The sequence below is a fragment of the Curvibacter cyanobacteriorum genome (genome assembly GCF_028649475.1).
Classification (GTDB): Bacteria; Pseudomonadota; Gammaproteobacteria; order Burkholderiales; family Burkholderiaceae_C; genus Curvibacter; species Curvibacter cyanobacteriorum.
This window is the reverse complement of record NZ_JAQSIP010000011.1, coordinates 1-111,882: the sequence shown is the minus strand read 5'-3', so window position 1 is coordinate 111,882 and position 111,882 is coordinate 1. Positions and strand designations below refer to the sequence as shown.

The 111,882-nt window shown below is 67.8% G+C and carries 108 protein-coding genes and 4 tRNA genes (1 of these 112 only partly in view); 73 read left to right on the top strand and 39 right to left on the bottom strand.

What is annotated here, in order from left to right; translation table 11 throughout:
* A protein-coding gene (locus tag PSQ40_RS19115) for an efflux RND transporter permease subunit (RefSeq protein ID WP_273953483.1) crosses the window boundary here: on the bottom strand, positions 1-277 show its 5' portion. 2,897 nt of this gene lie to the left of the window's left edge; 277 of the gene's 3,174 nt are visible here — the first part of the coding sequence; its start codon is at positions 275-277; its stop codon lies off the left edge, out of view.
* Positions 278-289: 12 nt separating this feature from the next.
* Positions 290-1,546 carry an efflux RND transporter periplasmic adaptor subunit gene (locus PSQ40_RS19110; protein WP_273953482.1) on the bottom strand — a complete coding sequence of 419 codons (1,257 nt, stop codon included), beginning with the start codon at positions 1,544-1,546 and terminating at the stop codon, positions 290-292.
* 152 nt (positions 1,547-1,698) lie between these two features.
* On the opposite strand from PSQ40_RS19110, the gene PSQ40_RS19105 reads away from it, so the two are divergent.
* The 5 genes from PSQ40_RS19105 (at position 1,699) to PSQ40_RS19085 (ending at position 4,380) form a co-directional block, all read left to right on the top strand.
* Entirely contained in the window at positions 1,699-2,328 is a 630-nt protein-coding gene (locus PSQ40_RS19105) for a TetR family transcriptional regulator (protein ID WP_273953481.1), read from the top strand.
* A gap of 150 nt (positions 2,329-2,478) precedes the next feature.
* A tRNA-Arg gene (locus PSQ40_RS19100) sits at positions 2,479-2,554 on the top strand.
* Positions 2,555-2,656: 102 nt separating this feature from the next.
* Positions 2,657-2,986 (top strand): DUF6538 domain-containing protein, encoded by a 330-nt coding sequence (locus tag PSQ40_RS19095; RefSeq protein WP_273953480.1) that lies wholly within the window; start codon positions 2,657-2,659, stop codon positions 2,984-2,986.
* A gap of 203 nt (positions 2,987-3,189) precedes the next feature.
* The gene (locus PSQ40_RS19090; RefSeq protein ID WP_273953479.1) at positions 3,190-3,810 is read left to right on the top strand and encodes a hypothetical protein; all 621 of its coding nucleotides are present in this window, start codon (positions 3,190-3,192) and stop codon (positions 3,808-3,810) included.
* 15 nt (positions 3,811-3,825) lie between these two features.
* Complete coding sequence (locus tag PSQ40_RS19085; protein ID WP_273953478.1) at positions 3,826-4,380, top strand: site-specific integrase; 555 nt, start codon at positions 3,826-3,828, stop codon at positions 4,378-4,380.
* A 13-nt stretch (positions 4,381-4,393) separates the two neighbouring features.
* Here the strand turns inward: PSQ40_RS19085 and PSQ40_RS19080 are convergent, their stop codons facing one another.
* Complete coding sequence (locus tag PSQ40_RS19080) at positions 4,394-5,260, bottom strand: hypothetical protein (RefSeq protein WP_273953477.1); 867 nt, start codon at positions 5,258-5,260, stop codon at positions 4,394-4,396.
* Positions 5,261-6,082: 822 nt separating this feature from the next.
* On the opposite strand from PSQ40_RS19080, the gene PSQ40_RS19075 reads away from it, so the two are divergent.
* The 13 genes from PSQ40_RS19075 to PSQ40_RS19015 all read left to right on the top strand — a co-directional run bounded on the left by PSQ40_RS19075 (position 6,083) and on the right by PSQ40_RS19015 (position 20,936).
* Positions 6,083-6,652, top strand: a complete 570-nt coding sequence (locus PSQ40_RS19075; protein ID WP_273953476.1) for a recombinase family protein — start codon at positions 6,083-6,085, stop codon at positions 6,650-6,652.
* 215 nt (positions 6,653-6,867) lie between these two features.
* Positions 6,868-7,977 carry a GIY-YIG nuclease family protein gene (locus PSQ40_RS19070; protein WP_273953475.1) on the top strand — a complete coding sequence of 370 codons (1,110 nt, stop codon included), beginning with the start codon at positions 6,868-6,870 and terminating at the stop codon, positions 7,975-7,977.
* Positions 7,978-8,625: 648 nt separating this feature from the next.
* A complete protein-coding gene (locus tag PSQ40_RS19065) occupies positions 8,626-8,928 on the top strand; it encodes an urease subunit gamma (protein ID WP_273953474.1) in 303 nt (100 codons plus the stop codon).
* 15 nt (positions 8,929-8,943) lie between these two features.
* Positions 8,944-9,369, top strand: a complete 426-nt coding sequence (gene ureB, locus PSQ40_RS19060) for an urease subunit beta (protein WP_273953473.1) — start codon at positions 8,944-8,946, stop codon at positions 9,367-9,369.
* A 17-nt stretch (positions 9,370-9,386) separates the two neighbouring features.
* On the top strand, positions 9,387-11,105 hold the full coding sequence (locus tag PSQ40_RS19055; RefSeq protein ID WP_273953472.1) for an urease subunit alpha: 1,719 nt from the start codon (positions 9,387-9,389) through the stop codon (positions 11,103-11,105).
* Complete coding sequence (locus PSQ40_RS19050; protein ID WP_273953471.1) at positions 11,102-11,887, top strand: urease accessory protein UreE; 786 nt, start codon at positions 11,102-11,104, stop codon at positions 11,885-11,887. The genes PSQ40_RS19055 and PSQ40_RS19050 overlap by 4 nt, the downstream gene beginning before the upstream one ends.
* Before the next feature lie 29 nt (positions 11,888-11,916).
* Entirely contained in the window at positions 11,917-12,597 is a 681-nt protein-coding gene (locus PSQ40_RS19045; RefSeq protein ID WP_273953470.1) for an urease accessory protein UreF, read from the top strand.
* Between the two features lie 40 nt (positions 12,598-12,637).
* Entirely contained in the window at positions 12,638-13,267 is a 630-nt protein-coding gene (gene ureG, locus PSQ40_RS19040; RefSeq protein ID WP_273953469.1) for an urease accessory protein UreG, read from the top strand.
* Positions 13,264-14,214, top strand: a complete 951-nt coding sequence (locus PSQ40_RS19035; protein ID WP_273953468.1) for an urease accessory protein UreD — start codon at positions 13,264-13,266, stop codon at positions 14,212-14,214. Before ureG ends, PSQ40_RS19035 begins: the two co-directional genes overlap by 4 nt.
* A 19-nt stretch (positions 14,215-14,233) precedes the next feature.
* Complete coding sequence (locus PSQ40_RS19030; RefSeq protein WP_273953467.1) at positions 14,234-15,217, top strand: urea transporter; 984 nt, start codon at positions 14,234-14,236, stop codon at positions 15,215-15,217.
* Between the two features lie 55 nt (positions 15,218-15,272).
* Complete coding sequence (locus PSQ40_RS19025; protein ID WP_273953466.1) at positions 15,273-16,109, top strand: HoxN/HupN/NixA family nickel/cobalt transporter; 837 nt, start codon at positions 15,273-15,275, stop codon at positions 16,107-16,109.
* Positions 16,106-18,523, top strand: a complete 2,418-nt coding sequence (locus tag PSQ40_RS19020) for a mechanosensitive ion channel family protein (protein ID WP_273953465.1) — start codon at positions 16,106-16,108, stop codon at positions 18,521-18,523. The genes PSQ40_RS19025 and PSQ40_RS19020 overlap by 4 nt, the downstream gene beginning before the upstream one ends.
* A 283-nt stretch (positions 18,524-18,806) precedes the next feature.
* Positions 18,807-20,936, top strand: coding sequence for a TonB-dependent receptor (locus tag PSQ40_RS19015; protein WP_273953464.1), 2,130 nt, complete (start codon positions 18,807-18,809; stop codon positions 20,934-20,936).
* Positions 20,937-20,997: 61 nt separating this feature from the next.
* On the opposite strand, the gene PSQ40_RS19010 is transcribed toward PSQ40_RS19015, so the two are convergent.
* Positions 20,998-21,462 (bottom strand): ion channel, encoded by a 465-nt coding sequence (locus tag PSQ40_RS19010; RefSeq protein ID WP_273953463.1) that lies wholly within the window; start codon positions 21,460-21,462, stop codon positions 20,998-21,000.
* A gap of 438 nt (positions 21,463-21,900) precedes the next feature.
* On the opposite strand from PSQ40_RS19010, the gene PSQ40_RS19005 reads away from it, so the two are divergent.
* On the top strand, positions 21,901-22,308 hold the full coding sequence (locus PSQ40_RS19005; RefSeq protein ID WP_273953462.1) for a hypothetical protein: 408 nt from the start codon (positions 21,901-21,903) through the stop codon (positions 22,306-22,308).
* Positions 22,309-22,529: 221 nt separating this feature from the next.
* A complete protein-coding gene (locus PSQ40_RS19000) occupies positions 22,530-22,991 on the top strand; it encodes a CYTH domain-containing protein (protein ID WP_273953461.1) in 462 nt (153 codons plus the stop codon).
* Between the two features lie 86 nt (positions 22,992-23,077).
* Here the strand turns inward: PSQ40_RS19000 and PSQ40_RS18995 are convergent, their stop codons facing one another.
* The 6 genes from PSQ40_RS18995 to PSQ40_RS18970 all read right to left on the bottom strand — a co-directional run bounded on the left by PSQ40_RS18995 (position 23,078) and on the right by PSQ40_RS18970 (position 29,184).
* On the bottom strand, positions 23,078-23,473 hold the full coding sequence (locus PSQ40_RS18995; RefSeq protein ID WP_273953460.1) for a VOC family protein: 396 nt from the start codon (positions 23,471-23,473) through the stop codon (positions 23,078-23,080).
* Between the two features lie 275 nt (positions 23,474-23,748).
* Positions 23,749-24,222 carry a MarR family winged helix-turn-helix transcriptional regulator gene (locus PSQ40_RS18990; RefSeq protein WP_273953459.1) on the bottom strand — a complete coding sequence of 158 codons (474 nt, stop codon included), beginning with the start codon at positions 24,220-24,222 and terminating at the stop codon, positions 23,749-23,751.
* A gap of 106 nt (positions 24,223-24,328) precedes the next feature.
* Positions 24,329-25,120: an ABC transporter ATP-binding protein gene (locus PSQ40_RS18985; RefSeq protein WP_273953458.1), complete on the bottom strand. Its 792-nt coding sequence runs from the start codon at positions 25,118-25,120 to the stop codon at positions 24,329-24,331.
* Positions 25,117-26,976, bottom strand: coding sequence for a branched-chain amino acid ABC transporter ATP-binding protein/permease (locus tag PSQ40_RS18980; RefSeq protein ID WP_409338624.1), 1,860 nt, complete (start codon positions 26,974-26,976; stop codon positions 25,117-25,119). Before PSQ40_RS18980 ends, PSQ40_RS18985 begins: the two co-directional genes overlap by 4 nt.
* Positions 26,973-28,019, bottom strand: a complete 1,047-nt coding sequence (locus PSQ40_RS18975; protein WP_273953457.1) for a branched-chain amino acid ABC transporter permease — start codon at positions 28,017-28,019, stop codon at positions 26,973-26,975. The genes PSQ40_RS18980 and PSQ40_RS18975 overlap by 4 nt, the downstream gene beginning before the upstream one ends.
* Positions 28,020-28,029: 10 nt before the next feature.
* Positions 28,030-29,184 carry an ABC transporter substrate-binding protein gene (locus tag PSQ40_RS18970; protein WP_273953456.1) on the bottom strand — a complete coding sequence of 385 codons (1,155 nt, stop codon included), beginning with the start codon at positions 29,182-29,184 and terminating at the stop codon, positions 28,030-28,032.
* 512 nt (positions 29,185-29,696) lie between these two features.
* On the opposite strand from PSQ40_RS18970, the gene PSQ40_RS18965 reads away from it, so the two are divergent.
* The 11 genes from PSQ40_RS18965 (at position 29,697) to PSQ40_RS18915 (ending at position 38,996) form a co-directional block, all read left to right on the top strand.
* Positions 29,697-30,863, top strand: coding sequence for an amidase (locus tag PSQ40_RS18965; RefSeq protein WP_273953455.1), 1,167 nt, complete (start codon positions 29,697-29,699; stop codon positions 30,861-30,863).
* Positions 30,835-32,016 carry an acyl-CoA dehydrogenase family protein gene (locus PSQ40_RS18960; RefSeq protein ID WP_273953454.1) on the top strand — a complete coding sequence of 394 codons (1,182 nt, stop codon included), beginning with the start codon at positions 30,835-30,837 and terminating at the stop codon, positions 32,014-32,016. The genes PSQ40_RS18965 and PSQ40_RS18960 overlap by 29 nt, the downstream gene beginning before the upstream one ends.
* 22 nt (positions 32,017-32,038) lie before the next feature.
* Complete coding sequence (locus PSQ40_RS18955) at positions 32,039-32,428, top strand: IacB protein (protein WP_273953453.1); 390 nt, start codon at positions 32,039-32,041, stop codon at positions 32,426-32,428.
* Between the two features lie 13 nt (positions 32,429-32,441).
* Positions 32,442-33,026, top strand: coding sequence for a nuclear transport factor 2 family protein (locus tag PSQ40_RS18950; RefSeq protein ID WP_273953452.1), 585 nt, complete (start codon positions 32,442-32,444; stop codon positions 33,024-33,026).
* 41 nt (positions 33,027-33,067) lie between these two features.
* On the top strand, positions 33,068-34,342 hold the full coding sequence (locus tag PSQ40_RS18945) for an aromatic ring-hydroxylating oxygenase subunit alpha (RefSeq protein ID WP_273953451.1): 1,275 nt from the start codon (positions 33,068-33,070) through the stop codon (positions 34,340-34,342).
* Positions 34,343-34,359: 17 nt separating this feature from the next.
* On the top strand, positions 34,360-34,836 hold the full coding sequence (locus PSQ40_RS18940) for an aromatic-ring-hydroxylating dioxygenase subunit beta (RefSeq protein WP_273953450.1): 477 nt from the start codon (positions 34,360-34,362) through the stop codon (positions 34,834-34,836).
* Positions 34,833-35,591 (top strand): SDR family NAD(P)-dependent oxidoreductase, encoded by a 759-nt coding sequence (locus tag PSQ40_RS18935; RefSeq protein WP_273953449.1) that lies wholly within the window; start codon positions 34,833-34,835, stop codon positions 35,589-35,591. The genes PSQ40_RS18940 and PSQ40_RS18935 overlap by 4 nt, the downstream gene beginning before the upstream one ends.
* Before the next feature lie 19 nt (positions 35,592-35,610).
* Positions 35,611-36,579 carry a PDR/VanB family oxidoreductase gene (locus PSQ40_RS18930; protein ID WP_273953448.1) on the top strand — a complete coding sequence of 323 codons (969 nt, stop codon included), beginning with the start codon at positions 35,611-35,613 and terminating at the stop codon, positions 36,577-36,579.
* A 45-nt stretch (positions 36,580-36,624) separates the two neighbouring features.
* Positions 36,625-37,122 (top strand): flavin reductase, encoded by a 498-nt coding sequence (locus PSQ40_RS18925; RefSeq protein WP_273953447.1) that lies wholly within the window; start codon positions 36,625-36,627, stop codon positions 37,120-37,122.
* Between the two features lie 3 nt (positions 37,123-37,125).
* Entirely contained in the window at positions 37,126-38,154 is a 1,029-nt protein-coding gene (locus PSQ40_RS18920) for a ketopantoate reductase family protein (protein ID WP_273953446.1), read from the top strand.
* 71 nt (positions 38,155-38,225) lie between these two features.
* Positions 38,226-38,996: a class II aldolase/adducin family protein gene (locus tag PSQ40_RS18915; protein WP_273953445.1), complete on the top strand. Its 771-nt coding sequence runs from the start codon at positions 38,226-38,228 to the stop codon at positions 38,994-38,996.
* A 77-nt stretch (positions 38,997-39,073) separates the two neighbouring features.
* On the opposite strand, the gene PSQ40_RS18910 is transcribed toward PSQ40_RS18915, so the two are convergent.
* A complete protein-coding gene (locus tag PSQ40_RS18910) occupies positions 39,074-40,102 on the bottom strand; it encodes an LLM class flavin-dependent oxidoreductase (RefSeq protein WP_273953444.1) in 1,029 nt (342 codons plus the stop codon).
* Between the two features lie 172 nt (positions 40,103-40,274).
* Here PSQ40_RS18910 and putA point away from each other — a divergent pair, with 172 nt between their 5' ends.
* The 9 genes from putA (at position 40,275) to PSQ40_RS18865 (ending at position 54,210) form a co-directional block, all read left to right on the top strand.
* Positions 40,275-44,027: a trifunctional transcriptional regulator/proline dehydrogenase/L-glutamate gamma-semialdehyde dehydrogenase gene (gene putA, locus PSQ40_RS18905; RefSeq protein WP_273953443.1), complete on the top strand. Its 3,753-nt coding sequence runs from the start codon at positions 40,275-40,277 to the stop codon at positions 44,025-44,027.
* Between the two features lie 240 nt (positions 44,028-44,267).
* Positions 44,268-45,296, top strand: a complete 1,029-nt coding sequence (locus PSQ40_RS18900; protein WP_273953442.1) for a MurR/RpiR family transcriptional regulator — start codon at positions 44,268-44,270, stop codon at positions 45,294-45,296.
* Between the two features lie 38 nt (positions 45,297-45,334).
* Complete coding sequence (locus PSQ40_RS18895; protein ID WP_273953441.1) at positions 45,335-46,348, top strand: isoaspartyl peptidase/L-asparaginase family protein; 1,014 nt, start codon at positions 45,335-45,337, stop codon at positions 46,346-46,348.
* Positions 46,345-48,219, top strand: a complete 1,875-nt coding sequence (locus tag PSQ40_RS18890; RefSeq protein WP_273953440.1) for a dipeptide ABC transporter ATP-binding protein — start codon at positions 46,345-46,347, stop codon at positions 48,217-48,219. Before PSQ40_RS18895 ends, PSQ40_RS18890 begins: the two co-directional genes overlap by 4 nt.
* A 107-nt stretch (positions 48,220-48,326) precedes the next feature.
* Positions 48,327-49,865: a glutathione ABC transporter substrate-binding protein GsiB gene (gene gsiB, locus PSQ40_RS18885; RefSeq protein WP_273953439.1), complete on the top strand. Its 1,539-nt coding sequence runs from the start codon at positions 48,327-48,329 to the stop codon at positions 49,863-49,865.
* A 509-nt stretch (positions 49,866-50,374) separates the two neighbouring features.
* Positions 50,375-51,295 (top strand): glutathione ABC transporter permease GsiC, encoded by a 921-nt coding sequence (gsiC, locus tag PSQ40_RS18880; protein WP_273953438.1) that lies wholly within the window; start codon positions 50,375-50,377, stop codon positions 51,293-51,295.
* Positions 51,292-52,191 (top strand): glutathione ABC transporter permease GsiD, encoded by a 900-nt coding sequence (gene gsiD, locus PSQ40_RS18875; protein ID WP_273953437.1) that lies wholly within the window; start codon positions 51,292-51,294, stop codon positions 52,189-52,191. The genes gsiC and gsiD overlap by 4 nt, the downstream gene beginning before the upstream one ends.
* Before the next feature lie 5 nt (positions 52,192-52,196).
* On the top strand, positions 52,197-53,312 hold the full coding sequence (locus PSQ40_RS18870; protein ID WP_273953436.1) for a P1 family peptidase: 1,116 nt from the start codon (positions 52,197-52,199) through the stop codon (positions 53,310-53,312).
* Positions 53,313-53,349: 37 nt separating this feature from the next.
* Entirely contained in the window at positions 53,350-54,210 is an 861-nt protein-coding gene (locus PSQ40_RS18865; RefSeq protein WP_273953435.1) for a M55 family metallopeptidase, read from the top strand.
* Positions 54,211-54,314: 104 nt separating this feature from the next.
* Here PSQ40_RS18865 and PSQ40_RS18860 read toward each other — a convergent pair whose 3' ends face one another.
* On the bottom strand, positions 54,315-55,415 hold the full coding sequence (locus PSQ40_RS18860; protein WP_273953434.1) for an NUDIX domain-containing protein: 1,101 nt from the start codon (positions 55,413-55,415) through the stop codon (positions 54,315-54,317).
* A gap of 188 nt (positions 55,416-55,603) precedes the next feature.
* Positions 55,604-57,202, bottom strand: a complete 1,599-nt coding sequence (locus tag PSQ40_RS18855; protein ID WP_273953433.1) for a diguanylate cyclase — start codon at positions 57,200-57,202, stop codon at positions 55,604-55,606.
* Between the two features lie 221 nt (positions 57,203-57,423).
* On the opposite strand from PSQ40_RS18855, the gene PSQ40_RS18850 reads away from it, so the two are divergent.
* Positions 57,424-58,683 carry an Hsp70 family protein gene (locus PSQ40_RS18850; protein ID WP_273953432.1) on the top strand — a complete coding sequence of 420 codons (1,260 nt, stop codon included), beginning with the start codon at positions 57,424-57,426 and terminating at the stop codon, positions 58,681-58,683.
* A gap of 39 nt (positions 58,684-58,722) precedes the next feature.
* Here PSQ40_RS18850 and PSQ40_RS18845 read toward each other — a convergent pair whose 3' ends face one another.
* Both PSQ40_RS18845 and PSQ40_RS18840 read right to left on the bottom strand, forming a co-directional pair.
* Positions 58,723-59,241 carry an OmpA family protein gene (locus PSQ40_RS18845; protein ID WP_273953431.1) on the bottom strand — a complete coding sequence of 173 codons (519 nt, stop codon included), beginning with the start codon at positions 59,239-59,241 and terminating at the stop codon, positions 58,723-58,725.
* 164 nt (positions 59,242-59,405) lie between these two features.
* Entirely contained in the window at positions 59,406-59,861 is a 456-nt protein-coding gene (locus tag PSQ40_RS18840; RefSeq protein WP_273953430.1) for an Lrp/AsnC family transcriptional regulator, read from the bottom strand.
* Positions 59,862-60,182: 321 nt separating this feature from the next.
* On the opposite strand from PSQ40_RS18840, the gene PSQ40_RS18835 reads away from it, so the two are divergent.
* Positions 60,183-61,346 carry a LysR family transcriptional regulator gene (locus PSQ40_RS18835; RefSeq protein ID WP_337961839.1) on the top strand — a complete coding sequence of 388 codons (1,164 nt, stop codon included), beginning with the start codon at positions 60,183-60,185 and terminating at the stop codon, positions 61,344-61,346.
* A gap of 10 nt (positions 61,347-61,356) precedes the next feature.
* Here PSQ40_RS18835 and rsmI read toward each other — a convergent pair whose 3' ends face one another.
* Positions 61,357-62,286 (bottom strand): 16S rRNA (cytidine(1402)-2'-O)-methyltransferase, encoded by a 930-nt coding sequence (gene rsmI, locus PSQ40_RS18830; protein ID WP_273953429.1) that lies wholly within the window; start codon positions 62,284-62,286, stop codon positions 61,357-61,359.
* On the opposite strand from rsmI, the gene PSQ40_RS18825 reads away from it, so the two are divergent.
* The 3 genes from PSQ40_RS18825 to PSQ40_RS18815 all read left to right on the top strand — a co-directional run bounded on the left by PSQ40_RS18825 (position 62,286) and on the right by PSQ40_RS18815 (position 64,066).
* Positions 62,286-62,708, top strand: coding sequence for a YraN family protein (locus PSQ40_RS18825; RefSeq protein WP_273953428.1), 423 nt, complete (start codon positions 62,286-62,288; stop codon positions 62,706-62,708). The genes rsmI and PSQ40_RS18825 overlap by 1 nt on opposite strands.
* A 108-nt stretch (positions 62,709-62,816) precedes the next feature.
* Entirely contained in the window at positions 62,817-63,413 is a 597-nt protein-coding gene (locus PSQ40_RS18820; protein ID WP_273953427.1) for an SIS domain-containing protein, read from the top strand.
* Positions 63,410-64,066 carry a BON domain-containing protein gene (locus PSQ40_RS18815; protein ID WP_273953426.1) on the top strand — a complete coding sequence of 219 codons (657 nt, stop codon included), beginning with the start codon at positions 63,410-63,412 and terminating at the stop codon, positions 64,064-64,066. Before PSQ40_RS18820 ends, PSQ40_RS18815 begins: the two co-directional genes overlap by 4 nt.
* Before the next feature lie 79 nt (positions 64,067-64,145).
* Here the strand turns inward: PSQ40_RS18815 and PSQ40_RS18810 are convergent, their stop codons facing one another.
* From PSQ40_RS18810 to PSQ40_RS18785, 6 genes are all read right to left on the bottom strand, one after another.
* Positions 64,146-64,910: a class II glutamine amidotransferase gene (locus PSQ40_RS18810; protein ID WP_273953425.1), complete on the bottom strand. Its 765-nt coding sequence runs from the start codon at positions 64,908-64,910 to the stop codon at positions 64,146-64,148.
* Between the two features lie 3 nt (positions 64,911-64,913).
* Positions 64,914-66,416 carry an MFS transporter gene (locus PSQ40_RS18805; protein ID WP_273953424.1) on the bottom strand — a complete coding sequence of 501 codons (1,503 nt, stop codon included), beginning with the start codon at positions 66,414-66,416 and terminating at the stop codon, positions 64,914-64,916.
* Positions 66,417-66,429: 13 nt separating this feature from the next.
* A complete protein-coding gene (locus tag PSQ40_RS18800; protein ID WP_409338620.1) occupies positions 66,430-66,621 on the bottom strand; it encodes a 4-oxalocrotonate tautomerase in 192 nt (63 codons plus the stop codon).
* A 94-nt stretch (positions 66,622-66,715) separates the two neighbouring features.
* Entirely contained in the window at positions 66,716-66,952 is a 237-nt protein-coding gene (locus PSQ40_RS18795; protein ID WP_273953423.1) for a cysteine-rich CWC family protein, read from the bottom strand.
* Positions 66,953-67,142: 190 nt separating this feature from the next.
* A complete protein-coding gene (locus PSQ40_RS18790) occupies positions 67,143-69,326 on the bottom strand; it encodes a malate synthase G (RefSeq protein WP_273953422.1) in 2,184 nt (727 codons plus the stop codon).
* A 70-nt stretch (positions 69,327-69,396) separates the two neighbouring features.
* The gene (locus tag PSQ40_RS18785; RefSeq protein ID WP_273953421.1) at positions 69,397-70,110 is read right to left on the bottom strand and encodes a haloacid dehalogenase type II; all 714 of its coding nucleotides are present in this window, start codon (positions 70,108-70,110) and stop codon (positions 69,397-69,399) included.
* A gap of 286 nt (positions 70,111-70,396) precedes the next feature.
* Between PSQ40_RS18785 and PSQ40_RS18780 the strand changes: the two genes are divergently transcribed.
* The 4 genes from PSQ40_RS18780 (at position 70,397) to PSQ40_RS18765 (ending at position 74,266) form a co-directional block, all read left to right on the top strand.
* Positions 70,397-71,317: a LysR family transcriptional regulator gene (locus tag PSQ40_RS18780; RefSeq protein WP_273953420.1), complete on the top strand. Its 921-nt coding sequence runs from the start codon at positions 70,397-70,399 to the stop codon at positions 71,315-71,317.
* A 61-nt stretch (positions 71,318-71,378) separates the two neighbouring features.
* Positions 71,379-71,825, top strand: coding sequence for a DUF2214 family protein (locus tag PSQ40_RS18775; protein WP_273953419.1), 447 nt, complete (start codon positions 71,379-71,381; stop codon positions 71,823-71,825).
* A 7-nt stretch (positions 71,826-71,832) separates the two neighbouring features.
* Positions 71,833-72,651 carry a ChbG/HpnK family deacetylase gene (locus tag PSQ40_RS18770; protein ID WP_273953418.1) on the top strand — a complete coding sequence of 273 codons (819 nt, stop codon included), beginning with the start codon at positions 71,833-71,835 and terminating at the stop codon, positions 72,649-72,651.
* Between the two features lie 31 nt (positions 72,652-72,682).
* Positions 72,683-74,266, top strand: coding sequence for an ArnT family glycosyltransferase (locus PSQ40_RS18765; RefSeq protein ID WP_273953417.1), 1,584 nt, complete (start codon positions 72,683-72,685; stop codon positions 74,264-74,266).
* 140 nt (positions 74,267-74,406) lie between these two features.
* Here the strand turns inward: PSQ40_RS18765 and PSQ40_RS18760 are convergent, their stop codons facing one another.
* Together PSQ40_RS18760 and PSQ40_RS18755 are read right to left on the bottom strand one after the other, a co-directional pair.
* On the bottom strand, positions 74,407-75,381 hold the full coding sequence (locus tag PSQ40_RS18760) for a glycosyltransferase family 2 protein (protein WP_273953416.1): 975 nt from the start codon (positions 75,379-75,381) through the stop codon (positions 74,407-74,409).
* A 72-nt stretch (positions 75,382-75,453) separates the two neighbouring features.
* Positions 75,454-75,873: a PsiF family protein gene (locus PSQ40_RS18755; RefSeq protein WP_273953415.1), complete on the bottom strand. Its 420-nt coding sequence runs from the start codon at positions 75,871-75,873 to the stop codon at positions 75,454-75,456.
* Positions 75,874-76,126: 253 nt separating this feature from the next.
* Between PSQ40_RS18755 and argS the strand changes: the two genes are divergently transcribed.
* From argS to PSQ40_RS18710, 9 genes are all read left to right on the top strand, one after another.
* Positions 76,127-77,800, top strand: coding sequence for an arginine--tRNA ligase (gene argS / locus PSQ40_RS18750; protein ID WP_273953414.1), 1,674 nt, complete (start codon positions 76,127-76,129; stop codon positions 77,798-77,800).
* Between the two features lie 8 nt (positions 77,801-77,808).
* Complete coding sequence (locus PSQ40_RS18745; RefSeq protein WP_273953518.1) at positions 77,809-78,546, top strand: SPOR domain-containing protein; 738 nt, start codon at positions 77,809-77,811, stop codon at positions 78,544-78,546.
* A gap of 78 nt (positions 78,547-78,624) precedes the next feature.
* On the top strand, positions 78,625-79,278 hold the full coding sequence (locus PSQ40_RS18740; protein WP_273953413.1) for a thiol:disulfide interchange protein DsbA/DsbL: 654 nt from the start codon (positions 78,625-78,627) through the stop codon (positions 79,276-79,278).
* Between the two features lie 113 nt (positions 79,279-79,391).
* Entirely contained in the window at positions 79,392-80,027 is a 636-nt protein-coding gene (lptA, locus tag PSQ40_RS18735) for a lipopolysaccharide transport periplasmic protein LptA (RefSeq protein WP_273953412.1), read from the top strand.
* Complete coding sequence (gene lptB / locus PSQ40_RS18730; RefSeq protein ID WP_273953411.1) at positions 80,024-80,797, top strand: LPS export ABC transporter ATP-binding protein; 774 nt, start codon at positions 80,024-80,026, stop codon at positions 80,795-80,797. The genes lptA and lptB overlap by 4 nt, the downstream gene beginning before the upstream one ends.
* A 2-nt stretch (positions 80,798-80,799) precedes the next feature.
* On the top strand, positions 80,800-82,383 hold the full coding sequence (locus tag PSQ40_RS18725) for an RNA polymerase factor sigma-54 (protein ID WP_273953410.1): 1,584 nt from the start codon (positions 80,800-80,802) through the stop codon (positions 82,381-82,383).
* Positions 82,384-82,446: 63 nt separating this feature from the next.
* The gene (locus PSQ40_RS18720; RefSeq protein WP_273953409.1) at positions 82,447-83,748 is read left to right on the top strand and encodes a THUMP domain-containing class I SAM-dependent RNA methyltransferase; all 1,302 of its coding nucleotides are present in this window, start codon (positions 82,447-82,449) and stop codon (positions 83,746-83,748) included.
* Between the two features lie 8 nt (positions 83,749-83,756).
* Entirely contained in the window at positions 83,757-84,206 is a 450-nt protein-coding gene (locus tag PSQ40_RS18715) for a putative toxin-antitoxin system toxin component, PIN family (RefSeq protein WP_273953408.1), read from the top strand.
* Positions 84,207-84,530: 324 nt separating this feature from the next.
* Complete coding sequence (locus PSQ40_RS18710) at positions 84,531-85,349, top strand: Crp/Fnr family transcriptional regulator (RefSeq protein WP_273953407.1); 819 nt, start codon at positions 84,531-84,533, stop codon at positions 85,347-85,349.
* A 12-nt stretch (positions 85,350-85,361) separates the two neighbouring features.
* Here the strand turns inward: PSQ40_RS18710 and PSQ40_RS18705 are convergent, their stop codons facing one another.
* The gene (locus PSQ40_RS18705; RefSeq protein WP_273953406.1) at positions 85,362-87,041 is read right to left on the bottom strand and encodes an FMN-binding glutamate synthase family protein; all 1,680 of its coding nucleotides are present in this window, start codon (positions 87,039-87,041) and stop codon (positions 85,362-85,364) included.
* A gap of 178 nt (positions 87,042-87,219) precedes the next feature.
* On the opposite strand from PSQ40_RS18705, the gene PSQ40_RS18700 reads away from it, so the two are divergent.
* On the top strand, positions 87,220-88,074 hold the full coding sequence (locus tag PSQ40_RS18700; protein ID WP_273953405.1) for a YecA/YgfB family protein: 855 nt from the start codon (positions 87,220-87,222) through the stop codon (positions 88,072-88,074).
* A gap of 118 nt (positions 88,075-88,192) precedes the next feature.
* On the opposite strand, the gene PSQ40_RS18695 is transcribed toward PSQ40_RS18700, so the two are convergent.
* The 5 genes from PSQ40_RS18695 to PSQ40_RS18675 form a co-directional block, all read right to left on the bottom strand.
* On the bottom strand, positions 88,193-89,098 hold the full coding sequence (locus PSQ40_RS18695; protein ID WP_273953404.1) for an alpha/beta fold hydrolase: 906 nt from the start codon (positions 89,096-89,098) through the stop codon (positions 88,193-88,195).
* A gap of 39 nt (positions 89,099-89,137) precedes the next feature.
* Positions 89,138-89,632 carry a nuclear transport factor 2 family protein gene (locus PSQ40_RS18690; RefSeq protein ID WP_273953403.1) on the bottom strand — a complete coding sequence of 165 codons (495 nt, stop codon included), beginning with the start codon at positions 89,630-89,632 and terminating at the stop codon, positions 89,138-89,140.
* A 138-nt stretch (positions 89,633-89,770) separates the two neighbouring features.
* The gene (locus tag PSQ40_RS18685) at positions 89,771-90,265 is read right to left on the bottom strand and encodes a CinA family protein (RefSeq protein WP_273953402.1); all 495 of its coding nucleotides are present in this window, start codon (positions 90,263-90,265) and stop codon (positions 89,771-89,773) included.
* The gene (locus tag PSQ40_RS18680) at positions 90,262-90,822 is read right to left on the bottom strand and encodes a phosphatidylglycerophosphatase A family protein (RefSeq protein ID WP_273953401.1); all 561 of its coding nucleotides are present in this window, start codon (positions 90,820-90,822) and stop codon (positions 90,262-90,264) included. Before PSQ40_RS18680 ends, PSQ40_RS18685 begins: the two co-directional genes overlap by 4 nt.
* Positions 90,819-91,742 carry a LysR family transcriptional regulator gene (locus tag PSQ40_RS18675; RefSeq protein WP_273953400.1) on the bottom strand — a complete coding sequence of 308 codons (924 nt, stop codon included), beginning with the start codon at positions 91,740-91,742 and terminating at the stop codon, positions 90,819-90,821. Before PSQ40_RS18675 ends, PSQ40_RS18680 begins: the two co-directional genes overlap by 4 nt.
* A 169-nt stretch (positions 91,743-91,911) precedes the next feature.
* Here PSQ40_RS18675 and PSQ40_RS18670 point away from each other — a divergent pair, with 169 nt between their 5' ends.
* Positions 91,912-92,322, top strand: coding sequence for a tautomerase family protein (locus PSQ40_RS18670; RefSeq protein ID WP_273953399.1), 411 nt, complete (start codon positions 91,912-91,914; stop codon positions 92,320-92,322).
* Here the strand turns inward: PSQ40_RS18670 and thiL are convergent.
* The 4 genes from thiL to apaG all read right to left on the bottom strand — a co-directional run bounded on the left by thiL (position 92,315) and on the right by apaG (position 97,326).
* Positions 92,315-93,289 carry a thiamine-phosphate kinase gene (gene thiL / locus PSQ40_RS18665; RefSeq protein WP_273953398.1) on the bottom strand — a complete coding sequence of 325 codons (975 nt, stop codon included), beginning with the start codon at positions 93,287-93,289 and terminating at the stop codon, positions 92,315-92,317. The genes PSQ40_RS18670 and thiL overlap by 8 nt on opposite strands.
* Before the next feature lie 437 nt (positions 93,290-93,726).
* Positions 93,727-94,800: a PAS domain-containing protein gene (locus PSQ40_RS18660; protein ID WP_273953397.1), complete on the bottom strand. Its 1,074-nt coding sequence runs from the start codon at positions 94,798-94,800 to the stop codon at positions 93,727-93,729.
* Between the two features lie 90 nt (positions 94,801-94,890).
* Positions 94,891-96,894 carry a site-specific recombinase gene (locus PSQ40_RS18655; RefSeq protein ID WP_273953396.1) on the bottom strand — a complete coding sequence of 668 codons (2,004 nt, stop codon included), beginning with the start codon at positions 96,892-96,894 and terminating at the stop codon, positions 94,891-94,893.
* Positions 96,895-96,927: 33 nt separating this feature from the next.
* Positions 96,928-97,326, bottom strand: coding sequence for a Co2+/Mg2+ efflux protein ApaG (gene apaG, locus PSQ40_RS18650; protein WP_273953395.1), 399 nt, complete (start codon positions 97,324-97,326; stop codon positions 96,928-96,930).
* Between the two features lie 170 nt (positions 97,327-97,496).
* Here apaG and rpe point away from each other — a divergent pair, with 170 nt between their 5' ends.
* Positions 97,497-98,201, top strand: a complete 705-nt coding sequence (gene rpe / locus PSQ40_RS18645; protein WP_273953394.1) for a ribulose-phosphate 3-epimerase — start codon at positions 97,497-97,499, stop codon at positions 98,199-98,201.
* 111 nt (positions 98,202-98,312) lie between these two features.
* Here the strand turns inward: rpe and arsC are convergent, their stop codons facing one another.
* Complete coding sequence (arsC, locus tag PSQ40_RS18640) at positions 98,313-98,750, bottom strand: arsenate reductase (glutaredoxin) (RefSeq protein WP_273953393.1); 438 nt, start codon at positions 98,748-98,750, stop codon at positions 98,313-98,315.
* 161 nt (positions 98,751-98,911) lie between these two features.
* On the opposite strand from arsC, the gene gph reads away from it, so the two are divergent.
* The gene (gene gph, locus PSQ40_RS18635; protein ID WP_273953392.1) at positions 98,912-99,622 is read left to right on the top strand and encodes a phosphoglycolate phosphatase; all 711 of its coding nucleotides are present in this window, start codon (positions 98,912-98,914) and stop codon (positions 99,620-99,622) included.
* A gap of 32 nt (positions 99,623-99,654) precedes the next feature.
* Here the strand turns inward: gph and PSQ40_RS18630 are convergent, their stop codons facing one another.
* From PSQ40_RS18630 to PSQ40_RS18620, 3 genes are all read right to left on the bottom strand, one after another.
* The gene (locus PSQ40_RS18630) at positions 99,655-101,427 is read right to left on the bottom strand and encodes a methyl-accepting chemotaxis protein (RefSeq protein WP_273953517.1); all 1,773 of its coding nucleotides are present in this window, start codon (positions 101,425-101,427) and stop codon (positions 99,655-99,657) included.
* Positions 101,428-101,564: 137 nt separating this feature from the next.
* Positions 101,565-103,253 carry a methyl-accepting chemotaxis protein gene (locus tag PSQ40_RS18625; RefSeq protein WP_273953391.1) on the bottom strand — a complete coding sequence of 563 codons (1,689 nt, stop codon included), beginning with the start codon at positions 103,251-103,253 and terminating at the stop codon, positions 101,565-101,567.
* A 92-nt stretch (positions 103,254-103,345) separates the two neighbouring features.
* Positions 103,346-103,942, bottom strand: coding sequence for a chalcone isomerase family protein (locus PSQ40_RS18620; protein ID WP_273953390.1), 597 nt, complete (start codon positions 103,940-103,942; stop codon positions 103,346-103,348).
* A gap of 417 nt (positions 103,943-104,359) precedes the next feature.
* Here PSQ40_RS18620 and trpE point away from each other — a divergent pair, with 417 nt between their 5' ends.
* The 7 genes from trpE to PSQ40_RS18585 are packed head-to-tail and all read left to right on the top strand — an operon-like array spanning position 104,360 to position 109,934.
* A complete protein-coding gene (trpE, locus tag PSQ40_RS18615; RefSeq protein WP_273953389.1) occupies positions 104,360-105,871 on the top strand; it encodes an anthranilate synthase component I in 1,512 nt (503 codons plus the stop codon).
* A 5-nt stretch (positions 105,872-105,876) separates the two neighbouring features.
* On the top strand, positions 105,877-106,458 hold the full coding sequence (locus tag PSQ40_RS18610) for an anthranilate synthase component II (protein ID WP_273953388.1): 582 nt from the start codon (positions 105,877-105,879) through the stop codon (positions 106,456-106,458).
* On the top strand, positions 106,455-107,114 hold the full coding sequence (locus PSQ40_RS18605) for a LysE family translocator (RefSeq protein WP_273953387.1): 660 nt from the start codon (positions 106,455-106,457) through the stop codon (positions 107,112-107,114). The genes PSQ40_RS18610 and PSQ40_RS18605 overlap by 4 nt, the downstream gene beginning before the upstream one ends.
* Before the next feature lie 36 nt (positions 107,115-107,150).
* Entirely contained in the window at positions 107,151-108,203 is a 1,053-nt protein-coding gene (gene trpD / locus PSQ40_RS18600) for an anthranilate phosphoribosyltransferase (RefSeq protein ID WP_273953386.1), read from the top strand.
* Between the two features lie 2 nt (positions 108,204-108,205).
* Positions 108,206-108,343: a hypothetical protein gene (locus tag PSQ40_RS18595; RefSeq protein ID WP_273953385.1), complete on the top strand. Its 138-nt coding sequence runs from the start codon at positions 108,206-108,208 to the stop codon at positions 108,341-108,343.
* Positions 108,336-109,124, top strand: coding sequence for an indole-3-glycerol phosphate synthase TrpC (gene trpC, locus PSQ40_RS18590; protein WP_273953384.1), 789 nt, complete (start codon positions 108,336-108,338; stop codon positions 109,122-109,124). The genes PSQ40_RS18595 and trpC overlap by 8 nt, the downstream gene beginning before the upstream one ends.
* Positions 109,125-109,139: 15 nt before the next feature.
* A complete protein-coding gene (locus PSQ40_RS18585; RefSeq protein ID WP_273953383.1) occupies positions 109,140-109,934 on the top strand; it encodes a uracil-DNA glycosylase in 795 nt (264 codons plus the stop codon).
* 10 nt (positions 109,935-109,944) lie between these two features.
* On the opposite strand, the gene PSQ40_RS18580 is transcribed toward PSQ40_RS18585, so the two are convergent.
* A complete protein-coding gene (locus PSQ40_RS18580; RefSeq protein ID WP_273953382.1) occupies positions 109,945-111,015 on the bottom strand; it encodes a patatin-like phospholipase family protein in 1,071 nt (356 codons plus the stop codon).
* Between the two features lie 190 nt (positions 111,016-111,205).
* On the opposite strand from PSQ40_RS18580, the gene PSQ40_RS18575 reads away from it, so the two are divergent.
* The 4 genes from PSQ40_RS18575 to PSQ40_RS18560 all read left to right on the top strand — a co-directional run.
* A tRNA-Tyr gene (locus PSQ40_RS18575) sits at positions 111,206-111,291 on the top strand.
* A gap of 74 nt (positions 111,292-111,365) precedes the next feature.
* Positions 111,366-111,439 (top strand) — tRNA-Gly (locus PSQ40_RS18570).
* A 55-nt stretch (positions 111,440-111,494) separates the two neighbouring features.
* Positions 111,495-111,569 (top strand) — tRNA-Thr (locus PSQ40_RS18565).
* Between the two features lie 79 nt (positions 111,570-111,648).
* Positions 111,649-111,882 (top strand): GTP-binding protein (locus PSQ40_RS18560; RefSeq protein ID WP_273953220.1); only part of this gene is annotated, 234 nt, incomplete at its 3' end.

The following is a 111,882-nucleotide window of genomic DNA, read 5'->3' as shown; positions in this document are numbered from 1 at the left end:
TCAGGGTGATGGAGCCGGTGCCGTCGGCTTGGCTGACCGATTCCATGTAGATCAGCCCCGGGGAGCCGTTCATTTCACGTTCGATCACACTGATCACGCTGTCTTCCAGCGTCTGGGCCGAAGCGCCCGGGTAGCTGGTGTTGATGACCACCGAGGGCGGCGCCACCGGCGGGTACTGCGAGATCGGGAGTTGGGTGATGGACACCCCGCCCAGCACCAGGATGAACAGTGCGATCACCCAGGCAAAAATGGGCCTGTCAATGAAGAACTTCGCCATGTGTCAGGCTCCTCAGGACTTGGCGGCCGGCGCGGCCGCAGCGGGGGCAGCGGCCGGGGCCTTGGTGCCCGGGGCTTGCCAAGGCACGGCCTTCACGGGGGCGTCGCCGCGCAGCTTCTGGAAGCCGTCGACCATCACCTGCTCGCCGGCCTTCAGGCCGTCCAGCACCACCCATTGGTTGCCCTTGCCCGTGGCCACCTTGACGGGGCGCGGGCTGACCTTGCCTTCGGGGCTGACCACCATCACCACGTCACCCTGGCCGCTGCGCGTCACCGCTTGCTGCGGCAGCGTGATGGCGTTGCTGGCCTGGGCTTGCTCCAGGCGCACCCGCACATACAGGCCCGGCAGCAACTGGCCGCCGGGGTTGGGCACTTCGGCACGCAGGGTGATCTGGCCCGTGCCGCTGTCCACCGTCAGGTCGGAGAACAGCAACTTGCCCGCGCGCGGGTACTCCGTGCCATCGTCTTGCACCAGCCGCACGCTGGCCGCCTCCGCGCCATTGGCGCGCTTGAACTGGCCGTTGGCCAAGGCCTGGCGCAGCTTCATCACCTCGGCGGCCGACTGCGTGAAGTTCACATACAGCGGGTCGATTTGCTGCACCACGGCCAGCTGGGTGGCTTCGCTCTGGCCCACCAGGGCGCCCACGGTCACCAACTCGCGGCCAATGCGACCCGCGATCGGCGACGTCACCGTGGTGTAGCCCAGGTTGATCTTGGCGGTTTGCAGCGCTGCTTTGGCCGACGCCACATCGGCCTCGGCTTGCTTCTGGGCTGCTTCGGCGTTCACGTAGTCTTGCTTGCTGATGGCGTTGGCTTCGATCAGCGGCTTGTAGCGGGCCAGCTGGGCCGAGGTCTGCATCAGGTTGGCTTCGGCCTTGGCCACGGCGGCCTGGGCACTGTCAAAACTGGCCTTGTACGGCGCGGCATCGATCTGGAACAAAGGCTGTCCGGCCTTCACATCGCTGCCTTCGCGGAACAGGCGCTCCTGCAGGATGCCGGTGGCACGGGCGCGTACTTGGGCCACGCGCGAGGCTTCCAGGCGGCCGGGCAACTCGGTCACCAGGCCCACGTCGCCTGGGGTCACCGTGACCACGCCCACTTCGGTGGGGGGCGGGCCGCCCGCGCCTGCGCCGGGGCCGCCCTGGGCATTGGTGGGACCGCAGCCGGCCAGCACCGCGCTCAGTGCGGCGGCAGCGGCCAGGAGGGTCAGGCGCGCCGGCGAGGGCTGGCGCAACGGAACGGCCTGGGCCGCAGAAAGGGTGTCAGTCATGTCGGTTTTCCAGAATGGGTGGGGTTGCTGAAGGCACGCAGACGGTGTCAACGCACACTTTGTATTGACCAGGAAAAAAACGAAAGTGAAGTATACATACATCCATGAATGTATGATGTGCACGTTTGGTAAACCCCACAGGAGACACGCCCATGGTTCGCCGCACCAAAGAAGACGCCCTTGCCACCCGCCACAGCCTGCTGGATGCGGCCGAGCGGGTGTTCTCGGAAAAAGGCGTTTCGCGCAGCTCGCTCAACGACATTGCCGTGGCCGCCGGCACCACGCGGGGCGCCATCTATTGGCACTTCAAGGACAAGGCGGACTTGTTCAACGCCATGATGGAACGCGTCACCCTGCCCATGGAGGAAGCCCTGGAGCGCATGGGGCGCGAGCCCGGGGGCGACCCACTGGAGGAGATCCGCCAGTCTGCGGTCGATGTGTTAAGGAAAATGGTCAATGACCCTGGTATTCAACGGGTCTTCGAGGTCGCGTCTTACAAGGTCGAGTACGTGGGCGATGCGCTGCCCATCAAGCAGCGCCACCTGGAAGCGCGCAACGGGTGCCTGACCGAGATGACGCGCAGCCTGCAAGCCGCGGCCGAGTTGCACCGCTGCACCCTGCCCATGCCCGCGGCCATGGCAGCCCGGGGCCTGCACGCGATGGTCGATGGCCTGATTCAGAACTGGTTGCTGTCGCCCGAAGCCTTTGACGTGGTGAGCACGGGTCAACAGGCGATCGACACCTACCTGGCCGGCCTGGGCTTCCAGCACCGGTTGGCGTGAGCCCCGGGCGGACCGCCAGCCGCGCGGTCCTCGCCGCCGCCGCAGTCTGGTGGACGGCCGGGACGCCCCCGCCTGGCGCGCGGCAGCCGATCACCCGGCAAGGGGTGGGCGCCGTGCCATAATCCAGGTCTGCCTACCGGCAACCGGTATGCGGCTGTAGCTCAGTGGATAGAGTATTGGCCTCCGAAGCCAAGGGTCGTGGGTTCGATCCCCGCCAGCCGCACCACATCTCCCCGGAAACCCGTTAAACAAGCGGTTTCCAAGCCAGTAGGGCCTTCCCAGAGACTGCGCTGTTCCACAAACCTGTACCACAACAGGTCACAATTGGATGGTGTCTGAAGTGAGGTTTCCCCCCTACGTCCGCCTTCGCGGCAAAGTGTTCTGGTTCCGTCGCCGTGTCGAGGATGGCCTCATCCCAATCATCGGGCGTGGTGAGTTCAATGAGTCGTTGAAGACCTCGGATCTCGCCGATGCCCGGAAGTTGGCTGCGTTCAGAAACGCCGAGATAGAAGCCGAGTTCGAGCGTGCCCGTGCCGTCCGCAAGGCTCAAACAACCACCGTGCCGTTGCATCAACAGCCGACGACAGAGGAGGGGCAGTACATCCGTGAAGCGGTCCGTTCCTACTTGCTGGAGGAGGACGAAGCTGTCCGCATGTAAGTACCCGACGACGATGCGATGGAGGCCTACGAAGACATTCGATCCAACGAAAACGAAGCCGTCGTTGAAGGGCTGCGTTCTGGCGCGGTTGCCTTGGGCCCCGTCGAGAAGGAGCGCATGCGCAAGTTGCTGGCGGCCATTGGTGTGACGGTTGAGCCGGGCCCCCAGGCTTGCACATGGCAGCGTACAGGGCTACGGAGGGCTTGCTGTTGGGCCTGCGTGACATCGGTAGTCGCATCAACGGCGGGTTTGTGGTGACACCGCCCCGGCCCGTTGCTCCTGCAAGTCTGGCCGCGCCTTCGCCCGAGGTCAGTTCCTCCTCCTCCCCTGTCGTGACGCAGGGTGACGTCATTGACCACTACGTCAAGGGGTTGCCTGACAACGACTTCAAGCGCAAGGTCAAGCGCTGCCTCCAGTTGTTTGGCGAGTTCCTGGGGCATAACCTTCCCGTCGCCGACCTTCGGCAGAGGGCGGTCACTGACTTCATGCGTGACATCTGCCGCTTGCCTGACAAGTGGGCAAGGCGGTTTGATGCGGGTGAGTCCATCGCCTCCATGCTTGCGGTCAAGGCCGCGAAGGTCATGAGTCCGACGACCTACGAGGCCAACTATCGCGGGCCGTTAGGCACCTTCTTGGATGTGTCTTCCAAGACCTTTGGTGACGATGGCTTCCGTGCAATGAGCGTCAAGCACATCAAGTACATGGGGGACCGACTGCCCGAGGAGGATCAACAGCGGGCTCTCAGGCCCGATGAGTTGGTCACCTTGTTCGAGGGCGATGCGTTCGCTCGAATCGCACAAGACCCAAAGCAAGAGCCTCTGTAATGGCTGTTCGTCGTGATGCTTTTCACGGGTGCCCGACCACGCGAGGTCTGCCAGTTGAATCCACAGGTGGACTTTGGGCAGGTCGATGGGGTTTGGTATATCGACCTGGACGAGAAGACGCCAGCGGGGGTGAGGGTCACAAACTCCATCAAGACAGGCGAAGCTCGTCGTGTTCCCCTCCATGCTGAACTTGTTCGCCTGGGCTTCGCTGAGTACCTTCAACGGGCCAAGGAGCGTGGCGCTGATCGGCTGTTCCCCACATGGCGGTTGAAGAATGGCAACGCGTTCTCAGCCCACTACAAGGCCGTTGCGGACCTTCTACGTGCCGTCGGCCTCTACACGCGCGATGCGCCACCCGGTGAACAGATCACGGGGGCATACACCCTGCGCAAGACCTTCATCACCGAGTGCCGCAATCAGGGGGTGGTCTCGAAGGAACTCACGGGGCACAGCGATGGCAGCACCACCGCGATGCAGAACAGGCACTACATCTTTGGACCGGAGCCGTTCCGTCGGAAGCTAGAGCAGTTGTCGAAGTTGGTGATGCCTGTACGCATTCCTACCCGGTGATAAGGCTGGTGTGTCAATCGTGCTGCGCTGTCCAGCTCATGCCATTGTTGGTCTGTGTGTTCGAGATGGCGAGAGTGTTGGCGGTCCCGTCGTAACTATCTGAAGGGCTTGAGCCAAGTCTGGTTGCATGCCAAGAGCCATTCACATCCACAGTTCCCACCAAATCGCGCAGGGCACCCATGCAAGAGCCTTTCAGTGCACCAGTCTCATTGGCCACTGCGCTACAGTAGGTAATGGACTGAGGAACTCTCAGAGCGATTGACCATGAACCTGCAAAGCGGGCAACCGTTGGAACACTGCCTGCAAATTTGGTCACCGACATCCCGATCAACTTCGATGAGTTCTGCGTCGAGGTAACGAGGCCAGTAGCGCTCGTGCTCGTCACCACTTCATCACAAGCCACATCCTGGAGCATGTGGACCTCCCGCCAGCAGGTGGCCCTCTTTTCGTAAGAGCTTGTGGTGTTGCCTACTGATGTCTGAGATCCGGTCTCGGTCTGAACAACCTTGTAGGCGTTGAACGTACCTGCCGGTGTGGTCACAGACTCAATTCCATTGACGCTGCCTGCGAGTGTGGCAACTGTTGTGAGGTTCGACTGGCATGTCTGGGTGTAAGAAACCGACCAGCTCTGCCCGACCGTGAGAGCACTCCCCACCGTGTTGACGGGCACAGAGTTCGTGCATTTGCCGTCTGCCGTCATTGCCGTGTTTGAGGTCCACTTTCCATCTGTCGTCATGGAGCGAGTTTGGCGCTGAGCATTGCTAAACGTGGTGGTCTGCAAGAACGAGCCATCAGCCTGAAAACCCGTGTACGTCCGTGTGTAGAAACTACCTGTTGTCGCAGAGGTGGACGGATCCGTGCTGGTCAGGGCATAAGTCAAAGAGTCCCCTTCCGCCACCGCAGTTATCGTGATCGCTGCCGATCCATCGGTTGAGCCTGTCGAGCTGCTAGAGCCAGAGGTGCTTCCTCCGCCTCCGCAGGCACATAGGCACATCGTCAAAAAACATGCGGCCGCGTGGCGCGAGCGTTCGTCTAGAAGTCGGGACATCATTGTTTACCTCACCAGAAGGAACCACCTCTTTGGGTGGTCGGGATGCACTATGAGGTCCGAAGGAGCGCTGCTATTGCGAGGACACGAAAGGTTTCACCCTCAAACATTCGAGAGCCCAATCAAGGAATCAAAGCAACTATTCTCCCCCCCCCTCTGCCACCCCTCACGGCCTCATCCAGCCCTGCCAGAGCCGCATTCAGAAAAGCCTCGGGCCTCAGTCTTCCCGGGCTTCCATTCCCGTCCACTCACCCACCAGCCCACAGGCAGGACACCGAGCGTAGATGCTCGGGCAGATGGTGAACTCGGGCTGGTGCCGATCCTCGGGACGGGCAGCGGCCACGGTGCCTCCATCCGTCTCGGTCAAGCCGAGCGCCACACAGCGGGAGCAACGGCAGGCCGCCAAGCGGGCCACGGGATCAAAGCCATCAACGAACATCGTAACCTCCCAGCACCTCTACCGGGCGCCGTGTGTGGATCGTAGCGCCTCGCCACCCCGACACGGGCGACCCATCAACTGAGTGTCAGGATGCCTACACCCCAGGCTGACAATTCGGCCTGACACCAAAAGCGTCAGATTAGATTCAATGTTTGAATTTCCTGACATCAAGAGCAAAGGGTCTAGACCCAAAGCTGACAACACAAGGAATAAAGATGAGCGGACAACAAGTCGGCTACCTGCGGGTGTCCACACAAGAGCAGAACACCCAGCGGCAACTTGATGGCGTGGAGTTGGACAAGAGATTTGAGGACAAGGCCAGCGGCAAGGACACCAAGCGGCCCGAGCTTGAGAGGTGCCTGTCACACCTCCGGGAGGGTGATGTCCTGCACGTGCATTCGATGGACCGATTGGCACGTTCCCTTGATGACCTTCGCAAGCTGGTCAAAGACCTGAACGCCCGGGGCGTGGTCGTCCGCTTTCACAAGGAGAACATTACCTTCACAGGCGATGATTCGCCAATGGCCAATCTGTTGCTGTCCATGCTTGGCGCGGTTGGCGAGTTTGAGCGGACGATCATCCGAGAGCGTCAAAAGGAGGGGATCGTTAAGGCGAAGGAGCGCGGGGTCTACAAGGGCCGCAAGCCCGCATTGACTTCGGAGCAGGTCAATGCCCTACGGAGTCGAGCGGCCTCTGGCGAGTCAAAGGCGCTCCTGGCGCGGGATTTCAAAATTAGCCGGGGGACTGTTTATAAGTATCTGAATGCTGGTATTATTAATTGTTGAGAACTTGTGGCGATGTTTCCATCTGTCTTGTCATGCTGTTTTCATGAATTTATCCGAATTTTGAAAGCCGACGTCTACTCGCTTTTGGTGTGAGCGTTGCGTTTAATGCGCTGTATTTGTTGGTGGTTTTTGATTTTTGGGTGTTGATGGTTTTCGATTTGATTGATGATTTTTCTTCTGGTTTGATTTTTTTGCTGTATTGCTAAGGGGGTTTTGTGTCGGATCAATATATATACATATTAATTAATCCTTCGCTGAAGGGTTTGTTGAAAATTGGGAGAACCAATAGGCGTCCAGAGGAGCGCGCGCAAGAATTGTCAGCCACATCCGGCGTTCCGCAGCCATTTATCGTTGCTTATGAAGCGAAGATTTCTGATTCAGTACTGGCTGAGCAGCAGATCCACTCCGAGTTAACTCGAATGGGTCATAGAAATAATCCTGCGAGAGAGTTTTTTGAGTTGCCTCTAAAAGATGCGGTTGCCATAGTTGATAGGATTTGCTCTAATTTTCTGCCGACCCAAGAGTCTGACAGAGATTCTTTTATAGAAGAAGTTGGCGAAGTTGCTCAAGATTTCTATGAGCTTGGTTGCCGGCAGATGGATGGAGATGGTGACGAGTGGCAAAGTTTTGATGATGCTGTGGTGAGTTTTCAGCGAGCAATAGCGATGGGAAATAAGGATGCTTATATTCCTCTTGCTGATATTTATCTCTGGGGGCTCGCTGGCAGGGCCGACTTGCGGCGAGCGGTCGATATGCTCAATGCTGGCGCCAAGGCGGGGAACTATAAATGCTACTTAAACCTTTGGGAGATATATAGTGGGAATGCTGTGAATTTATATGCTGAGGAGCATGTTAAGTTCTCGGGAGGGCTCAGCATTAGTAATGCTGAGAAGGCGTATGGATTGTATTTTGATGCTATTAAGCATGTTTTTCCATATGTTGGAATACACAATTTCTATCGATATTTGAGCTGGCGTCAAAGCTTTTTGGATTCAGCTGCCCTGCTTGTTAGTCCGGCAGCGCAGGAGGCAGTTTTAAAAATTGTTCAGGTGATTAATCGTAATGTGCGTCAGCTTCGGCTTTCCCGAATTTCCGGTGTGGCGCGCACTGATGCAACTGATGCAGAGACAAGAAGGGATCTGAGCCTTGGTATTCTTTTGGAGTTTCACGATAAATTTGCAGATATGGGGATAGATTCTGGTGCTTATATTGGGGTGGCTCTAGAGGGTGCTAGTATTGAGGATTTGTGCTATGCATTTTCTACATTGCCGCAATCGCGTGCTGAAGATTGGGTGGCAACGTTTTCTAAATTCTTGAGAGTTTAGGCTGCCGACTCACTAGAAGATCGCTGCATAGAGTCATTGACCTTTTTCACAAGTGAGAAGATCGCTTGCACTTGCGCGAAGGGTCAATGTATACTGACACGAAGAGTTACTACAACTAGATTAGAATTTTGTCGATGTAGTGAGAGGCTAGTCGTGGGTTCGATCCCCGCCAGCCGCACCAGTTTCTTCATTCAGCGCCCGCTCCGACTCTGCGTCGGTGGCCGGGACGGTCTGGGGCCCACAGCGCCCGCATGACCCCTTCCCCCGACATCTTGAATTGAGCCCGGCCCGCCAGGGCCCAGGCCACAGACCGTCAGTTGGCCTTGGCGCTTCCTTGCGTCCAGCCAAGCCCGCCGTTGCGCTGGCCGAGGCCTGGTTTGGCCCCATTCGTCCGCTTGCAACGCGCGCTGACCACCGCGCCACGTGTGAATTGGCGGCGGCTAGATACAACTCCAGCGAACATTTCGCACCATATTTACATCGCTATCCAGCACCGCTCAGTTGGATACAAATCGTCTTTATTTCAGGGGCTAAGCTGGCTTCGGTTTTATCCACCCAGGCCGGAATCAATGATGAATATCTCTGTTGGATATTCGGATCTTGAGTATCAGCCGGCGCCGCCGGGTATTCATTACCCAAGGAGTAAATATGCATTTGGCCCCCAGAGAGCTGGACAAATTATTGATTCACACCCTGGCCATGGTCGCGTTGCAGCGCAAGGGCCGGGGCCTGCTGCTGAATCACCCGGAGGCCGTGGCGGTGATCAGCGCCGCCGCGCTGGAAGGCGCCCGGGAAGGCAAATCCGTCGAGGACGTCATGACCCTGGCCAGCCAGGTGCTGACGCGTGCCGATGTCATGGACGGCGTGGCCGACATGGTTCCCAACGTGCAGGTGGAGGGCGTCTTCACGGACGGCAGCCGCTTGATCACGGTCCACACCCCCATTCGATGACACGCCGGAGCCCCCATGACGACCCCTCAAGACCCCCTTCAAAACTGCCCGGTCGGCGGCGTGATCCTGGCCGCTGGTGACCTCGAGATGAACGTGGGCCGTCCGGTCACCACGCTCAAGGTGCGCAACACCGGCGACCGCCCGGTGCAAATCGGCTCTCATTTTCACTTTTTCGAAGTGAATGGTTTCTTGGATTTTGACCGCGCCCAGGCCTTTGGGATGCGCCTCGATATTCCAGCCACCACCGCGGTTCGATTTGAACCCGGCGACGAGAAAACCGTCCACCTGGTGCCGTATGCCGGCGCCGAGCGGGTGGTGGGTTTCAATAATTTGGTGGATGGCTGGGTCGGTAATGAGCGCGACCACCCGTATCGACCGCGTCTGGCTTTGGCCATGCATCACCTGCAATTGGCAGGCTTCAAAAACACGCCCGACGCCTGATGGCCTGAAGGATCGATATGTCAAGAATCACCCGCCAACAAAATGCCGACCTGTTCGGCCCCACGACCGGCGATCGCATTCGCCTGGGCAACACCAGCCTGCTGGTGCAAATCGAGAAGGACCTGCGCGGCTACGGCGATGAAGCGGTCTACGGCGGTGGCAAAACCCTGCGCGACGGCATGGGCCTGGACAACCAGCTCAGCAGCCGCGGCGGCGCCCCCGACCTGCTGATCACCAACGTCACCATCCTGGACGCCTGCCTCGGGGTCATCAAGGCCGACGTGGGCATCAAAAACGGCAACATCTGCGGCATCGGCAAGGCGGGCAATCCCGCCACCATGCCGGGCATCACCCCCACGCTGGCGGTGGGCCCGGCCACCGATGTGATCTCGGGCGAGCACCTGATCCTGACCGCGGGCGGCATCGACTCCCATGTGCACATGATCTCGCCGCAGCAGGCCCAGGCGGCCCTGTCGGGCGGCATCACCACCCTCATCGGGGGCGGCCTGGGGCCGACCGACGGCACCAACGGCACCACCATCACCGGCGGCCCCTGGAGCACCGAGATGATGATGCGCGCCTTCGACGGCCTGCCGGTCAATGTGGGCTTCACCGGCAAGGGCAACTCGTCGGGCATCGCCACCTTGGTCGAGCAGGTCGAAGACGGGGCCATGGGCCTCAAGGTGCACGAAGACTGGGGCAGCACGCCGGGCGCCATCCGCGCCTCGCTGGAAGTGGCCGACGCCATGGACGTGCAGGTCTGCATCCACACCGACTCGCTCAACGAGGCGGGCTTTGTCGAAAACACCATCGCCGCCTTCGACGGCCGCACCATCCACACCTACCACACCGAAGGGGCGGGTGGCGGCCATGCGCCCGACATCATCCGTGTGGCCTCGCTGCAAAACGTGTTGCCCAGCTCGACCAACCCGACGCTGCCCTTCGGCGTCAATTCGCAGGCCGAGCTGTTCGACATGATCATGGTCTGTCACAACCTCAACCCCAAGATCCCGTCGGACGTGTCCTTCGCCGAGAGCCGGGTGCGGGTCGAGACCATCGCCGCTGAAAGCGTGCTGCAGGACCTGGGCGCCATCTCGATGATCTCCAGCGACTCCCAGGCCATGGGCCGGGTCGGTGAGAGCTTCACCCGCGCCATCCAGACCGCCGACTTCATGAAGAAGGCGCATGGCAAGCTGGCCGAGGACGCGGCCGAGCACGACAACCAACGTGTGCTGCGTTACCTGGCCAAGGTCACCATCAACCCGGCGATCACGCACGGCGTGAGCCACCTGATCGGCTCGGTCGAGGTGGGCAAGTTCGCCGATCTGGTGCTGTGGGAGCCTGCCTTCTTTGGCGCCAAGCCCAAGTTCGTCATCAAGGGCGGCCTGATCGCCTGGGCCACCATGGGCGACCCCAACGCTTCGCTGCCGACGCCCCAGCCAGTGATCTACCGGCCCATGTACGGCGCCTTTGCCTCGGCGCTGCACCGCACCTGCCTGACCTTCACCTCGCGCGCGGCCCACGAGCGCGGCATCGCCGAGCGCTATGGCCTGCAACGCCGCGTCGAGCCCGTGATCGGCACCCGGGCCATCACCAAGGCCTCGATGGTGCGCAACAGCGCCACGCCGGACATCGAGGTCGATTCCGAGACCTTTGCGGTGCGCGTCAACGGTGTGCACGCCACCGTGCCGCCGATCCAGACCGTGGCCCTGGGCCAGCTTTATTTCTTCAGTTGAAAGTCCTGTCCATGATCCTGATCCACGACATCCTGGGCCACCGGGACGACCCCCACTGGGTGCAGACCTTGGCCGGGCGAGCGCCCGAGCGTTTGTTGCTCAACCAGTGGGACGCCCAGAAAAACCGCTTGCGCACGGTGACCGACAGCGGGCTGGAGATCGCCATCTCCCTGCCCCGCAAAACCTTCATGAAGGACGGCGACGTGCTGTACTTCAACGCCGAGACCGGCCAGGCCCTGGTGGTGGAAATCGCCCTGCGCGAGGTGCTGGTGATCGAGCTCGACACGCAGCAGCCCATGAGCCCCGAGTTGCTGATGCGCACCTGCTTTGAACTGGGCCACGCGCTGGGCAACCAGCACTGGCCCGCGGTGGTCAAAGGCCACACCTTCTACGTGCCGCTGACGGTGGACCAGAAGGTGATGGGCTCGGTCATGCGCACCCACCAGTTCGAGCACATCCAGCACCGCTTTGTGCCGGGCTCCGAGGTGATCCGCTACCTCGCACCCCACGAGTCGCGGCGCCTGTTCGCGGGGGCCGATTCGACCCCGCACGTGCACTACGACCAGTTGGTGGCGGCGGGCGCAGAGGGTGCTGGCGCGCCGGGCACCGATGGGGCGCACCCCCACGCCCACCCGCACCCCCATGAGGTCCATGCGCACCCCCATGCGCATGAGGGCGAGGTGCACAGCCACGCCCACCCCCACGGTCCGAACGACGACGACACGGCGGGGGCGCAGCACCACCACCGCCACGACGCCGCCTCGCCGCCCGCCCTGGTGTGAGGGTGCCTGTGTCTCGGTCCACGCTCCCTTTGACGCGTCTGCTGCGCATCCTGCAATGGGGCGACGGCACCTTGCCGGTGGGGGCCTTCTCTTTCTCCAACGGGCTGGAGTCGGCCTTGCAGACCGGCATCGTGCAGGACGCCGCCAGCCTCAAGCGCTTTGTGCAAGGGGTGGCCTGGCAGAGCGCGGGCCTCGACGGGGTGGCCTTGCTGCATGCCCACCGCGTGGCCTTGGTCGGCGAGTTGCCGCCACTGCTGGCGGTGGACCAGGCGCTGATGATCCGGCGGGTCGGGCAGGAGCAACGTCAGATGCTCACCCGCATGGGCAAGAAGCTCACCGAGCTCGGTGAGCGCCTGCTGCCCCACCCGCTGCAGACCCAGTGGCTGGCCAGCATCCGCGACGGCCGCACGGCGGGCAGTTTTCCGGTCAGTGCCGGGATGTTGTTCGCCTTGCTCGGGGTGGCCGAGGACGAGGCGTTCGCGGTGCACCACTACGGCGTGGTGTCCATGATGCTGGGCGCCGCGCTGCGCCTCATGAAGGTCGACCACTACAGCACCCAGCGCATCGCCTTCGAGCTGCACGACGAGGTGGATGAGATCTACCGCCAGAAAGCCACTTGCGCGCTGGACGACATGGCCAGTTTCTCGCCGGTGTTCGACGTGCTCGTGGCGCACCACGAACAGGCCACGGTCCGCATGTTCATGAACTGAGCCCGTCGCCCCTCTCCCCCTTCAAACCAACAGGAATCCCATGAAAAGAATCACCCGCATCGGCATTGGCGGCCCCGTCGGCTCTGGCAAGACCGCCATCATCGAAGCCATCACCCCGGTGCTGATCAACTTCGGCATCAAGATGTTGATCATCACCAACGACATCGTCACCACCGAGGACGCCAAGCATGTGCAGCGCACGCTCAAGGGCATCCTGGTGGAAGAAAAAATCATGGGGGTGGAGACCGGGGCCTGTCCGCACACGGCGGTGCGTGAAGACCCCTCGATGAACCTGGCCGCGGTCGAGGACATGGAGTCGCGCTTCCCCGAGACCGATGTGGTGCTGATCGAATCCGGTGGCGACAACCTGACCCTCACCTTCAGCCCCGCGCTGGTGGACTTTTTCATCTACGTGATCGACGTTGCCGCGGGCGACAAGATCCCGCGCAAGAACGGGCCTGGCATCTCGCAGTCCGACATCCTGGTGATCAACAAGACCGACCTGGCCCCCTATGTGGGCGCCAGCCTGCAGGTCATGCACGACGACGCCAAGATGATGCGCAAGCACAAGCCCTTCCTGTTCACCAACTGCAAGACCGGCGAGGGCATCCACGAGCTGGTGGCCCTGATCCATGAAATGAGCCTGTTCGACGTGCCGCTCAAAGCATGAACACCGCCGCCGCCTGGCCCACGTCCATCGCGCAGATGGAGCAGCTTGCCGAGCTGGATGCCTACCGCAGCCAGCCCGCGCAAATGCCCGCCGCGGCCCACGGCAAAGTGGGCCTGCTGCAACTGCGCTTCGAGCGCCGCCAGGGGCGGTCGGTGCTGGCGCACCTGCACCGCATCAGCCCCTTGCTGGTGCAGCAGGCCCTGTATTGGGACGAGGCGATGCCGGAGCTGCCGATCTGCATGATCTTGTCGGTCGGCGGCGGCACCTTGCAAGGCGACCGCTTGAGCATCGAGGTCGATGTGGCCGCGGCCGCCTGCGCCCAGGTGACCACGCAGGGCGCCACGCGTTTGCATGCCATGGACGCCAACTACGCCTTGCAGGCCCAGAACCTGTCGCTCGGGCCCGGGGCCTACCTGGAGTTCATGCCCGAGGTGGTGATCCCCTACCGCCACACCCGCTACGCCAGCCAGACCCATGTGATGCTCGACGAGAGCGCCACCTTGCTGCTGAGCGAGTTCGTGATGCCGGGGCGCCTGCACCACGCGGGCGGTGAGCGCTTTGAGTACCGGCAGCTGTCGTTTGCCGTGCGCGTGTTCCGTCCCGACGGGCGACTGGTGTTCAGCGAGAAGCTGCTGATCGACCCCGCCTTGTACCCGCTCTCGCTGGAGAGCGTGATGCACGGGCTGGAGACTTTCGGCACCTTGCTGGTGTTGACCCCTGCCGAGGTGGCGCAGCGCATCCGTGCGCGGGCGGTGGCGCTCTGTGGGGTGGACCTCGAGGCTGGCTGGGTCAGTGGCGTGGTGGCCTTGCCCGACCAGCTGGGCCTGATGTTCCGGGTGGTGGCGCGGCAAAGCGAGCAGGTGCGCCAGCAGATCCGGGCGATTTGGCAGATCTGCCGCGAAGAAGCGGTGGGCCGCACCTTGCCCACCGAATTTGCCTGGCGTTGAACGCGCCTTGGAGAACCCCATGACCCCCATGCCTTTGCTGGATTTTCTGCGTGCCCTGCTCAAGGGCTTTGCGCAGGTGTTTTTCATGAACAACGCCCTCACAGGCCTGTTTTTTCTGATCGCCATTGGGGTGGCGTGCCAGGCCAGTGGTGACTGGGGGCCCTTCTGGGGCAGCCTGGTGGGGGGCGCCTCGGCCACCCTGACGGCCTTGGTGATCGACCGCGCCAAAGACCCCCTGCACACCGGCATGTATGGCTTCAACGGCGTGCTGCTGGGGGTGGCCTTGCCGACCTTCTTGCAGGGCGATGGGTTGATGTGGGGCCTGATCGTGCTGGGCGCGGCCATGACCACCATCATCGTGGACGCCCTGAGCAATGTGCTCACCAAGACCTGGGACGTGGCGGTCTCCACCGGCCCCTTTGTGCTGACCACCTGGCTGCTGCTGTTCAGTGTGGCGGCCTTTGACGGGCTGCATTTCATCGCCCCGGTGAGCGACACCCTGGCGGTGCCGCAAGCCGCCCGTTGGGCCGACCTGGACGCCTTGTTGGCGCTGCAGGTGACGCTGCGCAACATCTCACAGGTGTTCCTGCTCAACAACGCCTGGAGCGGCTTGCTGATCTTGCTGGGCGTGGCGGTGGCGTCACGCGGCGGGGCCCTGGCGGCCTGGCTGGGGGCGCTGCTGGCGCTGGTCTGTGCCACCGTGTTGGGCGCCGACCGCCAGACTGTGCAAAGCGGCCTGTATGGCTTCAGCGCCGTGCTCAGCGCCATGGCGGTGGCGGTGGTGTTCATCGAGCCGTCTCCCCGCTCGGCGCTGGTGGGGGGGCTCGCGGTGGTCTTCACCGTGATCATCCAAGGGGCCCTCAACCACTGGCTGGCGCCCTATGGCGTGCCCAGCCTGACCGCGGCGTACCTGATCGCGATGTGGCTGTTCACCCTGCCCAAGATGGACCTGCTGATCCACCCCCATCAGCCCAACCGCAGCAGCAGCTTTGGCCGCAACTGAGTGGCCTGCCGCGACCTGATCCCCCCTGTCCCTCTGTGCGCCCGATTGGTTTGCCATGTTCCCTGATCTCGGCACCGCTGCTTTGTTGCCCTTGATGCTGGCGTTCGGCCTGGGCGTGCGCCATGGCTTCGACGCCGACCACCTGGTGGCGATCGACTCGCTGACGCGGCTGCACTTCCAGCGCTACCCGCGGCTGGCGCGGTTCAGCGGCGTCTTCTTCTCGCTGGGCCATGGCGTGGTGGTGCTGCTGATCGCCATCGCCACCAGCCTGATGCGCCGCCACTGGAGCGCACCCGACTGGCTGGCGCTGGCGGGCAACGGCCTGTCGGTGGGCTTTTTGTTGCTGCTGGGCTGGGCCAATCTGCGCCAGGTGCTGGTGAGCGCGCCGCGCTCGACCGGGCCGGCCGAGCCGCCGCCGCCGCCCTGGCTGATGGCGGGCCTGACCCGGCGTCTGCGCCACCCTGCGGCGGCCCTGTTGGTGGGGGCCTTGTTTGCGATCTCCTACGACACGGTGGGCCAGGCGGTGCTGTTCGGCAGCAGTGCGCTGGCCGGGCCCGCGGCGGCAGACCCGGTGTTGCTGGCGCTGGCTTTCCTGCTGGGCATGCTGTGCGTGGATGGTTCCGCGGGCTGGTGGATGAGCTCGCTGCTGACGCGCAACCAGGGCCTGGCGCCCCAAGCCGGGCGCACCCTGGGCCTGACGGTGGCGCTGATGAGCCTGGGCATGGCGGCCCTGGGCATGGCGCGCCAGTTCTCCACTGCGGTCGATGACTGGGCGCAGGGCTCAGGGCTGGCGCTGAGCCTGGGCAGCGTCTTGCTGCTCGCCAGCAGTTTTGTTTATGCACGCTGGGCCCGCCGGCCCAGGCTGTCGCCACAGGAGCCCGCACCGCCATGAACCGCTTCCTTTCCCCCGCCCTGTTGGTCCCGGCCCTGTGCCTGGGCTTGTGGGGGACGGCCCGTCCGGCTGCCGCGGCCCTCAGTGCCAATGGCGTGCTGGAGAACATCACGCTGTTGGCCCACCCCTACACCGCCCTTTTTGGCACCGATGCCAAGCCCACGTCCGCGGCGGCGCTGAGCCCGCAGCAGTGCCTGGACAAGGTCAAGCAGGAGTGGCTGGCGTACCAGAAGACCGAGGGCAAGCCTGGGCCGCCCGGCAGCGTGCCGCCGGCGGACCAGAGCCAGCGGCAGACCTTGTACGAAGGGGTGCGCAACATTTGCCTGCAGCGCTTGGCGCTTGAGCAGGAGTTCGCGCTGCTGCAACGTCAGCCCGCCCAGGGCCCCGCCGATCCCAACGGCCCCCTGGCCCCCAAGAGCCGCCCGCAGCCCGCGCCCTCGGGGGGCCGGGCGCCCCAGGCGGCGCCACCTGACGTGGGCATCATCGCGCTTTACGCGCTCGAGGCCGACAACTACAAAATGCGCCTCTCGCTCGACAGCGCCGACGAACTCATCAAGAAAAACGGCAACCAGCTCTTGCTGCTTCAGAAGCAATTGCTGGTGGACCAGGAGGCGCTGACCGCCTCGGTGGACAGCACGCCCACGGCGTCGACACCCACCGTGGCCCCGGCCCCCGTCCCGCCCCCCGTGCCCGCGAGCGCAGGGCACGCGGGCCAGGCGGCCCGCGCCGCCAGCCCCCCTGCGGCAGCGGCAGCGCCGCCCCCGGTGGCCGTGGCCTGGGCGCAAGCCGGGGCGCAGATGCACGCCGACCTCACCGCCAATCAGGCGCTGTACCACATCCGGCTCGGCGAATTCTTGCAGCAGGCCCAACGGCAAGCCCGGCAAAAAATCGCCGCCAACACCGCCGCCATCGCCGAGCTCCGGCCGCGTGTGCGCTTTGACGAGCTGATGCTCCATGGCATCACCGATGCGCTGCGCGACCGCATCGCCAAACGCCAGAACATGATGGCCCAGGACGCGCAGCGCCTGGCGATCTTGCGCCTCCAGAACCCCAGCCTGACCATTGGCACGCTGTTCTGGAACCAGTTGCTGGCGCAGTTTCAGGCCGACCTGGACAACAAGAACCAGCAGATCTGGCAGTGGCGCTACGACCTCTACAACGACAGCGCCCACAGCCCGCAGGCCATCAGCAGCCGCCTGGCGACCCAGGCCGCGGACCTGCAGGCCATCAACCTCACGGTCAACAGCCTCATGGATGACGCCCTGGCGCGCCGGCCCGCCAGCACCGACGCGGTCCAGTCGGGCAGTGCCGCGGTCCCGTCGGAGATCGACGCCGCCTTGCAGGAGCAACTCATCAACACCCTCTCCCTGGTCAACGAGACCCAGCAGAACATGAGCATCCTGAGCGACGAGATCACCCGCACGCTGGAGCTGGTCAACCCCGCCAGGCGCGTGTTTGACCAACTGTGGCTGCAGCTGCAGAGCGCCTTCCACCTGTTTTGGGACTTCAACCTCTTCACCCTCAAAGAGCAGCTCAATGTGAACGGCCAGGATGTGGTCACCACCCAGAACATCACGGTAGGCAAGAGCCTGGGCGCCATCGTGGTGCTGGTGGTGGGCTACCTGGTGGGGGCCTGGTTGCTGAACCTGCTGCGCGAGTTCGCGGTGCGTTCCCTGGGCCTGGGCGAGCGCACGGCCCGCCAGATCTACAAAGGCGCCCTGGCCGTGCTGGTGGCCACGCTGGTGGTGCTGTCACTGAACCTGGTGCACATCCCGCTCAGTGTCTTCACCTTGTTCGGGGGCGTGCTGGCCGTGGGGTTGGGCTTTGGCGCCCAGAGCCTGGTCAAGAACCTGATCGGGGCCCTGATCCTGCAGCTCACCCACCCCGTGCGCATCGGGGACTACATCGTGGTCAACCAGCACTCGGGCTACGTCAAGCAGATGGGCTGGCAGTTCTGTGTGGTGCGCGGCTTTGATGGCGACGAGTCCATCATCTCCAACATGGAGCTGCTCGGCGGCTCCGTGGTCAACTGGACCTACCAGGACAAGAACATGCGCCGCACCGTCGCGGTGGGGGTGGCCTACGGCAGCCCGGCGCAGCAGGTGGTGGACCTGCTGCTGGCCGCGGCGGCCGACACGCCCGAAGCCCTCAAGGACCCACCGCCCAAGGTGTACTTCAACGACTTTGGGGACTCCACGCTGAGCTTCCAACTCAAGTACTGGATCGAACTGAAAAACGTCAGCCCCTCGGTCACCGACAGCGATGTGCGCCGCCGCATCAACGACGCGCTCAACGCTGCCGGCATCGTCATGGCCTTTCCGCAGCGCGATCTGCACCTGTACCAGGACCAGCCTTTCACGGTGGCGCTGGCCGCGCAGCGCAGGCCCCCCGCAGGGGAGGGCGCCGCGCGCTGAGCCCGGCGCTCGCAGCGCGTGGCCGCACCGCGGCAGCGCGCTGAGCGAGCGGACAGGCCTGCGCTGCGGCACCCGCCAAGGCGGCTGACCGTTGGGACCACTCGACCGAGGTCGGGGGGACATGCTTTGGCTCTAAAAATATGAAGATTTCAGCATTTATCATACTATTCCGAATCACCTCCCGCACCGGGCCGGCCCATGGCCCCCGCCCGGTGCGGTCCGGTGACTCGATTCGCTCTTTCGGGGCCGCTGTCCGCGAACCCGCTCCACGGAAGCCCTGCCCATGAACACCTTGCAGACCCCTGTCTTTCATGCCCCCCGCTGGCCGCTGGTGGCCTGGTTGCTGACCTGTGCGGCCGGCGCCGCACCGGCCCAAACCGCGGACGGCGCCGAGGCCGCCGCCGGCGCCCCACCGCGTGCCACCCTGGCGCCGGTCGTCATCACCGGGCACCACTACGACAACTCGGTGGGCAGCAGCGATGCGGCGTCACAGGGCGTGATCCGGTCGGAGTTGCTGGTCAGCCGGCCCGCGCTGCGGCCGGGCGAGGTGCTGGAGTTCATCCCCGGTGTCATCGTCACCCAGCACTCGGGTGACGGCAAGGCGAACCAGTACTTCTTGCGGGGCTTCAACCTCGACCATGGCACGGACTTCGCCACCACGGTGAACGGCATGCCCGTCAACATGCCCAGCCACGGCCACGGTCAGGGCTACACCGACCTGAACTTCTTGATCCCCGAGCTGGTCGAGCGCATCGACTACCGCAAGGGCCCTTACTTTGCCACCCAGGGCGACTTTGCTTCGGCGGGGGCGGCCGACATCCACTACAAGACCCGGCTGGACGCGCCGTTTGCCCAGGTCTCGGTGGGCCAGAACGGCTACCGGCGTGGCGTCGCGGCGGGCTCGGTGGCCTTGCAGGACGACGTGGTGTTGCTGGGCGCTGTCGAGTGGATGGGCAACAACGGCCCCTGGGTGGTGCCCGAAGGCCTGCACCGCCAGAACGCCGTGTTGCGCCTGACCCAGGGCAGCGCCGCGCGGGGCCTGAGCCTCAGCCTGATGGCTTACGAGGCGCGCTGGAACGCGTCCGACCAGGTGCCGCAGCGCCTGGTCGATGCGGGCCGCTACAACGGCCAGGCCTTTGGCCGCTACAGCACGGTCGACCCCAGCGACGGCGGCAACACCTCGCGCTACAGCCTGTCGGGCGAGTGGCATGACCGCGATGCGCATGGCGAGACCCGCGCCTCGGCCTATGCGATGAAGTACGCGCTGAAGCTGTTCTCCAATTTCACCTACGCCATGGACCGCCCCGCCACGGGCGACCAGTTCCTGCAGCAGGACGACCGCAACGTGTTCGGTGGCCAGGTGTCGCGCGCCTGGAACCAGCGCCTCGCGGGACTCGATGCCCGGCTGGAGGTGGGGGCGCAGCTGCGCAACGACCGCATCCAGGTGGGCCTCTTTGACACCCAGGCGCGCCAGACCCTGGCCACCACCCGCGTGGACGACATCCGGCAGACGCAGCTTGGTGTGTACGGTCAGGGCATGGTGCAGCTGTCCCCCTGGCTGCGCAGCGTGCTGGGCCTGCGCGGTGACACGGTGCGCTATGCCGTCACCAGCCTGAGCAACGCGGCCAACTCGGGCAGCACGCGGGCCAGCCTGCTGTCGCCCAAGTTCTCCCTGGTGGCGGGGCCCTGGGCGCAGACCGAGTTGTTCTTCAATGCCGGCAAGGGCTTCCACAGCAACGACGCGCGCGGCACCACGGCCCGGGTCGACCCGCGCAGCGGCGAGCCGGTTGACGCCGTGCCGGGGCTGGTGGCGTCGCGCGGTTGGGAGCTGGGCTTGCGCACCGAAGCCATCCCCCAGTGGCAAAGCTCGCTGGCGTACTGGGCCTTGCGCTCCAATTCCGAGTTGGTCTATGTCGGCGACGCGGGCACCACCGAACCCAGTGGCGCGAGCCGGCGGCGCGGCATCGAGTTCAACAACCGCTGGACACCCCACCGGCATTTCCTGCTCGACGCCGACCTGGCCTGGACCCATGCGCGCTTCGTCAACGGCGACCGCATCCCCAACGCGGTGGATTCCGTGGCGTCCGTGGCGGCCACGCTGAGGGACCTGGGCCCGTGGTCGGCCAGCCTGCAATGGCGTTACCTGGGCAGCGGGGCGCTGGTCGAGGACAACTCGGTGCGTTCCTCGCCCGCCTCCACCTTCAACCTGCGGGTGACGCGCGATCTGCAGGCGATGCTGGGGCGGCCGTCGGGGCTGACAGTCGATGTCTTCAACCTGTTCAACCGCCGTGTCAACGACATCCAGTACTACTACGCGTCGCAACTGGTTGGCGAAACATCGCCGGTCAACGACCGGGTGGTGCACCCGGCCGAGCCGCGCTCGGTGCGCATCACCTACCGAACCCGATTTTGAGACAGCCGCCGCCCCGGGGCGGGGCGCGGCCGGGTGGCGCGGCGGTCGCCCGCGGCCGCCCTCAATGCGGGGACGTGGGGGCTTTGCCCTGGCGGGCGCTCAGGGCGGCGTAGAAGCCATTGACCAGGCTGTACATGATGCCGCCAGCCCACGCCATGTTCAGCGAGCCCGAGATCCCTTCGAGCGCCGACAGCAGTTTGAAATGATCGCCTGGCAAGAAATTGGCAAATCCCAGGGTCGAGAAACAAGACAGCGAGAAAAACAGACTGTGATAAAAGCCCTCGAATGCGCCGATTTTCACGTAGAGCGCTGCCCAGACCATGCTTTGAATCACCGCGCTGACAATCAGACTGGACATTGAAATGAACAAGCGACATGCCGCATGGCCCATGCTGACGCCTTGGCGCGCGCCGTGGTGGCCGGCCCGCTGGTGAATCAGCAAGGTGAAGAAGGTCTGCAGCAGCACGCCAAAGGCGAACAGCGCGACGCCCAAAATAATTTGATTGAATATATTAATTTCGTTCATGGCAGTCGTGGTTGAATAAACCTGGCCGCCCCCTCCGATATCATCATGGACGGGGCTTGATGAGTTCAAAAGAAATCATGGGTGCAGGCGGGGATATTGATTTTCTCCACAACCCGGGGCGCCGACTAAATGCGGATGGCCGCCAATGAACAAGTGATTGTGTTAATTGATAATGCGGTGGCCAATGTGTAATCGGCTGGCAACATGGGGCTGAAACAAGCCTCAGTTGGCGTTGGCGAGGGGCGGGCGCAGTGCCCCAGGGGCCAGACTTGGACGACGGTTGACGTTGTGCTGCGCCGGGCCGGGGCGCGGGGCCACGCCAGGGCGGAGGCGCGTGGTGGGCGGGGTTTTCCAGCACCGCCCCTGGTTTGCCGCGCGGCCTGACTATGATCGGCTCCATGCGCTGGCCTGACCCAGGTCAAGAAGCGGCTTCCGACGATGACCCCACCGCCCCTTTTTCCGATCCGCACCGAATGCCCGCCCGGCGCCTGCAACTGCGGGCGCGACGCCCTGCTGCAGAACCCCAGCGGGGATCTGCGCGTGCTGCGCCTCACGCGCGAGGAAGAAAAGCGCCTGCTGCAGCGCCTGGAAAACCTCAGCACCCTGGCCGAGCTGCGCCGCATGGAAACGCTGATGGCGCAGCAGCTGGGCATCACCATGACCATCCAGTCCAGCCCGAACGGCGTGCGCAGCCTGCGCGGCATCCTGATCCTGGTGCACGAGCAACCGGGCCTGTGCCGCAAGACGCGCCAGGCCATCCCCGCGGCCATCAAGCAAAGCCTGGAGCGGCACCCCGAGATGGCCTTTGAACTGGTGGATGTCGGCGGGCTGTTTGAAGGGCAGTGAGGCGGGCCCGGCAGCGCCCGCCATGAAGGAGCGCCTCGCCGGCCGGCCCGGCGCGCCCACCCGTCCCCCTGGTGCCGGGCATTGACGCTGGCGCCAGCCGGCTCGGCGTGTTGCTGGGCGCGCGAGCGCCAGTGACCGAGAATCACCGGTTCCGGGTTGGCGCACCGCGCCCCCGAGGGCCCAGCCCAAGACACACCAAGAAAGAAAGCGGAGGTTCTCCCATGGCACTCGAAATCGAACGCAAATTCAAACTCACCCGGCCCTCGATCCTCGACGGACTGACCGGCGAGCACTACCTGCAGGCCTACCTGGCCCGGGGCGCGGTGCTGCTGCGGGTGCGGGTGGCCGCCGAGCGCGCCTGGCTGACCTTGAAGAGCGCTCCGCTGAGCGCCACCACGCGCCAGGAATGGGAGTACCCGATTCCCGTCGCGGATGCGCTGCAGATGGCGCGCCAACCCGGCGCCTACGCGCTGGAGAAAACCCGTTTCTTCATTGAGCACAAGGGCCACACCTTCGAGGTGGACCGCTACCACGGCGGGCTCGAAGGCCTCTACACCGTCGAGGTTGAAATGGCGGCCGAAAACACCCAGGTCGAACTGCCCGACTGGGTGGGCGAGGAGCTGACCGGTCGCAAGGGCTGGGACAACGAATCGCTGGCCCGCAACGGCTGGCCCGCCGCCTGAGGCCCCACGGGCCTGGACCCGATGGGCGCCGGGCGGCCGGGGGATCCGCTCGCGCGGGCCGCGACGTGGGCCGCGACGGCGGCGCCTCAGTCTGGCGCGGTGTGGCAGGCCAACGCGATCTTGTTGCCGTCCGGGTCGCGCACGTACGCGCCGTAGTAGTGTGCGTGGTACTGCGGTCGCAGGCCTGGCGGGCCTTCGCAGCGGCCCCCGTGCGCCAGGGCGGTGCGGTGGGCGTGGTCCACGGTGGCGCGGTCGCGGGCCGCAAAGGCCACCATCTGCCCATTGCCGGGCGTTGGCGCCTGGCCGTCGTGCGGCCGGCTGATGACGAACAGCGGGCGCTGTCCGCCCGGGCTGTGCCAACCCGCCCAGGGCCGCGCGGGTTCACAAAAGCGCTGGGCCAGGCCCAGGCAGTCCATCAGCGGTTGGTAAAAGGCCAGCGCGCGTTCAAAGTCGCTGACGCCCATGAAGACATGTGAAAACAAGACCCCTCCTCGACCGGCCGCACCGCGGCCACTGGGGACCTATCTTGGCCGGCTTGTGGTGGGGTGTAAAGCCGGGCTGGCCGGGGGCTGCTGCGCCACCGGGCATCGGGGCGGGCGCGCCTAGCCCAGACCAGCGGGGGGGGGGGGCCGGAGCCCTGCCGGCCCGGCCGCCCCAGGCCACCCCGGTGGCTGGCGGGCGGCGGTGTGTGGCCGGCTGGCGGCGGGGAGCAGGCAGCGGGTAGGGGGTAGCGGGTAGGGGGCTGCGGCGGGCGGGCTCAGTGGCCCTCGAAGTTGACCAGCACGCCTTGCAGCAGTTCGTTGAGCTTCTGGATCTGCGACGGGGTCAGCCCCTTGAAGCTGCGCAGAAAAATGTGCCGCGTGGCCAGTTGGATGCGCTCGATCGCGTCGCGGCCGGTGTCGGTCAGCGTGACCTCGGTGACCCGGCCATCCTGCCGCGACGGGGCGGTGTCGAGCAGCCCCTCGGCCTTCATGCGGTACACCGTCTTGGTCACGGTGGACAGCTTGGCGATGGCGTGCAGTGAAATCTCCGAGATGCTGCTGGTGCCGTTCTCCTTCAGGATGAACAGCACGCGCCAGGTGGGAATGTCCATCCCGACCGCCTTCAAGGCGGTCTCCATTTCCTGGGTGTAGCTGCCGTAAACCCGCGCGATCCAGTAGAAGGGAAACTCTTCCTTGCGGAACTCGGGGCTGGCAGGGTCGTAACGGCTGAGTTGCTTCTTGGTGGCCATGGCTGAGGGGTTACCGCGGGGGCGGCCAGTGTGCAGGCTCGGCGCGGCACGGGCGCCGTGCCGCAATGTTACCGCGCGCACCCGGTCCGCCCTGGCGCGCCCGCGTTCAAGCCGCCAGCTTGTCCTGGTGCTGGCTGTGCAGGCCCAGGTAGGTTTCGACGATGCGCGGGTCGTCGGCCAGCTCGGCGGCAGGCCCCTGCATCACCACCCGGCCCAGTTCCAGCACATAGGCCCGGTCGGCCACCTTGAGGGCCGCGCGCGCGTTTTGCTCCACCAGCAGGATCGACACGCCCTGGCGGCGCAGCTGCTCGATGATGCGGAAGATGTCGCGCACGATCAGCGGGGCCAGCCCCAGGCTGGGTTCGTCGAGCATCAGCAGCCGCGGGCGGCCCATCAGCGCGCGGCCCAGGGCCAGCATCTGGCGCTCGCCCCCCGACAGCGTGGCCGCCAGCTGGCTGCGCCGTTCCTGCAGGCGCGGGAACAGTGCAAACACCTCTTGCAGTGCCTGCTGGTGCAGGCTGCTGGCGTCGCGCCGAAAGCGGAAGGCGCCCAGGCGCAGGTTGTCCTCGACGCTCATGCTCGCGAACAGCGCGCGGGTCTCGGGCACCAGGGCCAGGCCGCGCGCGACGCGGGCGTTCACGCCGCTGTCGCCCAGGGCCTCGCCCTGGAACTGAATCTGCCCCTGGCGGGTCGGCAGCACCCCCATCAGGGCGGCCAGCAAGGTGCTTTTGCCGGCCCCGTTGGGGCCGATCACGGTGACGATCTCACCGGCCTGCACGGTCAGGCTGGCCTGGGTCAGGGCTTCGATCTTGCCGTAGGCCACGCTGAGGTCGTGCACCGCCAGCAGCGGCGCGTCGGCCACCGCGGTCAAGGTGGGGGAGGGGGCTTGTTCACTCATGCGGAGGCTCCAAGGTAGGCGTCGAGCACCTGTTCGTTTTGCTGGATGTCCTGCGGCAGGCCTTCGGCGATTTTTTCGCCGAACACCACCACCACGATGCGGTCCACCAGGTTCATCACGAAGTCCATGTCGTGCTCGACCAGCAGCACCGCCATGCCTTCGGCGCGCAGGCGTTGCAGCAGTTCGGCCAGGGCTTGTTTCTCCTGGTGGCGCAGGCCGGCCGCGGGCTCGTCGAGCAGCAGCACACTGGGGTCGGCGCACAGGGCGCGGGCGATCTCCAGCAGGCGCTGCTGTCCCAGCGCCAGGTTGCCGGCCTCGGCATGGGCCAGGGCGCCCAGGCCCACGCGGTCGAGCTGGCGCTGCGCCTCGGCCAGCAGCGCGTGTTCTTCGCGCCGGTCCAGTCGCAGGGCACTGGGCAGCAGGCCCTGGCGACCGCGCAGGTGGGCCCCGATGGCCACGTTCTCCAGCACGCTCATGTTGGGCAGCAGCTTGACGTGCTGGAAGGTGCGCGACAAGCCCGCCGCGGCGATGCGCCGGGCGCCCCAGCCGCGCACGTTCTGACCGCAGAACTCGATCTCGCCCGAGGTCGGCTGGTCCACGCAGGACAGCTGGTTGAACAGCGTGCTCTTGCCCGCCCCATTGGGCCCGATGACGGCCAGGATCTCGCCGGCCCGCAGGTCCAGGTTCAGGTCGCGGTTGGCCACCAGGCCACCAAAGCGGCGGGTCAGTCCGCGCACCTGCAGCACGGTCTGGCCGCGTGCCGGCAGGGTGCGGCGGGGCAGGGGTGTGGCAGGGCCGTGGCTTGCCACGGTCGCCCGCGGGCGGCGCGGCCAGCGGCGCACGATCCAACCCCCCAGGCCGGCGGGCGCGCGCTGCATCAGCAGCACGATCAGCACGCCAAACACGATCGCGTCGTAGCTGCCGCTGCTGCCCAGCAGCTTGGGCAGGCTGTCTTGCAGCAGGTCGCGCGCCAGCGTCACCACACCGGCACCCAGCACCGCGCCCCACAGCTGGCCGCTGCCGCCAATCAGGGCCATGAACAGGTAGTCAATGCCCGCGCCCAGGCTGAATGGCGCGGGGCTGACAAAGCGCTGGTTGCAGGCATAGAGCCAGCCCGACACGCAGGCCAGCGCGGCCGACAGCATGAAGGCGGTCAGCTTGGCGCGGAACACCGGCACGCCCATCGAGTCGGCCATGGCCTGGCCGCCATTGAGGGCGCGGATGGCGCGGCCGCTGCGCGAGTCCAGCAGGTTGTGCACCAGCAGCAGCGCGCCCAGCACGGTGACCCAGATCAGCACAAACATCTTCTCGGGCTTGTCCAGCAGCCACGGGCCCAGGCTCAGCGCGGGCAGACCCGACAGGCCCGAGTGCGCGCCCAGCACCTCCAGCGTGCCAAACAGGTAGAACAGTGCCAGGCCCCAGCAGATGGTGCCCAGCGGCAAGAAGTGGCCAGACAGGCGCAGCGTCAGCGCGCCCAGCACGGCCGCAATCACCAGCGTCAGGACCAGGCCCAGCAGCAGGGCGCTCCAGTGCGAACCGGCCAGCGGTTGCAGCCAGGCGGGCAGTGTGGGCACGGCGCTCAGGTAGGCGCAGGCGTAGGCGCCCAGGCCGACAAAGGCGGCCTGGCCAAAGCTGGTCATGCCGGCCACGCCGGTCAGCAGCACCAGGCCCAGGGTGGTCAGCGCGGCCAGGCCGATGTGGTTGGCCAGCGTGAGCTGAAAGCTCGGCATCAGCGGGCCCAGCAGCACAAACAGCAGGGCCAGCACGGGCCAGGCCCAGCGGCGCCAGGCACCGGTTTGGGGGTTCAGGGCCGAGGCCAGCTGGGCCTCGTTGGGGGTGGGCAGGGTGGCGCTCATGCGTCCTCCTCGTGGTGGTGGGTGGCGAGCGAGCGCCACAGCAAAAACGGCAGGATCAGGGTGAACACAATCACCTCTTTGTAGGTGCTGGCCCAGAAGGTGGAGTACGCCTCGACCAGGCCCACGCCCAGGGCGCCCAGGGCCCCCACGGGGTAGCTGATCAGCCCCCCGACCACGGCGCCGACAAAGCCCTTGAGGCTGATGATGAAGCCGGAGTCGTAGTAGAGCGTCGTCAGTGGCGCGATCAGCACCCCGGACAGGCCGCCCATGAACGCCGCCACCCCAAAACAGGCCTGACCCGCCAGCGTCGGCGAGATGCCCATCAGCTCGGCGCCGAGCCGGTTCACCGCGGTGGCGCGCAGCGCCTTGCCATACAGGCTGCGCTCAAAGAACAGGTACAGCGCACCGATCAGCAGCAGCGACACCACCAGCACCCACAGGGTCTGGCCGTTCAGCGTCACCGGCCCCAGCGCCAGGCCCTCTTCCGAGAACGGCTGGGTGCGTGCGCCCTCGGCGCCGAACATCATCAGCGCCAGACCCACCAGCACGACGTGCACCGCGATCGACACGATCAGCAGCACCAGCGAATGCGCGGCCGCGATCGGGCGAAAGCACAGGTCGTACAGCAGCGGGCCCAGCGGCACCACCAGGGCCAGGGTGTAGAGCGCCTGCAGGCCCATGGGCCAGTCGGCCGAGCCGGGCAGGCGGCTGATCAGCCACAGGCCCCCGGTCACCGCGGGCAGCAGCAGGGCCGGGCCGGCGAACAGGGCGCGCGCCACCGCGTCACCGCGGCGCCAGGCGCGCCAGCCGCGCAGCGCCCAGTGCAGGGCCGCCAGGGCCAGCAGCAACCAGGCCAGGCGGGCGGTCTGCCCGGCCTGCAGGGCGGCCATGGTCATGGCGCCAAAGGTCACGAACTCACCTTGCGGCACCAGCATGATGCGCGTGACGGTGAAGACCAGCACGATGGACAAGGCCAGCAGGGCGTAGATGGCGCCGCTGGTCATGCCGTCCTGGCCCAGCAGCATGGCGATTTGCAGATCCATCACCCAGGCCTCACTTCAGCAGCGTCCACTGACCGTTTTTCACGGTGATCAGCTCGCGCCCGCGTTCGTCAAAGCCGCTGTGGTCGGCTGCGCTCAGGTTGTAGACGCCCTGGGTGGCGGGCAGTTCACGCACCTGCTCCAGCGCATCGCGCAGCGCGCTGCGGAAGGCCGGCGTGCCGGGCTTGCCGCTTTTCAGCGCCACCGGGATGGCGGCCTGCAGCAGCAGGCCTGCGTCGTACACGTTGGCGCCGAAGGTGGCGGGCTTGGTGCCATTGAGCTTCTCGTAGGCGGCGACATAGGCGCTGGCGATCTTCTTGCTCGGGTTGCTGTCGCTTATCTGGTCCAGCACCAGCATGCCGCTGGCGGCCAGGATGGTGCCCTCGACCTTCTTGCCCCCGAGCTTCAGGAAGTCGGGCAGGGCGGCGCCGTGCGTCTGGTAGACCTTGCCGCGGTAGCCCTGGTCGTAAAGCGTGGTCTGCGGCAGCACCGACGAGCTGCCTGGCGCGGCGATCAGCACCGCGTCCGGCTTGGCGGCCAGGGTCTTGAGCGATTGCGCGGTCAGCGAGGTGTCCTGGCGCTGGAAGCGCTCCACCGACACCAGCTTGATGCCGGCCTGCGTGGCCATGCCTTCAAACACCTTGTGCCAGTTGTCGCCATAGGGGTCGGCGGTGCCGATGAAGCCCACCGTCTTGATGCCGGTCTGGCTCATCTGCTGCACCAGGGCACGGGCAATCAGGTCGTCGTTCTGGGTGGTCTTGAAGACCCACTTCTTCTGTTCGGTCATCGGCAGCACCACGGCCGCGGTGCCCACCGGGGCAAACATGGGCACGCCAGCCTCGGCCACGAACTGGATCACCCCCATGGCGTTGGGCGAGCCGCTGGGGCCGATCAGCGCGTCCACTTTGTCCTCGTTGATCAGCTTCTTGATCGCTGACACCGAGGCGGTCGGGTCGCTGGCGTCGTCCAGCGCGATGTACTCAATCGTTTGCCCGGCCACCTTGGTCGGCAGCAGGGGCACGGTGTTCTTCTGGGGGATGCCCACCAGCGCGATGGGGCCGGTGGCCGAGGACACCACCCCTACTTTGATCTGGGCCTGGGCCAGGTGGCAGGCGGCCAGCAGGCTGGTCAGCAAGAGGGGACGGACGAGGCGGGAAAGAGACGACATGGTGGCGAACTCCGCGCGCTGCACAGCGCAAGGGTGAAGAAAAAAGCGAGGGTTTCCTCCGGACCCAGGTGCGCAGGGTGTGCCGTCAGCCTGGGTTGATCCAGGTCAGCATTAATCATGCCAAATTCCATTAAATAAATTTTCTTAAATTCGTGAATTGGACGGCTTGAATCCAGGTGCTCTTATCAGTGGGGTGCGTCAACTTCTGGGGCGATGAGGAGTTTGATTTTTTGTAGTCCTGGCAGTCTGATTTCCAACTCCCTTGTCTGGCAAGGCTTTTCAAGGGGTTGCTTGGAAGGTTTGTCCACCATGACGGTGCAGCTTGCCCCAAATCGGCGCTTTTTTGATCTGGCTCAGCACCGCATTTGCTCAGATAAAGCAGTCGGTCATTTAATTGACTATTCACGTAATTAAAACTAACTTTGCGCCCTGAGTTGAGGCCGGCGTCACCGGCTTCCTCGGGGGCTCAAGGCGCTGGCGCCGGCCCTCCCACCTTTGAACGGAAGGGCTTCATGAACATCGTTTCGCAACCCCTCTCGCTGGGCGGCACTGGCCCGGCGGTGATGGTCAAGGACACCATTGACGTGGCCGGCCAGGCCACCCGGGCGGGCAGCCGCGCGCTGGCCGATGCGGCCCCCGCGGCCCGCCATGCCGAGGTGGTGCAGCGCCTGCTGGACGCCGGCTGGCAACTGCGTGGCAAGACCCATTTGCACGAACTGGCCTTTGGCTCGACCGGCATCAACCCGTGGGCCGGCACGCCGCTGAACCCCGGCTGGCCGGACCGCGTGCCGGGCGGCTCGTCCAGCGGCTCGGCCGCCGCCGTGGCCGCGGGCCTGGTGGGGGTGGCCCTGGGCACCGACACCGGCGGCTCGATCCGCGTGCCCGCCGCCTGCTGCGGGGTGTTTGGCCTCAAGCCCACCTTTGGCCGCGTCAGCCGCGACGGCGTGTTGCCGCGCCACAGCAGCCTGGACTGCGTGGGCCCGCTGGCGGCGTCGATGCCCGACCTGGTGGCCGCCATGCAGGTCATCGCGCCCGACTTTGGCGCGCTGCCGGCCTTGCCGCCGTCACTGCGCATCGGGGTGTTGGCGGTGCCGGCCCAGGACAGCACCTGGCGCGCCGTCAACGAGGCCCTGCAAGCCAGTGGCGAGACCCTGGTGCCGGTGCCCTTGCGCCGCTTTGCCGAGGCCTACCACGCGGGCCTCAGCGTCATCAACGCCGAGAGCTGGGCCGCCTGCGCGGCCCTGGTCGAGACCGGCCTGGTGGCCCCCGATGTGGCGGCCCGCCTGCGCCATGCCAGCCGCACCGACGAGATCGCACTCAAGGCCGCCGCCGCGGTGCGGCACTGGTTCACCGCCGACGTCGACCAGGCCCTGGCCGACTGCGACGTGCTGGCCCTGCCCACCTTGCCCGAGCCGCCACCGCGCCTGGACCAGGCCGCCGACACCGGCGCTTCGGTCGGCATGACCGCCCTGGTGCGGCCCTTCAATCTGACGGGCCACCCGGCCATCAGCCTGCCCCTGACCAATGCGCAAGGCCTGCCCGTGGGCCTGCAGCTGGTGGCGCTTCGCGGCGCCGACGAGCGCCTGTGCGCCATCGCCCAGCGCCTGACCGATCGCCTTCACCTCACCGCCATCACCAACGGAGTTCCCCATGCAGACCTTGAGCCCGCAACGCTCTGACAGCCCCGCCGCCGTGCGCGCCGTCCCGCCCCCTGAGAAGCCGTCCCTGGACCTGCTGCTCAGCGACATCCGGCGCCGCCGCGCCGAGTTCAAGAAGCAACGTTTTGTCTCGCCCGACATCGTGGACCGCTTCGTCGAGCAAGGCGTTTACCGCGCCCTGGTGCCGCGCCGCTTTGGGGGCCTGGAGGAATCACCCCGCCAGTTCTGCGAGCGGGTCGAAACCATCGCGCAGGCCGACGGCTCGGCCGGCTGGGTGGCCAGCTTCGGCATGGCGGTGACCTACCTCGCGGCCCTGCCCAGCGAGACCTTTGCCGAGATCTACGCCCACTCGCCCGACGTGATCTTTGCGGGCGGCATCTTCCCGCCGCAGCGCGCGCCCCGGGTCGAGGGCGGCTTCGAGGTCAGCGGCCGCTGGTCCTTTGCCAGCGGCTGCATGGGCGCCCAGCTCATCGGCGTGGGCATTGCCCCAACCGACGGTGAAAAGAGCAGCCTGCCGCGCATGGCCGTGCTGCCGCGCCACCAGGTGCAGATCGAGCCCGCCTGGGACGTGGTGGGCCTGGTCGGCACCGGCAGCCACGACGTGCTGGTCGACCGCGTGGTGGTGCCCGAGGCCTGGACCTTTGTGCGCGGCAGTGCCTCGCGCCTGGACGAGCCCCTGTTCCGCTACCCCACCCTGTCGTTTGCCGCGCAGGTGCTGTCGGTGGTCAGCCTGGGCATCGCCCGCGCGGCCATCGACGAGCTGCGCCACATGGCCGGTGGTCGCGTGTCGGTGACCGGCGCGCCACGCCTGGCCGACCGCCCGCAGGTGCAGATCGAGGTGGCGCGCGCCGATGCCCAGTTGCGTGCCGCCCGCGCCTTCTTCTACGACGCCATCGACCAGGTCTGGGACGCCCTGCTGCGCGGCGACACGCCCCAGCCCGAGCAGATCAGCCTGCTGCGCCTGTCGGCCACCCACGCCACCCGCGTGGGCGCCGAGGTCACGCGCGCCGTGCAGATGCAGACCGGCATGACCGGGGTCTATGAAAGCTGCCCGATCTCGCAGCAGGTCTGCGACAGCCTGGTGCTGACGCAGCACGCCTTCATGGGCGACATCACCTACCAGAACGCAGGCGCCATGTTGCTGGGCCTGCCGCCCCTGCCCGGATACCTCTGAGCCGCTTCCAAGGACTTTTGCCATGAGCACCTCCACCCCGACCCCCAAGCCGCTGCGCACCCTGTTTTGCATCGGCGTGAACCAGAACTTCTTTGACGCCACCGCCGACGAGGCCAAGGCCGTCTGGCTGGCCTTTGGCCGCATGATGAATGGCATCGCCGAACTGCCCGGGGTGCATGTCCTGGGCAACATGGACGACGACCAGTCGATGGTGGGCCCCTCCGTGGGCTGGCCCTGGACCTGCTATGTGCTGGCCGATGTGCCCGACCTGGCCACGGTGCATGCGGCCTGTAACCTGTTCCGCACCTTGCCGGTCGGTGACGGGGTCTACAAGCTCTGGAAGTACTGCCGCATCGAGGCCCGCGTCGGCCGCGAACTGGTGGTGCCGCCCAGCCTCCAGGCCGCAGCCTGAGCCCGGAGTCAACATGTCTGCCGCAACCGACCTGCCGGCCCTGAGCGCCCGCCTTGCCGCACTCGAGGCGCGCGTGCAGCGCAGCGAAGACCAGACCGCCATCCGCGCCTGCGTCAACCGCTACATGGCGCTGTGCGACCACCTCGACGCCGACACCGACCTGCCCGCGCTGCTGGACCTGTTCACCGAAGACGCGCAGTGGCGCGGCAAGGGCGCGCGCTACGCCGCCAGCTTTGGCGGTTACCAGGGCCGCGCCGCCCTCGGCGAGATGTTCAGCCGCTACATGCGCACGCCGCCGCACTTTGCGCTCAACGTGCACTTTCTGTGCTCTGAACTGATCGAGCCCGAGGGCGACCAGGCCCGCGCCAGCTGGCTCATGTTGCAGACCTCCACCTTCGCCAGCGGCGACTCGCACCTCAATGCCGCCCAGCTCAGCCTGCAACTGCAGCGCGGTGCCGACGGCCGCTGGCGCATCGCCCTGTTCGAGACCGAAAACCTGTTCAGCCGACCGGTCAGCACCTGGACCGACGCCAGCGCCTTGCCGGTGCCTGCGGCCACGGCCACCGTGCCGGCCGCCGCCGTCGCCAGCGCCACCTGATGCGCTGCTTCATTCCCCCTCAACCCTACACGACACACGCCATGAACGCCCCTGTCCAACCCGTCTTCTTTCAGCGCCCGGTGGGCGACCTGGTCCGCGAGGACCGTGCCCACACCTCGCTCTACACCGACCCCGCCATCTTCGAGCAGGAGATGGACCGCGTCTTCCGCAACACCTGGGTCTGGGTGGCGCACGAGAGCGAAGTCGCCGAGCCCGGCAGCTTCAAGACCCATTTCGTGGGCCGCGAGCCAGTCATCGTGGTGCGCGACCGCAAGCAGCAAATCCATGTGCTGCTGAACCGCTGCCGCCACCGCGCCGCCACCGTCTGCGAGCACAAGAAAGGCAAGACCGCCAGCTTCGTCTGCCCCTACCACGGCTGGAGCTACGCGCTCGACGGTTCGCTGCGCGGCGTGCCCAGCCCCGACAGCTACGGTCAGTGCCTCGACAAGAGCGACTACCCGCTGTTTGGCCTGCGCGTCGAGACCTACGGCGGCATGATCTTCGCCACCTTCCGCGACGACATCCAGCCCCTGGCCGACTACCTGGGCCCGGCCCGCAAGTGGATCGACCTGTTCATGAAGCAGGGCGCGGGCTACCCGATCAAGGTCGGCGGCGAGCACCGTTTCCGCTTCCCGGGCAACTGGAAGATCCAGCTCGAGAACACCACCGACGCCTACCACTTCCCGCTGGTGCACAAGTCGTTCTTGAGCTCGGTGGACGCGCAGACCGAGCGCATGCTCGACTTCGTGGGCGGTCCCGGCTTTGTCGAAGACCTGGGCAACGGCCACAGCGTGATGGTGATGATCCCCGAGCTGATCGACCTCGAAGACCACCTCGACGACCCGATCCCCGAGCGCTTCACCGAACTGGCCGCCGAGCTGGCCGCCGAGGGCCACAGCGATGAGCAGGTGCGCCGCATCGTGCGCGCGGTGGGCGGGTCGGGCTTCAACCTCAACCTCTTTCCCAACATCGCCTGCTCGATGGCCTTCTTCCGGGTCTTGCAGCCGATCTCGGTCAACGAGACCGAAATCCACCACGCGGTGCTGACCATGGACGGGGGCCCTGCCGCCGCCAACCGCGCCCGCCTGCGCCTGCACGAGCACTTCCAGGGCCCGATGGGCTTTGGCACCCCCGACGACTCCGAAGCCTGGGAGCGCGTGCAAAAGGGCGCGCAGGCCGGCAAGGACCTGTGGATCCTGCTCAACCGCGGCCTGCCCGGTGAACGCCTCACCGAAGACGGTCGGGCCAGCGACGTGAGCGCCGAAACCGGCATGCGCGCGGCCTACCGCGAGTGGAAAAAACTGATGACCGCCTGAACCTGGAGACCCCGCGCATGAAGCTCGAACTTTTGAACGCCGCCACCGCTTTTGTCTGGACCGAAGCGGACTTGTTGGACCACGCTGACTACGATGCCTGGCTGTCCCTTTGGGCGCCCGATGGCCTCTACATCATCCCCATCGACCCGGCCGCCAGCGACTTTGCCAACACCCTGAACTACGCCTACGACGACGCCGACATGCGCATCAAGCGCGTCAAGCGCCTGACCAGCGGCGAGTCCATCTCCACCAGCCCCGCGGCGCGCACGGTGCGCAGCGTGTCGCGCCTGCGCGTGCTGGCACAGGACGGCGACCGCCTCACGCTGCGCGGCGCGCAAGAGCTGAGCGAGTTCCGCAAGGACACGCTGCGCCGCCATGTGGCCGACGTCACCTGGGTGCTGCAAGCCCGTGGCGACGGCTTTGTGATCCACAGCAAGGTGGTGCGGCTGATCAACTCGACCGATGCGCTGACCAGCATCGGCTACATCCTGTGAGCGCGCTCACGTCGATCACCCCGGTCGCCCTGGTCACTGGCGCGGCCGCCGGGCTGGGCCAGATCATCGCGGCCGAGCTGCATGCCAACGGCTACCGCGTGGTGCTCAGCGACCGCGACGGCGAGGCCGCGCAGGCGGCGGCGGCCGCGCTCGACCCCCATGGCCAGACGGCCTTGGGCCTGGCGCTGGACGTCAGCCACAAGCGCGACTTTGAAGCCGCGCTGGCGAGCACCCGCGCCCACTGGGGCCAGCCCTCGGTGCTGGTCAACAACGCCGCGCTCACGCTGACCACGCCGCTGATGAGCATCAGCCCGGAGGAGTTCGAGCAGGTGCTGCGCATCAACCTGCGTGGCACCTTCCTGGGCTGCCAGGTGTTTGGTGCCGCGATGGCTGAGGCCGGCCACGGCCGCATCATCAACCTGGCCTCGCTGGCCGGGCAGAACGGGGGCACCGCTTCGGGCGCGCATTACGCCTCGTCCAAGGCCGGCATCCTGACCCTGACCAAGATCTTCGCGCGCGAACTCGCCGCGCGCGGGGTCACCGTCAACGCGGTGGCCCCGGGCCCGATGGAGCTGCCCTCGGTGCGCGCCGCGGTGCCGCCCGAGCGCCTGGAGCCGCTGATCAAGGCCATCCCCGTGCAGCGCCTGGGCAACCCGCAATTCGTCGCCCGCATGGTGCTGCTGCTGGCCAGCGCCGAAGCCGACTTCGCCACCGGCGCGGCCTGGGACTTCAACGGCGGCATCTTCATGCGCTGACTTTTGGGAGTGCACCTTCATGAGCTCTGAAACCCTCAACGTGGTGCTGCGGCACCGTGAACTGCAAGCCGGCCAGGTGCTGGTGCTGGAGCTGGCCGATGCGGGCGGCCAGGCGCTGCCGCCCTTCGAGGCCGGTGCCCACATCGACCTGCACCTGCCCGGTGGCCTGCTGCGCCCGTACTCGCTGTGCGGCGACCCGCGCGAACCCGGCCGCTACCGCCTGGGCGTGCTGCGCGACCCGGCCTCGCGCGGCGGCTCGGTGGCCGTGCACGAGCAACTGCGCGAGGGCCAGGCCCTGACCATCAGCCGCCCGCGCAACCACTTCCCGCTGCAGGCCGGCGCCGCGCACAGTGTGCTGGCCGGGGGCGGCATCGGCATCACGCCGATGATCGCCATGGCCTGGGCCCTGCACGCCAGTGGCGCGTCGTTCGAACTGCATTACTGCGCGCGCTCGCGCAGCCAGTGCGCCTTCCTCGACGAGTTGGCCCGTGCCCCTTGGGCCGAGCGCGTGCATCTGCACTTTGACGACGCCGAGCCCGCGCAGCGCCTGCAACCCGCGGCCCTGCTGGCCCGGGCCGTGCCGGGCACCCACCTCTATGTGTGCGGCCCGACCGGCTTCATGGACTGGGTCATGGCCGAGGCGCGCAGTGCCGGCCTGGCCGAGGCGCAGATCCACCGCGAGTACTTCGGCGCCGCCGTGCCGGCCCATGCCGCGGGCGATGCCCCGTTCGAGCTGGTGGCGCAGCGCAGCGGCAAGACCGTCACCGTGGCCCCGGGGCAGAGCATGGCGGAGGCCCTGCGCACGGTCGGCGTGCGCATCAACCTGTCGTGCGAGCAGGGCGTCTGCGGCACCTGTGCCTGCGATGTGCTCGACGGCGAGCCTGACCACCGCGACGCCTACTTCACCGACGACGAGAAGGCCGCCAACGACCAGGTCCTGGTGTGCTGCTCGCGCGCCCGTTCCTCGCGCCTGGTGCTGGACCTCTGAGTTCACCCCGACGTCCCCTTCACCCCCTTTTTTCAGGAGCCCGCCATGGTGCCTCTCAAACAATTCCGCGACGGCATGTCGCTGCTGACCGGTGCGGTCACCATCATCACCACCGACGGCCCGGCGGGCCTGGCGGGCTTCACCGCCTCGGCGGTCTGCAGCGTCACCGACCAGCCGCCCACCCTGCTGGTCTGCATGAACCGCAACTCCTATGCGCACCCGTTCTTTGCCGGCAACGGCGTGCTGTGCGTCAACGTGCTCAGCGCGGCCCAGCAGCCGCTGTCGGCGGCCTTTGCCGACCGCGAGCTGGGCATGGCGCAGCGCTTTGAACGCGCCTACTGGCAGCGCCTGCAGACCGGCTCGCCGGCCTTCGAGGACGCGCTGGTCAACTTTGATGGCCAGATCGTGGCGACCCACGAAGTGGGCACGCACAGCATCTTCTACGTGGAACTGCGCGACATCCGCCAGCGCAGCGACGCGGCCCCCGCGCATGGCCTGGCGTACTTCAACCGCCACTACCACCCGCTGGGCATGGCGGCCTGAACCATGAGCCTCCATTCCCTCGACGCTGCGGCCGCCCCGACCTGGCCGCGCCGGGCCCGCATCACCGTCGCCGGGGCCGGTGCCATTGGTTGCACCCTGGCCACCCGGCTGGCCGCGGCGGGCCATGAGGTCAGCCTGCTGGCGCGTGGTCAGACGCTGCGCACCGTGCGTGAACAAGGCCTGCGACTGGATGACCTGGGCGGCGTGACGCACGCCCAGGTGCAGGTCGACTCGGCCCCGGTGTTTGGCGTGCAGGACCTGCTGTTCCTGTGCAGCAAGTCGCAGGACCTGCCCGAACTCGCCGCCAGCGTAGCGCCCCTGATCGGGCCCCAGACGCTGATCGTGCCGACCCCCAATGGCGTGCCGTTCTGGTACTTCCACCAGGCGGGGGGACGCTTTGACGGTCAGAGCGTGCGCGCGGTCGACCCGCAGGGCGTGCTGCCGCGCCTGCTGCCGCTGGCGCAGGTGATCGGCGCGGTGGTCTTCATCACCGCCGAGGTCAGTGCGCCGGGCGAGGTGCAGTCACGCACCCCGCACCTGATGATGCTGGGCGAGCCCTCGGGCGCCCTGAGCCCGCGCCTGCGGTGGCTGTGCGACCTGCTCTCGGGCGCCGGCATCGAGGCGCGTGCGCTGGAGCGCATCCGCGACAAGCTGTGGACCAAGATCATGGCCAACCTCACCTCCAACCCGCTGTCGGTGGTGACCGGCGCCACGCTGGAGGAGATCTACACCCAGCCCGCGCTGCTGGCCACCGTGCGCCAGGTGATGCACGAGGTCATGTTGACCGCTTGCGCCTATGGCGCCCGACTCGACTTTGACCCGATTGAGTTCTTGCGCCTGGGCGCCGGCATGGGCGCGGTGCGCACCTCCATGTTGCAGGACTACGAGCGTGGCCGCCCGCTCGAGCTGGCCGCCATTGGCGAGGCTGTGATCGAACTGGCCGAACGCTACGAACTGCCCACCCCGGCGACCCGCTCCTTGCTGGCGCTGGCGCGTTGGCGCGGCGCCGAGCGCAGCCGCCTGGCGGCCTGAACCCCCGCCGTGCCGTGACCTTTTTCTTCGACTTTTTCTTGACCTTCCACGCCACCCCCTGAGGAGCTTCCATGGACCTGACCCCGACCCCACAGCAACTCCAGCCCGCCCACTGCAGCGACAGCGAATGGGCGCTGCGCTGCCAACTGGCCGACGCTTACCACCTGGTGGACTACTTTGGCTGGACCGAGACCATCTTCAACCACATCTCGGCGCGCATCCCCGGCAGCGACCATTACCTGGTCAACCCCTTCGGCCTCAACTACGACGAGGTCACGCCCGCCAACCTGCTCAAGGTGGACCTGGCCGGCCACAAGGTCGAGCCCTCGGTGTACGACGCCAACCCGGCGGGCTTCGCGCTGCACAGTGCCATCCACGGCGCGCGCGAGGACGTGCACTGCGTCATGCACACCCACACCACCGAGGTCTCGGCCATCGCCCTGAAGCGCGCTGGTTTTGGCCACGACGACTTCTATGGTGCCCAACTCACGGGCCGTGTGGGTTACCACACCTTCGAGGGCATCACCTTGTTCGCCGACGAGAAGTCGCGCATGTTGAGCAGCCTCGGCGACAAGCACATCCTGGTGCTGCGCAACCACGGCGTGGCGGTGTGCGAGATGGACATCGCCCGCACTTTCTTCCTGCTCTGGACGGTGCAGCGCGCGGCCGAGATCCAGTGCACGGCCGGTGCCATGGCGGGCGACAACGTGGCGCTGCCGGGGGCGGTCAGCCAGCGCTGTGCCGACCTGACGGCGCAGCTGATCCGCGAGGACGACTTCGCCGAGAAATTCTTCAACGCGATGGTGCGCCAGATGCGCTCGCGTCAGTCGCGCCGCGGCTGAGCGCGGTGGCTTGACCTGGGAGGAGATGAGGCCCCTGCGTCCCGCGGGGGCTGAGGGCCCCCTGACGCCCCGGGGCCTCAGGCCGCCACGGCCTCGGGGCGGCGCAGCGCGGCCGCGGCCACGTCCAGCGAGCGCAGGCGCAGCGCCGGGTCAAATACATCGCTGACCAGCATGAACTCATCGGCCTCGGTCAGCTCGGCCAGGCGGCTCAGGCCCGCGTGCACGGTGTCCGGTCCGCCGATCACCGCCGCCGCCAGGAAGTCGTCGATGGCGGCGCGCTCCTGCGGGTGCAGCTGTTCGCGGTAGTTCGGCACTGGCGGCTGCAAGCGGCGCCGGTCGCCGGTCAGGATGCCCAGCACCCGTTGGTAGGTGCTGCTGGCCAGGAACTGGGCTTCTTCGTCGGTGGGCGCCGCGATCAGCGGCACGCCGACCACCACATAGGGCTTGTCCAGCGTCGGCGAGGGCTTGAACAGACGCCGGTACAGCCCCACCGCCTGCAGCAGCTGGCGCGGCGCAAAGTGCGAGGCAAAGGCATAGGGCAGCCCGCGCTCGGCCGCCAACTGGGCCGAGAACAGGCTCGACCCCAGCAGCCAGATGGGCACATTGGTGCCCGCACCCGGCATGGCGATCAGGCGCTGTCCCGCTTGCACGGGGCCCAGCAGGCGCTGCAACTCGGCCACGTCGCGCGGAAAGTCTTCTTCGGTTTCGACCCGGTCGCGGCGCAGTGCGCGCATGGTCAGCCCGTCGGTGCCGGGCGCCCGGCCCAGGCCCAGGTCGATGCGGCCAGGGTACAGCTCGGCCAGCGTGCCAAAGGCCTCCGCCACCACCAGCGGGGCGTGGTTGGGCAGCATCACCCCGCCCGAGCCGACGCGGATGCGCTGCGTGCCGCCCGCGATGTGGCCCACCAGCACGGCGGTGGCCGAGCTCGCAATGCCGCTCATGTTGTGGTGTTCCGCCAGCCAGTAGCGCTTGAAACCCAGGCTTTCGGCGTGCTGTGCGGTGCGCAGCGCAATCGCCAGCGCGTCGGCCACGGTGCCGCCTTCGCGCACCGCCACCAGGTCGAGCATGGACAGGGCAATGTCTTGGAGTGCTTTCATGCAGCCCATTGTGCGACTGCGCCGGCGCGCGTGCAGGCCCGGCGCCGCAAAACCAGACCATCGGCAGGTGGTTTGCGCGCTGGCTTGGTGATTTATTCGGTCAATCAAAAGAAATACAAACAGTTATTCGTCTGTATCACCGAGAAGATAGCGGCATTGTCTGAATCACTGGAACCTAGCCATGTCCGCCTTGCCCCCCACCGACCAGCCCTTTGCGCCATTCACCCCCGGACTGAGCCCGGCCACCCCGCTGCGCGCGGCCATCACGGCGGCCTGGCGCCGACCGGAGCCCGAGGCCCTGGCCGACCTGCTGCCGCAGGCGCGCCTGCCGCAGCCGCAGGCCGAAGCCACCCAGCAACTGGCCCAGCGCCTGGCGCGCCAGCTGCGTGAGCGCAAGAGCGCAGGGGGGCGTGCCGGCATCGTGCAAGGCCTGTTGCAGGAGTACGCGCTGTCCTCGCAGGAGGGCGTGGCCCTCATGTGCCTGGCCGAAGCCCTGCTGCGCATTCCCGACGCCGCCACCCGCGACGCGCTGATCCGCGACAAGATCGCCCACGGCCAGTGGGCCACCCACCTGGGCAAGAGCCCCTCCTTGTTCGTCAATGCCGCCACCTGGGGCCTGTTGCTGACCGGCAAGCTGGTCGCCACCCACAGCGAAAACGGCCTGGGCGCCGCGCTGGGCCGCCTCACCGCGAAGGGCGGCGAGCCGCTGATCCGCAAGGGCGTGGACATGGCCATGCGCATGATGGGCGAGCAGTTCGTCACCGGCGAAACCATCGCGCAGGCCCTGGTCAACGCCCGTCCGCTGGAGGCGGTGGGTTTCCGCTATTCCTACGACATGCTGGGCGAGGCCGCGCTGACCACGCGCGACGCCCAACGCTACCTGCGCGACTACGAGCAGGCCATCGAGGCCATTGGTCGCGCCTCGGGCGGGCGGGGCATTTACGAGGGACCGGGCATCTCGATCAAGCTCTCGGCCTTGCACCCGCGTTACCAGCGTGCCCAGGTGTCGCGCGTCATGAACGAGCTGTACCCGGTGCTGCTGCGCCTGGCCCTGCAGGCGCGCCGCCACGACATCGGCCTCAACATCGACGCCGAGGAGGCCGACCGCCTCGAACTCTCGCTCGACCTGCTGGAGAAGCTGTGCTTCGAGCCGGCCCTGGCCGGTTGGAACGGCATCGGCTTTGTCATCCAGGCCTACCAAAAGCGCTGCCCGTACGTGATCGACCAGGTGCTGGACCTGGCGCGTCGCAGCGGCCACCGCCTGATGGTGCGCCTGGTCAAGGGCGCCTACTGGGACAGCGAGATCAAGCGCGCCCAGATCGATGGCCTGGACGGCTACCCGGTCTACACCCGCAAGGCCTACACCGATGTGTCCTACCTGGCCTGTGCCCGCAAGCTGCTGGCCGCGCCAGAGGCGGTCTACCCGCAGTTCGCCACCCACAACGCCCACACCCTGGCCGCCATCTACCAAATGGCTGGCCCCGACCGCTACCACAGCGGCCAGTACGAGTTCCAGTGCCTGCACGGCATGGGCGAGCCCCTGTACGAGCAGGTGGTGGGCGCAGTGGGGGCCGGCAAGCTGGGCCGCCCCTGCCGCATCTACGCCCCGGTCGGCACCCACGAAACCTTGCTGGCCTACCTGGTGCGCCGCCTGCTGGAGAACGGCGCCAACACCTCGTTTGTGAACCGCATCGCGGACCAGAGCCTGGCGCTCGAGGACCTGGTGCAGGACCCGGTGCAAGCCGTCGAGCAGATGGCCGCCGCCGAGGGCACGCTGGGCCTGCCGCACCCGGCCATCCCGTTGCCGCGCGATCTGTACGGCACGGCACGCCAGAACTCGCGTGGCCTTGACCTGGCCAACGATGCGCAGCTGCGCGGCCTGCAGCAACAGCTGCTGGCCAGCGCCGAGCAGCCCTGGCAGGCCGGCCCCCTGTTGGCCCAGGCGGTGGCGCCCGGCCTGGGCCGGGCGGTCAGCAACCCCGCCGATGTGCGTGACCTGGTGGGCCTGGTGCAGGACGCCAGCGCCGACGACGTGCACCGTGCCCTGGACAGCGCCAGCGCCGTGGCCGCCGACTGGGCGGCCACCCCCGCAGCCGAGCGCGCCAAGCGGCTCGAGCGCGCCGCCGACCTGATGGAAGACGCGCTGCAACCCTTGATGGGACTGCTCATCCGCGAGGCGGGCAAGACCTGCGCCAACGCGATTGCCGAGGTGCGCGAAGCGGTGGACTTTCTGCGCTTTTACGCCGCCCAGGCGCGGCGTGACCTGAGCCAGCCCGGCCACAGCGCTTTGGGCCCGGTGGTCTGCATCAGCCCCTGGAACTTCCCGCTGGCCATCTTCACGGGGCAGGTTGCGGCCGCCCTGGCCGCCGGCAACCCGGTGCTGGCCAAGCCCGCCGAGCAAACCCCGCTGGTGGCCGCCGAAGCGGTGCGCCTGCTGTGGCAGGCGGGCGTGCCCCACGCGGCGGTGCAACTGCTGCCGGGCCCGGGTGAAACGGTGGGGGCTCAGCTGGTGGCCGATGCCCGGGTGCAGGGCGTGATGTTCACGGGCTCCACCGAGGTGGCGCGCCTGCTGCAAAGGAACCTGGCCGGCCGCCTGGGCGCCACGGGTCAGCCGGTGCCGCTGATCGCCGAGACCGGCGGACAGAACGCGATGATCGTCGACTCCTCGGCGCTGGTCGAGCAGGTGGTCAGCGACGTGGTGGCCTCGGCGTTTGACAGCGCCGGTCAGCGCTGCTCCGCGCTGCGGGTGCTGTGTGTGCAGGAGGAAGCGGCCGAGCGCGTGATCGAGATGCTCAAGGGCGCCATGGCCGAGCTGCGCCTGGGCCGCCCCGACGACCTCGCGGTCGACGTCGGCCCGGTGATCGATGCCGAAGCGCAGTCCAACATCCAGCGCCACATCGACGCCCTGCGCCGCCGCGGCCGCCCCGTCTACCAGCAAGCGGGCCAGGGCCCGGCGCTGGCCACCCAGCACGGCACTTTCGTGCCCCCGACCTTGATCGAGCTCGACAGCCTGGCCGAGCTGGAGCGCGAAGTCTTTGGCCCGGTGCTGCACCTGGTGCGCTACCGCCGCCAGGACCTGCCGGCCCTGCTCGACCAGATCAACGCCACCGGCTATGGCCTGACCCTGGGCCTGCACACCCGCATCGACGAAACCATCGCCCGGGTGGTCGACCACGCCCACGCCGGCAATGTCTACGTGAACCGCAACATGGTGGGCGCGGTGGTGGGGGTGCAGCCCTTTGGCGGCGAAGGCCTGTCGGGCACGGGCCCCAAGGCCGGCGGCCCGCTGTACCTGTACCGCCTGTTGGCCAGCCGCCCGGCCGACGGCCCGGGCCGCACCTTTGTCCAAGAAGGCGAGGCCGGTTCGGGCCAGAGCCCGGTCGGCCCCGGCACCCCCCTGGCGGCCTTGCAGCAATGGGCGCAGGCCCAGGGCCAGACCGCCGTGTCACAGGCCTGCAGCCGCCTCGGTGCCCTGTCGCACAGCGGTTGTTCGCGGGTGCTGCGCGGCCCCACCGGCGAGCGCAACCTCTACACCTGGCTGCCGCGCGAGGCCGTGCTGTGCCTGGCCGACCACGACGCCGACCGCCTGCTGCAACTGGCCGCCGTGCTGGCCGTGGGCAGCCAGGCCGTCTGGCCGCTGGCCGCCGAGGCCCTGCACCACCGCTTGCCCCCGGCGGTGCAGGCCTGCGTCACCCTGTGCACCGATTGGACCCAGGCCCACCTGGCTTTTGATGCCGTGCTGCACCATGGCGACGCCGAGGCCCTGCGCGAGGTCTGCGCCCGACTGGCGCAGCGCCCCGGCCCCATCGTGGGGGTCACCGCACTGCGCCCGGGCGACGCCAACGTGCCGCTGGAGCGCCTGCTGATCGAACGCGCCTTGAGCGTCAACACCGCGGCTGCCGGCGGCAATGCCAGCCTGATGACCATCGGCTGACGCGCCCCCCGCCGCCCTTGCCGCCCGGCCCCGCGCCCCCGCGGGCCCTGAACTGCCAAACGCCCCCTCGTGGGGCGTTTGGCGTTTTGGCGTCGGCGTCGGGCGTCGGGCGTTGACGGTGGCCGGGCGGGGCCGCCGTGGCCGTTGGACAGTGGGCCCCTTCGCGGCCCCAGGCAAACCCTGCATCGGCAGGCCTGTAAATTGCTTTACAGTCCCGCACTTCGTTGAAAATATCTTTTCATGCACCCTTTTGAACCGTCCGCAGACTGGGCCGGCCGCTTTGCCGGCCTGCCGGTTTTGCAGCATGTGGCCAGCCAGGCGCCCCGCCTGCCGGCCGCCTTGCAGCGCATGGCGCGGGCGGTGCTGGCGCACCCCTTCCGGGCCGCCACGCTGAGCATCGAAGAGTTCGCGCGCGAGGTCGAGGTGTCCGTGGCCACGGCCAACCGGCTGGCGCGGGCGCTGGGCTTCGCCGGTTACCCGCAGTTCCGCGCCGAGCTGGCGCGGGGCTTCGAGTCCATCCTGGCACCGGTCGAGAGCCTGCGCTCCAACCTGGCCCAGGCCGCGAGCACGGCCGAGACCATGGCCGCGTCCCTGCAGGAAACGCGCGACAACCTCGAGCGCACCCTGCAGGCCCTGCAAAGCCCGGCCTGTGAAGCCGCCGTCGACCTGATCCTGGGCGCCGAGCAGGTGCTGACCCTGGGCTGGGGCAGCAGTGCCTTTCTGGCCGGCCTGCTGCAGCACGAACTGGAGCCTTACTGCGCGCTGGCCGGTTGCCTGGCCCAGGCCGGTGGGCCGTCGCACGCGGCGCGCCAGTTGTTTCGCCGTGGTCCGGCCGACCTGCTGATCGTGATGGCCTTCCCACGCTACGTCGAGGACACGATCGAACTCACCCGGCTGGCGCGCGAGCGCGGCATGAAGGTGCTGGCCCTGACCGACAAGCCCGCCTCGCCGCTGGTGCCGCTGGCCGACGGGGTGTTGTATGCCCACACCCAGCGCCAGGTGGCGGCCGCGTCGAACGCCACCGCGCTGGCCCTGGTCGAGGCGCTGGTGGCCGCCGTGGCGCGGCGCACCGAGGGCGCGGTGGAGCGCCAGCGCGAACTGGCCCACAGCGTCATGCCCTGGCTGCACCTGGAGGCGGCCCACACCGAGCCGCCCGCGCGGCGCCGCCGCCAGCCCGGCCCGCCCGCGGGCGCTTTGAGCCCCGCGCCCGCAACCGCCCCCTGTTCGACGCACAATGAGCCGCCGCCTTCGGGCGCGCGGGCCACTTGATGGTTTGCCCACCGCCCATGACCTTGTCTGTTTCTGCCATGCCCTCTGACCTGTCCCGTTCCCATGGCCCCGTGATCGCCTTGCACGGGGGCGCCGGCACCCTGACCCGCAGCGCCATCACGCCCGAGCAGCAGGCGCGTTACCGCGCGGCGCTGCGTGACATCCTGCTGGCGGCCCAGGCCCTGTTGGCGCAGGGCGCCGATGCGCTCGATGTGGTGACCGAAGCGGTGCGCCTGCTGGAGGAATGCCCGCTGTTCAACGCCGGGCGTGGCGCCGTCTACACCGCCGAGGCGCGCCACGAACTCGACGCCTGTGTGATGCGCGGCAGCGACCTGGCCGCCGGTGCGGTGGCCGGGGTGACGCGGCTGCGCAACCCGGTGCTGGCGGCGCGCGCGGTGCTGGCCTCGGCGGCCCCGGTGCTGTTGATCGGCGAAGGGGCCGAGCGCTTTGCGCTGGCGCGTGGCTGCGAGGCGGTGGACCCGGACTGGTTCGACACCCCCGAGCGCCTGGCCCAGTTGCGCACCGTGCAGGCCGCCCAGTCGGGGGCCGCGCTGGACCACGACGCCCAGACCCTGCTGGCGGCCCAGCCGCCGGCCCCGCTGGACGAGCGCGCCAAGTTCGGCACCGTGGGCGCGGTGGCGCTCGATGTGCATGGCCACCTCGCGGCGGCCACCAGCACGGGCGGCGTCACCAACAAGCTGCCGGGCCGGGTCGGCGATTCGCCCCTGGTGGGCGCGGGCAACTACGCCAACGACCGCACCGTGGCGGTGTCTTGCACCGGCATGGGCGAGGCCTTCATGCGCGGTCTGGCGGCCTACGATGTGTCGGCCCTGATGGCGTACGCGGGCCTGCCGCTGCACGAGGCCACGCGCCGCGTGGTGATGGACAAACTGCCCCCACTGGGCGGGCGTGGCGGTTTGATTGCGGTCGATGCGCAAGGGCAGGTCGCCTTGCCCTTCAACACCGAAGGCATGTACCGCGGCTGGGCCCGCCCGGGGCAGGACCCGGTGGTGGCCATCTACGCCGACGAAGACGACGGGAGCCTCGCATGAGCGCCGCGCCCAACGCGCCACGCCGCGTGCTCGAGGTGCAGGACCTGCGCGTCAGCTTTGCCACCGAGCAGGGCCGACTGCAGGCCGTCAAGGGCCTGGACTTCCATGTCGATGCGGGCGAAACGCTGGCCATCGTCGGCGAGTCGGGTTCGGGCAAATCGGTGTCGTCGCTGGCGCTGATGCGCCTGGTCGAGCAAGGCGGCGGGCAGATCGACCGCGGCCAGATGTGGCTGACCCGGCGCAACGGCGAGCGCGTCGACCTGGCGCAGGCCAGCGCGCGCCAGATGCGCGCGCTGCGCGGTGCCGACCTGGCGATGGTGTTCCAGGAGCCCATGACCAGCCTGAACCCGGTCTTCACGGTGGGCGAGCAGATCGCCGAATCGATCCGCCTGCACCAGGGGCTGGGGCGCCAGGCGGCGCTGGCCGAGGCGCTGCGCATGTTGGACCTGGTGCGCATCCCCGAAGCCAGGAACGTGCTCACGCGCCACCCGCACCAGCTGTCGGGCGGCATGCGCCAGCGCGTGATGATTGCCATGGCCCTGGCCTGCAAACCCGCGCTGCTGATCGCCGACGAGCCCACCACCGCACTGGACGTGACCATCCAGGCGCAAATCCTGACCCTCATCCAGCAGCTGCAGCGCGAGCTGGCCATGGGCGTGATCTTCATCACCCACGACATGGGCGTGGTGGCCGAGGTGGCCGACCGCGTGCTGGTCATGTACCGCGGCGACAAGGTCGAAGACGGCGACTGCCGTGCCCTGTTTGCCCGGCCCCAGCAGGCCTACACACGCGCCCTGATGGCCGCCGTGCCGCGCCTGGGGGCGATGCAGGGGCGCGACCTGCCGGCGCGCTTTGCGCTGCCCTCCGACACCGCCGAAGCCACGGCTGCGGCCGACCCGGTGGCCCACCTGGGCGTCAGCGACACGGTGCGCCACGGCGAGCCCCCGGTGCTGCAGGTCGACGGCCTGGTGACCCGCTTCCCGCTGCCGGGGGGCTGGTGGGGCCGGGTCACGCGCCAGGTGCACGCGGTCGAGCAGATCAGTTTTTCGCTGCAAGCGGGCGAGACCCTGTCCCTGGTCGGCGAATCGGGTTGTGGCAAGTCCACCACCGGGCGCTCGCTGGCGCGCCTGCTGGCCTTTGACGCGGGCCGCGTGCAGGTGGCCGGGCGTGACATCGCAGGCCTGGAGGGCCACGCCTTGCAGGCGCTGCGGCGCGACATCCAGTTTGTTTTTCAGGACCCGTTCGCCTCGCTGGACCCGCGCCTCACGGTGGGCTTTTCGGTCATGGAGCCCATCTTGCTGCACGGCCTGGCCACGCGCGACGAGGCCCAGCAGCGGGTGCAGTGGCTGCTGCAGAAAGTGGGCCTGCCGCCCGAGGCCGCGCACCGTTACCCGCATGAGTTTTCAGGCGGGCAACGCCAGCGCATCGCGATTGCGCGCGCGCTCGCGCTGAACCCCAAGGTGGTGATCGCCGACGAGGCGGTGTCGGCGCTGGACGTGTCGATCCGCGCGCAGATCATCAACCTGCTGCTCGACTTGCAGCAGGAGTTCGGCATTGCGTTCTTGTTCATCTCGCACGACATGGCGGTGGTCGAGCGCATCAGTCACCGCGTGGCCGTGATGTACCTGGGCCAGATCGTGGAGATCGGCCCGCGCCGCGCCGTGTTCGAGAATCCGCAGCACGCTTACACGCGCCGCCTGATGGCCGCGGTGCCGCTGGCCGACCCGAGCCAGCGCCGCGTGCGCGAGCTGCTCAGCGACGACATCCCCAGCCCCATCCGCGCCCTGGGCGACCCGCCGCAGGTGGCGCCCCTGATGGCTGTGGGACCGGGGCATTTTGTGGCGCGTCACCCGGTGGGTGGGGCGTACTGAGTGAGTGAGCAGGACCGCGCGCAGGCGAGGCTTGTTTTGGCATGGACGGTGGTGGGGCTGACCCGCTGCTGGCGTTTCGGTTTTTCAACTTTCACAGGAGTGTTGTCATGAAACTGCGTTTGAACCCCTTGGCCGCGGCGCTGCTGCTGGTCGGTCTGTCGGTGTCCTCGGCCCATGCGTCCAAGGACGTGGTGGTGGCGCTCTACTCGAGCTTCACCACCACCGACCCCTACGACGCCAACGACACCGTGTCCCAGGCCGTGGCCAAGTCCTTCTACCAGGGGCTTTACAGCTTCGACAAGGACATGAACATGGTGCCCGTGCTGGCCGAGAGCCACAGCGTGACCAAGGACGGCCTGAGCTACACCATCAAGCTCAAGAAGGGCATCAAGTTCCACGACGGCACCGACTTCAATGCCGAGGCCGTCAAGGTCACCTTTGACCGCGTCACCAACCCCGACAACAAGCTCAAGCGCTACAACCTCTACAAGAACATCGCCAAGACCGAGGTGCTCGATCCGGCCACCGTGCGTTTCACGCTCAAAGAGCCCTTCTCGCCCTTCATCAACACGCTGGCCCACCCCTCGGGCGTGATCATCTCGCCCGCGGCGCTGGCCAAGTACGGCAACAAGGGCATCGCGCAAAACCCGGTGGGCACCGGCCCGTTCAAGTTCGTCGAGTGGAAGGCCACCGACTACCTCAAGGTGGCCAAGTTCGACGGCTACTGGAAGAAGGGCTACCCCAAGGTCGACAGCATCACCTGGCGCCCGGTGGTGGACAACAACACCCGCGCCGCCATGATGCAGACCAACGAGGCGCACTTCGCCTTCACGCTGCCGCCCGAAGCGGTGGAAACGCTGTCCAAGAAGCCCAGCCTCGAAGTGACGCAGGGCCCGTCCATCGTGCAGCGCTACATCTCCTTCAATATGCAGCAAAAGCCCTTCGACAACCCGAAGGTGCGCCAGGCGCTCAACTACGCGATCAACAAGGAAGCGCTGGCCAAGGTGGCTTTCTCGGGCTTTGCCGACCCCATGGATTCGGTGGCCCCCAAGGGCGTCGAGTACTCGACCAAGCTCGGCCCCTGGCCGTACGACCCCAAGAAGGCGCGTGAGCTGCTCAAGGAAGCCGGCTACCCCAACGGCTTTGAGAGCACGCTGTGGAGCGCCTACAACCACACCACCGCGCAGAAGGTGATCCAGTTCGTGCAGCAGCAGCTGGCCCAGGTGGGCGTCAAGGTGCAGGTGCAGGCGCTCGAAGCCGGCCAGCGCGTCGAGCGTGTCGAAAGCGCGCAAGACCCGGCCACCGCCCCGGTGCGCATGTACTACGTGGGCTGGTCCTCGTCGACCGGCGAAGCCGACTGGGCGCTGCGCCCGCTGCTGGCCTCCGAGTCCTTCCCGCCGCGCCTGTTCAACACCGCGTACTACAAGAACGACGTGGTGGACCGCAACATCGCCAAGGCCCTGAACACCACGGACAAGGCCGAGAAGACCAAGCTCTACGCCGAAGCCCAGCAACAGATCTGGAAGGACGCGCCCTGGGCCTTCCTGGTCACCGAGCGCTCGCTGTCGGTGCGCGCGCGCAACCTGGCCGGCTTCTATGTGATGCCGGACTGGAACTTCAACTTCGATGAGATTGAATTGAAGTGACCCCCACGCTCCCCCACTTCGTGTGGGTCGCTGCCCCCCGAGGGGGCCCCGGCCGCCTTGGGGCGGCCCGGCGGCGACCGAAGGTGACCCCCACGCTTCCCCACTGCGCGTGGGGCGCTGCCCCCCGAGGGGGCCGCAGCCGCCTTGGGGCGGCCCGGCGGCGGCTGGAGGTGACCCCCAAGCTCCCCCACTTCGTGTGGGTCGCTGCCCCCCGAGGGGGCTGCAGCCGCCTTGGGGCGGCCCGGCGGCGGCTGGAGGTGACCCCCACGCGCCCCCACTGCGTGTCGCTCCCTGTCCCCCGAGGGGGCCGCAGGCCGCCTTCGGGCAGCCGGGCGGCGGCCTGGCCTGCCCGGTGCCTGGGCTTGGGCTGCTCGTCGCGCGCCCTCGTCGAGGGCCCGAGGGGGCGGTGCGGAGCGCCGGGGCGAGGCGGCGGCGAGGGGCCGCCCCTGCGGGCCATGCCTTGGGGGTGTCCGGACCTGTTTGGCGCTTTTGTTTGAGCTGAAGAATCCATGATCCATTACCTTTTCAAGCGCCTGCTGGGCCTGTTGCCGACGCTGCTGATCGTGGCGGTGCTGGTGTTCTCGTTCGTGCACCTGTTGCCGGGCGATCCGGCGCGGCTGGCGGCGGGGCCAGAGGCCGGGCCGGAGACGGTCGAGCTGGTGCGCCAGGACCTGGGCCTGGACCTGCCGCTGCCGCAGCAGTTCCTGCGCTTCTTCAGCCACGCGCTGCAGGGCGACTTTGGCACCTCGATCCGCAGCAAGCGCCCGGTGGCGACCGAGATCGCCGAGCGCTTTGCGCCCACTTTCTGGCTGACCGTGGCCGCGATGGGCTGGTCGGTGTTGCTGGGCCTGGTGCTGGGCATGGTGTCGGCCGTCTGGCGCAACCGCTGGCCCGACCGCCTGGGCATGACGCTGGCGGTGTCGGGCATTTCGTTTCCGTCCTTCGCGCTGGGCATGCTGCTGATGCAGCTGTTTTCGGTGCAGCTGGGCTGGCTGCCGACCGTGGGCGCGGACAGCTGGCGCCACTACATCCTGCCCTCGCTGACGCTGGGCGCGGGGGTGGCTGCGGTGATGGCGCGCTTCACGCGCAGCTCCTTCATCGACATCCTCAAAGAGGACTATGTGCGCACCGCGCGCGCCAAAGGCCTGGGTGAGCTGACGGTGGTGGTCAAGCACGGGCTGCGCAATGCGCTGATCCCGGTGGTCACCATGATGGGCCTGCAGTTCGGCTTCTTGCTGGGCGGCTCGATCGTGGTCGAGGTGGTGTTCAACTGGCCCGGCATGGGCCGCCTGCTGGTGGACGCGGTGGAGATGCGCGACTACCCCGTGATCCAGACCCTGGTGCTGTTGTTCTCGCTCGAGTTCATCCTGATCAACCTGGCGGTGGACTTGCTCTACGCCCTCATCAACCCGACCATCCGCTTCAAATGACACAAGAGTCTTCAAGCCCCTCTGGCGCCGTGCCGGCGGCCGAGCGGGTGCGCACCCCGGCGGCCGAGTTCTGGCGCCAGTTCAAACGCCAGCGTGTGGCCCTGGTGGCCGGTGCCGTGGTGCTGCTGCTGGTGCTGATGGCGGTGCTGGCGCCCTGGCTGGCGCCCTATGACGCCGAGAACTTTTTCGACTACGACGCGCTCAACAGCCCGCCCAGTGCCGCGCACTGGTTTGGCGTCGACGCGCTGGGCCGCGACATCTTCAGCCGCATCCTGATGGGGGCGCGCATCTCGCTCACCGCGGGCTTTGTCTCGGTGGCGGTGGGGGCCGTGGTGGGTACCTTGCTGGGCCTGCTCGCGGGCTACTACGAAGGCTGGTGGGACCGCATCGTGATGCGCATGTCGGACGTGCTGTTCGCGTTCCCCGGCATCTTGCTGGCGATCGGCATCGTGGCCATCCTGGGCCGCGGCATGGTCAACGTGATCGTGGCGGTGGCGGTGTTCAGCGTGCCGGCGTTTGCGCGCCTGGTGCGCGGCAATGTGCTGTCGCTCAAGCACCAGACCTACATCGAGGCGGTGCGCTCGATCGGCGCCCCCGACTCGGTCATCATGCTGCGCCACCTGCTGCCGGGCACGGTGTCGTCGGTGGTGGTGTACCTGACCATGCGCATCGGCACCTCGATCATCACCGCGGCCAGCCTGTCCTTTCTGGGCCTGGGCGCGCAGCCACCGACACCCGAGTGGGGCGCCATGCTCAACGAGGCGCGTGCCGACATGCTCAATGCGCCGCACATCGCGCTGTTCCCCAGCCTGGCGATCTTCGTCACCGTGCTGGCCTTCAACCTGCTGGGCGACGGCCTGCGCGACGCGCTGGACCCGAAGCTCGACCGGGGTTGAGCGCCATGGACCGCCGCAGCGCCCTGGGCGCCCCCCAGGTCGGGCTGCTGCCCAGTGGCCCGCTGGACGCCATCACCGACGTGGCCGGTGTGGCGCTGGGCCAGGTCACCCTGTCCGAGGGCGCGGTGCAGACGGGGGCCACGGTGCTGCTGCCGGCGCCCGGTGATCTGTTTCTGCACAAGCTACCGGCCGGGCTGGCGGTGATCAACGGCTTTGGCAAAAGCGCCGGGCTGATGCAGGTGCAGGAGCTGGGGCAGCTGGAGTCGCCCATCGCCCTGGTCAGCACCTTGGCGGTGGGCACGGCCAGCACCGCGCTGATCCGCGACGCGCTGGCGCAGCAGCCCGAGTTGGCGCGCAGCCTGCCCACGCTGAACCCGCTGGTGTTCGAGTGCAACGACGGTTGGCTCAATGACGCCCGCGCCCTGGCCCTGCAAGAGGCCCATGTGCTGCAGGCCCTGCAGGCGGCGCGCACGGCGGGCCCGGGCGCCGCGGTGGCGCAGGGGGCGGTGGGCGCCGGGCGCGGCATGTCGTGCCACGGGCTCAAAGGGGGCATTGGCACGGCCTCGCGCCGGCTGCACTGGCAGGGCCAGCCCTTCACATTGGGCGCCTTGGTGCTGGCCAACCAGGGCCGACCCGAGGCCCTGACCGTGGCGGGCCAGCGCATTGGCCCAGCGCTGCAGCGGCGCCTGGCGGCGTTTGACGCAGCGCAGGCGGCCGAGGCCTCCGGCCCCGAGCGCGGCTCGATCATCATCGTGCTGGCCACCGATGCACCGCTCGACGCCCGCCAGCTGCAGCGCGTGGCGCGGCGTTCGGCGGCGGGGCTGGCGCGCACCGGTTCCGACTACGGCCACGGCAGCGGCGATGTGGCGCTGGCGTTCTCCACCGCTTACCGCCTGCCGCAGCGGGCCGAAGACGCGATGCCCTGCGTCACCCTGCTGCACGAAAGCGCCCTGGATGTGTTATTCCAGGCCGCGGCCGAAGCCACCGAGCAGGCCATCCTGCACGCGTTGTGGGCCGCCGAGCCGGTGCAGGGCCGCGACGGCCAGCAGCGCCAGGCCCTGACCGCCCTGGCCCCCGAACTGCGCACCCAGCCCCCGGCGGCCTGGGCGACGCTGCTTTGATGTGTTTTGATTCACGCCCGACAGGAAACCGACCCCCATGCCCAGCGCCCCCCGCATCCTGATCTCGATGGACATTGAAGGCGTGGCCGGTGTCTGGCGTCCCGAGCAGACCCAGGCCGGCAACGGCGAGTACGAGCGCGCCCGGCGCTGGATGACCCAGGAGGCCAACGCCGCCATCCGCGGCGCTTTCGCGGGCGGAGCCTGTGCGGTGCTGGTGAACGATTCGCACGGCCATTTTGGCAACCTGCTGGCCGACGAGCTGGACCCGCGGGCCGAGCTGATCCAGGGCAAACCGCGCCGCCTGGGCATGATGGCGGGCGCCGACCAGGCCATCGACGGGGTGCTGATGGTGGGCTGGCACGCGCGCGCCAAAACCCGGGGCGTGCTGGCGCACACCAGCAACAGCTTTGCCTTTGCGCGGGTCTGGTTGGGCGGGCTGGAGCTGGGCGAAGTCGGCTTGTACGGCGCCCTGGCGGGGGAGCTGGGCGTGCCGGTGCTGCTGGTCAGCGGCTGCGATGTGATGGCCCCCGAAGCCCAGGCCCTGGGCCCCGCGGTGGCCGTGGCCGTGGTCAAGTGGTCCGAGGGCGCGCGCAGCGGGCGCTCGCTGTCGCCCGAGGCGGCGCGCGAGCTGATCGAACACCAAAGCCAGGCCGCGGTGCAGCGCTGCGCGCAGGGATCGGCGCCGGCACCCCATCGCCCGGTCTGGGCCGAACCGGACCTGGGCCAGGGCCTGGTGCTGCGGGTGCAGTGCCAGACCCCGGCGTTGGCCGATGTGTTCAGCCTGTGGCCGGGTGTGCAGCGCGACGACGGTGACACCGTCCACTTGCGTTGTGCCAGCGTGCAGGACGCCGTGCGCAGCCTGAACGCGTTGGGGGCCATGTCCAGCGTGCTGCGCTGAGGCCCCCGGGGCGCCCCCGGCCGACCGCTGGCCGACCGCTGGCCGGCAGTCAATCCCCCTTGGCGGACGCTCCGGTGGAGGCGACTTCGGTGGCTGCCAGGCTGTCAGCGGGGCAGCAGGCCCAGGAAGTGGTCGAGCAGCATGAAGTGGTCGTCAAAGAACTGGTCCTCCAGCCCGGGCAGGTCGGCCACCGGCACCCACAGCGCCTCCCGCGCGTCGTCGTCGCCCTGCACCGCGGGCAGGGGGCGGTCGCCCAGGTCAAAGAAGTGCGCGTGCGTGATGGTGCGCCCGCGCTGGCTGCGTTCGGGGGCGTCCAGCACCACCACGCCACGCAAGGCGGCTTGCAGTTCGGTGGGCGACAGGCCCAGGCGGGTTTCCTCTTGCAACTCGCGCAGGGCCGATTCGAGCAGGGTGTCCTCTTGTTCCAGAAAACCCCCCGGTACCGCCAGCAGGCCCAGGCCCGGTGCCCGGCCACGCCGGATCAGCAGCACCTGACCGGCACAGCGCACCACCGCGTCCACCGTCACCAGCACCGGCGGGTAGGGCGCCACCGACCACAGCTCGCGGTGCTGGCGCAGGGCCCGCCATTCGCTGCGCAGGCCTTCGTAGTGGCCCTGGCCATGCCATTCGCGCAGGCCGTGCAGCACGGCCGCGGGCAGCGCGCTGGCGAGGCGGTTCAGGGCCTGCAGGCCGTTGTCGGTGTTGAACCAGGCGTCGCGCAGCGCGGCGCCGTGCAACCCGTCCACGGTGGGCAGGTCCGTCACCGGCAGCGCGGGGTGGTCCGCCAGGGCGTCGCGGAACAGGCGGTGCAGCCGTTCGCTCTGGGCTGGCGCGGGCAGCACCAGCAGGCAGTCCGGGGCCGGGGCCTGCTGGGTCAGGCGGGCCAGGCCGGCCCGCCAGTCGGCTTGCAGGCGCTGGGCGTCGGGGCCTTCGCGCAGCGGTAAAAAGCGCAGCCGCGCGCGGTCGCGTTCGGGCAGGGCGGCCAGGATCAGGTCCGCGCGCTCACCCCAGCTCAGCGGCTGGCGCGGGCTGCGGGCCTGGTAGGCGCCGCCCAGCCCCACCACCACCTGGCGGGCCTGTTGCAGCGCGCGGGTGATCAGGGCCAGGTCGGCCTGGCTGGGCGGCTGAAAGTGGCCGCAGCAAAAGGCCCAGGGCGCGGTCTGGGCCGCGAGGCGCTGGGGGCGGGGCGGGGTGGCAGCGTTCATGGGCCGCATTGTGGGCCAGGCGGCGTGCCGGTGGCGCACTGGCGGGGTGTCGTTGGGGTGTCGGCGGGGGCCTGGCCGGGCCGCTGTGGCTCATCGGTGGGGCCTCTCCAGAGCCGCTGTGGGGGCGCTGTGGGGGCGCTTCTCCGTGGCGGGGCCACCGCCAGCCGTGCTGGCCGGGGCCCTTGGCGTCAGGGCGTGGGTGGGGGCGTGGGCTGGAGCGGGTCGGGCTCGGCCGCGGGCGGGCGTGGAGCGGCCAGGTGCACCGGGGGGGTGTCCACCGGCGGCAGGGCCGGTGCCGAGGGCGCCGCAGGGGGCTCGGTGCCGCGCCGCCGCCGCACGGTCTTGGCGGCCCCCACGATGGTGCCGCCCCGGCCCCACAGCGGCGTGACCGACAGGGTGACCGCGATCGGGTGACCGTCGCGGTGCAGGCGGGTGGTCTCGAGGTTGTCGATCGCCTCGCCGCTTTGCAAGCGGTCCAGGATGCGCTGTTCCTCGTTGAGCCGGTCGGCCGGCAGCAGCAGCGCGATGTTGCGCCCGATCACCTCCTGGGCGCTGTAGCCAAACAGGCGCTCGGCGCCGTCGTTCCAGCGCGTGATCTGGCCGTCCAGCTGTTTGCCGATCAGGGCCAGTTCGGGGTCGTCGGGCGGGTTGTTGGGCAGTGCAGTGCCCGGGGGGCGGTCGCTTGCCGCGGCCTCCGGCGTGGTCGGGCGCCACACACAGACCTGGTTGCGGCCATGGCGCTTGGCCTCGTAAAGCACCTCGTCGGCGCGCGCGACGGCGGGCTCCAGGTGTTCGTCGGGGCGCATCTCGGCCACCCCGATCGACACCGTCTGCCGCACCTCGCCGCCAGGCAGTGCGATGGGGACGCTGCCAATGCGTTCGCGCAGGGATTCGGCCAGTCGGCGGGCGCCCTCGAGGGGGGTCGAGGGCAGCCAGACCAGGAACTCCTCGCCACCCCAGCGGGCCACGCGGTCGGCGCTGCGCACGCCGTCCAGCAGGCGCCGGGCCACGGCTTTGAGGACCTCGTCGCCGGCCAGGTGACCGCGTTCGTCGTTGACGGTCTTGAAGTGGTCCAGGTCCAGCAGCAGCACCGAGGCGCAGCGCTCCAGACCCGGTCCCCGAGGCGGCTGGTGTTCGTAGAGGGAGCGCCGGTTCAACAGGCCGGTCAGCGGGTCTTGCTGGGCCTCGCGTGTCAGCCGGTTCTGCTGGTCGGCCTGCACCACCACCGCCCCCAGCAGGGTGGCCAGCGAGTCGAACATGCCCAGGCCCAGCTGGTCGAAGTAGTCGGCCTGGTCGGCGTACATCACCACCATGCCCCGGCTGCCGCTGCGTTCGGAGCGCAACGGCAAGCCCAGCACCGAGCGCAGGCCGTGCTGCTGGTAGGCCTGGCGCCAGGGGGCATAGGGCGAATCGGCCCGGATGTTGTGGGTGACCAGTTGGTCCTGGCGCAGCAGGCTGAAGGCCGGGCCGGACTCGGTGACCTGGTTGCGCTCCAGCACCAGGCCGTCGACATAGCCGCGCGCGGGCCCGCAGACATTGCCCGGGACGATGCGCAGCGCGTCAGGCGGGCCGACCCAGCTCCAGCACAGGCGCACCCGGGGGGCGGCGCGCAGCAGGGCATCAAAGACCCAGCGCATGCTTTCGTCGGGGTCGAGTCGGTGCGTCAGCAGGTGGGCACAGGCCTGCAGCAGCGATTCGGCCAGCGCCACCTGCTCAGCAGGCGCCGCAGCGCCGGGGCGCCGAGGCGGCTCACCGGGCTGGCGGTGGAACAGGTCCGACAACGTCATGGTCTGCGGGGCTTTCTGGTGGGGGCCGTCGGAAGCGGGCCGGGGTCGGGTCGCTTCCATTTTGAGCACGAACGGGCCATTTGCCAACCGGGCTCGCCCCGCCCGCGGGCCCCGCGGCGGCGGCCCTGCCCACCAGGGGCCGGGGCCTGTGCCACAATCCCGGCCTTCTTTTTTCTGAATGGGCCGACCGCGGGGCGGCGGCCCGGTTGAGCACGTTCCTCATGGCAAGCATTCTTCCCGGCGCATTGGGCATTGATTTCGGCACCTCCAACTCGGCTGTGGCCTGGGCCCACGGGCGCGAGGACGCCCGCCTCATGCCACTGGAGGGCCAGGCCACCACGCTGCCCACCGCCTTGTTCTTCAATGCCGAGGACAAGACCGTGCATTACGGGCGCGACGCCTTGAGCTGCTACCTGGCCGAGACCGAGGGCCGCCTGATGCGCTCGCTCAAAAGCCTGCTGGGCAGCCCGCTGCTGCTTGAGAAAACCGCGGTCAACAACGAGCAGATCAGCTTCCAGGACATCATCGCGCGCTTTCTGGCCGAGCTGGTGCGCCGCGCCGAGGTGCAGCTGGGCGGCCTGCCGCAGCAGCTGGTGCTGGGCCGACCGGTGCATTTTGTCGACGACGACCCCGAGCGCGACCAGCTCGCGCAGGACATGCTGCTGCAAGCGGCCGCGCATTGCGGCTTCAGTGAGGTGGGGTTTCAGCTCGAGCCGATCGCCGCCGCGCTGGATTACGAACGCCGCCTGAGCGCCGAAACCGTGGTGCTGGTGGTCGACATCGGCGGTGGCACCTCCGACTTCACCGTGGTGCGCCTGGGGCCGCAACGCGTGGCGCTGGCCGACCGCCACAGCGACATCCTGGCCACGTCGGGCGTGCACATCGGCGGCACCGACTACGACCAACGCCTGAACCTGGAGCAGGTCATGCCCCTGCTGGGTTACCGCCACCTGGGCCCCAAGGGGCGCGAGGTGCCGAGCCGGGTGTTTTTTGACCTGGCCACCTGGCACCTGATCCATTGGCAGCAAACCCCCAAAGCGGTGCGCGAGGCGCAGGAACTGCGGGTGGATTACCGCGACGCCCAACTGCACCAGCGCCTGATGACGGTGCTGCGCGAGCGCTTCGGCCACCGCCTGGCCAATGGCGTCGAGCAGGCCAAGATCGGGTGTTCCAGTGGTTTGGGGCCGCAAACGATTGATTTGTCGCTGATCGAGGCCGGGCTGGCCGCCAGCCTGTCGCCGCAAGACCTGGCTGACCACCTGCAAGGCCTGCTGGCCCAGGTGGTGGCGTGCGCGGTCGAGTGCGTGCAGCGCGCGGGCCTGCAGCCGCAGCAGCTGGGGGCCGTCTACCTGACCGGGGGCTCGTCGGCCCTGAAGCCGTTCCAGCAGGCGCTGGGCGCGGCTTTCCCCGGGGTGCCCCTGGTGGAGGGCGATCTGTTTGGGGGGGTGGCCTCGGGCTTGGCCTACGGCCACGTCCGCTGAGGCGGCGGCCGCCGAGCGCGGCCCGGGGGGGACTGCGCCTCAGTTCGGCAGCAGGATCACGTCGACGCGGCGGGCTTGCGCCGGGGTGCCGGTGCCGGTGGTCAGCTCCGGCTTGCGCAGTTCGATCAGCGTTTCTTGCGCGCCCAGGGCCTTGAGCAGGTCGCGCACCGCTTCGGCGCGTTGCAGCGCCAGGGCCGCATTCTGTTCAACCGAGCCGGTCTCGTCGTGGTAGCCCGAGATGGCGGTCTTGCGGCCGGCCGCGATGGCTTGCACCACATCGGCCAGGGCCTGTTGCGCGCCTTCGGCGAGGTTGGCGCTGTTGCTGGCGAAGAAGAAGGTCACGACGCCGTTGTCGACTTGCACGGTGGCCACGTCGATCTCGGTTTGGGCGGCCACATCGCGCACCGCTTCGGCGGCGGCCTGGGCGGCGGCGGTGTCAGGGCGCAGGCGTTGCACCACCACCGAGCCCACCACGGTACCGACCACCAGCACCAGCAGAAGGGTCAGGAACCCCAGGGCAAAGCGGGACTGGCTGTCGTTGTCTTGGCTGTTGGACATGTGTGAGGATCTCCGTTGGATTGATGAAAGGGGTGGGCCATCGCCGGCCAAACCCGAAATCATAAACAAGCCGCGCGCGGCGCGGTGTCACCCAGCCAGCGCGGCGCCCACGCCGGGGCCCGACCCAGCCCGACCCCCGGCTGGGGTGGCGCTGCCTCAGGACTTCAGTCGCCCAGGGGCAGGTTGGCGTTCTTGAGGGTGCGCAGCACAAAGCGCGACTGGCTGTGCCGGATGCCTTTGATCTTGTAGAGGCGTTCGCGCAGGAAGCGCTCGTAGTCGCGCGTGTCGCGCACCGCCACCCGCAGCAGGTAGTCGTATTCGCCCGACACCAGGTGGGCCTCGATCACCTCGGGGATGGTGGCCAGCACCTCGCCGAACTTCTCGAGCGTGTTGTCCGAGTGGCTGTCCAGCGTCACCTGCACCAGCACGGTCTCGTTGAGCCCCAGGGCCTGCGGGTTCAGGCGCACCGTGTAGGCCTCGATCACGCCGCTGTCCTCCATCTTGCGGATGCGGCCCCAGCAGGGCGAGGGGCTCAGCCCCACGGCCTGACCGATGTCGTGCAGGCTGGTGCGAGAGTCTGCTTGCAGGATCTGAAGGATTTTTCGGTCAATTTTGTCCATTCGGAAAATTAAACTGCATTTTTCACTATGAAAGAATAATGTTCTGATTTCGATTGATTCTTTCGAAAGAACAAAAGATTGTTCGGAGGCTGCGGGCGCACAATTCTGGGCATGAAAGGCGACTTACCGGTTGCCCAGGTTCAGAGGCTCCCCCGCTGGTTACCCCCGGCGGGGGCACTTCCGGAACCCGCTCCGCCCCCGCGGGGTCCGTGGGGTGCAGCCTCGGCAAGGGCGCAACAGTGGTGTAAAAGTTGCTTGGATTGGGGTCGGGTTCAGAAATAATGTCTGGATCGCCTTGTTTCCCCTCTTTGGAGCCCTCGCATGGACCGCCTGCAGTCAATGAAGGTTTTTCAGGCCGTCGTCAACGAAGGCGGCTTTGCTGCCGCCGCGCGCAAGATGGACTTGTCGCCCGCGGTGGTGACCCGCCTGGTGGAAGACCTGGAACAGCACCTGGGCACCCGGCTGCTGCAGCGCACCACCCGCAAAAATGCCCTGACCGAGGCCGGCACCGCCTACCTGGCGCGTTTGCGCGTCATCCTCAGTGACATCGAAGAAGCCGAGGCCTCGATGCGCGCCCACACCCAGGAGGTGGCGGGTCTGCTGCGCATCCAGGCCCAGCCGGTGATGGCCGTGCACATCCTGGCGCCGCAGGTGGCCGAGTTCCGGCGCCTGTACCCGCGGGTCTCGCTGGACATCCACACCACCTCGGCCACCGACGCCGGCATCGAAGATTTCGACCTGACCCTGCTCGGGGCCGTCAACGAGTACGACGCGAACGTGATTGCCCGGCCCATCGTCTCCAGCGTGGGCATCGTGTGTGCGTCGCCACGCTACTTGCGCGCTGCGGGCAGCCTGCGCCAACCCGAGGACTTGCGCCGCCACGCCTGTTTGCGCCTGCGCCTGCCCTCGGTGCGGCCCGGCGTGTGGCGCCTGCTCAACCCCGACGACGGCGACCGCGCGCTCGAAGTCCAGGTCGAGCCCGCCCTGGTGGCCGACCACACCGACACCGTGTTGCAAGCCGCGCTCAGCGGGGCCGGTGTGTGTGCGCTGCCGATGGACCTGGCCGCCCCCTATTTGCGCACCGGCCAGCTGCGCCGCGTGCTGTCGCCATGGATCACGGCGCGTTTCACGCTGTACGCGGCCATGCCCAGCCGCAAATTTGTGCCGGCGCGCACGCGCGCCTTTCTGGACTTCATCATCGAGCGCACCCGCTGGATGCTGGCCGAAGCGGAGCGCACCTGGCCGTCCGAGCCGATGGTGCTGCCACTGACGCCTGCAGCAGCGGCCGACGCTGCGCCCTGCGCACCGTGCCCGCCATGCCCACCGCTGGGGGCCGATGCTCCAGCCTCCGCCGGTGCCACGGCGACCGACTTAGCCGCGCCGGCCGCCGTGCCAGAAGCCGCTGCCGTGTCCCAACCTCAGTCCCCGGCCCCCAAGCCCAAGCGCCCCCGGGCGCGGCCCGCCCCGCCGGACGCCGCCGCCTGAGCCGGCGGCCTCAGTCCTCGCTGTCCTGGCCGCGCTTGAGCGTCAGGGCCTGCTGATAGAGCTCGTTCTTGGCGCCCCCGGTGATGTCGGCGCACAGGCGCACGGCGGTCTTCAGGGGCAACTCGGCCAGCAGCAACTGCAGCACGCGCAGGGCCTCGCCGTCGTCGGTGGCGACCGCTTCGGGCGGGTGGATCAGCACCGCGAATTCACCGCGCGTGCGCTGCGGCTGGGCCGCCAGCCACCCGGCCAGGTCTTGCGCCGGCACCGTGGCGACTTCTTCAAACTGTTTGGTCAGCTCGCGGCCCAGGGTCACCAGGCGGGGGCCCAGCACGGCCAGGGCCTTGGCCAGGTCTTCGATGCGGTGGGGTGCTTCGAGCAGGATCACCGCCCGTGCCTCGCCCGCCAGGGCCTGCACGGCACTGTCGCGCTCACCGGCCTTGGTGGGCAGGAAGCCGGCAAACACAAAGCCCGAGGGCTGGCCGGCCTGCTGCGTCACGCCGGCCACCGACAGCAGGGTGGTGACGCTGCTGGCGCCCGGCAGCGGCACCACGCGCAGGCCGGCGGCCTGCACGGCGCGCACCAGGCGGGCGCCGGGGTCGCTCACCGCGGGGGTGCCGGCGTCGCTGGCGTAGGCAATGCGCTCGCCACGCTGCAGGCGCTCGATCACCTGGGTCGCGGCCTCGGCCTCGTTGTGCTGGTGCACGGCCAGCAGTTGGGCGCCGGGCCGGTCGATGCCGTAGGCGCGCAGCAGGCTTTGGGTGTGGCGCGTGTCTTCGCAGGCCACGGCATCCACCAGTTCAAGCACGTGCAAGGCCCGCAGAGTCATGTCGGCGAGGTTGCCGATCGGCGTGGCCACCACATACAGGGTGCCTTTCGGATAATGCTGTGGGGCCGCGGCGTCGCGGGCGGCCGACAAGGCTGAAGCAAAAGAAGCGCTCAATGGGAATCCTCGGAAAAAAGCCGGCCGGTGCCGTGGTCACCCGCGCCACCGCCGGTCCCACGACCCGTGCCCTGGGGGCCGCGGCGGAGCAGCGCGCCCTGGCGCATTTGCTGGCGGCGGGCTTGCGCCTGCTGGAACGCAATTATCGGACGCCCGGGCGGGGCGGTGGCGAGATCGACCTGATCATGCGCGAACCCGACGGCACGGTGGTGTTTGTCGAGGTGCGGCAGCGCCGCAACACGGCCCATGGTGGCGCCGCGGCCAGCGTCGGGGCGGTCAAGCAGTCGCGCCTGGTGTTCGCCGCGCGGCACTACCTGATGCGCTGGCCCCGCTTGCCCCCCTGCCGATTCGATGTGCTGAGCGTCGAGGGCGAGGCACCCGGCACGGTGCAGTGGTTCAAAGCGGCCTTCGATGCGGCTTGAACCGCGGGTCTGTCCTGATGGCGAAACGGCGGTCCTGCGCTAAGTCCCTGGTCGGGGAGGGGCGGCGGGCCCGGATGCCCGGCTGGCGCGGGGGTATCATCGGCGCCCATGCTCGAGCAACGCATCCAACAGCACTTCATCGACAGCGCCGACCTCAAATACCAGTCGGCGCAGATTCTCAGCAAGCCCATCGCCGCAGCGGTCCAGGCCGTGATGGCCTGCGTCACCAGCGGCTGCAAAGTGTTGGTTTGTGGCAACGGTGCCTCGAACGCGCTGGCTCAGCACTTCGCGGCCGGCTTTGTCGGTCAATTTGAGCGCGAACGGCCTGAATTGGCCGCCCTGGCCTTGAGCACCGACGCCGCGGCGCTGTCGTTCCTGGCCGAGTCCGACTACCGCCAGCTGTTCGCCCGCCAGGTGCGGGCGCTGGGCTTGGCTGGCGATGTGCTGCTGGCGCTGTCGGCCGACGGCCAGTCGCCCAGCGTGCTGGCCGCCATCGAGGCCGCCCATGAGCGCGACATGACCGTGCTGGCCCTGACCGGCCGGGGCGGCGGCCTGGTGGGCCCGTTGTTGCGCGAAACAGACGTTCATATCTGCGTGCCACACGAGCGTGTGGCGCGGGTCCAGGAGGTTCACCTCCTGGCGCTGCACTGCATCTGCGATGGCGTGGATGCGCAATTACTGGGTGAACAGGAGGTTCTCACATGAAACAAACATGGCAAAGGGTTGCGATGGCAGCGCTGGCTTCGGCCGCGCTGGCGACCCAGCTTTCGGGCTGTTTCCCGCTGGTGGCGGGGGGCGCCGTCATGACCGGCATGGTGGCCACGGACCGACGCACTTCGGGGGCGCAGGTGGAAGACGAGGGCATCGAACTGCGCGCGGTCAACCGCGTGCAAGAGGCCCTGGGCGACGGCGTGCACCTCAATGTGACCAGCTACAACCGCCAAGTGTTGTTGACAGGCGAAGCCACCACGGCCGAAGCGAAGCAAAAAGTGGAACAAATTGTGTCGCGCGTGGAAAATGTGCGGGGCGTGCACAATGAGATGGTGGTGGGCTTGCCCAGCAGCCTCAGTGAGCGCTCCACGGATGCCTTGATTTCGGGTAAGGTGAAGGCCAGCCTGGTCGACGCGCGCGATTTGATCTCAAATGCCTTTAAAGTGGTGACTGAGCGTCGCGTGGTCTACTTGATGGGCCGCGTCACCCAGCGCGAAGCCAACCGTGCCACCGAAATCGCCCGCGGCGTTGACGGTGTGCAAAAGGTGGTCCGTGTGTTTGAGTTGATTTCCGAAGAAGAGCTGAAGCGCCAGTTGCCTTCCCAGCCTGCCAAGGCTGAGGGGGCTCCGGTCAAGAACGGTACCTGAGCCGTCGTTTCAAGATTGATATGCGCCCAGCCGCCGCCCCGCAAGGGTCGGCGGTTTTTTTTCGCCCCGGCGCCAGGGCTCAGCCGACGCAGCGGCCGTCGACAAACACCTTCAGCTCCCCGGGCTGGAACGCGACCCAGGCCTCGTCCAGCGTCAGCGGCGCGGTGACCACGATGGCGGCGCGGTCGCCTTCGGCGGTGCAGGTGCTGAAGTCCATGCTCAGGTCTTCATCGGCCAGGGTGGCCTGGCTGAACGGAAAGCCCCGCTCCAGGTAGTGCAGGTGGGTGGAGGCGTGGGCCCACAGCGCTTCGCCGTTGGACAGCATGAAGTTGAAGGTGCCGTGGCGCGCAATGCGCGGCGCCAGTTCGCGCAGGGTCAGCGTCAGTTCGGCCACCGAGGGCACGTTGGCGTGCGACTTGGCCAGCTCCTGCATGATCCAGCAGAAGGCCAGTTCGCTGTCGGTGTTGCCGACCGGCTTGAAGTGGCCGTGCAGGCGCGGATTGAAATCCTTCAGGTCGCCGTTGTGCGCGAACACCCAGTAGCGGCCCCACAGTTCCCGCACGAAGGGGTGGCAGTTTTGCAGGTTGACCGCCCCCTGGGTGGCCTTGCGGATGTGGGCGATCACGTTGCGGCTCTTGATCGGGTAGCTGCGGATCAGCTGCGCCACGGCCGAATGGGCGGCCGGCTCGTGGTCGACGAAGTGGCGCAGGCCCCGGCCCTCGAAAAAGGCAATGCCCCAGCCATCGCTGTGCTGGTCGGTCACCCCGCCGCGCTGCGAAAAGCCAGAAAACGAAAACGTGACATCGGTCGGCACGTTGCAATTCATGCCCAACAGTTGGCACATGGTTCAGGTCTCCTGCTTGGTGGCGGGCCGCGGGGCATCGCCGCCCTTGAGTTGCCAGGCGGCGGCCAAGGCCAGCAGGCACAGGCCAGCCAGCATCACAAAGGCTTCGTCGAAGGCGGCCAGGCGCGCCGGGCTGGTCTGCAGCCGGCTCAGCGAATCGCCGTGCGCGGCCAGCCGCCATTCGAGCACGATACCGCACAAACTGACACCGGCGGCGCCGCCCAGCATGCGCAAAAAGTTGATGGTGCTGGCCCCCTGGGGAATCAGCGACTTGTCCAGCGGGCGCATGGCCCCGAGGTTGAGCGAGGGCAGGATGAAGCCCAGGCCGACCCGCCCCACCACGGCCAGCAGCACCAGCACCCACAGGCCCGATTGCAGGTCGATCAGCACCATCAGGCCGAAGGACGCGGCCAGCAAGGCCAGGCCGATGCTGACCAGCACGTAGGTGGGCTGGTGGTCGGCCAGGCGGCCCACGCCGGCGATGGTGATTGCCAGCACCAGTCCGGCCGGCAGCAAGATGGTGCCGACATGGGAGGCCGAGATGTGCAGGCCCAGCTGCATGAACACCGGCAGCAGGTAGGTGGAGCCGAACAGAGCGGTGCCATAGATCACGGCCACCACGCTGCCCATGGCGAACTGCCGGTAGTTGAACAGCGACAGGTTCATCAGCGGCTCGCCACCCAGGCGCAGCACCCGGCGTTCCCACCAGATGAACACCAACAAAGACAGCACGGCGCCTGCCAGCAGCAGGGCCGCCTGCACGGGCGTGCCACCGCGCAAGTCCACCAGGCCGTTGAGCAGGCACAGCGTGCCCACGCTGCCCAGCAGCAGGCCACGCCAGTCCAGTGCGGCGCCGTGGCGGTTGGCCTCCACCCCGCCGGGCGCGGTGCGCGGCACGAAGCGGTGCGCCATCCACAGCGAAGCCAGGCAGAAGGGCACGACCATGAAAAAGATGGAGCGCCAGCCGAACAGGTCGACCAGGATGCCCCCGATGCTGGGCCCGATGGCCGGGGCCAGCACCACGCCCATGCCAAAGATGCCGCTGGCGCGGCCCTGCTCATGGGGCTCGAAGGCGCGCAGGATGATGATGGCGGGGATCGGTTGCACGATGCCGGCGGCCAGGCCTTCGGTCACCCGCGCGGCCAGCACCAGCGCGTACAGGTCGGCAAAGCCGCCGACCACGCCACCCAGCAGCAGCAGCGCGACGGCGCCCGAGTAGGTGCGTCGGTAGCCGTAGCGGGCCAGCAGCCACGGCGTGGTCAGCATGGACACCGTCATGGCCACCATGAAGCCGGAGCTGACCCACTGCGCCCGTTCCTGGCCCAGCGCGAAGTGGTGGCTCATGTCAGGGATGGCCACGTTGACGATGGTCGACGACATGATCGACGCCATCGTCCCGATCATCACCGACAGCAGGAGCAGCCAGCGGTACCGCTCGCCATAGCGCTCGCGCAACGCTCGGGCGTGTTGCTCGTCGCTCAAGGAGGCACCGCGGCTGGAACGCATCAGAACCCGGGGCTCAGCTGCGCGGTTCGGTCCACAGCTTGCCGCCGGTGGCCCAGTTCTCGCGCTTGATGTCCGTGATGATGATGTCCACGGACTCGGGCGAACCGCCCAGGATCTCGACCGACACGCGGGTGATTTCCTCGACGAGCTTCTTCTTTTGCTCGATGGTGCGGCCTTCCATCATTTCGACGTGGTACGTAGGCATGTCACAACTCCAGTTCAGATGCAGGAAAAAGAAAGAATCATAGAAGGATTGGCCGGGCCTGGCCGCCAGGGGGCGGTCTGACCCCGGGGCGGGTTCAGGCCCCGGGGGCCGGGGCCGGGTCCGGGCCGCTGGCGGGGTGCGGGTCGGCGGCGGCGCAGCGTGCGCAAATGCAGCGCAGGCCGCGTTCGGCCTCGGGCAGGCGGCTCAGCACCGACTCGGGGATCGCGGTGCGCATGCACCAGCAGGTCTCGGGGGCAGCGCCTTGGGCCATGGCACAGCCATTGGGGCCGCCGCACAGGGGGCAGCGGGTGGTGTCGGTGGGGGCGCTCATCAGCGTTGGATTCTGCCGCAAGCCGGGGCCTGGGGGGCGATCCGGGGCACCGGGTGCCGCGAGCGCCCAAAAAAAAGCACCCGAAGGTGCTTGGGCGGGGCGCCCGCGGGCCGGAGCGCGCGGGCGTCGGAGGTGTCAGGGGCGCTCAGGGCCGACCATGCGCGCTGGACATGTGCGGCGCCCCCTGGGCTCAGGCGGCGGCCTTGACCTTCAGGCGCCAGGCGTGCAGCAGCGGCTCGGTGTAGCCGCTGGGCTGCACCAGGCCCTTGAAGACCAGGTCCAGGGCCGCTTGCATGGCGGCGCCTTGCGGGTTGGCGACCAGGCTCTTGTACAGCGGGTCACCGGCGTTTTGCTGGTCCACCACCGCGGCCATGCGCTCGAACGAGGCGCGCACCTGGGCTTCGCTGACCACGCCGTGCAGCAGCCAGTTGGCGATGTGCTGGCTGCTGATGCGCAGCGTGGCACGGTCTTCCATCAGGCCCACGTTGTGGATGTCAGGCACCTTGGAGCAACCCACGCCCTGGTCCACCCAGCGCACCACGTAGCCCAGGATGCCTTGCACGTTGTTATCGATTTCCTGCTGCTTCTCGGCCTCGCTCCAGTGGGCTTGGGCGGCGACCGGGATGGTCAGCAGCTTGTCCATCAGGGCCTCGGCGCTTTCCTTGGATTGCTCGATGCCGGTTTGCACTTCGGCCACATTGATCTGCTGGTAGTGCAGGGCGTGCAGGGTGGCGGCGGTGGGCGAGGGCACCCAGGCGGTGTTGGCACCGGCCTTGGGGTGACCGACCTTTTGCTCCAGCATGGCGGCCATCAGGTCGGGCATGGCCCACATGCCCTTGCCGATCTGGGCGCGACCCCGCAGGCCGGCTTGCAGGCCGATCAGCACGTTGCGGCGCTCGTAGGCGGCGATCCAGGCGCTGCCCTTGATGTCACCCTTGCGCATCATCGGGCCGGCGTGCATGGCGGTGTGCATTTCGTCGCCGGTGCGGTCCAGGAAGCCGGTGTTGATGAAGGCCACGCGGCTGGCAGCGGCGGCAATGCAGGCCTTGAGGTTGACGCTGGTGCGGCGCTCTTCGTCCATGATGCCCAGCTTGACGGTGCTGTCGGGCAGGCCCAGCAGGGTTTCGACGCGGCCGAACAGCTCGCTGGCGAAGGCCACTTCGGCCGGGCCGTGCATCTTGGGCTTGACGATGTAGACGCTGCCGGTGCGGCTGTTGCGGATGCCGTTGGCGCCGTGGCCTTGCAGGTCGTGCAGGGCGATGGCGGTGGTGATGACGGCGTCCATGATGCCTTCGGGGATCTCCAGGCCGTTGCCGTACAGGATGGCCGGGTTGGTCATCAGGTGGCCCACATTGCGCAGGAACATCAGCGAGCGGCCGTGCAGGCGCAGCTCACCGCCTTGGGGGGCGGTGTAGAGGCGGTCGGCGTTCAGGCCGCGGGTGAAGGTCTTGCCGCCCTTGCTCACTTCTTCCGTCAGCGTGCCCTTGAGGATGCCCAGCCAGTTGCCATAGGCCAGCACCTTGTCGTCGGCATCGACCACGGCCACCGAGTCTTCGAGGTCGAGGATGGTGGACAGGGCGGCTTCAAGCACCAGGTCGCTGACACCGGCGGCATCGGACTGGCCAATCGGGGTGTTGCGGTTGATCTGCAGGTCCAGGTGGTTGCCGTTGTGCTTGAGCAGCACCGCGCTGGGGGCGGCCGCATCGCCCTGGTAGCCGACAAAGCGGGCCGGGTCTTGCAGGCCGGTTTCGCTGCCGTCGAGCAGCTTGACGCGCAGTTGGCCGTTGACCACGGTGTAGGCGGCGGCGTCCTTGTGCGAGCCTTGGGCCAGCGGGGCCGATTGGTCCAGCACCTGGCGGGCGAAGGCGATCACTTTGGCGCCGCGCACCGGGTTGTAGCCCTGGCCCTTTTCAGCGCCATCGGTCTCGGGGATCGCGTCGGTGCCGTACAGCGCGTCGTACAGGCTGCCCCAGCGCGCGTTGGCGGCGTTCAGGGCGTAGCGCGCGTTCAGGATCGGCACCACCAGCTGCGGGCCGGCTTGCAGGGCCAGTTCAGCGTCCACGTTGACGGTGCTGGCGCTGACCTGTTCAGGGGCGCTGACCAGGTAGCCGATTTGCTCGAGGAAGGCGCGGTAGGCCGGCATGTCGGTGATGGGGCCGGGGTGGGCCTTGTGCCAGCTGTCGAGCTCGGTCTGCAGGCGGTCGCGTTCGGCCAGCAGGGCGATGTTCTTGGGGGCCAGGTCGCTGACGATCTGGTCAAAGCCCTGCCAGAAGGTGGCTTGATCCACGCCCGTGCCGGGCAGCACTTGGTCGTTGACGAAGTTGTACAGCGAGGTGGCGACTTGCAGGCCGTGAACCTGGGTGCGTGCGGTCATGGTGAGGTCCTTGTGTGAAAGGTGGATCAGAAAAACATCAAAGCAAAAATCGGGGGCGTCTGGTGCAGCGTCAGACCGCCGGGAAGAAATCAAGCACATCGCGCAGGCTCTGGCCGGTTCGGCTGGGCGCCGGGCCCAGCGGTTCGGGGGGCAGGCCCTGGCGGTTCACCCACAGCGTGGTGTAGCCGAACCAGGTGGCGCCCAGGGCGTCCCAACCGTTGCTGCTGACAAACACCGTGTCACGGGCGGCCACGCCGCTGTGCTGCGGGCCGAGTGCGTAGCAGTCGGGGTGGGGCTTGTAGCGGCGCACCGCGTCGACGCTCATCACGTGGTCCAGCCAGGGGTCGAGGCCGGCACTGCGCACCGCCACGGCCAGCATGTCGGGGTCGCCGTTGGACAGGATGCCGGTGCGCACGCCGCGCTCCTTGAGGGCCTTGAGCACCTCGCGGGTTTCCGGAAAGGTGCTCAGCGCCCGGTATTGGTTCATGAACTGTTGTTCGCGGGCCGGTGTCAGCACCAGCTCGAGCCGTGCCGCCGCGTAGCGCAGCGCCGCCTGGGTCAGGGCCCAGAACGGCTGGTAGTGGGCGCCCTGGTCCGCTGCGCTCAGCAGGTGCGAGGCTTCGATCTGCTTGTCGCGCCAAAGGCGGCTCAGGGTCAGGCCCTGGCCCGGGTAGAGCTGCTCGGCCAGCAAGGCCACGCTGTCGACGTCAAACAGCGTGCCGTACGCGTCGAACCACACCGCTTGCGGGGCGGTGGCGGCAGTGAGGGCTCGGCGTTTGTCCATGGCTCCACTTTATTTGATACTTGTCTGTTGATTAATCCATTGTTGTGTGATTTATCTGTGACAAAAACATATGTAATTGCTGGTCGATGCGACGGAACCGGGGGCGCCCTCCACGGCGCGGCCCGCGGTGCGCGGGGTCACCGGGGCGGCGGAGTGGCTGAGTGACGTGCCCTCGCGGGGGCGGGCCGGGCTTGGGCGGTCTGGGTGGGGGCCATTTCTCCTTTTTTGTCCGTAATCAGGGTGCCTTTGGATTGAATGCTTACTTTTTTAGCCTTAATCTGCGCCCATGGACAAACTCAAGCAGATGGAGTCATTCGTCTCGGTGGCCACCCGGGGCAGCCTGACCGCGGCCGCCAATGCCGAGGGGGTGGCGCCGGCCATCATGGGGCGGCGCCTGGACGCGCTCGAAGAGCGCCTGGGCGTGAAGCTGCTGATGCGCACCACGCGACGCATCACGCTGACCCATGAGGGCAGCGCTTTTCTGGAGGACTGCCAGCGCCTGCTGGCCGACGTGGCCAATGCCGAGGCCAGTGTCAGCGCGGGGGGCGTCAAGGCCAGTGGTCATTTGCGCATCACCGCACCGGCCGGCTTTGGGCGCCGCCATGTGGCGCCCCTGGTGCCCGTGTTCCGCGAGCTGCACCCCGAGGTGACCATCTCGCTCAACCTCAGCGACCGGGTGGTCGACCTGGCGGGCGAGGGCTACGACTGCGCGGTGCGCGTGGGGGATCTGCCCGACTCGTCCCTGGTCAGCGTGCGCCTGGCCGACAACCGGCGCCTGTGTGTGGCCACGCCGGGGTACCTGCAACGCCACGGCATCCCGCGCCACCCCTCGGAGTTGTCGCGTTTTGACTGCCTGACCTTGTCCAGCGATGCGTCGCAGACCCGGGGCTGGGCCTTTCGCCTGCCCAAGGACGACGGGCACGAGCTGATCCACCTGAAACCCGGTGGCCCGCTCGACTGCTCGGACGGTCAGGTGCTGCATGGCTGGTGCCTGGCGGGCTATGGCATCGCCTGGCGCAGCACCTGGGAGGTGGAGGCGGAAATCGCCGAGGGCCGGCTCTGCACGGTGCTCGATGACTTCGCGGCGCCGCCCAATGGCATCTACGCCGTGTTCCCCCAGCGCAAGCACTTGCCCCTGCGCGTGCGCCTGTGGATTGATTTCCTCAAGCACAATTACGGCCAGCCCGGTTTTTGGAAGGCCTCCTGAGCCCTTCCCTGGTCCCTTTGGACCAGATCTGATCCTTTCACCGGGCGCGAAAGACCGTCCGATGACCCTCGAAGCCCTGTTGGCCAGCCTGCACCTGCTGGCCATGTTGACCCTGGTGGTGTTCCTCACCAGCCAGGCTGCCCTGTGCCGCGCCGAGTGGCTCAATGCGGCGGTGCTCGAGCGCCTGCCGCGCCTGCATTTGATCTACGGCCTGGCCGCTCTGCTGGTGCTGGTCACCGGCGCGGTCCGGGTGTTCTGGGGCATCAAGGGCCTGTCCTGGTACGCGAGTCAGCCCCTGTTGCACCTCAAGATCACGCTGTTCGTGCTGATGGCCGGGATGGCCTTGCCCACGGGGCGCGCGTTTCGCCTCTGGCGCGAGACCTGCCGGGCCACCGGGGCCTTGCCCGACGCGGCCGAGCTGCGCCGGGTGCGCCGCTGGGTGATGTGGCAGGCGCACCTGTTGCCGGTGATCCCGGTCATCGCGGTGTTCTGGGCCCGGGGTTGGTGAGTCGGGCATGAGCAAGTCTTTGGTGTTGTGCGCGGACGACTACGCGCTGCACGGGGGGGTGTCGGAGGGCATCCTGTCCCTGATCGAGGCCGGGCGCCTGAGCGCCACCAGCGTCATGACCCTGTCGCCGCGTTGGGCCAGCGACGCCCCGGCCCTGGCCGCCTGGCGGGGGCGGGTGGATGTGGGCCTGCATGTCGACTGGACCAGCGCTTTCGCGCAGGCGGCGGGCCATGGTGGCGGGCTGGGCGCGGTGATGCGCCAGGCGGTCTGGCCGGGGCATGCCGTGGCCGCGGCCCGGGCCTGCATCGAGCAGCAGTTGCAGGCCTTCGAGGACCATTGGGGCGCGCCCCCGGACCATGTCGATGGCCACCAGCATGTGCAGCAGTTCGCTGGCATCCGCGAGGCGCTGGTGGCCGCGCTGGCCGCACGCTACCCGCGGGCCCAGCGGCCCTACCTGCGCGTGTCGCGCCCGGTGGTGGGGCAGGGCGGGCTCAAGGGCCGGGTCATGGCCGCCATGGGGGCGCAGCGTTTGCAGCGCCTGGCGCAGGCCCAGGGCATGGCCTGCTCGCCCTGGCTGTCGGGCATCGATGACTTCCGGGGCGACGTGGCCACCTACGCGGGGCGCATGGCCACCTGGCTGGCGCAGGCGCCCGAAGGCACCTTGCTGATGTGCCACCCGGCTTCGCGCGTGGCCGACGACGACGAGATCGCCGCCGCCCGGGTGCGCGAATGGACTTACCTCAGCAGCCCGGCCTTTGCCGAGGCGCTGGACCAGGCCGGTGTGCGCCTGGTCACCGGCGCGGCCCTGTACGCCCGCCCGAACTGAACCCCTTGCCAATTTGCACTAGGTCGACGCTGTGACTGAAAGACAAAAATCCTGGGCCACCCTGGCCCTGCTGTGGGCCTTGTTGTTGCTGCTGTCGGCCCTGCGCCCGATGGCGGTCCCTGATGAGGGCCGTTATGGCGAGATCGGTCGCTGGATGCTGCAAAGCGGCGACTGGCTGGTGCCGCGCCTCAATGGCATCCCTTTCTTCCACAAGCCGCCGCTGCTGCACTGGGTCAACGCCAGCCTCATGGCACTGCTGGGTGCCCATGTCTGGGTGGCCCGCCTGGGCCCGGCCCTGCACGCGGGCGCGATGCTGCTGGCGCTGTACCTGTCGGTGCGGGCCATGCCCTGGGACACCGGCGCGCGCGCCGAAGGCCTGGCCCGGCGCGCCGCGCTGATGCTGGGCAGCAGCCTGGCTTTCCTGATCGGTGGGCAGTACATCAACCACGACATGCTGGTGGCCTGCTGGATCGGCATCGCGATCTGGGCTTTTGCGGCGGCCTTCGTGGGCGCCGACGATGGGGGACGGGCCGGACGGGGGCCCTGGGTGCCCCGCCCCGGCTTGGCCCGGCTGGGCTTTGTCGCCTGTGGCCTGGGGGTGCTCAGCAAGGGCCTGATCGGCCTCGTGCTGCCGGGCCTGGTGCTGTTGGTGTGGCTGCTGTGGACCCGCCAGATGCGCAAGGTGCTGTACCTGCCCTGGCTGCGCGGGCTGCTGCTGTTTGGCCTGATCGCCGTGCCCTGGTTTGTGCTGGCCGAGCGCCGGGCGCCGGGTTTGCTGGCCTACCTGTTCGGGGACCAGCAGTTCAACCGCTACACCGCCAACACCTTCAACAATGGCCGACCCTGGTGGTTCTACCTGGCGGGCCTGTTCCTGCTGCTGTTCCCCTGGACCTTCTTTGCCCTGCAGCCGCTGGTGGCCAGGCTGCGCCGCCGCCCCGGGGCTGCCGGGCTGGCGCTGTCGCCGGGGCAGCGGGTGTGGGTGGCCCTGGCCTGGATCTGGCTCGTGGCCATCATCGGTTTCTTCTCGGTGCCGCATTCCAAGCTGATCGGTTATGCGCTGCCGGTCATGCCCGCCTTGGCCTTTTTGGCCGCGCTGGGGTTTGAGCAGGGCCTGGGGGGCTGGCGCCATGCCGAGCGCCTGTTCAAGGGCCTGCTGGTGCTGGCGGTCGGGGTGGCCCTGGCCGTCAATCTGGCCGCCACGCGCTACACCGAGCGCCACGGCACGGCCGACGTGGCGGCCGTGCTGGCCTGCCAGATCGGGCCTGGCGACACCGTGCTGGCCGTGGGCGATTTCCCTTACGACCTGCCGTTTCTGGTGCGCCTGCCGCAGCCCATGGTGGTGGTGCAGGACTGGGCCCGGGAGCGCCAGTCGGCCCGTGACAACTGGCGTCGCGAGCTGTTTGAGGGGGCCGCGTTCGATGCGCGCGCGGGCGAGCGCCTGCAAGACCCCGAGGTGCTGGAGCGGGCCGCCCAGCAGCCCGGCCAGTGGGTGATCGCCCCCAACAATGTGGCCATCCGTGATTTCGAGTCGGTGTCGCGCGGTCTGGCCTGGACCCTGTACCGCAGCGCGCCGACCCAACCCGTGTCGCCCGCGCCCGCGCACTGCAAGCGCTGACGCGCTGAAGCGCTTGGGGGCCTGGCGGTGGCCGGGCCTGCACGGGCCCGGCATGGGGCCTGGTCTGCCAGCGGGCCGGCAGGCCCGGGGGGATGTCGGCGCGCGGTGGGCGGTGGGCGCTGTCCGCGGCAGGGCTGGGCTCAGGCCAAAGGGTCGCTGGGCGGCAGTCCTTGGCCGTGGCGGCCTTTGAGCAGGTAGGTCGGGCGGCGCTTGACCTCTTCGTAGATGCGACCGATGTACTCGGCCAGCACGCCGATGGACAGGATCTGGATGCCGCTGAGCAGCATGATGCCAGCCGCCAGCGTGGCGTAGCCCGGCACGTCGATGCCGTAGATGAAGTACGACACGACCACCCACAGCCCATAGCTCAGCGAGGCCAGCGAGATCAGCCCCCCCAGCAGGGCCAGGGCCCGCAGCGGCACCGACGAGAACGCCACCAGGCCCGTCAGGGCCAGCGAGGCCGCGCCGCGCAGGCCAAAGCTGCTCTGGCCATCGGTGCGGGGCAGGGGCTCGTACTCGAGGGCCGTGCTGTTGAAGCCGACCCAGGCGTACAGGCCCTTCATGAAACGGTTGCGCTCGGGCAGGCTCTTGATGGCGGACACCACGGCCCGGTCCATCAGGCGGAAGTCGCCGGCGTTGGGCGGGATCTTGACCCGGTTGTTGTGGTTCACCAGCCAGTAAAACACCCCGGCCAGCTTGGCGTGCAGGCGGGTCTGGTCGTCGCGGGTCTTGCGCACCGCGTACACCACGTCCATGCCCTGGCGCCAGCGGGCCAGCATGTCGCTGATCAGCTCGACGGGGTGCTGGCCGTCGGAGTCCATCAGCACCACCACGTCACCGCGTGCGGCTTCCATGCCGGCGGTGAGGGCGGCTTCCTTGCCAAAGTTGCGCGACAGGTCGAGCAGCACCACTTCCGGGTGCTGGCGCGTGAGTTCAATGGCGGCGTCGGCGGTCTGGTCGCGGCTGCCGTCGTTGATGATCACCACCTCCACCTGGGGCGACAAGGCCTTCAGGGCGTTCAGCACCTGGGGCACGAAGCGCCCCAGGTTGCCGGCTTCGTTGTACGCCGGCATGACGCAGGAAATGGAGGGTTGGGAGTCGGTGCGGTCAGCCATCCCTGGATTATCGGACAGCCGGCCGATGGCCGTGGCAAAGCCCAGCCCGGCCCGGTCTGTCCCCCTGGGCGCTCAGGCCTTGGGCTTGCGCAGGCACACCTGCATGAAGGCTTTGCGCTCCGAGCCGGGCTTGCCGGTGGTCTTGAACTGGGCGCTGCATTCGCTCATCCGCGTGGTCTGCTTCTTGTCCGCCGCGGGTGGGGTGGGCGTGGCGGGGGCCGAGGCGGTGGGCGCCACGGACGGGCTGGGCCGGCTGGCCGGGGCCGCCGTGGGGGCCCCGGCAGGGGCTGGGGCGGCGGCGGTGGCTGAGGTCTTGGGGGCTGGGGCGGCGGCCGTCGGCGCATCTTTGGCCAGCAAGGGGCTGCTGTGCAGGACCAGCATCAGGCCCAAGGCCCCGAGCCAGGCCAGGGCCTGGGTGGGGCGGGAGGCCGTGGCGGGGCGTGACCGCCCTGAGGGGCGTGCAGCGACAAAGGCATGGGCAGCGTGGTGCATAGGGAACCTCCTGAGTGATGAGTGGCGAGACAGCGGGGCATGGGGACATGGGCGCATCGGGCGACGTGGAGACCGGGACTTCGCCGCCGGGCAGGCGCCGTGGGCGCGCGCCATCGGGGGCGCAGCGGCCCGCGCCCGAGTTGACGACGGATGAGCCGCTGCTGTGTTGCATTCGACGACGGAATGACGGGCTTGGGTTGGCCATGTGGCCGGGGTCTGCCACCGTTCGGGAAGCGGCCCGTAAAATCACGCCATGCTCTCTGTCAAACACGATCTGCTCGCGGCGCTGGCCGCCGAGCTCGAAAAACTCTCCCCCGGTGCCGGTGCCAAGGCGGTGTTCGAGTCGCCCAAGGTGGCGGCCCATGGCGATTTCGCCTGCACCGCGGCCATGCAACTGGCCAAGCCCCTCAAGCTCAACCCGCGCCAGGTGGCCGACACCCTGCAAGCCAACCTGATGGCCACGCCGGCCTGGGCCCAGTGGGTGGAGGCGATCGAGATCGCTGGCCCTGGCTTCATCAATGTGCGCCTCAAGCCCGCCGCCAAACAAGAGGTGGTGCGCGAGGTGCTGCAGGCTGGCGAGAAGTTCGGCTGGCAAGCGCCCCGCAACGAACGCGTGCTGGTCGAGTTCGTGTCCGCCAACCCCACCGGCCCGCTGCACGTGGGCCACGGCCGTCAGGCCGCTTTGGGCGACGCCATCTGCAACCTGTTCCAGACCCAGGGCTGGGATGTGTGGCGCGAGTTCTATTACAACGACGCGGGCGTGCAGATCCAGACCCTGGCCAACAGCACCCAGTGCCGTGCCAAGGGCCTCAAGCCCGGCGATGCCGGCTGGCCCGAGTCGGCCTACAACGGCGACTACATCGGCGACATCGCCACCGACTTCCTGGCCGGCAAGACGGTCAAGGCCGATGACCGCGAGTTCACCGGCAGCGGAGACGCGGATGACCTCGACGGCATCCGCCAGTTCGCCGTGGCCTACCTGCGCCACGAGCAAGACCTTGATTTGCAGGCCTTCCAGGTCAAGTTCGACAACTACTACCTCGAGTCCAGTCTCTACACCAGCGGCCGTGTCGAGGCCGCCGTGAACAAGCTGATCGAGGCCGGCAAGACCTACGAACAAGACGGCGCGCTGTGGCTCAGGTCCACCGACTACGGGGACGACAAAGACCGCGTGATGCGCAAGACCGACGGCACCTACACCTACTTTGTGCCGGATGTGGCTTACCACATCACCAAGTTCGAGCGCGGCTTTGGCAAGGTCGTCAACATCCAGGGCACCGACCACCACGGCACCATCGCCCGCGTGCGCGCTGGCTTGCAGGCCGCCGGTGTCGGCATCCCGCAGGGCTACCCCGACTACGTGCTGCACACCATGGTGCGCGTCATGCGTGGCGGCGAGGAGGTCAAGATCTCCAAGCGTGCCGGCAGCTATGTCACGCTGCGCGACCTGATCGAGTGGACCAGCAAGGACGCGGTGCGCTTCTTCCTGCTGTCGCGCAAGCCCGACACCGAGTACATCTTCGACATCGACCTGGCGCTGGCCCAGAACAACGACAACCCGGTGTACTACGTGCAGTACGCGCACGCCCGCATTTGCTCGGTGCTGAACGCCTGGGGCGGCGATGTGGCGTCGCTGGCCTCGGTGGACCTGTCGCCCCTGGTGGGCCCGCAGGCCCAGGCGCTGATGCTGCAGCTGGCCAAGTACCCGCAGATGCTGACCGCGGCGGCCACAGATTTTGCGCCCCATGATGTGACTTTCTACCTGCGCGAGCTCGCCTCCAGCTACCACAGCTACTACGATGCCGAACGCATCCTGGTGGACGACGAGTCCGTCAAGCTGGCGCGGCTGGCCCTGGTCGCGGCGACCGCCCGGGTGCTGCACAATGGCTTGGCGGTGCTGGGGGTTTCGGCACCGCAGAAAATGTGAACTGACGCATCATGAAAAGACAATTCGGCGGGACCTTCCTCGGTCTGGTGATCGGGGTGGTGTTGGGTTTGGGGGCGGCCTTGGCTGTGGCGGTGTACGTCACCAAGGTGCCGGTGCCGTTTCTCAACAAGGGCCAGACCCGATCGGCCGATCAGGACGCCGCCGAAGCCCGCAAAAACAAGGACTGGGACCCCAACTCGCCGCTGTACGGCAAGAACCCGGTTCGCCCCGGCGCGGCGGGCAGCGTGGGCAGCGACCCGTCGGCGGGCGATGCGTCGGCCGACAAGTCCAGCGACAAGACCGCCAAGACCGACAAGTCTTCGGACAAGGCCGCTGACAAGGCTGCGGACAAAACCGCCGACAAGGCCAGCGACAAGCCCGATGTGAAGCCCGTCACCAAGGGGTCGGACACCAAGCCGGTGTCGGCCGACCCCCTGGGCGATCTGGCGCGCGCCAAGTCGGGTTCGTCGGGTTCGGCCACGTCTGCCGCCGGCACTTCGGGCGTCGACCCCTTCGACTACTACGTGCAAGTGGGCGCTTACCGCACCAACGAAGACGCCGAAGGCCAGAAGGCCAAGCTCGCCATGATGGGCTGGGAGGCCCGGGTGACTGAGCGCGAACAGGCCGGCCGCACCGTGTTCCGGGTGCGCGTGGGGCCCTTTGGCAAGCGCGATGATGCCGACCGCATCAAAGAAAAACTGGAAGGGGCGGGCCTCGACACCACCTTGGTGCGGGTGCAGCGCTGACGCCGTGCCACGGCGCACTGAACTTTTTCGCGTCTGCCCCTTCTGACTGTGCAGACCCCCTTATTGAGAGGCTTTCTGATGAAACGTCGTGATTTTTCGCTGGCCCTGGCGGCCGGTTCCGCTGCCGCCGGTGGCCTGCTGACCGCGCTGCCGGCCCAGGCCCAGTCGGCTTTCAAGGCTGGCAAGGACTACGTGGCCCTGAGCAGCCGGGCCCCGGTGGACGCCCCGGCCGACCGGGTTGAGGTGATTGAGTTCTTCTCGTACAACTGCCCGCACTGCGCCCACTTCGAGCCCGAGCTCGAGGCCTGGCTCAAGAAGCTGCCCAAGGATGTGTCGTTCCGCCGCGTGCCGGTGCCGTTCCTGGCCGACTTCGAGCCCAAGCAGCGCCTCTACTACGCCCTCGAAGCGATGGGCAAGGTCGATGAACTGCAGATGAAGGTGTTCAACGCGCTGCACACCGAGCGCCTGAGGGTGATTGGCGACGAAGCCATCATCGACTGGGTGGTCAAGCAAGGCGTGGACAAGGCCAAGTTCGTCGAGTACTTCAAGTCTTTCTCGATCACTGGCAAGGCCACCCGCGCCAAGCAGATCGTGGACGCCTACAAGCTCGACGGCGTCCCCGCGATGGGCGTGGCCGGCCGCTACATCACCGACGGCACCATGGCGGGCAGCATGACCCGCGCGCTGCAGATCACCGACGCGCTGATCGCCGAGGCCCGCAAGAGCCGCTGAGGCCTGGTCCCTGGCCCGACGTCTGTCAAGCCCGCCTCGTGCGGGCTTTTTCTTGGGCTCAGGGGCGTTCCTGGGGCCCGGCCCGGTACAATCGTTTGCAAGAAACGTGCCTTATGAAACCAGCCATCCTCCCTTCACTGCTGCTGATCCTGGCCTGCTTGACCTCGCCCGGGGTGTGGGCTGAGCGGGCCGACCGCGGCAAGCCCATGAACATCGAGTCGGACAACCTGCGTCACGACGATCTGAAGCAGGTCAGCGTGTTCACGGGCCGGGTCATCATGACCAAGGGCACCATCGTGATCCGCGGCGCGCGGCTGGATGTGCGTCAGGACGCCGAGGGCTACCAATACGGTGTGGTGATCGCCGAGCCCGGCCAGCGGGCCTTTTATCGGCAAAAGCGCGACGGTGGTGAGGAATACATCGAAGGCGAAGGCGAGGTCATTGAATACGACGGTCGCGCCGACAACGTGAAGTTCATCAAACGCGGCGAGCTGCGCCGCTACCGAGGCAACACCCTGAACGACCAGGTGACCGGTGACGTGATCGTCTACGACAACGTGACCGACGTCTTCACGGTCGACGGTACCAAGCAGGCCCGCCATGTGGTGCCCAGCCCCGCCGCACCAGGCAACCGGGTGCGGGCGATGCTGTCGCCGCGCGGTGCCGCGGCCGAGGGCACGGCGCCGGAGGCCGGCGGTCCCGCCCCGGCGCTGCGCCCCTCCACCGGCATGGAGGGGGCCAAGCCTTGAGCACCCCAGTTGTGAACGCGGCCGACGTGCCCAGCCGCCTGGAGGCGCGCCACCTGCGCAAAGCCTATGGCAGCCGCAAGGTCGTGAAAGACGTGTCCCTGTCGGTGGACAAGGGTGAGGTGGTGGGTTTGCTGGGGCCCAACGGGGCCGGCAAGACCACCTCGTTCTACATGATCGTGGGGCTGGTGCGCTCGGACGCCGGCGAGATCCTCATGGACGGGCAGCAGGTGGGGCACATGCCCATCCACCGCCGCTCCCGCCTGGGGCTCAGCTACCTGCCTCAGGAAGCCTCCATTTTTCGCAAGCTCACGGTGGCCGAGAACGTGCAGGCCGTGCTGGAACTGCAACACGACGAAGACGGCGCCCCCCTGAGCAAATCGGCGATTGCCGAGCGCCTGGAGGCCTTGCTGCAGGATTTGCGGGTCGACCACCTGCGCGACTCGCCGGCTTTGGCGCTGTCAGGGGGCGAACGTCGCCGGGTCGAGATTGCGCGGGCGCTGGCGACCCAGCCGCGCTTCATCTTGCTGGACGAGCCCTTTGCGGGCATTGACCCGATCGCGGTGATCGAGATCCAGCGCATCGTGGGCTTCCTGAAGTCGCGCGGCATCGGTGTGCTGATCACTGACCACAACGTGCGCGAGACGCTGGGCATTTGCGACCACGCATTCATCATCAGCGATGGCCATGTGCTGGCCAAGGGCACCCCGTCCGAGATCGTGGAGAACGCCGACGTTCGGCGCGTCTACCTCGGTGAGCATTTCCGAATGTGAGCATGAAACAGGGCCTTTCCTTACGCGTTTCGCAGCATCTGGCGCTCACGCCGCAATTGCAGCAGTCCATCCGGCTGCTCCAGCTGTCCACGCTGGAGCTGAGCCAGGAAGTCGAGCAGATGCTCGACGAGAACCCGTTCCTCGAACTCAGCAGCGACGAAGCGGCCCGCGAAGAATTTGGTCTGGCCCAGGCCGATGTGCCCGCACGCGACGACGACGCGGGCTTTGACGAGCCCTCGGCCTCCGTGGTCAAGGACAGCGCTGCGCTCAGTGACAGCCCGGCCAGTGCCGAGGCCGACGCCCCTGCCAGCAGCGGCGACGACGAGCCCAGCTGGGACGGCGATGGCCAGGTTGATCTGGCCCCTGACGACAGCGAGTGGGGCAGCGATGCCCCGCCCAGCCGCAACAACCTGGGGGACGACGGCGACGTCGATGCCACCGAGCTGGCGCGCAGCCAGGAGTCGCTGCAGCAGTTTCTGCACCGCCAGGCCTTGGCCCTGCGCCTGTCTGCCGAAGACGCCGCGGCACTGCGGTTCCTGATCGAATCCCTCAACGACGACGGCTACCTCGAGGAAACCCTCGACGAACTCGCGCGCGGCCTGGCGGGCGATGACGAGGAACAGGTCGAGGAGCTGGTGCACCATTTCACCGTCGCCTTGCGCCTGCTGCAAACCCTGGAGCCAGTGGGGGTGGGCGCGCGCGACCTGCGCGAATGCCTGAGCCTGCAGTTGCGTCAGTTGCAGCACGATGAGGGTGGAATCGACGACATTGGTCCCGAAATCCTCGAAGTCGCCCTCAAGCTGTGCACGCAGCCCCTGGAGCTCGTGGCGCGCCGGGACGTCAAACGCCTGCAGCAACTGTGCGGCGAAAGCGATGAGCGCATCCGCCTGGCGCTGACCCTGCTGACCCGCCTGGAACCGAAACCAGGGCGCCGGTTTGTCGACGTCGAGCGCAACATCATCGTGCCCGACGTCATCGTCACCAAGGTGGGCCGCGGCCCGCAGGTGCGGTTTCGGGTGCAGCTCAACACCGAGGTCATGCCGCGCCTCAAGGTGCACGACATTTACGCCAGTGCCTTGCGCGCCCACAAGGGCGAGGGGCATGCGGCCTTGCAGCAGCGGCTGCAGGAGGCGCGCTGGTTCATCAAGAACATTCAGCAGCGTTTTGACACCATCTTGCGCGTATCCAACGCCATCGTGGAGCGACAAAAGAACTTCTTCGTCCATGGTGAGCTCGCCATGCGACCCCTGGTGCTGCGCGAGATCGCCGACGAACTGGGCCTGCACGAGTCGACCATCAGCCGCGTCACCACGGCCAAGTACATGGGCACGCCGTTCGGCACCTTCGAGCTGAAGTATTTCTTTGGTTCGGCGCTGGGCACCGAGACCGGGGGCAACGCCTCAAGCACCGCGGTGCGCGCCCTGATCAAGCAGTTTGTGGCCTCCGAGAGCAGCAAGAAACCCTTGTCTGACAACCAGATTTCCGAAATGCTCAAGGAGCAGGGCATCGAATGCGCGCGCCGCACCGTGGCCAAATACCGCGAGGCCTTGCGCATCGCCCCCGCCAACCTGAGAAAAGCCCTCTGAACTTGCCCGTTCCGCGGGCTGGGGCCTGCGCCCCGGTCTGTGGCCCGTGCGGGAGTGATTACCGTGAATCAATTGCAATTGTTTATGCCCTGCGCCGCCGGCGTGGAAGGCTTTTTGGCCGACGAGGTGCACCGCATCACCGGCCTGACCGGGCAGGACCTGCTCACGGGCCGGGGCGGGGTGCTGGCACGGGCGTCGTGGCGGGACGCCATGAAACTCAACCTGCACAGCCGCCTGACCCAGCGCGTGCTGGTGCAGCTGTCGCACACCCCCTACCGCAGCGAGCGTGACCTGTACGAGGCCGCCAGCGATGTGGCCTGGGAGATCTGGTTCACCACCAAACAGACCTTCAAAGTCGAGATCACGGCCCAACACAGCCCGCTGACCAGCCTCAACTTCGCCGCCTTGAAGGTCAAGGATGCGATTGCCGACCGTTTTCGGCACAAGACTGGCGTCCGCCCCGATGTGAACACCCAGTGGCCCGATGTGCGCATTTACGTGCACTTGACCACCGATACCGCCACGCTGTACATCGACACCTCAGGCGAGCCGCTGTTCAAGCGCGGCTGGCGCGAGGACAAGGGCGATGCCCCGCTGAAGGAAACCCTGGCCGCCGCCATGATCGCGGCCAGTGGCTGGGACCCGCTGGGCGACCAGCCCCTGCCGCTGTACGACCCCTGCTGCGGCAGCGGCACCATCGCCATCGAAGCCGCCCAGATGGCCTGCAGCATGGCCGCCGGGGCACAGCGCCGCTTCGCGTTTGAGAAGCTGCTGCCTTTCCAGGGCCACGTCTGGGACATCCTGCTGCAGCAGGCCCAGGCGGCCGAGCGGGCGCCCACCGTGCCGATCTTTGGCAGCGATGTGGCGTTCCGGATGGTCGACTTTGCCCAGCGCAACGCCGAGCGCGCTGGCGTGGCCCATGCCGTGCAGCTGCGCGGGGGGGACGCGTTGCAACGCATGCCGCCCTGCGACGCAGCCGGCGTGATGCTGCTCAACCCGCCTTACGGCGAACGCATCGAGGCCGCCGGGGTGGCTGGTCGCCGGGCCCAGGACCGTGGGACCCCGTTGCCGGAGCGCGGCCCGCGCCAAGGGCGCGAAACCGCTCAAACCGAAGACGGCGGTGAGTTCTTCTCGCAACTCGCCAGCCATTGGAAGAAGCACTACGCGGGCTGGCAGGCCTGGATGCTGACCCCCGACCTCAAGCTGCCCAGCCTGATGCGGCTCAAGGAGTCGCGCCGCGTACCGATGTGGAACGGTCCGATCGAATGCCGCCTGTTCCGTTTCGACATGGTGCAGGGCCGGGTGCGCGACAAGGCCCCGGCCGCTGGCGCGGGCCAGCCGCCCGCCACCCCCGACCCGGTCTGAGGCCCCGAGTGCAGGCCGCCGCCCCGACGCTCGCCGTACCGGTGATCGTGGACACCAACGTGGTGCTCGACACCTATGTGTTCGCCGACCCCACGTCGCTGCCCCTGCGCCAAGGGCTGGAGGACCAGCGCTACCGCTGGCTGGCCACCGCCCCGATGCGCGACGAACTGCAGCGCGTGTTGGGCTACCCGCAGATCGTGCGCCGACTGGCGTTTTACGAGCGCACGGCCGAGTCCGTGCTGGCGGCCTTTGACCAGTGGACGCAGGGCGTGGCGGTGGCGCCCAAGGCGCCCTGGACCTGCAAGGACCCGGACGACCAGAAGTTCATTGACCTCGCGGTCGCACACCCCGGTGTGCTGCTGAGCAAAGACCAGGCGGTGCTGTGCATGCAGCGGCGCCTGGCGACCGCTGGGGTGCGCATCCTGCGCCACCTGGCGCCCGACGCCCCAGCCGTTTGAGCCCCGTGGCGCTCGCCACGGTGATGTAATTTCAGACAGTCTTTACGCCTTGTTTGTTCGGAAGTGGGCTTTCTGAGCTCGGTTTGCGCTGCCCCTCCAACATGATCAAAGCTGATGCGGCGTTCTCGTTTGAGCAGAGCGCTCCGGTGACGGCGTCACCGGTCCTGCCGACCATGGGGGGCGGCAGGCCGCCCTTTCCAGATTGGTTTAGCCAAGGCTTTCGCATGAAACCAACGACATCCTTGTGGCGCAGCAGGCGGTTCGGTTCTTTGTCTTCAGGTCCTGTTTCGGGGGCCGCGCCTTTCTTGACCCCAGTGAGGCGGCATGTTTGAGGTCACCCAACGGGTCCATGATTTCACCTTGCAGGTCTTTTCATCGATGGGGGTCAGCACCGCGCTGGCCTACGAGACCGGCAAGCAAACCCGGGTGGTGTCGCGCAAAGCCGGTGAGCTGATCTGGCGCACCGGCGCCCCCATCACCCATTGGCACCACATCATTGACGGCATCGTGGCCGAGCAGGTCACGATGGACCAGGGCCTCAGCTACCCCCTGGCGTTGCACGGGCGCAGCAGCTCGTTTGCCAAGCACGACCTGCTGGGCGACGGCCGGGCGCAGGTGGACTACCTCGCGGTCACCGACGTCGAGTTGCTGACCTTGCCCGCCCACGCCTACTTGTCCTTGCTGCGCAACGATGTCGGTTTTTCCCAGCACCTGGTGGGCCTGCTGGCCAGCGAGATCCGGCAGCAGTCCAACCACTTGATCGTCAACAAGTGCAGCAATTCGGCCTTGCGGGTGATTGGCGGGTTGGCCTTGTGTGCCGAAGGGCTGTGCGCCACCGGGGCCGGTGCGGCGCCGCACTTCATGCGTGCCAACAGCCTGTTGCTGCCGCTGTCGCAGCAGATGATCGCGCGCCTGTGTGGCGTGTCGCGGACCTTGTTCTCCGAGTACATCGGTCAGTTGGAACGCGGCAACTGGGTGCGCTTGCAGTACCGCGGGGTGGAGTTGCAGCAGCTCGACGCCTGGCGCGGCTTGTTCGTTCGCCTGCACGGCCAGCAGGTCTGGCGGCGCAACCCCTCGGTGGTGGCGCTGCTGGGCCTGCTCAGTGACTGTGCGGAGGCCGCCAGCGGCGCCTACGCGGTCTGAGCCGCAGGGCGATCAGGCCGCCCCGGTCGTTGCCGCCGTCATGGCGGGGACTGAGGCTGCCGCCGGGCTGCCAGGTGTTTGCAGCGCAAAGCTGTGGGCGCTGGCCAGCGGCCAGTAGGCGCGGAACACCTGGTGCAGACCGTCCAAGGGGCCGAGCAGGGCGCCAGGTTCGAGGCTCATCACCAATTGGCTCAGCGGACGCACCTCGGTGTCCGAGACGCGGCGCACGATGTGGTGAGGGGTGATGTCGCTGGGGTGTTGCAGACCGGCGGCCTGCACCAGCTCCTGCAGGGCGTGCAAGGTGCTGTGGTGGAAGTTCTTCACCCGGCTGGCTTTGTCGGGCACCACCAGGGCCTGCTGGCGCAGCGGGTCCTGGGTCGCCACACCGGTGGGGCATTGGCCGCTGTGGCAGGTCTGGGCCTGCAGGCAGCCCAGGGCCATCATGAAGCCGCGGGCCGAGTTGCACCAGTCGGCGCCCAGCGCCATCATGCGCGCCACGTCAAAGGCCGACACCACCTTGCCCGCGCAGCCCAGGCGGATGCGGTCGCGCAGATGGACCCCCTTGAGCGTGTTGTGCACCAGCAGCAGCCCTTCTTGCAGCGGCGTGCCCACATGGTCGCTGAACTCGACCGGGGCCGCGCCCGTGCCGCCTTCGGCGCCATCGACCACGATGAAATCGGGCGTGATGCCGGTCTCCTGCATGGCTTTGACCATCGCAAACCATTCCCAGGGGTGGCCGATGCACAGCTTGAAGCCGGTCGGCTTGCCCCCGCTGAGCTCGCGCAGCCGGGCCAGGAAATGCATCATCTCGACCGGGGTCGAAAACGCCGAGTGGGCGGCGGGCGAGACGCAGTCTTCGCCCACGGGCACCCCGCGCGCGGCGGCGATTTCAGGCGTCACCTTGGGGCCGGGCAGCACGCCGCCGTGGCCGGGCTTGGCGCCCTGGCTCATCTTGAGCTCGATCATCTTGACCTGCGGGTGGCGCGCGTTGTCGCTGAAGCGCTCGGGGCTGAAGCTGCCATCGGGGTGGCGGCAACCGAAGTAGCCCGAGCCAATCTCCCAGATCAGGTCGCCGCCGTGCACGCGGTGGTGCTGCGAGATCGAGCCCTCCCCGGTGTCGTGGGCAAAGCCGCCCTGGCGCGCGCCGAGGTTGAGCGCGAGGATGGCGTTGGCCGACAGCGCCCCAAAGCTCATGGCCGAGATGTTGAAGACGCTGGCGCTGTAGGGCTGGGCGGTGTCCGGGCCAATCGTGACGCGGAAGTCGCAGGAGGCCAGCCGGGACGGGGCCACCGAGTGGTTGATCCACTCGTAGCCGCGTTGCCCCACGTCGAGCAAGGTGCCAAAGGGTCGGTTGTCGGGCTCGCTCTTGGCGCGCTGGTAGACCAGCGAGCGCTGCGAGCGCGAGAACGGTGCCGCTTCGCTGTCGCTCTCGATGAAGTACTGGCGAATCTCAGGCCGGATGTACTCGAGCACAAAGCGCAGGTGGCCGATGACCGGGTAGTTGCGCAGCACCGAATGCTGGGTCTGGCGCAGGTCATAGAGCCCCAGCAGCACCAAGGCCAGCAACACCAGGGCCAAGCCGCCCCCCTGGCCAAAGCCCACCCAGGTGAACAGGCTCAGCATCAGGCCAAACACACACAGGCCGAGTGCGGTGTAGCGGACTGGGTAAATCGCATTGAGACGTTTCAGCATGGGCTCTCCTGGGCCGGGTGGGGCGGGGGGCGTGGGCATCGGTGGTCAGGCCCGGTAAACTGCTGCACCGTGGCGGCAGGCCGCGGTCGCCACCTTGGCGCCCGATCATACGGGGCGCCCCCGGCGTCCGACCTGCCGCAGGTTTCCCTTATTTTGAAGCGCGCCAGCGCCTGCCAACATGTCTGAATCTACCTCTGCCGACGCCCTGCCATCCGACGAACCCGCGGTTTACCCCGTGCCGGGGGAGCGCCTGCCGCCGGCAGCCTACGATGAGCTCGATGCCATCCTGGACGACCTGCGCAGCCGCGAGGAAGAAATCCCCCAGTGGGAGTTCTGCGAAGGTTTCATGGCCGCGGTGATCTGCAACCGCCGCCCGCTGCCGCCTGCCGAATACCTGCCCATGCTGCTGGGCGACGGCATCACCGCTGAGGTCACCGATGAGCACGGCATTCCCACGCTGCCGGCCTTCGCCGATGCCGCCCAGCAAGCCCGTTTCATCAGCCTGTGGCAGGCCCGCTGGGCCGAGGTGCAGACGGCGTTGGACACCAAGGTCGACAACCTGGGCGACGAGCGTTGCTACGAACCCGAGGTGATGGACATGCGGGGGGCCATCGCCACCCTGAGCGAGGAAGAGCTCGCTGAAATGGGCGACCAGGAAGTGCCGTCGTTTGGCCAGATCTGGGCCTTGGGCTTCATGTTCGCGGTGGAGAACTGGCCTGAAGACTGGGCCGCGCCGCGCGACAAGGAGGCCGCCGAATGGCTGGATGACGCGCTGACCCGCATCGTCGCGCTGACCGAGGATGACACCGGCAAGCCTGAGCTGTCGATGTTCTCCGAGGACGGCCCGCCCAGCCTCAGCCAGGCCCGCCTGGACGCGTTTGGCGACGCGATCTGGGCCGTTTACGACCTGCGCCAACTCTGGAAGAGCTTTGGCCCGCGTGTGGAAACCATCCGCAAGGAAGCCGAACCCGGTCGCAACGACCCCTGCCCTTGCGGCAGCGGCAAGAAGTACAAGAAGTGCCACGGTGCCTGAGGCCTGGAGCGGCGGCGCCAGCAGCGGCCCCGCCTTCCCGGTGCGGCCTGCGCGGCTGATGCCGGCTTGACCTCAACATGACCTCCACACCACGGCGCCCAGGGGCGCCGTGGGGCGTTCAGGGCTTGAAGAAGTCCAGCAGGGTCTGGGCCGTCAGCGCGTGCCGCTCTTCGGGGATGAAGTGGCCGGCCGCCACCGCCTGCCCCGTGACGCGACCGGCGCACTGCGCCTGCCACAGCGTCAGCGGGTCGAACAGGCGGTTGACCACCCCGCGTTCGCCCCACAGCAGGTGCAGGTCGCAGGCCAGGCGCTGGCCTTGCGCGCGGCTGGCGCGGTCGTGCTCCAGGTCGATGCCGGCGCTGGCACGGTAGTCTTCGCAGGCCCCGTGCAGCGATTCGGGCAGGCCAAAGCAGCGTTCGTACTCGGCCAGGGCCTCCGGCTCGATCCAGTCCAGGCCCTGGCTGCCCCAGCCGCCCAGGGCGCTGTGCAGCCAGTCGCGCGCCACCGCCGGCGTGCTGCCGATCAGGCGCTCGGGCAGCGGGCTGGGCTGGATCAGGAAGAACCAGTGGTAGTAGGCGCGCGCAAACGCCATGTCGGTGGCGTTGTACATGTCCAGGGTCGGGGCGATGTCGATCAGGCACAGCCGGCGCACGCGCGACGCGTGGTCCAGGGCCAGGCGGTGTGCCACGCGACCGCCGCGGTCGTGGCCGCAGACATCAAACTCGGGTCGGCCCAGCGCGTCCATGACGTCGACCAGGTCCTGCGCTAGCGCGCGCTTGCTGTAGTTGGCGTGGTCGGGCTCGCCCACCGGTTTGGACGAGTCGCCGTAGCCACGCAGGTCCGGCATCACCAGGTAGAAATGCGGCGCCAGTTGCTGCGCCACGCGGTGCCAGATGACATGCGTCTGCGGGAAACCGTGCACCAGCAGCAGCGTGGGCCCTTGCGGGTTGCCGCCGTGGCGCAGGTGGATCTCCGCGCCTTGGGTGCGCACGCGCTGCGACTCGAAACCTTGAAACCAGCTCATGGAACGTCCTTCCGACGGCAGGGGAGAGGGGGCGGGTGCTCAGGCCGGGGGCAGGGCCAGGAACTTGCGCAGGTTGTTGGCCGCGGTGCTGCGCACCTGGCGCTTGAGCGAGGGGGACCAGCCCAGCAGCAGGCCCGGCAGACCCAGGGCCTGGCGCGACCAGCGCCAGAAGCTGAAGCGGTCGCGGTGGCGCAGGATCAGGCCCGCCTCGTTGAAGGTGAACTCGGCGTCGATGATGTTGTGCACGCGCCGGCCCGTGGCGCTGAAGGTGTAGTGCGCCTCCCAGTGGGCACGGCCTTGCAGGCCGTCGGCGTGCAGGTCGCGGAACTCGAGCTTCCAGTGGGCCGCGCCGCTCTTGCGGGTGGCGCTGCACAGCATGCGCCACATGCCCGCTACCTGGTCGCGGCCGCGCAGGGAGAACGCTTCGTCATCGAACTCGGCCTCGGGCGCATAGCACTCGGCCATGGTGGCGTGGTCGAGCTGGCTGAAGGCGGTGTAGAAGCGTTGCAGGGTGTCGCTGGGGGAGGTGGGCATGCGGGCTCCAGAAGAAAAGCGGGTCGAATCCATTGGCGCAGGATGCTACACCGGGCGGGGCGGCGGCGCCTGTCGCTGACAGGGCTGGCGCGGGGTTCTGGGCCGCTGGCCCGGTTGGCGCTGCCCCGCCAGCGGGGCTCAGGCGCTGCGGGTCAGGTCCAGCAGGCGTTGCAGGGCATGGGCCACGGTGGCGGCACGCACGGCGGCGCGGTCGCCGTCAAAGCGTTGCATTTCGCTGTGCACTTCGATGCCTGCGTTGGCGCCCTCTCTGCGACGGGCAAAGCCAAACCACACCGTGCCCACCGGCTTGGCCGCGCTGCCACCGCCCGGGCCTGCGACCCCGGTCACCGCCACACTCAGCTGGACGGGGGCGTGGCGCAGGGCACCGTCGGCCATGGCGCGGGCCACGGCCTCACTGACCGCGCCGTGGCGCTCGATCAGCTCGGCGGGCACCCCCAGGGACTCGGTCTTGGCGGCGTTGGAGTAGGTCACGAAGCCGCGCTCGAACCAGTCGCTGGAGCCCGCCAGGTCGGTGCAGGTGGCCGCGATCAGGCCGCCGGTGCAGCTTTCGGCGGTGACCAGTTTCCAGTGTTGCTGGCGCAGCCGATCGGCCAGTTCAATGCAAGGGTTCATGCGAAAAAGCGCCACAGGGCGATCACCAGCAGGGTACAGAAGGCCGCGACCAGGTCGTCGAACAGGATGCCAAAGCCCCCTTTGGGGCCAAAGCCATGCCACAGGTTGTCGGCCCAGCCCACTGGGCCGGGCTTGACGGCATCAAAGAAGCGGAACAGCGCAAAAGCCACCAGTTGACCGCTGAAGCTGGCCGGGGCGATCAGCCACAGCACGGCCCAGAACGCGACCACCTCGTCCCAGACGATGTTGCCGGGGTCCAGCGTGTTCAGGTGGCGCGCCGTCACCGTGCAGGCCCACCAGCCCACCAGGGTGGAGGCCAGCAGCAGCACACCGATCTCGGCCGGGCTGAACCAGCGTTGCAGCAGGCCAAAAGCGGCCCAGGCCCACAGGGTGCCGGCGGTCCCCGGCGCGATCGGGCTGAGCCCCGAGCCCAGTCCCAGCGCCACCACATGGGCCGGGTGGGACCACATGAAGCGCGCGGTCGGTCGCACGCTGGGGCGGGGCAGGGGGGGGGTGGCGGTGGCCAGGCTGGGCGCCGTCGGGGGGCTGGTGTTCATGGGGCAGAGGGGCTCAGTGGGGCTTGGATTTGCTGGAACCAGTCGCTCCAGTAGTCAATGCAAGCCTGGATTTTGGGCAGGCGGTGGCGCTGCGGCATCAGCATCGCGTAGATCGGGAAGTGCTGCACATCCACCCAGCGCTCCAGCACCGGTTGCAGCCGGCCCTGGGCCACCAGGGGGGCGGCGATCAGGGTGTTGCAGCGGCAGATGCCCAGGTCGTGCAGCACCATGGTCATCATGATGCCGGTGGAATTGGCGCGGTAGTGGCCCTGCACCGGCCATTCGGTGCTTTGGCCGTCGAGGATGAAGGGCCAGCGGTTCAGGTGCCGCGCCGCGCTGTTGGTGATCAGCCGGTGCGCGGCCAGTTCGTCGGGGTGCTGCGGCGTGCCAAAGCGCGCCAGGTAGCCGGGGGTGGCGTACAAGGCGCGGCCATGGTGGCCGATCTCCCGCGCCACCATCGATTCGCTGTGTGGGGCGCCGGTGCGCAGGGTGATGTCCACGCCCTCCTGGGCCATGTCGATCAGGCGGTCGTCCGAGTGCAGTTCGACCTGCAGTCGCGGGTAGCGGGCCGACAGGCCCGCCAGGCTGGGCACGATGATGAAGTGGCCCAGCGCCGGGCTGACCGCCACTTGCACACTGCCGCTGACTTCGCGGGCCTGGCTCGCGAACTCGGCCTCCAGCTCTTCGAGTGTGCCGGTGATGCGCTGGCAGTAACCCAGGAAGGTCTGGCCCTCGGCGGTCAGCGACAGGCCCTGGGTGGAGCGCTGCACCAGGCGCACGCCGCATTGTTTTTCGATCCGGCTCAGCGAGCGCGAGATCTGGCTCACCGGCACCTGGCGCTCGCGCGCCACGGCCGACAGCGTGCCGCGTGTGGCCACGCGCACAAACAGCGCCATGTCATCGAAGTCGAGGTCTTTCACGGCTCCGATGTTAGCGGCCCTTGGCGTGCTGGCGGGCCAGCGCCAGCGGCGGGGCGGTGGTTGGCAGGGCTTTGCAGTGGCTGCAAAACGGCTTTGCGCGGGCTGCTGTTTCGCGATGCCGATCGGCTGCCTACAGTGCAGGCAGTTGAGACGACGACCCGGAGACACCATGCCCAACCTGCACCTCAAGGTGGCCCCCTTGCAGAACCCCGAGCGCTACCGCAGCCTGGCGCGTGCGCTGACCGAGTTGTGCGCGCGCGTGCTGCTGCAGCCCGCCGAGCGCGTCGTGGTGCTGATCGATGATTTGCCGGCGGCCCGCTGGTACGTCGGTGGTGAGGCCACCGAGCGACCCACCGCCCAGCTTGACCTCCTGCTGGCCCCGGGCGTCACCACCCCGGCCCAACGGGCCGATTTCATTGAACAGGCGTTTCAGGTCTTGCAGCGCCAGCTGGCCCAGGGGGGGCCGCTGGAGCGCATGAGCCATGTGCTGGTGCACGAGCAGCCGGTGGCCCACTGGGAGGCCGCCGACGCGCCCCGGGCCGAGCGCTCGCGCGCCACGGCGGCCAGCGCGCTCACTTGAAGTGATCGAAGGCCTGGTCCTGGCGTTGCAGGGCGCGGCCCTGCGCGTCGACCAGGCGCCAACCGGCGTCGGCCTCGATGCGGCCGATGCGCGTCACCGGCGTCTGGCTGTGGGCGCTGGCGGCCTGGACGGCGGCGCGCGCGTCGGGCGGGGCGGTGAACACCAGTTCATAGTCGTCGCCCCCCGCCAGCACAAAGCCCAGCGCCTGCTCGGCGTCGAGCGCGTCGCGCGCGGCGATCACGCTCAGGGCGGCCTCGGCCTCGATGCAGGCCCCAACGCCCGAGCGGCGCAGGATGTGGCCCAGGTCGCCGACCAGCCCATCGCTGATGTCCGCGGCCGCCGTGGCCACCCCGCGCAGGGCCTGCCCCAGCGCCACCCGGGGGGTGGGGGTTTCCATGCGGGCCCGCGCGGCGTCAAACACCGCAGCGGGCACGCTCAACTGGCCGCGGAACACCTCCAGCGCCAGGCGCGCGTCGCCCAGGTGGCCGCTCACGTACAGGTCGTCGCCCACCCGGGCCCCGCTGCGCAGCAGGGCCAGGCTGCGGCCCTGCTGCAGCGGGACTTCGCCAAACACCGTGATGCACAGGTTCAGCGGGCCCTGGGTGGTGTCACCGCCAATCAGTTCGCAGCCATGTGCGTCGGCCAGCGCCAGCAGGCCGCGTGAAAAGGGTTCCAGCCACTGCGGGTCGGCGCGCGGCAGCGCCAGCGCCAGGGTGAAGGCCAACGGCGTCGCGCCACAAGCGGCCAGGTCACTGAGGTTCACCGCCAGCGCCTTGTGGCCCAGGCGGTCGGGGGCGACCGTGCTCAGAAAATGGCGGCCTTCGACCAGCATGTCACTGGAGATGGCCAGCGCGTGCCCCGGCGAGGGTTGCACCAAGGCGCAGTCGTCGCCCACCCCCAGCAGGGTGGGGCCGCCCGGCCGGGGCGGGCGTGTGAAATAGCGTGCGATCAGGTCAAACTCACCCATGCGGATTCCTCTCGAGGGCCCAAGCATAAGGGGCTTCCCCATGGGCGCTGCGGGCCCCGAGCCCGGCCGCCTGCCCCCGGGCTGGGTAATCCCCCAATTGCGGGATGGTCAACGAGGGGGACTTTTTTTAACATTTGCACCAATCCTGTATCCCAGTCGTCCTTTCATCGGGTTGTCTGGGGCGCAGGAGCCCCGTTGCGCTGTCACACGAAAGGGCCTGCGGCCCCGTCAAGCCGCGGTCAGGGAAACAACTAGAAATTCAGGGTCAACAAGGCGCGTCTCCCATGTTCTTGAGATGAGCAAAGGGATGGGAGGCGTGGGAGACGCGTCCTTTTTGAACCCGGTGGTCTTCATGGGCCGGCCCTTTTGGCGGCCCACCATGGCCTGGTCTTTGACCAGCGTCTTCAACGGGGCTTCGGCCCCGTTGTTCATGGGCCTCAACGCACCAACATCACGCGCCGCACCAGGTCCACCTGGCGGTGCAGGTTTTGCTTGGCGAGCGCGCTTTTGACCTGACTGCGCACGGTGTGGATGGACAGGTCGGTCATCTGGGCAATGCGTTTCAGGGGGTGGCCCTCGGACAGCAGCACCGCCACGCGGGCTTCGGCCGGCGTCAGGCGCAGGCTGGTGCAGATCTTGGCCATGAAATCGCTGCGGTCGAGCAGGCTGGCGATGGAGTCGGGCGCCGAAGGCGAGGCCGCCGGCCACAACTGGCGCGCCGCCATCACCCGCTCGGTCACGTTTTCGACCTGCGACATGATCGAGCTGACCTGCCCCTGGGGCTCGGTCATGGCCGAGTTGAACCAGACCGTGTGGACGATGGCGCCGTCCGGCTGGGTGATGGTGAGCTCGGCGCGGTTTTGCAGTTCCTGGCCGCTCTTCAGCCGCTTCAGGGCTGCGGCCAGGGGGCCCAGTGTCTGGTTCAGGCTCAGCAAGGCGGGCAGTTCCTGGCCCCGGACCTCGTCGAGCGACCAGCCAAACCACTGGCTGGCCCGCGACGAGCAATGCAGCAGGGTCAGTTCGGCGTCCATTTCCAGCACGCCCAGGGGGCTGTTTTCCATGTGCGACGCCAGCCGCTGGTTGGCCACGCGCAAGGCGTCGGCGGTGATCTTGAGTTCGTGCACCCGCAAGGCCACGTTGACGACCCCGATGACATTGCCCTCTTCGTCGTGCCAGGGGCTCATGCTGATGTTGTGCCAGTAGGACTGGCCTTGCGCATCGGGCACCTGACGCTGGTAGTGCACCACCTCGCCCTGCAGTACCCGGTCCAGGTGGCCCCGCAGCGAGGCCATGTGCTCGGTCCCGTACAGCGTCAGCAGGCTCAGGCCCACCATTTCGGCCGGGGTGCGCTGGAACCAGCGGGCGAAGGTGGCGTTGGTGTAGACCAGACGCAGGTCAAGGTCGACCACCGCGACGGGCGCGCTGAGGTCGTGGGTGATCAGCGCCTCGACCAGCGAGGCGGGCAGCAGCACGGGCCGCAGTGGTTTGTGATTCACAAAAGGGGCGGACATGGCTTCTGGACCGGCCGCCCGGGAAGGGCGACCGCATGGGGTCTCTTGGCCTATTGTGCCTGCCCGCGGGGCGCTCGCCAGCCAGTGGCGTCAACGTGGCCAAAAGAAGCTGCCGGGGGCCTCTCGCCAACGCGCCCAGATGGCCCGGCGGATGCGCTGGCGCTCGACCCCGCTGACGTTCTGCGCCTTCAGTGCGAGGCGGAAGGCCAGGTAAAAACTGACCGCCAGGTTCAGCGGGCCAATCGCCAACAGCCCCGCCACCGCCCACCAGAAGTCGGCGCTCAGCAAGGCCTCCAGCCCCAGGGTGGCGGCCGCTGCGCTGACCTGGCCGGTTGACAGGGTGACGTGGCGCACCTCCAGGCCCAGGCCGAAGAAGCCCGCGAAGGCCGGCACCAGGCCCAGCATCAGGCCCAGCGAGATGTTGGCTGCCAGCCCCGAGATGTTGCCGCGCAACCACTGTCCCCAGCGCCGTGCCCGCACGGGGCCCAGCAGGCGGGTGAAGCGCGGGTTGTAGGTCAGGGCCGAGTCCAGTCGGTGCAGCACAAACCAGTTTTCCACCCAGCCCGCGATGATGCTCGAGGCGAACAGCAGCACCCCGGTGAAGGCGGCAAAAAAGGCGGTCGGTCCGAGCAGGCTCAGGTCGTGCAGGGTGTGGCGGGCATGGGCCTCGTCAACCATCGGGTTCAGTCCAGCCAGGTGCAGGGCGCCGCAGATCAGCAGCACGGCCGGGATCACCAGCCCCAGGTTGCCCAGGATGGCGGCGATCTGCGATCGCAGCAGGTGGGCGACCTCGTCGACGAAGTTGTCCACCGCGTCGGGGCCATTCATGTCCTTGAGCTTGGCCGCCATCGCGGGGGCCGTCACGGCGGGCTGCTTGGTGGCCACCGTCCAGTGCAGCAGCATGACGATGACGAAGGACAGCGCGTAGTTGATGCCGGAGGCAAACCCGCTCCAGAACGCCGACAGGCCCAGCGCGTAAATGCTGAACTTGGCCCAGGTGGTGAACGACAGCACCAGCCCCCCCCCGGCGGCCTTGCGCAGCATCTCGCGGTACTCGGTGGCGTTGCGGGTGATGTAGTGCTCGCCGCTCTCGGCACTGCGCTCGGCGACTTTGGCCGCCGTCAGTTGCGAGCTGGTGGCGATCAGGGCGCGCAGGCTGCGGCCCTCCTGGCTGACCAGCACCAGTCGGGCCAGCAGGCGCGTGGTGTCTTCGGCCGGGTGCTGGCTTTGCAGGCAGTGCATCAGTTCCCGGATGCGCCGCACCCGCTCGCGCAACTGGCGCAGGCGGAACACGATGCCCACCGAGATGCCGTGCTCCTCGAGGTGGGTGTAGACGGTCTGGGCGGCGCGTCGGCAGGCGTCGAGCTGCTGGCGCAGCACTTCGGCCGCCGCCAGCGCCGCGCCACTTTGCGGTCCTTCGGCCAGCACCGCTTGGCGCAGGCGCTCGAAATGGGCTGGCAACTCATGGAAAGGGCGCTCCTGCTGCGCCTGTTCGGACATGCGTTGGCGGATCTCGGAGGCAAAGCCTGTCGCGCTGACCTGGCCCACGCTGTAGGTCAGGGCGTCGAGCAACAGGCGTTGGCCGCCACTGACCGTGGGCAGGTCCGGCGCCGCGGGTCGGTGGCCTTCTTCGGCCTCGGGCGGCGTGAAAAGCAGGGTTTCCAGCCGTTGCAGGGTGTCGCTGTCGAGGGCGCGCAGCCACTCGGCGTCGAAGGGGCTGGGCAGCAGCAGCTCGAACAGCTCGGCCAGGTCGGTGGTTTCCGGGGTGCGCGGCAGCAGCTTCTTGCGCAGCCGGTTGCCCAGCTCGCTCATGAAGGCGTTGTGCGGCGCAAAGCCGTGGTCGGCCAGCAAGGCGGTGGCGTCGACCGCGCCAATGAAGTTGCGCCACCACAGCTGCCACTGCAGCCGCCATTCCGGGCGCAGTTGCACCGCGTCCAACATCAGCCGCACCCGCGCCACCGCGGCCTGCGCATCGTCGCCATGACCGCGCACCCATTGCAGCAAGCTGATCAGCCACAGGTGGCGTTGCACCAGCGAGGCGTGGGGGTTCAGGGCGTCGAGGATCTGGGGCAGGTCGGGTGGGTGTTGCTTCATGGGCCGTTCAAAAATGGAGAAGTGAGCGCGTGCTCAGTGCAGCACCCGCGCCGGGGTGTGCGGGCCCGCCTGGGCCTCGAGCACGAACAGGGGGATGGGGGCGTCAAAGCGCTCGCCATCCTCGGTGACAAAGAAATAGCTGCCGCGCATGGTGCCGCTGGGCGTGCGCAGGCGACAGCCACTGGTGTACTGGAACGACTCGCCTGGTTTCAGCAGCGGTTGCTGACCCACCACCCCCAGGCCCTTGACCTCTTCGCAGTGGCCGCGGGCGTCGTTGATCAACCAGTGGCGCGAGATCAACTGGGCGCTGACCTGACCGGTGTTGGTGATCGTCACGGTGTAGGCAAAACCATGCAGCGATTGTGCCGGGTGGGACTGGTCAGGCAGGTATTGGGGTTCGACGACGACGTTGATCTGGTATTTGCTGGACATGGTGGTCAGAAAGGTGGAGAGCTGCACAGGCCCTGAAGTTCCCGCATTCTGGCATTCAGCGCGGCGGCGTGGGGGCCGGGTGGGGGCATCTGTCTGGCTTCAGGGGGCTATTCCCGAGCGCCGCTTGGGGCACTACCCGGCGCGCTAGGCCTGCTGCGACAATGGCGGCCATGAAGACCCCTGCTCCCACCCCCTACCGCATCGCTCCTTCCATCCTGTCGGCCGACTTTGCTCGGCTGGGCGAGGAGGTGCGTGATGTGATCGCCGCTGGCGCCGACTGGATCCACTTCGACGTGATGGACAACCATTACGTGCCCAACCTGACCTTCGGCCCGATGGTGTGCCAGGCGCTCAAGCCGCACGCCAAGACCCCCGACGGCCAGCCCGTGCCCATCGATGTGCACCTGATGATCCAGCCGGTTGACGCGCTGGCGGCGGCGTTTGCCGAGGCGGGGGCGGACTACATCAGCTTCCACCCCGACGCCTCGGCCCACGTTCACCGCAGCATCCAGGCCATCAAGAGCAAGGGCGTGAAGGCGGGGCTGGTGTTCAACCCGGCTCAGCCGCTGGACGTGCTGGACTGGGTCATTGAAGACCTCGACCTGATTTTGCTGATGAGCGTCAACCCGGGGTTTGGCGGTCAGAGCTTCATTGATTCGACCCTGCGCAAGATCGAGGCGGTGCGCCGCCTCATCGACGCCTCGGGCAAGGACATCCGCCTCGAGGTCGACGGTGGCATCAAGACCGACAACATTGCCCGCGTGGCTTCGGCCGGCGCCGACACCTTTGTCGCGGGCAGCGCGATCTTCGGTCAGCCCAGCTACCAGACCGTGATCCAGGCCATGCGCGCTCAGCTCGCCGACGTGGCGCGCTGAGCCTGTCCAGCGGCGTGCGCCCTGGCGCCCCCTGGTCCGGGGGGCTGAATCTGGGCGGTGGCGAGGCCGCTGGCGCGCGTCAAGCCCACCCTGCCCCGGGGCAGGGGCCTGTCAGTTGGCCTGGGGCGGCACGCGCTGGCCCTGGGCATCGATCACCGCTTCACCGTCCTCCTTGTTGAAGGCGCCGCGCTGGGGCTGCGGCAGCAGGTCCAGCACCCGCTCGGAAGGGCGGCACAGACGGGTCCCCAAAGGGGTCACCACCAGGGGCCGGTTGATCAGCAGCGGGTGCGCGACCATGAAATCGAGCAACTCCTCGTCGCTCCAGTGGGGCTGACCGAGGCCCAGCGCCTCGTAAGGGCTGCCTTTTTCCCGCAGCAGCGCGCGCACTGGCTCCCCAGTGGCCGCCACCAGGGCGCGCAGGGTGTCCTTGTCGGGCGGTGTTTCGAGGTACAGCACCACGCGGGGCTCTTCGCCGCTGTTGCGGATCAGGGCCAGGGTGTTGCGCGAGGTGCCGCATTGGGGGTTGTGGTAGATCGTGATGTCGCTCATGCTGAAGTCCTGTCTGAACAGGCGCCATTGTGCGATGCCCCGGCCCGGCGCCGGGCCGCCCGGTGGGGGCGGATGTGGGCGGATGTGGGGGGAATGTGGGGGGAATGTGGGGGCAGCGGCGCTGCTGCCAGAATGGCGGGTTTGTTTCATCCCTTCACGCCATGCAGCCTTCCGCCCTTGCTTCGACCCCTTTGCCTCTGGACGCCGTCATCCTCGACCTCGACGGCACGATGGTGGACACCCTGGGTGATTTTGCCCAGGCCCTGAACCGCATGTTGGCCGATCTGACCCTGGCCCCGGTGGCCCCCGAGTTGATCGTGAACATGGTGGGCAAGGGCTCGGAACACCTGCTGCGCTCGGTGCTGGGCCAGGTGCTGAGCAGCACCCAGGGGCTGCAAGGCGATGCACTGACCGAGCGGGTGTCCGCGCTGTTTCCGGCCGCCTGGGACCGCTATCAGGCCCATTACCTCGACATCAACGGTCAATTTGCCCAGGTTTACCCCGGCGTGGTGGCGGGCCTGGAGGCCCTGCGTCAGCGTGGCCTGGCCCTGGCCTGCCTGACCAACAAGCCGCTGGCCTTTGCCCGCCCGCTGCTGGAGGCCAAAGGCCTGAGTGGCTATTTCAGCCATGTCTTTGGCGGTGATTCGTTCGAGCGCAAAAAACCCGATCCCCAGCCCCTGCTGGGCGCCTGCGCTGCGCTCGGCACGGCCCCGGCGCGCACGGTGATGGTGGGCGACTCCAGCAACGACGCCCAGGCGGCCCGGGCCGCGGGTTGCCCGGTCTGGCTGGTCACCTATGGCTACAACCACGGCCAGCCGATCCGCGCGGTGGCGGCCGACGCTTTCCTGGATTCCCTGGCCGAGCTGGCCTGACGCGCTGGCGGGGCGGTGGTCAGCGCCTGGGCTCAGAAGCTGGTCCAGTCCTGCTCCGAGCCGCCCGCCCGGGGGGCGGCGGCTGCCGCGGGCGGCGCTGGTGGGTTGCGGCGCTCGGGGCTGGGCGCAGGGCGGGCCGCCGAGGCGTGCTCGCTGGCGCCAGGGGCGGGGGACTGGCGCCGTTCGGGGCCGGTGTAAGGGGTGGCCGGTGGTGTGGGCGAGCGGGTGGCGCGCGGGGTGCGCACCTCGACCGCGGGCGGGTTGAGGGCGTTGAGTTTGAACACCGCCACCGCCTCAACCAACTGCTGCGCCTGCTGCCGCAAGCTGGCCGCCGCCGCGGCCGACTGCTCGACCAGGGCCGCATTCTGCTGCGTGGTGTGGTCCATCTGCATCACCGCTTCGCCGACCTGCGACAAACCGGCGCTCTGCTCCGAACTGGCGGTGCTGATCTCGCCCACGATGTCGGTCACGCGCCGGATCGAGCTCACCACCTCGGTCATGGTCTGGCCTGCGCGGTCGACCAGGGCGGTGCCGAGTTCGACGCGCTCCACGCTGGCGCCAATCAGGCCTTTGATCTCCTTGGCGGCTTCGGCACTGCGTTGGGCCAGTGAGCGCACTTCACCCGCCACCACCGCGAAGCCACGCCCCTGCTCGCCGGCCCGCGCGGCTTCGACGGCGGCGTTCAAGGCCAGGATGTTGGTCTGAAACGCAATCCCATCGATGACGCCGATGATGTCCGCGATGCGGCGCGAGCTGTCGTTGATGTCCTTCATGGTGCTCACGACTTCGGCCACCACCTCACCGCCCTGGGCCGCCACTTGGGACGCTTGCAGGGCCAGTTGGTTGGCGTGGCGCGCGCTCTCGGCATTGGTTTTGACGGTGGAGTCCAGCTCCTCCATGGAGGCGGCGGTCTCCTCCAGCGCCGAGGCCTGCTGTTCGGTGCGGGCCGACAGGTCGTGGTTGCCCTGGGCCATTTCGGCGCTGGTGTCGGCCACGCCCTGAGCGTTGCGGCGGACTTCGCTGACCAGGTTGGCCAGGTGGGTTTGCATCTGGCCCAGCACCTGCAGCAGTTGCCCGGTTTCATCGCGGCCGCCCACCAGTGGCGGCTGAGACAAGTCGCCGCGCGACATCGCGGTCGCCAGGGCCACCGCTTGTCCCATGGGGCGGGTGATGGAGCGCGTGATGAACCAGGCCAGCAGCAGGCTGGCCAGCGCCGAACCGAGCGCGCCTGCCGACAGGCCCACCAGGCTGTTGTCGGCTTGCCGCAAGGTCTCGCGCAGCTCGGTTTGCACGCTGCCATCGAGCGCCGACTTGAGCTTCTGGATCTCGGCCTCGTAGGCGACAAACTCGGCGCGCAGCCGCGAGTCGACCAGCGGGCTGACGTCATCGCCGGCCTGCTGTCGCTGGTGCAGGTCACTTCGAACGGCTCGGTAGGCCTGGCGGCGGTCCAGCGCCTGTTGGTAGAGCTGCTTTTCTTGCGGGGTCTGCATCTGGGCTTTGACGGCTTCGATGCGCTGGGTTTGCAGCGTCACCACGGACTGCATGTCACGCTGCAACTGGTCGAGGTAGGCGCGGTTGTCGGCCTTGAAGCTGGCTTCGGTGCGCAGCCAGTTCATCTGGGTGTCGTTGAGCCACTCCTGGACCAGTTTCTGGCGGCTCAGCTCGACGGTGGCGAGCTGTTCGTTGGACTGCTTCAAACCCTGAATGCGGCTGATGCCCACGGCCGTTATCAGGCAGGCCAGCAGCAACATCACACCAAATGCCAGGCCCAGCCTGACGCCCAGTTTCCAGTCGGTCACCCGCATCATTCCTCCCAGTCCAGACTCAAAATGGCCTGTGTCTGTTGCGGAATGTAACCCCATAACCGGCGCGCACCAAGTCGCTCGGTGCTGTGGGGGGCGCCAGGCAGGAAGGCCGCCTCGGGTGGGGGCCTCAGGGGGCCTCAGGTGCCCGGAGCGTCGGCGGGGCCCGCGTGGCGCCGGTCGCCGCCGGACGTGGCCCGGCGCTCCGGTCCCTGGTAGGGCGGCGAGGCGGGCAGACCCGAGCGCGTGGCACGCCGCGCATGGACTTCGATGGTCGGCATGTGGGCGGTGTTGCCCAGTGTGAAGGCCGACACCGCCTGCACCAGCTGGCTGGCCTGGGCGCGCAGGCTGGCGGCAGCCGCGGCCGATTGTTCGACCAAGGCCGCATTCTGTTGCGTGGCCTGGTCCATCTGCGTGACCGCCTCGCCCACTTGCGAGACGCCCGCGCTTTGCTCCGAACTGGCGGCGCTGATCTCGCCCATGATGTCGGTCACGCGGCGGATCGCGCTGACCACCTCGGTCATGGTGTTGCCAGCCCGGTCGACCAGTGCGGTGCCGGCTTCGACCTGCTCCACGCTGGCGCCGATCAGGCTCTTGATCTCGCGTGCGGCCTCGGCGCTGCGCCCGGCCAGGCTGCGCACCTCGCTGGCCACCACAGCAAAGCCTCGGCCTTGTTCGCCGGCGCGGGCCGCTTCCACCGCGGCATTCAAGGCCAGGATGTTGGTCTGGAAGGCGATGCCGTCGATGACGCCGATGATGTCGGCGATCTTGCGCGAGCTCTCGTTGATGCCCTTCATGGTGCTGACCACCTCGGCCACCACCTCACCGCCCTGGGCCGCCACATTGGACGCGTTGAGCGCCAGCTGGTTGGCCGCGCGCGCGTTGTCGGCGTTCTGGCGCACGGTGGAGCCCAGCTCCTCCATCGAGGCGGCGGTTTCTTCGAGGGCCGAGGCCTGCTGCTCGGTGCGCGCCGACAGGTCGTTGTTGCCCTGGGCGATTTCGGCGCTGGCGGTGGCCACCCCGTCGGCGTTCTGCCGCACTTCGCCCACCAGGGCGGCCAGGCGCTGCTGCATTTCGGCCAGCGCCTGCAGCAATTGGCCGGTTTCGTCGCGCCCGCCGGCGGCAATCGAGACCGAGAGGTCGCCATGCGCGATCGCGGTGGCGGCATCCACGGCCTGCTGCACCGGGGTGGTGATGGAGCGCGTGGCCAGCCAGGCCAGCCAGGCCCCCAGCAGCACGGCCACCGCTGCAGCGCCCAGCAGGAGGGTGCGGCTCAGGGTGGTCAGGGTCTTGTTCTGCGCCATGCTCTGGCTCAGCTGCTCGTTCATGCGGCGGTGCAGGTCGTCCAGCACTTTGAGGTAGGCATCGGCCATGGGGCGCAGCTGGCCGTCGATCATCGGGCTGATGTCCTCGCCCATGGCCTGGAGCTTTTGCAACTCGGCGCGCTTGTTGCGGTAAGCCTCGCGCACCTTGCGGATGTCCTCCATCATGGCCTTGCTGCCGGCGTCTTGCACCATTTCCTCAAGCCGTTTGATCTTCTTGGCGGTGCCCACCGAGGTGGCTTCGATGTCTTTCTTCAGGCGATCGATGTACACCACATCGACGCCACGCAGTTGCGCCTCGGTGCGCACCCAGTTGACGCGGATGTCGGTGGCCCATTCATTGACCAGGGCCTGCTGTTCGATGTCGACCGAGGCCACGCGCTCGGACGCCTCTTGCAGCACACCGATGCGTTGCACCCCGACGACCGCCACCAACACCGTGATGACCAGGATGGCCGCAAAGGCCGCGGCCAGGCGGTAGCCAATTTTGAGTTGGTTGAAGTTCATGGCAGGGTGGGGCGGTGAAGGAAAAGGACAGGGGCGGGGGCGACCGGGGCCGCCATCTTGCAAAAAGCACTGGGGACAGGTGTTGACATGGCTCAGCTTCTGCCCTGACCCAGCAGGGCGTCCTTGAGTTTGCCATCCGCGGGCACCTGGCCCAGCCAGATGCGCAGCAAGGCGTTGAAAAATTCAGGCTCGCGGAAGGGCGCACCCTGAACCTGGCCACGCACGGTCAGCACCGTGCCGGTGTCGGGCAGCCAGTCGACCGTGAAGGTGTCGCCGGTGTGCAGTTTCTTGAGTTCGGCAAACACCTCGCCCATGCGGATCAGGCCGGGCACCAGGCGTGACATCTCGCCCTTGGGCGCGTTGTCCTCGACGCCCCGGGTGAACAGCTTGCCGAGTTCATTGGCGTCAATGTCGCGCAACATCGTGATGCTGATGCGCTTGGCCCCGGGGGCGCTGAGCACGGCGTCGGTGCTGGCGGCCGGCTGGCTCAGGTACAGACCCATGGCATAGACCTTGAAGACCGCTTTGTAGCGAACGCCGGCGCCATTGAGTTGCAGGGACTGGCCCTGCACGCTGATGGGGTCGTTGAAGGTCACGCCCTGCAGGGTCTGGGGCGCCGCGCCCGCCAGCAGGGGCAGGCTCAGCAGGCAAGCCAGGGTCACAGGAAAAATTCGGCGTTGGAAGGTCATGCTGTCGTCGCGGCTCTTGTCTGGCCAGGAGGTGGGACGGGGCCCACGGGCTTGCTTGTGTGCCAAGTCTGCGGTCAGGCCGCGGGGTTGTGCAACAGGGTTTTCGATGGGGCTGGGGGTCTCTTGGGTGACCGGGGGGCTCGGCGTGTGGCGCCGCCGAGTCGGGCGGTGGCAGCTTGGCTTGGGCCGGCCGGCCAGGTTTGCTACACTGCACGCGATGTTCATTCACCGCACTTTCATCACAGGTTGCAGCGACCGGGGAGCCTGGCCCTGGCGCAAGCCTGTTCACGTGCACCACTGACAGCATGTCCGGGCAGCGCCGGCATGCGCCCGGGGGCCCTTTGTCTGGGTCCATTTGAATGAACGCGGCACCTTTCCTTTGAACTGCGGTGCCGCCTGAGCTGGAGGCTCTTTGCCGTGATCACCGAACTTGAATTCAAAAGCCTTGCCTTGCAAGGCTACAACCGCATTCCCCTCATTGCCGAGGCGTTTGCCGACCTGGAAACCCCCCTGTCCCTGTACCTGAAGCTGGCGCATTCGCGCGACGGCGGCAAACTCAGCTTCTTGCTGGAGTCGGTGGTGGGCGGTGAGCGCTTTGGTCGCTACAGCTTCATCGGGCTGCCGGCGCGCACCCTGGTGCGGGCCAGTGGTTTTGGCGACCAGGCCAAGACCGAGGTGGTGCGCGATGGCGTGGTCGTCGAGACCGCTCAGGGCAATCCGCTGGACTTCATTGCCAGCTACCAAAAGCGTTTCAAGGTCGCCTTGCGCCCCGGGCTGCCGCGCTTTTGCGGTGGCCTGGCGGGCTACTTTGGCTACGACGCGGTGCGCTACGTCGAGCGCAAGCTCGAAAAAACCTGCCCGCCCGACACCCTGGGCACGCCCGACATCCTGTTGCTGCAGTGCGAAGAGCTGGCGGTCATCGACAACCTGTCGGGCAAGCTCTACCTGATCGTCTACGCCGACCCGGCCACGCCCGAGGCCTTCGCCAACGCCAAGAAGCGCCTGCGCGACCTCAAGGAGCAGCTCAAGTACTCGGTCAGCGCGCCGGTGGTCAAAGCCACCCAGAGCTACCCGGCCGAGCGTGACTTTGCCAAGGCCGACTACCTGGCGGCGGTCGACCGCGCCAAGGAGCTCATCGCCGCGGGTGACTTCATGCAGGTGCAGGTGGGTCAGCGCATCAAGAAGCGCTACACCGAGAGCCCGCTGTCGCTGTACCGTGCGCTGCGTTCGCTCAACCCCTCGCCCTACATGTACTACTACCACTTCGGTGATTTCCATGTGGTGGGGGCCTCGCCCGAGATCCTGGTGCGCCAGGAGCGTGTCGAGACCGACGGTGTGGTTGAGCAGAAGGTGACGATCCGCCCGCTGGCCGGCACCCGCCCACGCGGCGCCACGCCCGACAAGGACAAGGCCACCGAGGTCGAGCTGATCAACGACCCCAAGGAGCGGGCCGAGCATGTGATGCTGATCGACCTGGCGCGCAACGACATCGGCCGCATCGCCAAGACTGGCAGCGTCAAGGTGACCGAGGCTTTCGCGGTCGAGCGCTACAGCCATGTGATGCACATCGTGAGCAACGTCGAAGGCACCTTGCTCGACGGCATGGATGCCATTGATGTGCTCAAGGCCACCTTCCCGGCCGGCACCCTGACCGGCGCCCCCAAGGTGCATGCCATGGAGCTGATCGACCAGCTCGAGCCCACCAAGCGGGGCCTCTACGGTGGCGCCTGTGGCTACATCAGCTACGCCGGCGACATGGACGTGGCCATCGCCATCCGCACCGGCATCATCAAGGACCAGATGCTGTACGTGCAGGCCGCCGCCGGTGTGGTGGCCGACTCGGTGCCCGAGATGGAATGGAGAGAAACCGAACACAAGGCCCGCGCCCTGTTGCGCGCCGCCGAACTCGTTGAAGAAGGCTTGGAGTGAACGCCATGACGCAAAAGATCAAACTCCTCATGGTGGACAACTACGACTCGTTCACCTTCAACATCGTGCAGTATTTCGGTGAGTTGGGCGCTGAAGTCGAGGTTTTCCGCAACGATGAAATCACCTTGGAGGGCATTGCGGCGCGCGCGCCCGACCGCCTGGTGATCTCGCCCGGCCCCTGCTCGCCGGCCGAGGCGGGCATTTCGGTCGCGGCCATCCAGCACTTCGCCGGCCGACTGCCCATCTTGGGCGTGTGCCTGGGGCACCAGGCGATTGGGGCCGCGCTGGGCGGCAAGATCGTCCGGGCGCAGCAACTGATGCACGGCAAGACCAGCGTCATCACCACCACCCAGGAGGGCGTGTTCGCGGGCCTGCCTGAGCAGTTCACGGTCAATCGCTACCACTCGCTGGCGATCGAGCGCAGCAGCTGCCCGGCCGATCTGAAGGTCACCGCCTGGACCGACGACGGTGAAATCATGGGGGTGCGCCACCGCACGCTGGACATCGAAGGGGTGCAGTTCCACCCCGAGTCCATCCTGACCGAGCATGGCCACGCCATGCTGAAGAACTTCCTGGTGCGCCCATGATGGACCTGAGCACCCTCTGGCTGTTCATGGCGGCGGGTTGGTTGCTCAACCTGACGCCTGGGCCTGATGTGCTCTACATCGTGTCCCACTCGCTCAAGTCGGGCCTGCGCGCCGGGCTGGTGGCGGGGCTGGGCATCACCGCGGGCTGCTTTGTGCACATTGCCGCGGCCGCCGTCGGGGTGGGGGCCTTGCTCTCGGCCTCGGCCACCGCGTTCACGCTGCTCAAGTGGGCCGGTGCGGCCTACCTGCTTTGGATGGGCGTGCGCATGCTGTTGGCCCGCCCCTCGGGGACGGCGCTGGCCGCGGCCCCGGACGCCGCGGCGCTGGCGGTGGCCGCGCTGCCGCTGCGCAAGGTGTTCCTGGGTGGTTTCTGGACCAATGTGCTCAACCCCAAGGTGGCCTTGTTCTTTTTGGCCTTCGTGCCGCAATTCATCGCGCCAGGCACCGAGAACAAGGCGCTGGCCTTTGTGCTGTTGGGGACCCTGTTCAATGTGAACGCCATGCCCGTCAACGCGGGCTGGGCCCTGGTGGCCACCTGGATGGCCAAGCGGGTGGGCGTGGTGCAGCAGCGTCTTCAGGTGCTGGACCGGGTGGCCGGTGCGCTGTTCATTGGCTTTGGTTTGAAACTGGCTTTGTCGGATCGCCCGGCGCCCTGAGCGCTGCGGCCCCATTTGAATACTGGAGACTTTTGTATGCCGATCACCCCGCAGGAAGCGCTGCAGCGCACCATCGAACACCGCGAGATCTTCCATGACGAGATGCTCAAGATCGTGCGCCTGATCATGAGCGGCGAGCTGTCGCCGGTCATGACCGCGGCCCTGATCACCGGCTTGCGCGTCAAGAAGGAAACCATCGGCGAGATCACCGCCGCGGCCCAGGTCATGCGTGAGTTCTCGACCAAGGTGCATGTGGCCGACAAGACCCACCTGGTGGACATTGTGGGCACCGGCGGCGACGGGTCGCACACCTTCAACATCAGCACCTGCTCGATGTTCGTGGCCGCCGCCGCGGGCGCCAAAGTCAGCAAGCATGGCGGCCGCAGTGTGTCCAGCAAGTCCGGTAGCGCCGACGTGCTGGAGGCCCTGGGGGTCAACATCAACCTGCCCCCCGAGGCGATTGCGCGCTGCATTGAGCAGACCGGCATCGGCTTCATGTTCGCGCCCAACCACCACCCGGCCATGAAGAACGTGGCCGCGGTGCGCAAGGAACTCGGCGTGCGCACCATCTTCAACATCCTGGGCCCGCTGACCAACCCGGCCAGCGCCCCCAACATCCTGATGGGGGTGTTCCACTCCGACCTGGTCGGCATCCAGGTGCGCGCCCTGCAGCGCCTGGGCGCGGACCACGCCGTGGTGGTCTACGGCCGCGACGGCATGGACGAAGTCAGCCTGGGCGCGTCGACCCTGGTCGGTGAGCTGCGCAACGGCGAGGTGCGTGAGTACGAGATCCACCCCGAGGACTTTGGCCTGTCCATGGCCAGCAACCGGGCGCTGCGCGTGGACACGCCCGAACAATCGCGTGATCTGCTGCTGTCGGTGCTGGACAACAGCGACGACCCGACGGTGCGCCCGGCGCGGGACATCGTCCTGCTCAACGCGGGCGTGGCGCTGTACGCCGCCAATGTGGCGCCCAGCATGGCCGACGGCATCGCGTTGGCGCGCGCCGCCTTGGCCAGCGGGGCCGCCAAGCAGCGCCTGTCGGCGCTGGTGGCGTCGAGCCAGGCCCTGACCCCGGCAGGGGCCTGAGCATGAGCCTGTGGCACGACCCCGCCACCTGGATCGCGCTGGGTGTTTCAGCGCTGTTTCTGGGTCTGGGCGTGGTCATGCACCGGGTGTTTGTGAAAATTTTGAAAAACGGCTCCAGAAGCCCGCAAGACCATGAGTGACATTCTCAACAAAATCGTGGCCGTGAAGCGCGAAGAACTCGCCGCCAGCCTCAAGAAGATGCCGCTCGCGGCCATGCGCGCCGACGCCGAAAGCCGCGTGCTGACGCGCGATTTCGCTGGCGCCTTGCGCCAGAAGATCGGCGCCGGCCAGGCCGCGGTGATCGCCGAGATCAAGAAGGCCAGCCCGTCCAAGGGCGTGTTGCGGGCCGACTTCATTCCCGCCGACATCGCCCAGAGCTACGCCGAGCATGGCGCGGCCTGCCTGTCGGTGCTGACCGACAAGCAGTTTTTCCAGGGCGGGGTGGACTACCTCAAGCAGGCCCGCGCCTCGTGCCCGCTGCCCGTGCTGCGCAAGGACTTTCTGATCGACGCCTACCAGGTCTACGAGGCCCGGGCCATGGGCGCGGACGCCATCTTGCTGATCGCCGCCTGCCTGGACGACGCTCAGATGGCCGACTTCGAGGCCATCGCCCGCAGCCTTGACATGGCCGTGCTGGTCGAAGTGCACGACCGCGCCGAACTCGAGCGCGCGCTGCGCCTGAAGACGCCGCTGGTCGGCATCAACAACCGCAACCTGCGCACGTTTGAAGTGACCCTGGACACCACCCTGGGCATGCTGGCGGAGGTGCCCTCGGACCGCCTGCTGGTCACTGAGTCCGGCATCCTGGCCCCCGCCGATGTGGCCCGCATGCGCGAAGCCGGGGTGCATGCCTTCCTGGTGGGCGAGGCCTTCATGCGTGCGCCCGAGCCCGGTGAGGCCCTGGCGCGCCTGTTCGCCTGAGCCGCGGAGCCCGCCATGCCACGCCCGCAAGCGGACCTCGACACCGGGGCCTTGGACGGTCTGAGCGCTGCGCCTGCGCCCGACCAGTTGCTCAGCGCCGACCCGCAGCAGTGGCCCGTTGCGCCCAGCTGGCAGGGCTTGGTCGATGGCTTTTTTGCCGAGCCGCAGGGGCAGCGCCTGCTGGCTTTCTTGCAGCAACGCCTCGAGCAGGGGGCGGTCGTGTTCCCGCCGCAGCCGCTGCGGGCCTTGCAACTGACGCCTCCCGAGCAGGTGCGCGTGGTGATCCTCGGGCAGGACCCTTACCACGGGCGCCATCAGGCCGAGGGCTTGGCTTTTTCGGTGGCGCCCGGTGTGCCCCTGCCGCCGTCCTTGCGCAACATCTTCAAAGAGCTTCAGCGTGACCTGGGAACGCCGTTCCCGGCTTTTCCTGTGCCTGGGGGGAGTCTGGCTGCCTGGGCGCGCCAAGGGGTTTTGTTGCTCAACACCTGCCTGACGGTCGAGGAGGGACAGCCCGCCAGCCACGCAGGGCGCGGTTGGGAGGGGCTGACGGACGCCGTGATTCGCCGTGTGGCCGAGGGGCCCCGCCCGGTGGTGTTCATGCTGTGGGGCGCCCATGCGCAAAGCAAGCGCCCGATGATCGACGCCGAGCGTCACCTGGTGCTGACGGCCAACCACCCTTCGCCGCTATCGGCCTTGCGCCCGCCTTTGCCGTTCATCGGCTGCGGGCACTTTTCGCAGGCCCGGGCCTGGCGTGACCAGCAAGCCCAGGCGGCGGCGTCGCCAGGCCCCGGGGCAGGGCCGCTGGCCTGAGGCCGCGGCGTCACGGGGCCGTGTCGGCGGGCCTGGCGCTGAAGCGAGCCGCGGCCGGGGAGGCCAGCCAGCGCGTGGCCGCTTGCTCGCCGAGTGTGAACAGGTGGCCAATCAACGCCCCATCGGCGGCCATTTTGCTGGCCGCCGGCAGCGCCTCCAGCGCTTCGCCGCCCTCGATGCGGTGCAGGTGCAAGCGCTTGTAGCCGTGGCCCTCGCGCAGTTGCCCGCGGTCGATCAGGCGGTTCACAAATTCAATGCCTTGCCACTGGGCGAGCAGGCTGGCGTTGAAGCCCAGCTCCCCGATGCGGTCCACGATGTCCGTCTGGTTCTGGGGGGCTGCACGGCGCTGTGACGGGTTGATCTGCACCACCAGGATGTCGCAAGCCGAGCCTTCCCGGATCAGTGGGCGCAGGGCCGGGTTGGCGGCGTATCCGCCGTCCCAGTAGGGTTGGCCGTCGATCTCCACCGCCTGGAACACCGTTGGCAGGCAAGTCGACGCCAGCACTGCCGCCAGGTTCAGGCGCGGCCCGCTGAAGACCTCGGCCCGGCCGGTGTTCACCTGGGTCGCCGAGACATGCACCCGCAGGGCATCGGCACCTTGCAGGCGCTCGAAGTCGATTTCCTGCTCCAGCAGGCGGCGCAGGGGATTGAAGTCCAGCGGGTTCATTTGGGCCGGCGACCACCAGGGCGCCAGCGCACTCTGCATGCTCTGCAGCATCGGGGCGCCCAGTGGGTGGGGCGGGGGTGTCCAGCACCCGAGCATCCATTGGGCCAGCCCTTGGGTCAGTCCCCCGAGCGAGCCCAACTGGGCCACCCCCTCCCAGATCCGCCGCAGGGTTTGACGGGCCGCCTGTCGGTGCTCGGCGGACGGTGCCTGCCCGGTCGGTGTGCCGTGGAGGCCATGGGCCAGGGCCACGGCGTTGACGGCCCCGGCGCTGGCGCCGCTCACCGAGTCCAGCACCAGGCCATCCTCTTGCAGCAGGCGGTCCAACACGCCCCAAGTGAAGGCGCCGTGGGTGCCGCCCCCTTGCAGCGCTAAACTCAGGGGCTTGGGTCGGGGGCTGGGCAGGGGAGTGGTCATCGGCCCATGCTGACACGATTTGTGCGGTGCAGCATAAAAAGATGTGCGTGAAGTTGAAAAAACTGTACGCGAAGCCTCAAGCGCTCGAAATCCGGGTCATAATAGCGGTCTCACAAATTCTTTTCGGAAGTTTGTGACTCGAAAAATTTAGTGCAGACCAAAAAATTTGTGCTATAATTCGAGATTCGCCGGAGGGGTGCCCGAGTGGCTAAAGGGGGCAGACTGTAAATCTGTTGGCTAACGCCTACGCTGGTTCGAATCCAGCCTCCTCCACCAGCGAGAGAATTGATGTGTGTGGCGACCGGAATGCTGCGCGAGGTGATGCCTTGAACTGTCTTGTCATTGCTTTGGCGGGAGTAGTTCAATGGTAGAACCCTAGCCTTCCAAGCTAATGACGCGGGTTCGATTCCCGTCTCCCGCTCCACAGTCGGTTCGAGTTGAGAGAGTTTTTTTTGAAGTCTGCTGGACAGATTTCAGATGCCCATGTGGCTCAGTGGTAGAGCACTCCCTTGGTAAGGGAGAGGTCGCGGGTCCGATTCCCGCCATGGGCACCACGTTCTTTTGCGCCTCCTGTCAGGAGGCGCTTTGACCCTTGTTGTGTTGATTTAGGTATTTTTTTTCGGAGTCGAAAAAATGGCAAAAGGCAAGTTTGAACGTACCAAGCCGCACGTGAATGTCGGCACCATCGGTCACGTTGACCACGGCAAGACCACGCTGACGGCTGCGATCGCAACCGTTCTGGCGGCCAAGTTCGGCGGCGAAGCCAAGGCTTACGACCAGATCGACGCAGCGCCCGAAGAAAAGGCCCGCGGCATTACCATCAACACCGCTCACGTTGAGTACGAAACGGCCAACCGCCACTACGCT

Coding starts and splice junctions, on each gene's coding strand:
- PSQ40_RS19110 (WP_273953482.1), bottom strand. CDS start 1,546: ATGACTGACACCCTTTCTGCGGCCCAGGCCGTTCCGTTGCGCCAGCCC.
- PSQ40_RS19105 (WP_273953481.1), top strand. CDS start 1,699: ATGGTTCGCCGCACCAAAGAAGACGCCCTTGCCACCCGCCACAGCCTG.
- PSQ40_RS19095 (WP_273953480.1), top strand. CDS start 2,657: ATGGTGTCTGAAGTGAGGTTTCCCCCCTACGTCCGCCTTCGCGGCAAA.
- PSQ40_RS19085 (WP_273953478.1), top strand. CDS start 3,826: ATGCTTTTCACGGGTGCCCGACCACGCGAGGTCTGCCAGTTGAATCCA.
- PSQ40_RS19075 (WP_273953476.1), top strand. CDS start 6,083: ATGAGCGGACAACAAGTCGGCTACCTGCGGGTGTCCACACAAGAGCAG.
- PSQ40_RS19065 (WP_273953474.1), top strand. CDS start 8,626: ATGCATTTGGCCCCCAGAGAGCTGGACAAATTATTGATTCACACCCTG.
- ureB (WP_273953473.1), top strand. CDS start 8,944: ATGACGACCCCTCAAGACCCCCTTCAAAACTGCCCGGTCGGCGGCGTG.
- PSQ40_RS19055 (WP_273953472.1), top strand. CDS start 9,387: ATGTCAAGAATCACCCGCCAACAAAATGCCGACCTGTTCGGCCCCACG.
- ureG (WP_273953469.1), top strand. CDS start 12,638: ATGAAAAGAATCACCCGCATCGGCATTGGCGGCCCCGTCGGCTCTGGC.
- PSQ40_RS19035 (WP_273953468.1), top strand. CDS start 13,264: ATGAACACCGCCGCCGCCTGGCCCACGTCCATCGCGCAGATGGAGCAG.
- PSQ40_RS19030 (WP_273953467.1), top strand. CDS start 14,234: ATGACCCCCATGCCTTTGCTGGATTTTCTGCGTGCCCTGCTCAAGGGC.
- PSQ40_RS19025 (WP_273953466.1), top strand. CDS start 15,273: ATGTTCCCTGATCTCGGCACCGCTGCTTTGTTGCCCTTGATGCTGGCG.
- PSQ40_RS19020 (WP_273953465.1), top strand. CDS start 16,106: ATGAACCGCTTCCTTTCCCCCGCCCTGTTGGTCCCGGCCCTGTGCCTG.
- PSQ40_RS19015 (WP_273953464.1), top strand. CDS start 18,807: ATGAACACCTTGCAGACCCCTGTCTTTCATGCCCCCCGCTGGCCGCTG.
- PSQ40_RS19010 (WP_273953463.1), bottom strand. CDS start 21,462: ATGAACGAAATTAATATATTCAATCAAATTATTTTGGGCGTCGCGCTG.
- PSQ40_RS19005 (WP_273953462.1), top strand. CDS start 21,901: ATGACCCCACCGCCCCTTTTTCCGATCCGCACCGAATGCCCGCCCGGC.
- PSQ40_RS19000 (WP_273953461.1), top strand. CDS start 22,530: ATGGCACTCGAAATCGAACGCAAATTCAAACTCACCCGGCCCTCGATC.
- PSQ40_RS18990 (WP_273953459.1), bottom strand. CDS start 24,222: ATGGCCACCAAGAAGCAACTCAGCCGTTACGACCCTGCCAGCCCCGAG.
- PSQ40_RS18985 (WP_273953458.1), bottom strand. CDS start 25,120: ATGAGTGAACAAGCCCCCTCCCCCACCTTGACCGCGGTGGCCGACGCG.
- PSQ40_RS18980 (WP_409338624.1), bottom strand. CDS start 26,976: ATGAGCGCCACCCTGCCCACCCCCAACGAGGCCCAGCTGGCCTCGGCC.
- PSQ40_RS18975 (WP_273953457.1), bottom strand. CDS start 28,019: ATGGATCTGCAAATCGCCATGCTGCTGGGCCAGGACGGCATGACCAGC.
- PSQ40_RS18970 (WP_273953456.1), bottom strand. CDS start 29,184: ATGTCGTCTCTTTCCCGCCTCGTCCGTCCCCTCTTGCTGACCAGCCTG.
- PSQ40_RS18965 (WP_273953455.1), top strand. CDS start 29,697: ATGAACATCGTTTCGCAACCCCTCTCGCTGGGCGGCACTGGCCCGGCG.
- PSQ40_RS18960 (WP_273953454.1), top strand. CDS start 30,835: ATGCAGACCTTGAGCCCGCAACGCTCTGACAGCCCCGCCGCCGTGCGC.
- PSQ40_RS18955 (WP_273953453.1), top strand. CDS start 32,039: ATGAGCACCTCCACCCCGACCCCCAAGCCGCTGCGCACCCTGTTTTGC.
- PSQ40_RS18950 (WP_273953452.1), top strand. CDS start 32,442: ATGTCTGCCGCAACCGACCTGCCGGCCCTGAGCGCCCGCCTTGCCGCA.
- PSQ40_RS18945 (WP_273953451.1), top strand. CDS start 33,068: ATGAACGCCCCTGTCCAACCCGTCTTCTTTCAGCGCCCGGTGGGCGAC.
- PSQ40_RS18940 (WP_273953450.1), top strand. CDS start 34,360: ATGAAGCTCGAACTTTTGAACGCCGCCACCGCTTTTGTCTGGACCGAA.
- PSQ40_RS18930 (WP_273953448.1), top strand. CDS start 35,611: ATGAGCTCTGAAACCCTCAACGTGGTGCTGCGGCACCGTGAACTGCAA.
- PSQ40_RS18925 (WP_273953447.1), top strand. CDS start 36,625: ATGGTGCCTCTCAAACAATTCCGCGACGGCATGTCGCTGCTGACCGGT.
- PSQ40_RS18920 (WP_273953446.1), top strand. CDS start 37,126: ATGAGCCTCCATTCCCTCGACGCTGCGGCCGCCCCGACCTGGCCGCGC.
- PSQ40_RS18915 (WP_273953445.1), top strand. CDS start 38,226: ATGGACCTGACCCCGACCCCACAGCAACTCCAGCCCGCCCACTGCAGC.
- PSQ40_RS18910 (WP_273953444.1), bottom strand. CDS start 40,102: ATGGGCTGCATGAAAGCACTCCAAGACATTGCCCTGTCCATGCTCGAC.
- putA (WP_273953443.1), top strand. CDS start 40,275: ATGTCCGCCTTGCCCCCCACCGACCAGCCCTTTGCGCCATTCACCCCC.
- PSQ40_RS18900 (WP_273953442.1), top strand. CDS start 44,268: ATGCACCCTTTTGAACCGTCCGCAGACTGGGCCGGCCGCTTTGCCGGC.
- PSQ40_RS18895 (WP_273953441.1), top strand. CDS start 45,335: ATGCCCTCTGACCTGTCCCGTTCCCATGGCCCCGTGATCGCCTTGCAC.
- PSQ40_RS18890 (WP_273953440.1), top strand. CDS start 46,345: ATGAGCGCCGCGCCCAACGCGCCACGCCGCGTGCTCGAGGTGCAGGAC.
- gsiB (WP_273953439.1), top strand. CDS start 48,327: ATGAAACTGCGTTTGAACCCCTTGGCCGCGGCGCTGCTGCTGGTCGGT.
- gsiC (WP_273953438.1), top strand. CDS start 50,375: ATGATCCATTACCTTTTCAAGCGCCTGCTGGGCCTGTTGCCGACGCTG.
- gsiD (WP_273953437.1), top strand. CDS start 51,292: ATGACACAAGAGTCTTCAAGCCCCTCTGGCGCCGTGCCGGCGGCCGAG.
- PSQ40_RS18870 (WP_273953436.1), top strand. CDS start 52,197: ATGGACCGCCGCAGCGCCCTGGGCGCCCCCCAGGTCGGGCTGCTGCCC.
- PSQ40_RS18865 (WP_273953435.1), top strand. CDS start 53,350: ATGCCCAGCGCCCCCCGCATCCTGATCTCGATGGACATTGAAGGCGTG.
- PSQ40_RS18860 (WP_273953434.1), bottom strand. CDS start 55,415: ATGAACGCTGCCACCCCGCCCCGCCCCCAGCGCCTCGCGGCCCAGACC.
- PSQ40_RS18855 (WP_273953433.1), bottom strand. CDS start 57,202: ATGACGTTGTCGGACCTGTTCCACCGCCAGCCCGGTGAGCCGCCTCGG.
- PSQ40_RS18850 (WP_273953432.1), top strand. CDS start 57,424: ATGGCAAGCATTCTTCCCGGCGCATTGGGCATTGATTTCGGCACCTCC.
- PSQ40_RS18845 (WP_273953431.1), bottom strand. CDS start 59,241: ATGTCCAACAGCCAAGACAACGACAGCCAGTCCCGCTTTGCCCTGGGG.
- PSQ40_RS18840 (WP_273953430.1), bottom strand. CDS start 59,861: ATGGACAAAATTGACCGAAAAATCCTTCAGATCCTGCAAGCAGACTCT.
- PSQ40_RS18835 (WP_337961839.1), top strand. CDS start 60,183: ATGGACCGCCTGCAGTCAATGAAGGTTTTTCAGGCCGTCGTCAACGAA.
- PSQ40_RS18825 (WP_273953428.1), top strand. CDS start 62,286: ATGGGAATCCTCGGAAAAAAGCCGGCCGGTGCCGTGGTCACCCGCGCC.
- PSQ40_RS18820 (WP_273953427.1), top strand. CDS start 62,817: ATGCTCGAGCAACGCATCCAACAGCACTTCATCGACAGCGCCGACCTC.
- PSQ40_RS18815 (WP_273953426.1), top strand. CDS start 63,410: ATGAAACAAACATGGCAAAGGGTTGCGATGGCAGCGCTGGCTTCGGCC.
- PSQ40_RS18810 (WP_273953425.1), bottom strand. CDS start 64,910: ATGTGCCAACTGTTGGGCATGAATTGCAACGTGCCGACCGATGTCACG.
- PSQ40_RS18805 (WP_273953424.1), bottom strand. CDS start 66,416: ATGCGTTCCAGCCGCGGTGCCTCCTTGAGCGACGAGCAACACGCCCGA.
- PSQ40_RS18800 (WP_409338620.1), bottom strand. CDS start 66,621: ATGCCTACGTACCACGTCGAAATGATGGAAGGCCGCACCATCGAGCAA.
- PSQ40_RS18795 (WP_273953423.1), bottom strand. CDS start 66,952: ATGAGCGCCCCCACCGACACCACCCGCTGCCCCCTGTGCGGCGGCCCC.
- PSQ40_RS18790 (WP_273953422.1), bottom strand. CDS start 69,326: ATGACCGCACGCACCCAGGTTCACGGCCTGCAAGTCGCCACCTCGCTG.
- PSQ40_RS18785 (WP_273953421.1), bottom strand. CDS start 70,110: ATGGACAAACGCCGAGCCCTCACTGCCGCCACCGCCCCGCAAGCGGTG.
- PSQ40_RS18780 (WP_273953420.1), top strand. CDS start 70,397: ATGGACAAACTCAAGCAGATGGAGTCATTCGTCTCGGTGGCCACCCGG.
- PSQ40_RS18775 (WP_273953419.1), top strand. CDS start 71,379: ATGACCCTCGAAGCCCTGTTGGCCAGCCTGCACCTGCTGGCCATGTTG.
- PSQ40_RS18770 (WP_273953418.1), top strand. CDS start 71,833: ATGAGCAAGTCTTTGGTGTTGTGCGCGGACGACTACGCGCTGCACGGG.
- PSQ40_RS18760 (WP_273953416.1), bottom strand. CDS start 75,381: ATGGCTGACCGCACCGACTCCCAACCCTCCATTTCCTGCGTCATGCCG.
- PSQ40_RS18755 (WP_273953415.1), bottom strand. CDS start 75,873: ATGCACCACGCTGCCCATGCCTTTGTCGCTGCACGCCCCTCAGGGCGG.
- argS (WP_273953414.1), top strand. CDS start 76,127: ATGCTCTCTGTCAAACACGATCTGCTCGCGGCGCTGGCCGCCGAGCTC.
- PSQ40_RS18740 (WP_273953413.1), top strand. CDS start 78,625: ATGAAACGTCGTGATTTTTCGCTGGCCCTGGCGGCCGGTTCCGCTGCC.
- lptA (WP_273953412.1), top strand. CDS start 79,392: ATGAAACCAGCCATCCTCCCTTCACTGCTGCTGATCCTGGCCTGCTTG.
- PSQ40_RS18725 (WP_273953410.1), top strand. CDS start 80,800: ATGAAACAGGGCCTTTCCTTACGCGTTTCGCAGCATCTGGCGCTCACG.
- PSQ40_RS18710 (WP_273953407.1), top strand. CDS start 84,531: ATGTTTGAGGTCACCCAACGGGTCCATGATTTCACCTTGCAGGTCTTT.
- PSQ40_RS18705 (WP_273953406.1), bottom strand. CDS start 87,041: ATGCTGAAACGTCTCAATGCGATTTACCCAGTCCGCTACACCGCACTC.
- PSQ40_RS18700 (WP_273953405.1), top strand. CDS start 87,220: ATGTCTGAATCTACCTCTGCCGACGCCCTGCCATCCGACGAACCCGCG.
- PSQ40_RS18695 (WP_273953404.1), bottom strand. CDS start 89,098: ATGAGCTGGTTTCAAGGTTTCGAGTCGCAGCGCGTGCGCACCCAAGGC.
- PSQ40_RS18690 (WP_273953403.1), bottom strand. CDS start 89,632: ATGCCCACCTCCCCCAGCGACACCCTGCAACGCTTCTACACCGCCTTC.
- PSQ40_RS18685 (WP_273953402.1), bottom strand. CDS start 90,265: ATGAACCCTTGCATTGAACTGGCCGATCGGCTGCGCCAGCAACACTGG.
- PSQ40_RS18680 (WP_273953401.1), bottom strand. CDS start 90,822: ATGAACACCAGCCCCCCGACGGCGCCCAGCCTGGCCACCGCCACCCCC.
- PSQ40_RS18670 (WP_273953399.1), top strand. CDS start 91,912: ATGCCCAACCTGCACCTCAAGGTGGCCCCCTTGCAGAACCCCGAGCGC.
- thiL (WP_273953398.1), bottom strand. CDS start 93,289: ATGGGTGAGTTTGACCTGATCGCACGCTATTTCACACGCCCGCCCCGG.
- PSQ40_RS18660 (WP_273953397.1), bottom strand. CDS start 94,800: ATGTCCGCCCCTTTTGTGAATCACAAACCACTGCGGCCCGTGCTGCTG.
- PSQ40_RS18655 (WP_273953396.1), bottom strand. CDS start 96,894: ATGAAGCAACACCCACCCGACCTGCCCCAGATCCTCGACGCCCTGAAC.
- apaG (WP_273953395.1), bottom strand. CDS start 97,326: ATGTCCAGCAAATACCAGATCAACGTCGTCGTCGAACCCCAATACCTG.
- rpe (WP_273953394.1), top strand. CDS start 97,497: ATGAAGACCCCTGCTCCCACCCCCTACCGCATCGCTCCTTCCATCCTG.
- arsC (WP_273953393.1), bottom strand. CDS start 98,750: ATGAGCGACATCACGATCTACCACAACCCCCAATGCGGCACCTCGCGC.
- gph (WP_273953392.1), top strand. CDS start 98,912: ATGCAGCCTTCCGCCCTTGCTTCGACCCCTTTGCCTCTGGACGCCGTC.
- PSQ40_RS18630 (WP_273953517.1), bottom strand. CDS start 101,427: ATGCGGGTGACCGACTGGAAACTGGGCGTCAGGCTGGGCCTGGCATTT.
- PSQ40_RS18625 (WP_273953391.1), bottom strand. CDS start 103,253: ATGAACTTCAACCAACTCAAAATTGGCTACCGCCTGGCCGCGGCCTTT.
- PSQ40_RS18620 (WP_273953390.1), bottom strand. CDS start 103,942: ATGACCTTCCAACGCCGAATTTTTCCTGTGACCCTGGCTTGCCTGCTG.
- PSQ40_RS18610 (WP_273953388.1), top strand. CDS start 105,877: ATGACGCAAAAGATCAAACTCCTCATGGTGGACAACTACGACTCGTTC.
- PSQ40_RS18605 (WP_273953387.1), top strand. CDS start 106,455: ATGATGGACCTGAGCACCCTCTGGCTGTTCATGGCGGCGGGTTGGTTG.
- trpD (WP_273953386.1), top strand. CDS start 107,151: ATGCCGATCACCCCGCAGGAAGCGCTGCAGCGCACCATCGAACACCGC.
- PSQ40_RS18595 (WP_273953385.1), top strand. CDS start 108,206: ATGAGCCTGTGGCACGACCCCGCCACCTGGATCGCGCTGGGTGTTTCA.
- trpC (WP_273953384.1), top strand. CDS start 108,336: ATGAGTGACATTCTCAACAAAATCGTGGCCGTGAAGCGCGAAGAACTC.
- PSQ40_RS18585 (WP_273953383.1), top strand. CDS start 109,140: ATGCCACGCCCGCAAGCGGACCTCGACACCGGGGCCTTGGACGGTCTG.
- PSQ40_RS18580 (WP_273953382.1), bottom strand. CDS start 111,015: ATGACCACTCCCCTGCCCAGCCCCCGACCCAAGCCCCTGAGTTTAGCG.